Annotated in this window: 102 protein-coding genes (2 of these 102 cut by a window edge); 42 read left to right on the top strand and 60 right to left on the bottom strand. The window is 62.6% G+C overall.

Annotated elements, in window-relative coordinates; genetic code table 11:
• From NKH70_RS22020 to NKH70_RS22010, 3 genes are all read left to right on the top strand, one after another.
• Positions 1–89, top strand: the 3' portion of a protein-coding gene (locus NKH70_RS22020) for a cytosine deaminase (protein ID WP_352978428.1). Its footprint begins 1,210 nt before the window's first position; 89 of the gene's 1,299 nt are visible here — the last part of the coding sequence; its start codon lies off the left edge, out of view; the stop codon is at positions 87–89.
• A complete protein-coding gene (locus NKH70_RS22015) occupies positions 89–1,486 on the top strand; it encodes an FAD-binding oxidoreductase (RefSeq protein ID WP_353025992.1) in 1,398 nt (465 codons plus the stop codon). Before NKH70_RS22020 ends, NKH70_RS22015 begins: the two co-directional genes overlap by 1 nt.
• A gap of 207 nt (positions 1,487–1,693) precedes the next feature.
• Positions 1,694–2,275 (top strand): NAD(P)H-dependent oxidoreductase, encoded by a 582-nt coding sequence (locus NKH70_RS22010; RefSeq protein WP_353025987.1) that lies wholly within the window; start codon positions 1,694–1,696, stop codon positions 2,273–2,275.
• 6 nt (positions 2,276–2,281) lie between these two features.
• Here NKH70_RS22010 and NKH70_RS22005 read toward each other — a convergent pair whose 3' ends face one another.
• Genes NKH70_RS22005 through NKH70_RS21985 form a run of 5 tightly spaced genes read right to left on the bottom strand, consistent with a single transcriptional unit; the run spans position 2,282 to position 9,869 of the window.
• On the bottom strand, positions 2,282–4,741 hold the full coding sequence (locus tag NKH70_RS22005) for a GcvT family protein (protein WP_353025986.1): 2,460 nt from the start codon (positions 4,739–4,741) through the stop codon (positions 2,282–2,284).
• Positions 4,738–5,919, bottom strand: a complete 1,182-nt coding sequence (locus NKH70_RS22000) for a pyridoxal phosphate-dependent aminotransferase (RefSeq protein WP_353025985.1) — start codon at positions 5,917–5,919, stop codon at positions 4,738–4,740. Before NKH70_RS22000 ends, NKH70_RS22005 begins: the two co-directional genes overlap by 4 nt.
• Entirely contained in the window at positions 5,919–6,818 is a 900-nt protein-coding gene (locus tag NKH70_RS21995) for a homocysteine S-methyltransferase family protein (RefSeq protein WP_353025984.1), read from the bottom strand. Before NKH70_RS21995 ends, NKH70_RS22000 begins: the two co-directional genes overlap by 1 nt.
• On the bottom strand, positions 6,815–9,268 hold the full coding sequence (locus NKH70_RS21990) for a GcvT family protein (RefSeq protein ID WP_353025983.1): 2,454 nt from the start codon (positions 9,266–9,268) through the stop codon (positions 6,815–6,817). The genes NKH70_RS21995 and NKH70_RS21990 overlap by 4 nt, the downstream gene beginning before the upstream one ends.
• Before the next feature lie 13 nt (positions 9,269–9,281).
• A complete protein-coding gene (locus NKH70_RS21985) occupies positions 9,282–9,869 on the bottom strand; it encodes a helix-turn-helix domain-containing protein (protein ID WP_353025982.1) in 588 nt (195 codons plus the stop codon).
• Between the two features lie 308 nt (positions 9,870–10,177).
• On the opposite strand from NKH70_RS21985, the gene NKH70_RS21980 reads away from it, so the two are divergent.
• A complete protein-coding gene (locus tag NKH70_RS21980) occupies positions 10,178–10,876 on the top strand; it encodes a nitroreductase (protein ID WP_352978414.1) in 699 nt (232 codons plus the stop codon).
• 20 nt (positions 10,877–10,896) lie between these two features.
• On the opposite strand, the gene NKH70_RS21975 is transcribed toward NKH70_RS21980, so the two are convergent.
• The 4 genes from NKH70_RS21975 to NKH70_RS21960 form a co-directional block, all read right to left on the bottom strand.
• Positions 10,897–11,484, bottom strand: coding sequence for a sarcosine oxidase subunit gamma (locus NKH70_RS21975; protein ID WP_352913215.1), 588 nt, complete (start codon positions 11,482–11,484; stop codon positions 10,897–10,899).
• Positions 11,477–14,473, bottom strand: a complete 2,997-nt coding sequence (locus tag NKH70_RS21970; protein ID WP_352978413.1) for a sarcosine oxidase subunit alpha — start codon at positions 14,471–14,473, stop codon at positions 11,477–11,479. The genes NKH70_RS21975 and NKH70_RS21970 overlap by 8 nt, the downstream gene beginning before the upstream one ends.
• Positions 14,470–14,766, bottom strand: coding sequence for a sarcosine oxidase subunit delta (locus tag NKH70_RS21965; RefSeq protein ID WP_352978411.1), 297 nt, complete (start codon positions 14,764–14,766; stop codon positions 14,470–14,472). The genes NKH70_RS21970 and NKH70_RS21965 overlap by 4 nt, the downstream gene beginning before the upstream one ends.
• A gap of 71 nt (positions 14,767–14,837) precedes the next feature.
• Complete coding sequence (locus tag NKH70_RS21960; RefSeq protein WP_352978409.1) at positions 14,838–16,097, bottom strand: sarcosine oxidase subunit beta; 1,260 nt, start codon at positions 16,095–16,097, stop codon at positions 14,838–14,840.
• A gap of 223 nt (positions 16,098–16,320) precedes the next feature.
• On the opposite strand from NKH70_RS21960, the gene NKH70_RS21955 reads away from it, so the two are divergent.
• The 8 genes from NKH70_RS21955 (at position 16,321) to NKH70_RS21920 (ending at position 26,674) form a co-directional block, all read left to right on the top strand.
• Complete coding sequence (locus NKH70_RS21955) at positions 16,321–18,810, top strand: mechanosensitive ion channel family protein (RefSeq protein ID WP_353025980.1); 2,490 nt, start codon at positions 16,321–16,323, stop codon at positions 18,808–18,810.
• A gap of 156 nt (positions 18,811–18,966) precedes the next feature.
• Complete coding sequence (locus tag NKH70_RS21950) at positions 18,967–19,230, top strand: hypothetical protein (RefSeq protein ID WP_023676533.1); 264 nt, start codon at positions 18,967–18,969, stop codon at positions 19,228–19,230.
• A gap of 267 nt (positions 19,231–19,497) precedes the next feature.
• On the top strand, positions 19,498–22,059 hold the full coding sequence (locus NKH70_RS21945; protein WP_352978406.1) for a GcvT family protein: 2,562 nt from the start codon (positions 19,498–19,500) through the stop codon (positions 22,057–22,059).
• Positions 22,060–22,204: 145 nt separating this feature from the next.
• Positions 22,205–23,029: a site-2 protease family protein gene (locus NKH70_RS21940; protein ID WP_352719714.1), complete on the top strand. Its 825-nt coding sequence runs from the start codon at positions 22,205–22,207 to the stop codon at positions 23,027–23,029.
• 100 nt (positions 23,030–23,129) lie between these two features.
• Positions 23,130–23,978 (top strand): DUF1194 domain-containing protein, encoded by an 849-nt coding sequence (locus NKH70_RS21935; RefSeq protein WP_352719713.1) that lies wholly within the window; start codon positions 23,130–23,132, stop codon positions 23,976–23,978.
• A 115-nt stretch (positions 23,979–24,093) separates the two neighbouring features.
• Positions 24,094–25,044, top strand: a complete 951-nt coding sequence (locus NKH70_RS21930; protein WP_352719712.1) for an ABC transporter substrate-binding protein — start codon at positions 24,094–24,096, stop codon at positions 25,042–25,044.
• A 71-nt stretch (positions 25,045–25,115) separates the two neighbouring features.
• A complete protein-coding gene (locus NKH70_RS21925) occupies positions 25,116–25,892 on the top strand; it encodes an ABC transporter permease (RefSeq protein WP_292654712.1) in 777 nt (258 codons plus the stop codon).
• Entirely contained in the window at positions 25,889–26,674 is a 786-nt protein-coding gene (locus tag NKH70_RS21920) for an ABC transporter ATP-binding protein (RefSeq protein ID WP_352719710.1), read from the top strand. Before NKH70_RS21925 ends, NKH70_RS21920 begins: the two co-directional genes overlap by 4 nt.
• A gap of 31 nt (positions 26,675–26,705) precedes the next feature.
• Here NKH70_RS21920 and NKH70_RS21915 read toward each other — a convergent pair whose 3' ends face one another.
• The 3 genes from NKH70_RS21915 to NKH70_RS21905 form a co-directional block, all read right to left on the bottom strand.
• Entirely contained in the window at positions 26,706–27,644 is a 939-nt protein-coding gene (locus NKH70_RS21915) for a GlxA family transcriptional regulator (protein ID WP_302895626.1), read from the bottom strand.
• A 349-nt stretch (positions 27,645–27,993) separates the two neighbouring features.
• Positions 27,994–28,128, bottom strand: a complete 135-nt coding sequence (locus NKH70_RS21910; protein ID WP_013894968.1) for a hypothetical protein — start codon at positions 28,126–28,128, stop codon at positions 27,994–27,996.
• A gap of 335 nt (positions 28,129–28,463) precedes the next feature.
• Positions 28,464–28,649 carry a hypothetical protein gene (locus NKH70_RS21905; RefSeq protein ID WP_352452109.1) on the bottom strand — a complete coding sequence of 62 codons (186 nt, stop codon included), beginning with the start codon at positions 28,647–28,649 and terminating at the stop codon, positions 28,464–28,466.
• A 231-nt stretch (positions 28,650–28,880) separates the two neighbouring features.
• Between NKH70_RS21905 and NKH70_RS21900 the strand changes: the two genes are divergently transcribed.
• Positions 28,881–29,780, top strand: a complete 900-nt coding sequence (locus tag NKH70_RS21900) for a LysR substrate-binding domain-containing protein (protein WP_352913224.1) — start codon at positions 28,881–28,883, stop codon at positions 29,778–29,780.
• A 6-nt stretch (positions 29,781–29,786) separates the two neighbouring features.
• Here the strand turns inward: NKH70_RS21900 and NKH70_RS21895 are convergent, their stop codons facing one another.
• Positions 29,787–30,770, bottom strand: coding sequence for an alpha/beta hydrolase (locus tag NKH70_RS21895; protein ID WP_292654722.1), 984 nt, complete (start codon positions 30,768–30,770; stop codon positions 29,787–29,789).
• 268 nt (positions 30,771–31,038) lie between these two features.
• Positions 31,039–31,221, bottom strand: coding sequence for a hypothetical protein (locus NKH70_RS21890; protein ID WP_352467719.1), 183 nt, complete (start codon positions 31,219–31,221; stop codon positions 31,039–31,041).
• Between the two features lie 275 nt (positions 31,222–31,496).
• Here NKH70_RS21890 and NKH70_RS21885 point away from each other — a divergent pair, with 275 nt between their 5' ends.
• Positions 31,497–32,330 (top strand): class I SAM-dependent methyltransferase, encoded by an 834-nt coding sequence (locus NKH70_RS21885; RefSeq protein WP_352978402.1) that lies wholly within the window; start codon positions 31,497–31,499, stop codon positions 32,328–32,330.
• 28 nt (positions 32,331–32,358) lie between these two features.
• Here NKH70_RS21885 and NKH70_RS21880 read toward each other — a convergent pair whose 3' ends face one another.
• The 8 genes from NKH70_RS21880 to NKH70_RS21845 all read right to left on the bottom strand — a co-directional run bounded on the left by NKH70_RS21880 (position 32,359) and on the right by NKH70_RS21845 (position 40,231).
• Entirely contained in the window at positions 32,359–34,428 is a 2,070-nt protein-coding gene (locus NKH70_RS21880) for an ASKHA domain-containing protein (protein ID WP_352913228.1), read from the bottom strand.
• Between the two features lie 113 nt (positions 34,429–34,541).
• The gene (locus NKH70_RS21875; RefSeq protein WP_352467721.1) at positions 34,542–35,516 is read right to left on the bottom strand and encodes a methyltetrahydrofolate cobalamin methyltransferase; all 975 of its coding nucleotides are present in this window, start codon (positions 35,514–35,516) and stop codon (positions 34,542–34,544) included.
• Between the two features lie 80 nt (positions 35,517–35,596).
• On the bottom strand, positions 35,597–36,688 hold the full coding sequence (locus NKH70_RS21870; RefSeq protein WP_352913230.1) for a methylenetetrahydrofolate reductase: 1,092 nt from the start codon (positions 36,686–36,688) through the stop codon (positions 35,597–35,599).
• Positions 36,685–37,308 carry a methylenetetrahydrofolate reductase C-terminal domain-containing protein gene (locus NKH70_RS21865; RefSeq protein WP_352913232.1) on the bottom strand — a complete coding sequence of 208 codons (624 nt, stop codon included), beginning with the start codon at positions 37,306–37,308 and terminating at the stop codon, positions 36,685–36,687. Before NKH70_RS21865 ends, NKH70_RS21870 begins: the two co-directional genes overlap by 4 nt.
• A complete protein-coding gene (locus NKH70_RS21860; RefSeq protein WP_292654739.1) occupies positions 37,301–37,603 on the bottom strand; it encodes a virulence factor in 303 nt (100 codons plus the stop codon). The genes NKH70_RS21865 and NKH70_RS21860 overlap by 8 nt, the downstream gene beginning before the upstream one ends.
• 236 nt (positions 37,604–37,839) lie before the next feature.
• Entirely contained in the window at positions 37,840–38,751 is a 912-nt protein-coding gene (locus NKH70_RS21855) for a fatty acid desaturase (RefSeq protein ID WP_352913234.1), read from the bottom strand.
• Between the two features lie 43 nt (positions 38,752–38,794).
• Positions 38,795–39,577 carry a formyl transferase gene (locus tag NKH70_RS21850; RefSeq protein WP_353025975.1) on the bottom strand — a complete coding sequence of 261 codons (783 nt, stop codon included), beginning with the start codon at positions 39,575–39,577 and terminating at the stop codon, positions 38,795–38,797.
• Positions 39,578–39,655: 78 nt separating this feature from the next.
• Positions 39,656–40,231, bottom strand: a complete 576-nt coding sequence (locus NKH70_RS21845) for a DUF4893 domain-containing protein (protein WP_352913238.1) — start codon at positions 40,229–40,231, stop codon at positions 39,656–39,658.
• A 133-nt stretch (positions 40,232–40,364) separates the two neighbouring features.
• Between NKH70_RS21845 and NKH70_RS21840 the strand changes: the two genes are divergently transcribed.
• Both NKH70_RS21840 and NKH70_RS21835 read left to right on the top strand, forming a co-directional pair.
• The gene (locus tag NKH70_RS21840; RefSeq protein WP_352913239.1) at positions 40,365–41,276 is read left to right on the top strand and encodes an NAD-dependent epimerase/dehydratase family protein; all 912 of its coding nucleotides are present in this window, start codon (positions 40,365–40,367) and stop codon (positions 41,274–41,276) included.
• 44 nt (positions 41,277–41,320) lie between these two features.
• The gene (locus NKH70_RS21835) at positions 41,321–41,836 is read left to right on the top strand and encodes a hypothetical protein (protein WP_352913241.1); all 516 of its coding nucleotides are present in this window, start codon (positions 41,321–41,323) and stop codon (positions 41,834–41,836) included.
• Between the two features lie 59 nt (positions 41,837–41,895).
• On the opposite strand, the gene NKH70_RS21830 is transcribed toward NKH70_RS21835, so the two are convergent.
• Entirely contained in the window at positions 41,896–42,525 is a 630-nt protein-coding gene (locus tag NKH70_RS21830; protein ID WP_353025973.1) for a DUF1638 domain-containing protein, read from the bottom strand.
• A gap of 64 nt (positions 42,526–42,589) precedes the next feature.
• Here NKH70_RS21830 and NKH70_RS21825 point away from each other — a divergent pair, with 64 nt between their 5' ends.
• Positions 42,590–42,730, top strand: a complete 141-nt coding sequence (locus NKH70_RS21825) for an EncA/B family entericidin (RefSeq protein WP_292654758.1) — start codon at positions 42,590–42,592, stop codon at positions 42,728–42,730.
• 81 nt (positions 42,731–42,811) lie between these two features.
• Here the strand turns inward: NKH70_RS21825 and NKH70_RS21820 are convergent, their stop codons facing one another.
• The gene (locus tag NKH70_RS21820; protein WP_023676506.1) at positions 42,812–43,510 is read right to left on the bottom strand and encodes a cobalamin B12-binding domain-containing protein; all 699 of its coding nucleotides are present in this window, start codon (positions 43,508–43,510) and stop codon (positions 42,812–42,814) included.
• Between the two features lie 308 nt (positions 43,511–43,818).
• On the opposite strand from NKH70_RS21820, the gene NKH70_RS21815 reads away from it, so the two are divergent.
• The 5 genes from NKH70_RS21815 to NKH70_RS21795 all read left to right on the top strand — a co-directional run bounded on the left by NKH70_RS21815 (position 43,819) and on the right by NKH70_RS21795 (position 49,784).
• On the top strand, positions 43,819–45,393 hold the full coding sequence (locus tag NKH70_RS21815) for a trimethylamine methyltransferase family protein (protein WP_352500948.1): 1,575 nt from the start codon (positions 43,819–43,821) through the stop codon (positions 45,391–45,393).
• 107 nt (positions 45,394–45,500) lie between these two features.
• Positions 45,501–46,172 (top strand): hypothetical protein, encoded by a 672-nt coding sequence (locus NKH70_RS21810; protein WP_352719684.1) that lies wholly within the window; start codon positions 45,501–45,503, stop codon positions 46,170–46,172.
• Positions 46,173–46,276: 104 nt separating this feature from the next.
• Positions 46,277–47,032: a dienelactone hydrolase family protein gene (locus tag NKH70_RS21805; protein WP_353025971.1), complete on the top strand. Its 756-nt coding sequence runs from the start codon at positions 46,277–46,279 to the stop codon at positions 47,030–47,032.
• Positions 47,033–47,100: 68 nt separating this feature from the next.
• On the top strand, positions 47,101–47,661 hold the full coding sequence (locus NKH70_RS21800) for an RNA polymerase sigma factor (protein ID WP_352913245.1): 561 nt from the start codon (positions 47,101–47,103) through the stop codon (positions 47,659–47,661).
• A gap of 2 nt (positions 47,662–47,663) precedes the next feature.
• Positions 47,664–49,784 carry a vWA domain-containing protein gene (locus tag NKH70_RS21795; RefSeq protein ID WP_352913247.1) on the top strand — a complete coding sequence of 707 codons (2,121 nt, stop codon included), beginning with the start codon at positions 47,664–47,666 and terminating at the stop codon, positions 49,782–49,784.
• A gap of 148 nt (positions 49,785–49,932) precedes the next feature.
• Here the strand turns inward: NKH70_RS21795 and bmt are convergent, their stop codons facing one another.
• Both bmt and NKH70_RS21785 read right to left on the bottom strand, forming a co-directional pair.
• Complete coding sequence (gene bmt, locus NKH70_RS21790; protein WP_352913249.1) at positions 49,933–50,949, bottom strand: betaine--homocysteine S-methyltransferase; 1,017 nt, start codon at positions 50,947–50,949, stop codon at positions 49,933–49,935.
• 88 nt (positions 50,950–51,037) lie between these two features.
• Positions 51,038–51,880 carry a helix-turn-helix domain-containing protein gene (locus NKH70_RS21785; protein ID WP_352528189.1) on the bottom strand — a complete coding sequence of 281 codons (843 nt, stop codon included), beginning with the start codon at positions 51,878–51,880 and terminating at the stop codon, positions 51,038–51,040.
• A gap of 228 nt (positions 51,881–52,108) precedes the next feature.
• On the opposite strand from NKH70_RS21785, the gene NKH70_RS21780 reads away from it, so the two are divergent.
• Complete coding sequence (locus tag NKH70_RS21780) at positions 52,109–53,119, top strand: fatty acid desaturase (RefSeq protein ID WP_352913250.1); 1,011 nt, start codon at positions 52,109–52,111, stop codon at positions 53,117–53,119.
• An 83-nt stretch (positions 53,120–53,202) separates the two neighbouring features.
• Entirely contained in the window at positions 53,203–54,003 is an 801-nt protein-coding gene (locus NKH70_RS21775) for a phosphate/phosphite/phosphonate ABC transporter substrate-binding protein (RefSeq protein WP_352913252.1), read from the top strand.
• Positions 54,004–54,135: 132 nt separating this feature from the next.
• On the opposite strand, the gene NKH70_RS21770 is transcribed toward NKH70_RS21775, so the two are convergent.
• The 4 genes from NKH70_RS21770 to NKH70_RS21755 form a co-directional block, all read right to left on the bottom strand.
• Positions 54,136–55,449 (bottom strand): M24 family metallopeptidase, encoded by a 1,314-nt coding sequence (locus tag NKH70_RS21770; RefSeq protein WP_352913413.1) that lies wholly within the window; start codon positions 55,447–55,449, stop codon positions 54,136–54,138.
• 25 nt (positions 55,450–55,474) lie between these two features.
• Positions 55,475–57,046, bottom strand: coding sequence for an ArnT family glycosyltransferase (locus NKH70_RS21765; protein ID WP_352913253.1), 1,572 nt, complete (start codon positions 57,044–57,046; stop codon positions 55,475–55,477).
• A gap of 88 nt (positions 57,047–57,134) precedes the next feature.
• On the bottom strand, positions 57,135–59,720 hold the full coding sequence (locus tag NKH70_RS21760) for a GcvT family protein (RefSeq protein WP_353025969.1): 2,586 nt from the start codon (positions 59,718–59,720) through the stop codon (positions 57,135–57,137).
• 132 nt (positions 59,721–59,852) lie between these two features.
• Positions 59,853–61,430 (bottom strand): trimethylamine methyltransferase family protein, encoded by a 1,578-nt coding sequence (locus tag NKH70_RS21755; RefSeq protein ID WP_352719668.1) that lies wholly within the window; start codon positions 61,428–61,430, stop codon positions 59,853–59,855.
• A gap of 229 nt (positions 61,431–61,659) precedes the next feature.
• Between NKH70_RS21755 and NKH70_RS21750 the strand changes: the two genes are divergently transcribed.
• The gene (locus NKH70_RS21750) at positions 61,660–62,820 is read left to right on the top strand and encodes an MFS transporter (RefSeq protein WP_353025968.1); all 1,161 of its coding nucleotides are present in this window, start codon (positions 61,660–61,662) and stop codon (positions 62,818–62,820) included.
• Between the two features lie 24 nt (positions 62,821–62,844).
• On the opposite strand, the gene NKH70_RS21745 is transcribed toward NKH70_RS21750, so the two are convergent.
• Complete coding sequence (locus NKH70_RS21745; RefSeq protein WP_352913258.1) at positions 62,845–63,417, bottom strand: hypothetical protein; 573 nt, start codon at positions 63,415–63,417, stop codon at positions 62,845–62,847.
• Positions 63,418–63,515: 98 nt separating this feature from the next.
• On the opposite strand from NKH70_RS21745, the gene NKH70_RS21740 reads away from it, so the two are divergent.
• Together NKH70_RS21740 and NKH70_RS21735 are read left to right on the top strand one after the other, a co-directional pair.
• Complete coding sequence (locus tag NKH70_RS21740) at positions 63,516–65,591, top strand: prolyl oligopeptidase family serine peptidase (RefSeq protein ID WP_352913260.1); 2,076 nt, start codon at positions 63,516–63,518, stop codon at positions 65,589–65,591.
• Between the two features lie 240 nt (positions 65,592–65,831).
• A complete protein-coding gene (locus NKH70_RS21735; RefSeq protein WP_352913262.1) occupies positions 65,832–67,211 on the top strand; it encodes an aspartate aminotransferase family protein in 1,380 nt (459 codons plus the stop codon).
• Between the two features lie 112 nt (positions 67,212–67,323).
• Here the strand turns inward: NKH70_RS21735 and NKH70_RS21730 are convergent, their stop codons facing one another.
• Positions 67,324–67,737, bottom strand: a complete 414-nt coding sequence (locus NKH70_RS21730) for a VOC family protein (protein ID WP_156948098.1) — start codon at positions 67,735–67,737, stop codon at positions 67,324–67,326.
• 390 nt (positions 67,738–68,127) lie between these two features.
• On the opposite strand from NKH70_RS21730, the gene NKH70_RS21725 reads away from it, so the two are divergent.
• On the top strand, positions 68,128–68,952 hold the full coding sequence (locus tag NKH70_RS21725; RefSeq protein ID WP_352913264.1) for a methyltransferase domain-containing protein: 825 nt from the start codon (positions 68,128–68,130) through the stop codon (positions 68,950–68,952).
• Positions 68,953–69,316: 364 nt separating this feature from the next.
• Here the strand turns inward: NKH70_RS21725 and mmsB are convergent, their stop codons facing one another.
• Together mmsB and NKH70_RS21715 are read right to left on the bottom strand one after the other, a co-directional pair.
• The gene (mmsB, locus tag NKH70_RS21720) at positions 69,317–70,201 is read right to left on the bottom strand and encodes a 3-hydroxyisobutyrate dehydrogenase (protein ID WP_352913266.1); all 885 of its coding nucleotides are present in this window, start codon (positions 70,199–70,201) and stop codon (positions 69,317–69,319) included.
• A 184-nt stretch (positions 70,202–70,385) separates the two neighbouring features.
• Entirely contained in the window at positions 70,386–71,552 is a 1,167-nt protein-coding gene (locus NKH70_RS21715) for an isobutyryl-CoA dehydrogenase (RefSeq protein ID WP_352913268.1), read from the bottom strand.
• 137 nt (positions 71,553–71,689) lie between these two features.
• Between NKH70_RS21715 and NKH70_RS21710 the strand changes: the two genes are divergently transcribed.
• Positions 71,690–72,304 (top strand): dimethylsulfonioproprionate lyase family protein, encoded by a 615-nt coding sequence (locus NKH70_RS21710; protein WP_353025965.1) that lies wholly within the window; start codon positions 71,690–71,692, stop codon positions 72,302–72,304.
• A gap of 1 nt (position 72,305) precedes the next feature.
• On the top strand, positions 72,306–73,775 hold the full coding sequence (locus NKH70_RS21705) for a cobyric acid synthase (RefSeq protein ID WP_352913269.1): 1,470 nt from the start codon (positions 72,306–72,308) through the stop codon (positions 73,773–73,775).
• On the opposite strand, the gene NKH70_RS21700 is transcribed toward NKH70_RS21705, so the two are convergent.
• From NKH70_RS21700 to NKH70_RS21690, 3 genes are all read right to left on the bottom strand, one after another.
• Entirely contained in the window at positions 73,772–74,194 is a 423-nt protein-coding gene (locus NKH70_RS21700; protein ID WP_353025963.1) for a VOC family protein, read from the bottom strand. The genes NKH70_RS21705 and NKH70_RS21700 overlap by 4 nt on opposite strands.
• 72 nt (positions 74,195–74,266) lie before the next feature.
• A complete protein-coding gene (locus tag NKH70_RS21695; RefSeq protein ID WP_352913272.1) occupies positions 74,267–75,094 on the bottom strand; it encodes a helix-turn-helix domain-containing protein in 828 nt (275 codons plus the stop codon).
• Positions 75,095–75,204: 110 nt separating this feature from the next.
• Positions 75,205–75,375, bottom strand: a complete 171-nt coding sequence (locus NKH70_RS21690; protein ID WP_023676480.1) for a hypothetical protein — start codon at positions 75,373–75,375, stop codon at positions 75,205–75,207.
• A 201-nt stretch (positions 75,376–75,576) separates the two neighbouring features.
• Between NKH70_RS21690 and NKH70_RS21685 the strand changes: the two genes are divergently transcribed.
• Positions 75,577–76,002 carry a TerB family tellurite resistance protein gene (locus tag NKH70_RS21685; RefSeq protein WP_352719749.1) on the top strand — a complete coding sequence of 142 codons (426 nt, stop codon included), beginning with the start codon at positions 75,577–75,579 and terminating at the stop codon, positions 76,000–76,002.
• Between the two features lie 270 nt (positions 76,003–76,272).
• Here NKH70_RS21685 and NKH70_RS21680 read toward each other — a convergent pair whose 3' ends face one another.
• The 7 genes from NKH70_RS21680 to NKH70_RS21650 form a co-directional block, all read right to left on the bottom strand.
• A complete protein-coding gene (locus tag NKH70_RS21680; protein ID WP_352719647.1) occupies positions 76,273–76,578 on the bottom strand; it encodes a hypothetical protein in 306 nt (101 codons plus the stop codon).
• A 950-nt stretch (positions 76,579–77,528) separates the two neighbouring features.
• Entirely contained in the window at positions 77,529–78,104 is a 576-nt protein-coding gene (locus NKH70_RS21675) for a CPBP family intramembrane glutamic endopeptidase (RefSeq protein WP_352913276.1), read from the bottom strand.
• Between the two features lie 212 nt (positions 78,105–78,316).
• The gene (locus tag NKH70_RS21670; protein WP_352719641.1) at positions 78,317–79,939 is read right to left on the bottom strand and encodes an ABC transporter ATP-binding protein; all 1,623 of its coding nucleotides are present in this window, start codon (positions 79,937–79,939) and stop codon (positions 78,317–78,319) included.
• The gene (locus tag NKH70_RS21665) at positions 79,936–80,805 is read right to left on the bottom strand and encodes an ABC transporter permease (protein WP_352913280.1); all 870 of its coding nucleotides are present in this window, start codon (positions 80,803–80,805) and stop codon (positions 79,936–79,938) included. The genes NKH70_RS21670 and NKH70_RS21665 overlap by 4 nt, the downstream gene beginning before the upstream one ends.
• Positions 80,802–81,749, bottom strand: a complete 948-nt coding sequence (locus NKH70_RS21660) for an ABC transporter permease (RefSeq protein ID WP_352913281.1) — start codon at positions 81,747–81,749, stop codon at positions 80,802–80,804. The genes NKH70_RS21665 and NKH70_RS21660 overlap by 4 nt, the downstream gene beginning before the upstream one ends.
• 256 nt (positions 81,750–82,005) lie before the next feature.
• Positions 82,006–83,484, bottom strand: a complete 1,479-nt coding sequence (locus NKH70_RS21655) for an ABC transporter substrate-binding protein (RefSeq protein ID WP_352913283.1) — start codon at positions 83,482–83,484, stop codon at positions 82,006–82,008.
• Between the two features lie 130 nt (positions 83,485–83,614).
• Entirely contained in the window at positions 83,615–84,904 is a 1,290-nt protein-coding gene (locus tag NKH70_RS21650) for an acetylornithine deacetylase/succinyl-diaminopimelate desuccinylase family protein (RefSeq protein WP_352913285.1), read from the bottom strand.
• Positions 84,905–85,126: 222 nt separating this feature from the next.
• Here NKH70_RS21650 and NKH70_RS21645 point away from each other — a divergent pair, with 222 nt between their 5' ends.
• Complete coding sequence (locus NKH70_RS21645) at positions 85,127–85,555, top strand: L,D-transpeptidase (RefSeq protein ID WP_023676467.1); 429 nt, start codon at positions 85,127–85,129, stop codon at positions 85,553–85,555.
• Positions 85,556–85,695: 140 nt separating this feature from the next.
• On the opposite strand, the gene NKH70_RS21640 is transcribed toward NKH70_RS21645, so the two are convergent.
• From NKH70_RS21640 to NKH70_RS21610, 7 genes are all read right to left on the bottom strand, one after another.
• A complete protein-coding gene (locus NKH70_RS21640; RefSeq protein WP_353025961.1) occupies positions 85,696–86,688 on the bottom strand; it encodes a lipid A biosynthesis lauroyl acyltransferase in 993 nt (330 codons plus the stop codon).
• A gap of 1 nt (position 86,689) precedes the next feature.
• Positions 86,690–87,718: a zinc-binding dehydrogenase gene (locus NKH70_RS21635; protein ID WP_352913289.1), complete on the bottom strand. Its 1,029-nt coding sequence runs from the start codon at positions 87,716–87,718 to the stop codon at positions 86,690–86,692.
• A gap of 83 nt (positions 87,719–87,801) precedes the next feature.
• Complete coding sequence (locus NKH70_RS21630; RefSeq protein ID WP_352913290.1) at positions 87,802–89,073, bottom strand: beta-ketoacyl-ACP synthase; 1,272 nt, start codon at positions 89,071–89,073, stop codon at positions 87,802–87,804.
• Positions 89,074–89,148: 75 nt separating this feature from the next.
• Positions 89,149–90,336, bottom strand: coding sequence for a beta-ketoacyl-ACP synthase (locus tag NKH70_RS21625; protein WP_352913291.1), 1,188 nt, complete (start codon positions 90,334–90,336; stop codon positions 89,149–89,151).
• A 38-nt stretch (positions 90,337–90,374) separates the two neighbouring features.
• Positions 90,375–90,659, bottom strand: coding sequence for an acyl carrier protein (locus tag NKH70_RS21620; RefSeq protein WP_352913292.1), 285 nt, complete (start codon positions 90,657–90,659; stop codon positions 90,375–90,377).
• 211 nt (positions 90,660–90,870) lie between these two features.
• A complete protein-coding gene (locus NKH70_RS21615; protein ID WP_352913293.1) occupies positions 90,871–91,419 on the bottom strand; it encodes a histidine phosphatase family protein in 549 nt (182 codons plus the stop codon).
• Positions 91,420–91,525: 106 nt separating this feature from the next.
• Entirely contained in the window at positions 91,526–94,537 is a 3,012-nt protein-coding gene (locus NKH70_RS21610; RefSeq protein ID WP_353025959.1) for a caspase family protein, read from the bottom strand.
• Positions 94,538–94,687: 150 nt separating this feature from the next.
• Here NKH70_RS21610 and NKH70_RS21605 point away from each other — a divergent pair, with 150 nt between their 5' ends.
• The 3 genes from NKH70_RS21605 to NKH70_RS21595 all read left to right on the top strand — a co-directional run bounded on the left by NKH70_RS21605 (position 94,688) and on the right by NKH70_RS21595 (position 98,516).
• The gene (locus NKH70_RS21605; protein ID WP_352719623.1) at positions 94,688–95,638 is read left to right on the top strand and encodes an AEC family transporter; all 951 of its coding nucleotides are present in this window, start codon (positions 94,688–94,690) and stop codon (positions 95,636–95,638) included.
• A gap of 314 nt (positions 95,639–95,952) precedes the next feature.
• Entirely contained in the window at positions 95,953–97,410 is a 1,458-nt protein-coding gene (locus tag NKH70_RS21600; protein WP_352719621.1) for an NAD-dependent succinate-semialdehyde dehydrogenase, read from the top strand.
• 80 nt (positions 97,411–97,490) lie between these two features.
• Complete coding sequence (locus NKH70_RS21595; RefSeq protein ID WP_352719619.1) at positions 97,491–98,516, top strand: aldose epimerase family protein; 1,026 nt, start codon at positions 97,491–97,493, stop codon at positions 98,514–98,516.
• A 138-nt stretch (positions 98,517–98,654) separates the two neighbouring features.
• Here the strand turns inward: NKH70_RS21595 and NKH70_RS21590 are convergent, their stop codons facing one another.
• The 6 genes from NKH70_RS21590 to NKH70_RS21565 form a co-directional block, all read right to left on the bottom strand.
• A complete protein-coding gene (locus NKH70_RS21590; RefSeq protein ID WP_352913304.1) occupies positions 98,655–99,074 on the bottom strand; it encodes a hypothetical protein in 420 nt (139 codons plus the stop codon).
• Between the two features lie 459 nt (positions 99,075–99,533).
• On the bottom strand, positions 99,534–100,388 hold the full coding sequence (locus NKH70_RS21585; RefSeq protein ID WP_352719615.1) for a phosphorylase family protein: 855 nt from the start codon (positions 100,386–100,388) through the stop codon (positions 99,534–99,536).
• An 80-nt stretch (positions 100,389–100,468) separates the two neighbouring features.
• Positions 100,469–101,260 carry an ABC transporter permease gene (locus NKH70_RS21580; protein WP_352719613.1) on the bottom strand — a complete coding sequence of 264 codons (792 nt, stop codon included), beginning with the start codon at positions 101,258–101,260 and terminating at the stop codon, positions 100,469–100,471.
• Complete coding sequence (locus tag NKH70_RS21575) at positions 101,253–102,140, bottom strand: ABC transporter permease (protein ID WP_352719611.1); 888 nt, start codon at positions 102,138–102,140, stop codon at positions 101,253–101,255. The genes NKH70_RS21580 and NKH70_RS21575 overlap by 8 nt, the downstream gene beginning before the upstream one ends.
• On the bottom strand, positions 102,137–103,174 hold the full coding sequence (locus NKH70_RS21570) for an ABC transporter ATP-binding protein (protein ID WP_352719609.1): 1,038 nt from the start codon (positions 103,172–103,174) through the stop codon (positions 102,137–102,139). The genes NKH70_RS21575 and NKH70_RS21570 overlap by 4 nt, the downstream gene beginning before the upstream one ends.
• Positions 103,175–103,301: 127 nt before the next feature.
• Positions 103,302–104,342, bottom strand: coding sequence for an ABC transporter substrate-binding protein (locus tag NKH70_RS21565; RefSeq protein WP_352719608.1), 1,041 nt, complete (start codon positions 104,340–104,342; stop codon positions 103,302–103,304).
• A 197-nt stretch (positions 104,343–104,539) separates the two neighbouring features.
• Here NKH70_RS21565 and NKH70_RS21560 point away from each other — a divergent pair, with 197 nt between their 5' ends.
• Positions 104,540–105,538 carry a LacI family DNA-binding transcriptional regulator gene (locus NKH70_RS21560; RefSeq protein ID WP_353025956.1) on the top strand — a complete coding sequence of 333 codons (999 nt, stop codon included), beginning with the start codon at positions 104,540–104,542 and terminating at the stop codon, positions 105,536–105,538.
• Positions 105,539–105,550: 12 nt separating this feature from the next.
• Here the strand turns inward: NKH70_RS21560 and NKH70_RS21555 are convergent, their stop codons facing one another.
• Positions 105,551–106,135, bottom strand: a complete 585-nt coding sequence (locus NKH70_RS21555) for a TetR/AcrR family transcriptional regulator (protein WP_352913308.1) — start codon at positions 106,133–106,135, stop codon at positions 105,551–105,553.
• 102 nt (positions 106,136–106,237) lie between these two features.
• Here NKH70_RS21555 and NKH70_RS21550 point away from each other — a divergent pair, with 102 nt between their 5' ends.
• From NKH70_RS21550 to NKH70_RS21540, 3 genes are all read left to right on the top strand, one after another.
• The gene (locus NKH70_RS21550) at positions 106,238–107,053 is read left to right on the top strand and encodes an oxidoreductase (protein ID WP_352913310.1); all 816 of its coding nucleotides are present in this window, start codon (positions 106,238–106,240) and stop codon (positions 107,051–107,053) included.
• 86 nt (positions 107,054–107,139) lie between these two features.
• A complete protein-coding gene (locus tag NKH70_RS21545) occupies positions 107,140–108,087 on the top strand; it encodes an alpha/beta fold hydrolase (protein WP_352913312.1) in 948 nt (315 codons plus the stop codon).
• Positions 108,088–108,092: 5 nt separating this feature from the next.
• Entirely contained in the window at positions 108,093–109,094 is a 1,002-nt protein-coding gene (locus NKH70_RS21540; RefSeq protein WP_353015179.1) for an NADP-dependent oxidoreductase, read from the top strand.
• On the opposite strand, the gene NKH70_RS21535 is transcribed toward NKH70_RS21540, so the two are convergent.
• Entirely contained in the window at positions 109,087–110,016 is a 930-nt protein-coding gene (locus NKH70_RS21535) for a sugar kinase (RefSeq protein WP_353025954.1), read from the bottom strand. The two genes, NKH70_RS21540 and NKH70_RS21535, sit on opposite strands and share 8 nt — an antisense overlap.
• A 157-nt stretch (positions 110,017–110,173) precedes the next feature.
• Between NKH70_RS21535 and NKH70_RS21530 the strand changes: the two genes are divergently transcribed.
• Both NKH70_RS21530 and NKH70_RS21525 read left to right on the top strand, forming a co-directional pair.
• Complete coding sequence (locus NKH70_RS21530; RefSeq protein ID WP_353025953.1) at positions 110,174–110,620, top strand: FixH family protein; 447 nt, start codon at positions 110,174–110,176, stop codon at positions 110,618–110,620.
• 7 nt (positions 110,621–110,627) lie between these two features.
• Positions 110,628–111,827, top strand: a complete 1,200-nt coding sequence (locus NKH70_RS21525; RefSeq protein ID WP_352913316.1) for a cytochrome-c peroxidase — start codon at positions 110,628–110,630, stop codon at positions 111,825–111,827.
• Between the two features lie 27 nt (positions 111,828–111,854).
• Here NKH70_RS21525 and NKH70_RS21520 read toward each other — a convergent pair whose 3' ends face one another.
• On the bottom strand, positions 111,855–112,307 hold the full coding sequence (locus NKH70_RS21520) for an Lrp/AsnC family transcriptional regulator (RefSeq protein WP_352568904.1): 453 nt from the start codon (positions 112,305–112,307) through the stop codon (positions 111,855–111,857).
• Between the two features lie 153 nt (positions 112,308–112,460).
• Between NKH70_RS21520 and putA the strand changes: the two genes are divergently transcribed.
• Positions 112,461–115,343, top strand: partial view of a bifunctional proline dehydrogenase/L-glutamate gamma-semialdehyde dehydrogenase PutA gene (putA, locus tag NKH70_RS21515; protein WP_353025951.1) — the 5' portion only. Its footprint extends 729 nt past the window's final position; the window shows 2,883 of its 3,612 coding nt (coding positions 1–2,883); the start codon lies at positions 112,461–112,463; the stop codon falls past the right edge of the window.

Below are 115,343 nucleotides of genomic sequence, written 5' to 3'. Positions count from 1 at the left end.
AATCGGATCGCATCGTCGTGCGCGACGGGCATGCGATCGAGCGCCAGCTGCCCGATTATGCCGAACTCGATGATCTGATGGTGGAATGATGGATATTGCGGCGCTCAAGCGCGACCTGGACGGCCTCAAGGTCGACGACCATCCGGCGATCGTCCAGCAGAAGAGTCGCGACTTCTATTGGTACAGCCCGGTGCTGAAGCAGCAGCTCGAGCACGTCACCGGTGACCTGATCGTGACGCCGAAAACCGAAGACGAGGTCGTCCGCATTCTCGCCGCCTGCCATCGGCATGGCGTGCCGGTGACGCCGCGCGGCAGTGGCACCGGCAATTACGGGCAGGCGATGCCCCTATCCGGCGGCGTGGTGCTCAATCTCGCCGAGATGAACGCGGTCAAGATGATCGCGCCGGGCCGTGTCGTCACCGGCCCCGGCGCCGTGCTCGCCGACATCGACAGAGCGACGCGGGCGCATTCCGGCCAGGAACTCCGCATGTCGCCGTCGACCTACAACACCGCATCGATCGGCGGGTTCGTCGCCGGCGGCTCCGGCGGTATCGGCTCGATCCGCTGGGGCGGACTGCGCGACCTCGGCAACGTCATCCGGCTGAGGACAGTGACGATGGAGGCACAGCCACGTGTCATGGAGCTCACCGGCGAAGACGTGCTGAAGGTCATGCACGCCTACGGCACCAACGGCATCATCACCGAAGTCGAGATGCCGCTGACCGCCAGCTATGACTGGATCGACGTCATCGTCGGCTTCGACGATTTCATGGATGCGGCCGGCTTCGGCAACGACCTCGCCATCCAGGACGGCATACTGGCGAAGCTGATCACGCCGATCGCAGCACCCATCCCATACGATTACTTCAAGCGCCACCAGCGGTTTTTCCGGCGCGGCCAAAGCATCGTCGTCCTGATGATTGCGCCGCATGCGATGGATGCCTTCCTCGCCTTCACGACGCGCAGCAAGGGCGAGATCGTCTTCCGCTCCGACAAGGAGGCCGATCTCAAGGGGCTGCCGCCGGCCTATGAGCTGACCTGGAACCACACCACGTTGCGCGCCATCCGGGTCGATCCGACGATCACCTACCTGCAGACCCGCTATCCGTCGCCGGACCACCTCGGTCACGTCAAGGCGATGGTCGAACGCTTCGGCGACGAGGTGCCGGCGCATCTCGAATTCATCCGCTTCGACGGAGCCATCGGTATCGCCGGGTTGCCGCTGGTGCGCTTCACCACGGCCGAGCGGCTGGACGAGATCATCCGCATCCACGAAGACAATGGCTGCTGGATCTTCAACCCGCACCGCTACACGCTGGAAGAAGGCGGCATGAAGCGGACGGATGAGGTGCAACTGGCCTTCAAGCGCGAGACCGACCCGCAAGGGCTGCTCAATCCCGGCAAGATGATCGCCTGGGAAAACCCGGACTATGATTATCGCTCCGGCAAGTCGTTTCTGTTTAAGGGGCTGGAGAAGGCGGGTTGAGACGATGACGGGCGTGTGGTGCTGTACCCCCCTCTGGCCTGCCGGCCATCTCCCCCTCAAGGGGGGAGATTGGCAGTTTCTACGCTCCGATCACCTTGCCGCGTTGGGGGTTGGCAAAAGCGACGGTGACAGCCAATCTCCCCCCTTGAGGGGGAGATGCCCGGCAGGGCAGAGGGGGGTGCCTCGCGCCGACCTGCGAGGACTTGGTTGAACGTCCTCGTCCTCTACGCTCATCCGGTCGAGACCAGCTTCAATGCCGGCCTGCACCGGACCATCGTCGAGCGGTTGACGTTGGCCGGCCATGCGGTCGACGATTGCGATCTCTATGCCGAGGGTTTCGATCCCAGGCTGACGCGGGCCGAACGGCTCTCCTATCATGACCGGCGCGGCGCCGGCGATCCTACGGCGGCTTACATTGAGCGCTTGCTGCGGGCCGACGCTCTGGTGCTGTCGTTTCCGGTGTGGAACTTCGGCTATCCGGCCATTCTGAAAGGCTTTTTCGATCGCGCCTTCCTGCCCGGCGTGTCGTTCAAGCTGGTCGAAGGCAAGGTGCAGCCGTCACTACACAACATCCGCAAGGTGGTCGCGGTCACCACCTATGGCGGCAGCCGGTTCCGAGCCATGCTGATCGGTGACCCGCCGCGCAAGCTGGTCAAGCGGGTGCTGCGTGCGACCATCAAGCCCGGCGGGTCGGTTTCCTACCTCGCGCAATACTCGATGAACCTGTCGACCGACGAAAAGCGGACGAGGTTCGTGGCGAAGGTCGCGGCCAGGATGGACGCGTTCTGAGGTGCGCTACATCCGCACCCGTTCCGCCTTCGGATCGTACATCGGCTTAAGCGACGCTTCCGCCGCAAAGCGCTCGCCGGCGATCTCGATCTCGTAGGACGACGACAGCACATCCGCCTCGTTCTCGCCCTTGCAAGGCACGTAGCCAAGCCCGACAGCGCTGCCGAGATGATGGCCGTAATTGCCCGAGGTGATCGGGCCGACGATCTTGCCGTCGCGCAGGATCGCCTCGTTGTGGAACAGCAGCGGCTCCGGGTCGTTCAGGCGGAACTGCACCAGCCGGCGTGACAGGCCGGTTTCTTTCTTCTTCAGCACCGCATCGCGGCCGAGGAAGTCTCCCTTGGCCGTCTTCACGGCGAAGCCGAGGCCGGCCTCCAGCACATTGTCCTCGTCGGTGATGTCGTGGCCGAAATGCCTGAACGCCTTTTCGATGCGGCAGGAATCCAGCGTGTGCAGGCCGCATAGTTTTAGCCCGACATCGGTGCCTGCCTCCGCGATCGCCTCGAAGACATGGGCGGCCTGGTCGGTCGAGACATAAAGCTCCCAGCCGAGTTCGCCGACATAGGTGACGCGGTGGGCGCGGGCCAGGCCCATGCCGATCTCGATCTCCTGAAACGTTCCGAACGGGTTGTTGTCATTGGAGAAATCATTCGGGCTGACCTTTTGGATCAGCTTCCTCGAATCCGGGCCCATCAGGCAGAGCACCGCTTCGGCAGCGGTTACATCGGTAATGACGACGAACTCCTCGGCAAGATGTTTTCGCAGCCACGCCAGGTCGCGTTGCAGCGTCGCGCCGGGCACGACGAGGAAGAAGGCGGTTTCGGACAGCCGCGAGACGGTGAGATCGCTCTCGATGCCGCCGCGCTGGTTGAGCATCTGGGTGTAGACGATCTTGCCGGGCGCCACGTCCATGTCGTTGGCGCAGAGTCTTTGCAGGAAAGCGCAGGCGTCGCGACCCTCGACGCGGATCTTGCCGAACGAGGTCATGTCGAACAGGCCGACGCCGCTCCTGACCGCCAGATGCTCCTCGCGCTGGTTGTCGAACCAGTTCTGCCGTTTCCAGGAATAGCGGTATTCGCGCTCCTGGCCGGGCCTAGCGAACCAGTTGGCGCGCTCCCAGCCGGCGACCTCGCCAAAGACGGCGCCGCGCGCCTTCAGATGTTCGTGCAGCGGCGAGCGCCTCACGTTCCGCGAGGTTGCCATCTGCCGGTAGGGGAAATGATCGGCATAGAGCAGGCCAAGCGTTTCGGAGACGCGCTCCTTCAGATAGCGGCGGTTCTTCTGGAACGGCTGGGCGCGGCGGATGTCGACCTCCCAGAGGTCGAAAGGCGCTTCGCCGTCATTGATCCATTGCGCCAGCGCCATGCCGGCGCCGCCGGAGGAGACGATGCCGATCGAATTGTAGCCGGTAGCCATCCAGTAGCCGGAAAGCTCCGGCGCCTCGCCGAGATAATAGCGGTCGTCGGGGGTAAAACTCTCGGGGCCGTTGAAGAAGGTGTGAATGCCGGCGGTTGCCAGCATCGGCATGCGGTTGACGCCCATTTCCAGGATCGGCTCGAAATGGTCCATATCCTGCGGCAACTGGTCGAAGCAGAACTCCTCGCTTATGCCGTTCATGCCCCACGGCTTGGCCACCGGCTCGAAAGCGCCGAGCATCATCTTGCCGGCATCTTCCTTGTAGTAGGCGCACTCGTCTGGCACGCGCAGCACCGGCAGGCGGGAAAGCCCGGGGATCGGTTCCGTCACGAGATAAAAGTGCTCGCAGGCGTGCAGCGGAATGGTGACGCCGTTCTGGGCGCCAAGTTCGCGTGCCCACATGCCGGCGCAGTTGACGACGATATCGGTATCGATCAGGCCTTGCTCGTCGCCTTGCGCCCAGGAAACCCCGGTGACGCGCCCATTTTTGGTGTGGACCTTGGTGACCTTCACATTCTCGACGATCGTCGCACCGCGCTGGCGCGCGCCCTTGGCCAAGGCCATGGCGATGTTGGCCGGATCGCACTGGCCGTCGAGCGGCAGATGCACGGCGCCGACAACATCGGAAACATTAAGATGCTGGTACATCTCCTTGACTTCGTTTGGCGAAATCTCGCGCACGTCGACATCGAAGGCGCGGGCGAGAGACGCCTGCCGATAGATCTCGTGCTTGCGCTCCTCGGTCAGCGCCACGGTGATCGAGCCGACCTGGCGCATGCCGGTGCCGACATCGGTCTCGGCCTCCAGCTTGACGTAGAGGTCGGCCGAGTACTTCGCCAGCCGCGTCATGTTCTGCGAGCCGCGCAACTGGCCGATCAGGCCGGCGGCGTGCCATGTCGTGCCCGACGTCAGCTGCTTGCGCTCGAGCAGCACGATATCGGTCCAGCCGAGCTTGGCCAGATGATAGGCGACCGAGCAACCGGAGACGCCGCCACCGATGATGACCGCCCTTGCTTTGGTAGGGATGGCTTTCGGGGGCAGGGCGTTCATGCCGCCTCGCGGCGATAGAAGGAGGCGAAGCGGCGCAGGCGCGTGGCAGCTTCCATCAGTACGGCCTCAGGCTGGCAGAGGCTGACGCGGATATGGCCGGCAGCGGCCTCGCCAAAGCTCGAGCCGGGCATGACGCCGACCTTTTCCTGGTCGAGGAAAGCCCAGGCGAATTTCTCATCGTCCGGCTCGATGGCCGATATGTCGAGCATGACGTACATGCCGCCCTCGGAGCCGCGCACCGTGATGTTGTTCATGCCACGCATGGCATCGAGGACGACGGTGCGCCTCGCGGCGTAGCGCTCGGCGATCTCCTTAACGCCGTAGCCATTTTCGAGCGCCTCCGCGCAGGCGAGACTGATGAAGGCCGGCAGGCCGTAGGTCATTACCAGATTGAGGTCGGTCAACAGCAAGACCATCGGTTCCGGCCCGGTCAGCCAGCCCATGCGCCAGCCGGTCATGCCGTGGCTCTTCGACATCGAATTGATGACCAGCGTGCGTTCCGCCATGCCGGGCAGCGAGCGTGGTGAGACGTGCTCGCCGCCGCCCAGCGTCCAGTAGACCTCGTCCGACAGCAGCCAGAGGTCATGCTCGCGGCAGATCTGCGCCAGCTCTTCCAGGCGCTCGCGCGAATAGACGGCACCCGTGGGATTGTTCGGCGTGTTGATCAGGATGGCGCGAGTGTTCGGCCGAAGGGCGGCGCGAATGTCGGCGGCGCGCGGCTGAAAGCCATCCTCGGCGGGGGTCTCGACGACGCTGAACTCGGCGCCCGCCGCACTGAAGGTATTGGGATAGGTGGCGTAATAGGGCGCGACGACGATGGCATGGTCGCCCTGGTCGAGAACCGCTTGAATGGCCGCGTAGAGCGCTGCCTGCCCACCCGGCGTGGCGATGACCTGGTCGGGGCCGGTCGCAACGCCGGTGCACAGCGTCGAGGCCGCGGCCATCGCCTTGCGCAGGCGCGGAACGCCGGCAAGCGGCGTGTAGTGATGATTGCTGGCACGAACCGCCGTCACGCAGGCTTCGATCGTCTCGCTCGGCGTATCGAAATCGTGGTCGCCGACCGAGAGCATGATGATGTCCTCGCCGGCCTGCTTGCGCGCCCAGGCAGCGGAATGAACCTCCCAGCCATCCTTGCCGGAAGGCACGATGCCGGAAATGCGCGATGATGGTCTGGGCATTATGCTACTCCCGAAATTTCATAACCCACCTGTTCGAGCCGGTCGCGCAGGGCGGCAATGTGGGCGGGTCCGACTTCGCAGCAGCCGCCGACGATGCCGGCGCCGGCCTCGACCCAGCCGATCGCCTGGCCGGCGTAGGCGTCCGGATCGAGGTCGTGGCGGGCGTGCAGCACTTCCACGGTACCGCCATGCTTGAGCGCCTCAATCGAGGTGAAGCCATTGGCATAAGCGCCGACCGGACCGCCGAGAGCGATCAGTTCGGGCAGCGCTGCAGCGATCGCTTCGGGCCGGCAGCAATTGATCAGCCGGGCCGCGACGGGCAGGCCATCAAGAGCGCCCGACGCCGCCGCAATGGCTTCGCCGCTGCGCAGGCGCGGCGTGCCGTGGTCGGCAAGCGTCCACGACACCCATACGGGCTTGCCGCTTTCCGACGCCGCGGTGACCGCGGCGCGCGCCTCTTCGGCCGACGCCATGGTTTCGCACAGAAACAGATCGACGCCGTCCGCCTGCTCGGCAACGATACGGCGATAGATGTCGAGCGTATCCTGGAAGGATATCGTCAGTGCCGGCGCATAGCTGCCGAACAGCGGCGACAGGCAGCCGGCAATCGCCGCGTCGCCGGCCTGGTCGCGTGCTTGCCTTGCCAGTTCTATGCCACGCTTCTGCAGCGGCTTGAACAGCTCTTCCGCGCCCTCGCGCGCCAGCCGCTCGGGCGTGGCTGAATAGGTGTTGATGGTGATGACGCGGGCGCCGGCGCGGATGAATTCCGCATGCAGGTCGCGCACCAGATCCGGTTCGTCGATCAGCACCCTGGCTGACCACAGCGGCGTCGGCTCGGAACTGCTGCGGCGGACCAGCTCCTGGCCCATGCCGCCATCGGTGAGGATCACTTTCTTCATGCTCTGAGCCTCACGTTCTTTGAATCCCATAACGGCTCATCCTTCTGCACGACCGCCCGAAAACGTTCGCCGAAGATCTCGACCTCGACCGCGGTTCCCGGCTCGGTAAGGTCAGCGCGCAGCATGCCGAGCGCGATCGACTTGTCGATGCGATGACCCCAGCCGCCGGACGTTGTCTCGCCGACGATCCGGCCTTCATGCCACAGCGTCGACATATAGGGTGCGTCGCAGTCGCCGGGATTTTCGACGACCAGCGTGACGAAGCGTTTCTTTACGCCCTGCTGCTTTTCGTTCTGCAGCGCCGCCTTGCCGCGGAAGTCGGGCTTGTCCCATCTGACGAAGCGCTCCAGCCCGCCCTGCAGGATCGAATAGTCGGTCGACAGGTCGCCCTTCCAGGTGCGGTAACCTTTTTCGAGCCGGAGCGAATCCAGCGCGTACATGCCGAACGGTTTTAGGCCATGCCTCTGCCCGGCCGCCCAGACGGCGTCGAAGATGGCTGCGGTATCGTCGACCTTGCTGTGGATTTCCCAGCCGAGCTCGCCGGCGAAGGACACGCGCACCAGCTTTGCCCAACGTCCGGCGATACTGGTTTCCTGATGCGTCAGCCAGGGCAGGGTGAGGTCGGCCGCGCAGAGTTCGGCGAGGATGTTTCGCGAGTTGGGGCCGGCGAGGATCTGGGTGGAGTATTCCTCCGTCCTGTCGACCAGCTTGAATGTGGCGTCCTTCGGGATGCGCGACTTCAGCCATTCGAAATCATGCCACTGAGCCACAGCGGCGGTGATCAGCGTCATCAGGTTCTCGTCGTGGCGGACCACCGACATTTCGGTGACGATGCGGCCCTTGTCGTCGGCAAAATAGACGAGGCCGATGCGGCCGGGTTTCGGCACCAGGCCTGTCACCTGGAGGCTCAGCCATTCGGCGCCACCCGGACCGTCGAGATTGAAACGGGAAAACCCCGGCAGGTCCAAAATGCCGGCGGCATCGCGGACGGCGAGGCATTCCTCGCGCACGCGATGCTGCCACGGCCCGTCGCGGCGGAAGGTCAGCGTGGATTCTTCGGAGATGTCGTCGCCTGCCTTCGCATACCAGGTGGCGCGTTCCCAGCCATTATAAGCGTCGAACCGGGCGCCGAGTGCCTTGATGCGGTCGTGGAGCGGCGACAGCTTGCGGTCGCGCCCGGCCGGCCAGGCATGGCGCGGGAACTGGATGGCATATTCGTTGCCGTAGATCTCCATGCCCTTGGCGACGCAATAATCCGGGGCCGAGGCAAAGGCGGTGAAACGGCGTGGATCGCACGACCACATGTCCCATTCGGTCTGGCCTTGCGTCACCCATTCGGCCAGCACCTTGCCGGCGCCGCCGCCCTGGGCGATGCCGAAGGTAAAGACGCAGGCCTCGAAGGCGTTCGGCACGCCGGGCATCGGCCCGATCAGCGGGTTGCCGTCGGGCGCATAGGGGATCGGCCCGTTGATGACCTTGGACAGGCCGGCGGTGCCGAGGATCGGCACGCGGGCGACAGCATCGGCCAGGTAGTGTTCCAGCCGGTCGAGATCGTCGGGAAACAGCTGGAACGAAAAGTCGTCGGGCATCGGATCGTTGTGGCCGACCCAGTGGGCGCGGCAATTGCGCTCATAGGGGCCGAGGTTCATGCCATTCTTTTCCTGGCGCAGATAATAGGACGTATCGACGTCGCGCAGCAGCGGCAGCTTCTTGCCTTGTTCCTTCGACCACGCCGCCAGTTCGGGGATTTCCTCGAACAGGATATATTGATGGCTCATCACCATCATCGGCACCTCGCGGCCGAACATCCTGCCGACTTCGGCGGCGCGGTAGCCCGCGGCATTGACGACGATCTCGCAACGGATCTCGCCTTGCGCCGTCTCGACCACCCACTCGTCGTTCTCGCGGTGCACGCCGGTGACCGGGCAGAAGCGGATGATCTTCGCGCCCATGTCGCGGGCACCTTTAGCCAGCGCCTGGGTCAATTGCGCCGGGTCGATATCGCCGTCATTCGGATCGTAGAGCGCGCCTTTCAGCTCATGCGTCTCGATGAAGGGATAACGGCGTTTGATCTCGTCCGGGCCGACCACGTCGATGTCCATGCCCTGGTAGCGGCCCATGCCCTTGGCGCGCTGGAATTCCTGCATACGCTCGGTCGTATGGGCGAGCCTGAGCGAGCCGGTGACGTGGTAGTTCATGGGATAGCCGACCTCGTCGGCCAGCCGGCGATAGAGCTCGGTCGAATAGCGCTGCATGTTCATCAGCGACCATGACGAGGAGAAAGTCGGCACGTTGCCGGCGGCATGCCAGGTCGAGCCGGAAGTCAGCTCGTTCTTCTCCAGAAGCACGCAGTCGGTCCAGCCCGCTTTGGCGAGATGGTAGAGCGAGGAGGCGCCGACGGCACCGCCTCCGATGATCACCACGCGCGCCGTGGTCGGCAAACCGGCCATGTTCTTCTCCAGATCAATAGACGGGCGGCGAAACCACCCAGATCACCACAGCCGGTTCCGCTCCAGGATTGCGCCAGCGGAACGGCTTGCCGTCAAAGCGGAAGGAGTCGCCTTCTCCAAGCCGGTGCCAGACGCCGGCAATTTCGATGTCGAAGCTGCCGGACGCGACGTAACCGGCTTCCTCGGTCGGCCGGCGCGCCTCGCTCTTCAGCTCGGCACCGGGGGCGAAGACCGAACGCAGCATCTCGAAGCTACCGCCGAGATCGGGCGACAGAAGCTCCTCCACCAGGCCGGAATCGCTTGTGCCAAGCGTGCGCCGGTTGCCGGCGCGCACGACCACGCCGCGTTCGGTCTCGACAGGCACGTCATGGCTGAAGAACAGGCTGACCGGCACGCCGAACAATTCGGCGAAGGCCCTGAGATCGCCGAGCGACGGGATCGACAGGCTGCGCTCGACCTGGCTGACCCAGCCGACGGAACGGCCGAGCTTCAGCCCGATTTCGGCAAGCGTCAGGCCGCGCGCCTTGCGCAACGCGCGAATGTCGCTGGCCAGCAGTCGTTCGCCGTTATCTTGTTCCGGTCTTGCGGCGATCGAGGGCAAAGCCACTCCCTTTGATGAATCACTTGGTGAAAAATGAAGAATCTCGATGAAAAATTCTTGGCAAATTTCATGTGACCGCAGGTCTGTGAAAAAATCAAGATGATTTTCATGAACCCACAAGATTTACTTGCGCCATTTTGACGGTTCAGGCAAAGGCTCGGCGCACGAGCGGAGAGTGGGGCGTCCGGTCGAGGCGGATAGGGCGTCGAGCGTTCATAGAAACTCGCAAGGATGCTCCATCACTTCTAGTCGGCGCATGATCCTTTCCGGATAGCCGGGTTCCAGGATTATGCGCAAAGGGACAGCCCATGCTGGAAAACAACTCCCGGATTGCGGCGGCGATCGTCGATGACGCGATCACCTCGCGCCGGTCCGTACGCGCCTTCTTGCCCGACATGGTCGACGACGACACCATCCGCGGTATTCTCGCCGTTGCCGCGCGCGCGCCCTCAGGCACCAACATGCAGCCCTGGAAGGTCTATGTGACCAAAGGCGAGGTCAAGCAGCGCATCACCGACGCCATCCTCAGTTCGGGCATCCGCGCCGAAAAGGCCGAGTGGGACGAGTACCGCTACTATCCCGACCAGTTCTTCGAACCCTATCTGACGCGACGGCGGGCCAACGGCTTCGGCCTCTACGGCGTGCTCGGCATCGGCCGGCGCGAGGTCGACAGGATGCGTGCGCAGCATGACCGCAATTTCGTCTTCTTCGATGCGCCGGTCGGCATGATCTTCACCGTCGACCGGCGGCTGAACAAGGGGTCGTGGATCGACTACGGCATGTTCCTGCAAAACATCATGGTCGCGGCGCGGGGCAGGGGCCTGCACACCTGCCCGCAGGCCGCCTTCGCGCCCTATCACCGGCAGATCAGGCCGGTGCTCAACATCCCCGACGAGGAGATCGTCGTCTGCGGCATGGCGCTCGGCCATGAGGATACGTCCAAGCCCGAAAATGCCTTCCGCACCGACCGCGCGCCGCTGGAAGAGTGGGTGACGTTCGCCGAGTAAGGTGACGACGCGCCGTCTAGCTACTGCACTTCGTAGCCGACTTCCTCGCTGGCGTGGCAGAGCGCCTTCCAGAACGAGCGGGCAAACGAGCGGAACACATAGATGTCGAACTGATCGGCGCCGGTGCGCTGGATCTGCGCGAAGACGTCGTGATGCATGGTCGAGCGGCCGGCGCCGATCGGGAACGCCGGCAGCGCGAAGTCGATGGCGAAGAATTTTGCCAGCACCCACTCGGCCTTCGGCCCGGCGATACGGATCGCGGTGCGGCCGTGCGAAAGGTCGGTCACCGTACCGATGGCCGAAGTGACGACACTGGCAAAGGCCGACGCCAATCCCTCGGCTTCATCGACCACAGTGAACTTTCCCGGCGCAAAGCCAAACACCGACCTGACGCCGTCCGTGACACCGCCGCCGGCACCGTCGGGCAAAGCCAGGCCGGTGACCGCATGGATGCCGGCCATCAACTTCTTCTCCTCGCCGGGCCAGGCGGCGAGCTGCAGGATCGAACCCTGCCTGGTTTCGGAGAGGATGATTTCGACACCGTGCTCGAAATTGCCATGCGAGCCTGGATGCAGCACCGGCTCAAGCGGTGATTGGCGTTCAACCATGCATGCGGCTCCCGTCCGGATCGAAGAAATGGTTGGAGACGATCTCGACCGGCCCGAACCGGTTGCGCAACGGGTCGGAAACATAGGCACGCGAGCCGCGCCGCGCCTTGCCGCCCTTGACCAGGGCAAGCGCGATATATTTGCCGAGCGCCGGCGAATAGCAGCAGGCGGTGATGTGGCCGAGCGAGCCGTGCGGATTGGCTTCGTCAAGCTCCTCGACGATGTGTGCGCCGCCGTTGAGCGGCTGGTTGTCGAGCGAAACAATACCGACGAGTTCCAGGCGGTCGGGTGCGATCAGCCCCTCGCGGTCCATCATCGCCGAACCGATGAACGGCTTCTTCTTCGACAGCATCCAGTCGAGATGCAGGTCGCGTGCCGTAGTGCGGCCGTCGATCTCGGCGCCGGTGACGTGGCCTTTCTCGATGCGCATGGTGCCCAGCGCCTCCAGGCCGTAGGTCACCAGCCCGAACGGCCTGCCGGCTTCGATCAGCGCCTCCCAAACATGGGTGCCGTAACCGGCGCCGGAATAGACCTCGAAGGCCATTTCGCCGGAGAAGGACAGCCGGCAGATCATCACCGGCACGCCAGCGATTTCGCCGTGGACGATGCCCATGAAGGGCAGGGCGGCGTTGTCGACGGCGGTGCCGCTGACGCACGCGGCCAATATCTGCCTCGCTTTCGGCCCGCCGATGGCGGCACCGGCCCATTGGTCGGTCACCGAGGTGACGTGGACCTTGAGCTCCGGCCAGATCACGTCGAGGAAATACTCCAGATGCTGCATCACCTTGCCGGCATTGGCGGTGGTGGTGGTCATCAGGAAATCCTGCTCGCCGAGCCGCCACGTGGTGCCGTCGTCGAAGGCGAGACCGTCCTCGCGCAGCATCAGCCCGTAGCGCGCCTTGCCGACGGCCAGCGTCGAAAACATGTTTGTGTATACGCGGTCGAGGAATTCCGCCGCGTCCGGGCCTTGCACCGCGATCTTGCCAAGTGTCGAGACGTCGACGATGCCGGCGCTCTCGCGCGTGGCTCTCGCTTCGCGCACATAGGCCTGCTCGATCGTCTCGCCGGGATGGCCGTAGATCATCGGCCGGTACCAGAGGCCGGCCGAATACATGGTGGCGCCGTTGGCGACGTGCCAGTCATGCATCGGCGTTAGCCGCTCGGGCTTCAGATCGCCGAAGCGTTCGGCGGCAAGCGAGCCGATCGACACCGCCGAAAAGGGCGGGCGAAAGCGCGTCGTGCCGACCTGCGGGATCGGCTTGCCCAGCGCCTCGGCCATGATGGCGAGGCCGGGTATGTTGGAGTTCTTGCCCTGGTCCGTCGCCATGCCGAGCGTAGTGTAGCGCTTCAGATGCTCGACCGAGACGAAGCCTTCGCGATGCGCCAGCCGCACGTCATCCGCCGTCACGTCATGCTGGAAATCGACGAAGCTCTTTCCTTCGGCCTTGATCTCGAACACCGGCGCCGGATCGGGATCGCCAGGTCTTGCCTCGATGGCAGGCAAGGCCGCCGGCGTGGCGGTTGCGCCCGCAGCGGAAAGGCCGGCGGCGCGGCCTTCGGTGATCGCCTCGGCGGTGGAGAAACTGCCGGTGAAGGCGCCGGCGCCGATCCATTGCCGTGTTGCGGGCTTGGGCGGCAGGAAAGCTTGCAATGCTTCGTTCCATTCCGCTCTGGCGCCGGCCTGGCTGGCCAGATGGATGGTCGGCGACCAGCCGCCCGACATCAGCAGGCAGTCGGCGTGGATGCTGCGCGCATCGCCGGAAAGCGCGCCGTTGACCATGTCGAAGCGCTGCACCTTGAAGCCGGAAAGCGCCTTGCCGCCCTCGGTGGCGATCACCGCGTGGCCAGAAAGGATCTCGGCCTCCGCTTCGCCGGCCAGCTTGCGCATTTCGCTCGAAAGCTCAGGGCGCACGTCGACGATGGCGACGACCACGGCGCCGGCCTTCTTCAGCGCAAGGGCGGAGCGATAGGCGCTGTCATTGTTGGTGAACACCCCGATCCTGTCGCCGGGCAGCACGCCATATTCATTGGCATAACGCTCGGCAGCATGCGCCAGCATTACGCCTGGCCGATCGTTGCCCGGAAAGACCAGCGGACGCTCCAGGGAGCCGGTGGCCAGCACCACCGATTTGGCGCGGATCGTCCAGTAGCGATGGCGCGGCTCGCCTTTGCCGGGCTTTTCCTTGTGGTCGGTGACGCGTTCGATCGCGGCAAGTGTGTTGCCGTCATAATAGCCCCAGACGGTGGTGCGCGGCAGCAGGCGGACGTTGTCACGGCCTTCGAGCTGGCCGGCGGCGCGCGCTGCCCAGTCGGCGGCCGGCATGCCATCGATCGTCTCGCCCGACCAATTGGCCGAGCCGCCGAAATGCGGCTCGAGCTCGGCCAGGATGACGCGTGCACCCTGATCGGCGGCCGCCCTGGCGGCCATCAGTCCGGCCGGGCCGGAGCCGACCACCAGCACATCGCAAAACGCGTTCATGCGTTCGTAGCGCGCCGTATCGGGAGCCGTGCCTGCCTTGCCCAGGCCGGCGGCACGGCGGATGAAATGCTCACAGAACATCCAGAAGCGCGTGCCCTTCAGCGGACCTATCACCGGTCCCATGAAGGTCTTGTAGTAGAAGCCGGCCGACAAAAGCTTGCCGCCGAGCTGGTTCACGGCACTGACGTCCCAGGCAAGCGAGGGGAAGCGGTTCTGGCTGATTCCTGCCAGCCCGTCATAGATCTCGACCATGGTGGCGGGAATGTTCGGCTCGCGAACCTCGCCCCTCAACACCGTCACCAGCGCGTTTGGCTCCTCGACGCCGGCAGTCAGCACGCCGCGCGGGCGGTGATATTTGAACGAACGCCCAAACAGGGAGACGCCGTTGGCCAGCAGCGCCGAAGCCAGCGTGTCGCCAGCATGGCCGGTATAGGGGGCGCCGTCGAAGGTGAAACGGATGGTCCGCAGCCGGTCGATGAGGCCGCCGGCCTCGCTACGGCGCGGGCTCATGGCTTGTCCTCGGCCCGGTGCCGCGCAACCGAGTTGTGGTCGCCGCGCGCGAACGCGGTGCTGGAGATCTCGTGCGTCAGCGTGTTGCGTACGACCCTGAGATGGGCGCGGCAGCCGCCGGAATGCTGCCAGATCTCATTGTGGTCGCCGGCCGGGTTAAGCCGATCGTAGACATAGGCGTTCCAGGCGTCGAGGTTCTGCGAGGCGGGCTGTGGGCGCAGGCGGTTGCCGTCGCCCTGATAGGTGAACTCGATGACGTCGCGCGGACCGCAATAGGGGCAGGTAATGAGCATGGATTTCTTAAACTTTCTCGTTTGACCATGATCTTGTCCGAAAACCGGTTTCCACTTTTCGGGATCATGGCCTAATGCAGCCGGGGCGTGGCGCCCTGGCCCTTGTCGTCGATCACCAGGCCACGGTAAAAGCGGTCGAGCGTGAAGGCCGCATTGAGATCGTGCGGCTCGTCCTTGGCAATGGTCCAGGCAAAGCACCAGCCGGAAGCCGGCGTCGCCTTGAAGCCGCCATAGCACCAGCCGCAATTGAGATACATGCCCGGCAGCGGACCGGTGGTGATGATTGGCGAGCCGTCCATCGACATGTCGCAGACGCCGCCCCATGAGCGCAGCATGCGGACGCGGGCGAGCCCCGGGAATAGCGCCAGCATCTCGCTCATCACCTCATCGACGATCGGCAGGCTGCCGCGTTGGGCGTAGCTGTTGTAGCCGTCGAGATCGCCGCCATAGACAAGGCCGCCCTTGTCCGATTGCGACATATAAAAATGGCCCATGCCGAAGGTCAGGACCGTATCGATGAAGGGTTTTAGCGATTCCGTGACGAAGGCCTGCAGCACGTGGCTCTCGATCGGCATCGTCTCGATGCCGGCAAGCCGCATGACCCGCCCGGTGCTGCCGGCCACTGCGACGGCTACCTTTTTGGCGCGGATTTCGCCGCGCGTCGTCGTGACGCCGGTGATGCGGTCGCCGTCGCGCAGGAAGCCGGTGACCTCGCAGTTTTCGATGATGTCGACGCCGCGGCGATCTGCGCCGCGCGCATAGCCCCAGGCGACCGCGTCGTGGCGGGCGGTGCCGGCGCGCCGCTGCATCAGGCCACCGACGATCGGGAAACGCGCGGTGGCCGAGACGTCGAGCGCCGGCACCAGGCGCGCGATTTCGGCGGGGGTCATCAGTTCGGCGTCGACGCCGAGATGGCGCATGGCGTTGCCACGCCGGGCATAGTCGTCGAGCTGGGCAGGTGTGTGGGCGAGGTTCAGGCAGCCGCGCTGCGAGAACATGACGTTGTAGTTGAGGTCATGGGCCAGGTTCTCCCACAGCTTCATCGAATGCTCGTAAAAGCGCGTGTTGGCCGGCAGGAGATAGTTGGAACGGACCGCCGTGGTGTTGCGGCCGACATTGCCGGAGCCGAGCCAGCCCTTCTCCAGCACCGCGACATTGGTGATGCCGTGCTCCTTGGCTAGATAGTAAGCGGTCGACAGGCCATGGCCGCCGCCGCCGATGACGATCACGTCGTAGGACGCTTTCGGGTCGGGCTTGCGCCAGGCCGGCTTCCAGTCCTTGTTTCCGGTCAGCGCGTTTTTGAGAAGCGAAAAGGCCGAATATTCCGCCATTCTTATTGTCATCCATTTCAGGCTTTGCGGCAGACTATAGAGCAGGCCGCCAATGCAAAGCCAAGATTGCGCCATCGCTTTTCGACTCCCCGACTTCGATTGGCGACTTCGATTGGCCGACTTCGAAAGCGGGCCGTCAGGGACGGCTTGCCCCCAGATATGTCGGTCTTTATCAAGAGCGGGCCTTTAGAACGCCTTATCGCCCGTGAGTCGCCAGACAATCATGTTTTTCCGACTGATCCGTTTCGTTCTGGTCCTGGCGCTTGTCGCCACGGCGCCGCTTTCGTTGCGAGCGGTGGCGCAAGGGCTTGGCCAGGCGCCTGCGGGACTGGTCAGTGATCAGCAGAAGATCCTCCAAGATCTGACGACAAAGACCGACAACCTCGAAAAGAAGATCCAGCAGGACGGCGACGATGACGCCAGCCTTGTCGATATTCGGCTGCAGCTGGAAGAAATGTCGCGCGCTTCGCTGAACAGCGCGCTCGCTTTCCGGCCGCGGCTGAGCGAGATCAACAGTCGGCTCGAGCAGTTGGGTCCGCCACCGGCCGCGGGCCAGCCGGCCGAGCCCGATATCGTGACCGGCGAACGCCAGGCGCTGGCCTCCGAAAAAGCCGAAATCAATGCCGTCATCGCCACGGCGCAAACCCTGTCGATCCGCATCAGCGGGCTGATCGAGCAGATAGGCAACATGCGCAGCCAGCTGTTCCGCAATCAGCTCACCAAGCGCTACGTGCTGTCGGATGCATTGAGCCCCGAGGTCATTTCCGACGCCAACGACGAATTTACCAGTTTCTATAAGGCGGTGTCGTCCTGGCTGAGCTTCGCCTTCAAGTTCAAGTTCCAGGCCATTCTTGCCGCGGCCCTGATGGCGCTCGCGCTGGCTGCTGTGCTTTTCGTCGGCGGGCGGCGCCTGTTCGGCCGCGTCTTCGAAGCCGATCCTTCCGTCGAGGATCCCTCCTATCTCAGCCGCTTGTCGGTGGCGTTCTGGTCGACATTGCTGCCGACGCTGGCGGTTGGCGTCTTCCTTGTCTCGACCATTTTCTTCTTCAATTACTATAACGTGTTGCGCGGCGACATCGGCATCTTCCTGAATGCGCTGGTTGCCGTTATCGCGGTGGTGTTCTGCGTCAACCGGCTGACCAATTCGGCGCTGGAACCGCGGCTGCCGAACTGGCGTCTGATCCCTGTCGAAACCGGCCCGGCGCGCTGGCTGGTGCGGCTGACCACTGCCATGGCCGTCGCCATCGGCATCAATTATTTCCTGTCGGTCGTCAACGACAAGATGGGCTCGCCGCTGTCGCTGACCATCGCCAGAAGCTTTGTCGCCACCATCAGCGTCGGCGTCATCCTGATCCTGATGAGCCTGCTTAAGCCGTTCAAGGCTGCCGACGGGAGCTGGCGCCCGTGGCCGGCATGGCTGCGCTACACCGCCGTCGCGCTGGGGCTATTCACCATCGCGTCGGCGCTGCTCGGCTTTATCGGCCTTGCCATTTTCGTCTCGGTGCAGGTCGTGGTCACCGGCACGATCCTGGTCACCGCCTATATCGGCTTCCTGTCGGCGCGGGCGATCGGCGAGGAAGGCGGTTTCGCCAACACTTCGATCGGGCGCTGGCTATCGGCCAATTCAAGCTATGAAGAGACCGCGCTCGACCAGCTCGGGCTTGTCGTCAGCGCCGCCATCAACATTATGATCGTGCTGGTGTTCCTGCCGCTGATCCTGTTGATGTGGGGCTTCCAGCCCGGCGACATCCAGGCGTGGGCCTACAAGCTGGCGACCGGGCTCACCATCGGCTCGGTGACGATCTCGGTCACCGGCATCCTCACCGGCGTCGTCGTCTTCATCATCGGCTATTTCCTGACGCGCTGGTTCCAGGGCTGGCTCGACGGCTCGGTGATGGCGCGCGGCCGGGTCGACACCGGCGTGCGCAATTCGATCCGGCTGGCGGTCGGTTATGCCGGCGTCGCGGTCGCGGCACTGGTCGGCATCTCGGCGGCCGGTATCGACCTCTCCAATCTCGCGCTGGTCGCCGGCGCCCTGTCCCTCGGCATCGGTTTCGGCCTGCAGAATGTCGTCTCGAATTTCGTGTCGGGTCTGATCCTGTTGGCCGAGCGGCCGTTCAAGGTCGGCGACTGGATCGTCGCCGGCGACATCAGCGGCACGGTCAAGAAGATCAGCGTACGCGCCACCGAGATCGAGACGTTCCAGCGGCAATCGGTGATCCTGCCCAATTCAAACCTGATCAACAATGCGGTCGGCAACTGGACGCACCGCAACAAACTCGGCCGCGTCGACATCAAGGTCGGCGTCGCCTATGGCAGCGACGTCAAGCACGTGCATGGCGTCCTGTTGGAGATTGCGCGCAGTCATCCGTTGGTGCTGAAAAATCCGGAACCCTTCGTGCTGTTTTCCAATTTCGGCCCGGCCGCACTCGAATTCGAGATTCGCGTGTTCCTGGCAGACGTTCTTAGTGGCAATATCGTCCAGAACGACATCCGCTTTACTATCTTCGATGTGTTCGCCGACCAGCATATCGAAATTCCGTCGGCGCCGCGCGCCGTCGTCGAGACCAAAAAGCACGAGGCGTGGCCGATCGACGACGACAAGATCGAAGTCGAATTCGCCGAGCGAGAGCAAGCAAAAGTCCTCGCGGCGGCAGAGGCGAAACGTCTCGCCAAGTCGGGACGCAAGGTGCGGAAGCCCGATCCTGACTAGCTGTTTGGAGCTTGCCTTCAAGCCTTCGGAAACCAATTGCGGCATGAATGCGGCATTCAGTTGCCGTTCAGCTTGCATTGCATATAAGCTCACCTGCAAACGGCGAGAATGCCTTGCGAAATGCAACAGGGGCGGTGGCAACACCGATATTGCAAAATGTGGAAGTCTCTCGTCGCCGCCATCGCTTTTCTGGCCGTGGGCGGTTCGGCCCATGCCGCCAGCGCGGTCAACAAGGACGCCGAGACCCGCACGCTGATCGTGACGGAAGGCGGCGGCAAGACCGAGCTGGCGCTGGCCGCCGGCGAAACCGTGGAATTTTGCCCGAGCGGCTGTTTCGTTACCTTGCCGAATGGCGACCTCGAGGCACTGACCGGTTCGGAAACGATCGAGATCTCGGGTGGCGTCGCGCGCATCAAGTAACATCGACGCCATGATTTTTGAAGGCCGGGCAAACGCCCGGCCTTTTATTTGCTTCCGGTAATCGGCGATGAAGGTACGCACTTTTCTTCGAAGCTGCGCAGGACTGGCTCTAGCAGCGCCTTCGTACCGAGCAGGGCGAAGGCGTAGGTCTAACTGCATTCGACGAGCTGGTGGCGCGGGCTTTTTTGGCGATGTCGCAAACAGGCTGCAAGCGCGCCGCCGCGCCGCCCTATAGTCTGCCGCAATAGCATCTTGGAGTCGCGGGCAATGGCAGGATTTCCGGAAAAGGCGAAGGTCGTCATCGTCGGGCTGGGCGGAATCGTCGGCGCGTCGGTCGCCCATCACCTGATCGAGCGCGGATGGGACGATATTGTCGGCATCGACAAATCGGGCATCCCGACCGATATCGGCTCGACGGCGCACGCCTCCGACTTCTGCTACACGACCAGCCATGATTTCCTGTCGTGCTGGACGACGCTCTATTCCATCGATTTCTACGAAAAGATGGGTCATTACGCGCGCATCGGCGGCCTCGAGGTCGCCCGCGTCGGCGACGACGCCCGTATGGCGGAAATCAAGCGCAAGATCGCTTCGGCGAAGGCCTTCGGCACACGCGCGCGCCTGATCGATCCCGCCGAGATCAAGGAAAAATTCCCGCTGATCGAAGAACAGATGGTACAGGGCGGCCTGTGGGATCCCGACGCCGGCCTCGTCATCCCGCGCTCGCAGACCGTCGCCGGCAAGCTTGTCGACCAGGCGGAAGCCTCCGGCAAACTCAGGGCGTTTGCCAACACCTCGGCCAGGTCGCTCGTCATCGAGAACGGCCGCATCAAGGGCGTGGTGACCGACCGCGGCACCATCGAAGCCGACTATGTCGTGGTCTGCACCGGCATCTGGGGACGGCTGATTGCGGAAATGGCGGGCGAGGACCTGCCGGTCATGCCGATCGACCATCCGCTTACCTTCTTCGGGCCGTACACTGAGTTCGCCGGCACCGGCAAGGAGATCGGCTGGCCGCTGCTGCGCGACCAGGGCAACTCGGCTTACATGCGCGATACCGGCGACCCCAAGACCGCCGAAGGCGGGCAGATCGAATGGGGTTATTACGAAGAGACCAATCCGCGCCTTTGCCATCCGCGCGATATTCTCGAGAAAAACGAGGCGCGGCTTTCGCCGTCGCAACGCGATCTCGACATGGAGCAGATCCTGGCGCCGCTCGAGCGCGCCATGGAACTGACGCCGATCCTGGGCGAGCTGGGCTACAATGAGAGCCATTCCTTCAACGGCCTGCTGCAGGTGACGGCGGACGGCGGCCCATCGATGGGCGAAAGCCAGAAGGTGAGGGGCCTCTGGTATGCCGTTGCCATCTGGGTCAAGGACGGCCCCGGCATGGGCAAGCTCATCGCAGACTGGATGACGGACGGCCGCACGGCGATCGACCACCACGCCATCGACTATTCGCGTTTCTATCCGCACCAGACCAAAGAGCAGTTCATCTGGGACCGCTGCACCGAAACCGCGATGAAGGTCTACAACCCGGCGGTGCATCCGCGTGAGCCCTTCTCCAAGGCCCGCAATGTCCGCCGCTCGCCCTTCTGGGAGCGCGAGAAGGAACTCGGCGGCTATTTCATGGAGCTCGGCGGCTGGGAGCGCGCCCACGGCTACGCCGCCAACGAGCATTTGCTCGAGAAATACGGCAACCGGGTGCCGGTGCGCCAAAACGAATGGGACAACCGCCATTTCTGGCGCGTCTCGAATGCCGAGCATCTCGCCATGAGCGAGGATTGCGGCATCGTCAACCTCTCGCATTTCGCCATGTACGACGTGGAAGGTCCCGATCATGTCGCGCTGATGGAATGGCTGTGCGCGGCAAAGATCGGCGGCGACGGCAATATCGGCAAGGGCATCTATACGCATTTCCTCGACGAGGAAGGCATGGTCCGCGCCGACCTGACCGTCATCCGCATGGCCGACCGCTGCCGCGTCATCGACGGCGCTGATGCCGGGCCGCGCGACTTCCAGTACATGCGCCGGACGGCAGAGGACAAAGGCTTCGACGTTACCGTCACCGATGTGACCGAGAGATATGTGACCGTCGGCATCTGGGGTCCGAACGCGCGGGCAACATTGGGCAAGGTCGTGGAAAACCCCGACGGACTGACGCCTGAGAATTTTCCCTTTGCCGCGATCAAGCCCGTCAGGATCGCCGGCAAGGACGTGACCGCCTTCCGCATCTCCTATGTCGGCGAGCAAGGCTGGGAACTGCATATGCGCTACGAGGACGGCCTGGCCGTCTGGGACGCGCTGCGGTCGACCGGCGTGATGGCCTTTGGCGTCGAGACCTATGCCAACAGCCGCCGCATGGAGAAGAGCCTGCGCCTGCAGAACGCGGATCTGTTGACCGAATACAATCTGCTGGAAGCCGACCTTGCCCGCCCGAAGGTCAAGGAGGCCGATTTCTGCGGCAAGGCAAAGCATCTGGAATATCGCGCCCGGGCGCATCAGCCGGCCATGCTTTGCACGCTTATCATGACGGACAATACCGATTCCAACGGCGTTCCCCGCTATCCGGTCGGCATGATGCCGGTGATGGATCCGCAAACCGGTGAGACGCTGGTTGACGAGCTCGGCCGTCGGTCGTTCACGACCTCGGTGGTCTATGGTCCGACCCTCGGCAAGAACATCGCGCTCGCCTACCTGCCCTGGGCTTATTGCCAGGAGGGCCGCAAGCTGAGCGTCGAATATTTCGGCGAGAAATACCCGGTCGAAGTGGCCGCCGTCGGCTACAGGCCGCTCTACGACCCGGAGAACCTCAATCCGCGCAGCTGAACGTTGCTTGCTTGCCGATTCTCCACACAGGCAGCCCGAGTAGTGCCAGCAGGACCTGAATGCAGAAGCCCGATTCATCGTCGGGCTTTTCGCTTTGTGGAGCGATGATTCTCGCTTACCGTCGCGCTGCGATTGGGGGGTGCCTTTGCGGCGGATCGGCTGGGACAGAAAAAACGATGCGCTTGTGTTTCAGCTGAACCGGAATATCCCGGTTCGCGTCAGCTGGACCTTGGCAATTCCCATCGTGCTGCCCTTCCTGAACGAGTGGGCGAGCCGACCCAAGGATGCACTGATCCATACCTCTATCTTTGCAGCGCTTCTATTTGCGTCGATATTTTTGCACGAACTGGCACACGCCTGGATCGGACGCCGACAAGGCGTCGCCACCGACAGGATAGAATTATATCTCTTCGGCGGGCTCACGCGTTTCAAACGCGCCGCAGCGCCATCGCCTGCCTGGGCGCGGATTGCGATAGCGGGTCCCCTGGCGAACGTCGCGCTCGCCGCGTTTTTCGCTGCGGCCTATTATCTGGTTTTTGGAGAACTCATCCCAGTTGCGCCCGAAAGGCCATTCGGGTGGCTGCCGTCAAGGTCGGCCGGTCCTCTGGAATGGACGCTTTGGATTGGCGCATTGTTGAACGTGTCGCTTATCGTTCTCAACATCCTGCCCGCCTACGATCTGGATGGCGGCGTGATTGCAAGACATTTGTTCCTGAGACGCTTCGGCGTCCGCCGGGCCGCGCAGATCGTCGGCATCTGCGGCATCGTACTTTCAATTCTGCGTTTTGCGATCATCTTGCCTGCCGCGGGTGCAGGTATTCTGTTGTGGCTTCCGCCGTCATTCAAGCCGAACTGGAGGGCAGCGCGCGGGGTCGGTACTAGAAAACCGAAGCCGGACCCATTCCCTGAGACGGATGTCGAGAAGGCCGTGGAGTGGCGGGGACGGGGCGGGCACCGCATCCACAAATGAAATTCATTTTCCGGCGGTTCGCAAAAATGTGACCGGATGAGCCCGGCTCTCCACCGGGCTTTTCTCTTTGTCGATCGGCGATTTTCGCTTACCGTGCGGCATGTCTGCTTTTGCCCGTGCAAGACATCTCGTCTCGGGCGCCGCCGCGCTGGCGTCGGCGCTGTGGCTGACTGCAAACTCCCGCGCCGCCGAGCCGGTTGATGTCCAACTGGTGCTGGCAGTCGACGTATCCTTGTCCATGTCGCCCGACGAGCTCGAAATCCAGCGTCATGGCTATGCGGCGGCGCTGACGCACGACGATGTCCTGCAGGCAATCGGCGAAGGCGCTCATGGCAAGATTGCCGTCACCTACGTCGAATGGGCTGGCGCGACCTGGCAGCAGGTCGTGGTGCCATGGACGGTGATCGCCAATCGTGCCGACGCTGAGCGGCTGGCAGCGCAGCTTTCCGCTCATCCGCCGGCCAGTGCCAGGCGCACCTCGATCTCCGGCGCCTTAGAATTCGCCAGCGATCTCTTTGCCGAAAGCGGCTTCCAGGGCGTCAAGCGGGTGATCGACATTTCGGGTGACGGCCCCAACAACCAGGGCGCACCTGTCGATATCACCCGCGACGCCGTGATTAAGCAGGGCATCACCGTCAACGGCCTGCCGCTGATGACCAGGGGCGGGTTCAGCAGCGCTTATGATGTCAACAATCTCGACCGTTACTACAGCGACTGCGTCATCGGCGGGCCGGGCTCCTTCATGATCCCGGTCAATGACTGGACGCAGTTTCCGGAGGCAATCCGCCGCAAGCTGGTGCTGGAGCTTGCTGGTCCGGCCTCGCCGCAGCGAGCGGCCGAAGAGGCGGCGCATCCGCCATTGGTGCTGGCACAGGACATCCCCGACACCGACTGCCTGGTCGGCGAAAAAATGTGGCGCGATCGCAGCTGGATGTACAACACCCGCTAATGGCGAAGTTTACTGCCGGTAGTGAGATACCGCAGTGCAGCATCTGCTTCATTGACAAGCCTGTGGGCGTCTGTGACACAATTCCCCATCCGAACACATAAAAAGGGGAACCGAGATGAACAGGATCGGAATTCTTGCCGCAGGCTTGACGCTTGCCGTCGGATTGTCCGCGCCGGCGATGGCCGCCACATCGGTTAGCATCGGCATCAGTGGATGGACCGGCTTTGCGCCGCTGACCCTCGCCAAGCAGGCCGGCATCTTCGAAAAGCACGGCCTCGACGTCACCTTGAAGAAGGTGCCGCAAGCCAGCCGGCCGCTCGCCATCGCCAGCGGCGACCTGCAATGCGCCGCCACCACGGTCGAGACCTGGCTGGTCTGGAACGCCAATGGTGTGACGACCAAGCAGATATTCCAGCTCGACAAGTCCTACGGCGCCGACGGCATTGTCGCCCGCAACGACATCAAGACCGTCGCCGATCTCAAGGGTAAGTCGGTCGCGTCCTCGGCGCCGGGCACGTCGCCCTATTTCATGCTGGCCTGGGTGCTCAACAAGAACGGCATGTCGACCAAGGACGTGACGGTCGTCAACCTGGAGCCGGACGCGGCGGCGCAGGCGTTTCTCGCCGGACAGAACGATGCGGCGGTGACCTATGAGCCGTTCATCTCGGCGGTGCGCGACAAGTCCGACCAGGGCCATATCCTTGTGACCACTCTCGACTATCCGATGGTCCTCGATACAGTCGGCTGCACGCCGGAGTTCCTTAAGGCCAATCCGGATGCGGCCAAGGCGCTTGCCGACAGCTATTTCGAGGCACTCGACCTGATCAAGAGCGATCCCGCGAAATCCTATGAAACGATGGGCGCCGACGTGAAGCAGTCGGCCAAGGAGTTCGAAGAGTCGGCCAAATACCTGAAATGGGCCGACAAGGCCGAAAACAAGCAGTTCTTCACCAAGGAATTCCAGGACTTTTCCAAGACCGCCGGCGAGCTTCTGCTGCAGATGGGCTTGATCAAGGAAGCGCCCGACGTCTCGACATTGGCCGACACCAGCGCCGTCGCCGACTAACCGGCAGGATTGTCGCCCGGCGGCGGCGCGTGCGCCGCCGCTTTTTCATTCAGATCAGAGGACGGTCGAAGATGCCGCGCCCCTTGCATCCGGTCTCGCCGGGCACTCGAACCGTGCTCGGCATCTCGTTCTTCGTGCTGTTCGTGGCGTTCTGGGCGTGGATCACGCTTGGCGGCCACGTCAATCGCATTTTCCTTGCCGATCCGCTGTCGATGGTGCGAGACGGCTGGCGGCTGCTGGTCGAGGACCGCTTCTGGCTCGACATCCTCATCACCATCTGGCGCGTCTTCGGCGGGTTTCTGATGGCGGCCATCGTTGCCGTCCCGCTCGGCATCGTGATGGGCGCCTGGAAGCCGGTGGAGGCGTTCCTGGAGCCGTTCGTCTCCTTTGCCCGCTATCTGCCGGCATCGGCCTTCATCCCGCTGCTCATCCTGTGGGCGGGCGTCGGCGAGCTCGAAAAACTGCTGGTGATCTTCGTCGGCTCGGTGTTCCAGATCATCCTGATCATCGCGGTCAAGGTCGGCGGCACACGGCGCGACCTGGTCGAGGCCGCCTATACGCTTGGGTCGTCCGACAACGGCATCGTGCGGCGCGTGATCATGCCGGCCAATGCGCCCGAGATCGCCGAAACCCTGCGCCTGGTGCTCGGCTGGGCCTGGACCTATGTCATCGTCGCCGAGCTGATCGGCTCGTCGTCGGGCATCGGCTACATGATCATCAACAGCCAGTCGCGGTTGGCGACGGGGCAGATCATCTTCGGCATCATCGTCATCGGCCTGATCGGGCTGCTGTCTGATTTCGCCTTCAAGGCGCTCAACCGCTGGCTGTTTCCGTGGAGCCTGGCGTGAGCAAGCTGCTCATTGAAGGCGTCTCGCGCACCTTCGCCGGTGTCGGCGGCGGGCAGCCGGTCCAGGCACTGATGCCGGTCGATCTGGCGGTTGCTGCCAACGACTTCATCACCATCCTGGGGCCATCCGGCTGTGGAAAGTCGACGCTGCTCAGGATCGTCGCCGGCCTCGAAGCGCCGAGTGAGGGACGTGTTCTGCTCGACGGCAGGGTGGTGGACCGGCCGGGTCCAGACCGTGGCATGGTTTTCCAGTCCTATACGCTGTTCCCGTGGCTGACGGTCGCCGACAACATCGCCTTCGGCCTGCGCGAGCGCGGAATGGCCGAACGAGAGCGGCACGATATCGTCGCGTCCTATGTCGATCTCGTCGGGCTTAAAGGCTTCGAGAACCATTGGCCGAAGCAACTTTCAGGCGGCATGCAGCAGCGCACCGCGATCGCCAGGGCACTGGCCAACGATCCGGAGATCCTGCTGCTCGACGAGCCGTTCGGCGCACTCGACAACCAGACCCGCGGGCTGATGCAGGAACTGCTTCTCGGCATCTGGGAGCGCCGGCAAAAGACGGTGCTGTTCGTCACCCACGACATAGAGGAGGCGATCTTCATGGCATCGCGCGTCGTGGTGATGACGGCGCGGCCTGGCCGCATCAAGTCGGATGTCGCTGTCGACCTGCCGCATCCGCGCCACTATACGCTGAAGACCAGCCCGGAGTTTTCGGCACTGAAGGCGCGGCTGACGGAAGACATCCGCGTCGAGGCGATGCGCACGGCCGAAGTGCATTGACTAGGCAGGCTTCGTTCAGCCGATGGTCCGATCAAGCCGCCAGAAGCTGCTTGCGGTCGACTCGTTCTTGTTGCGGCGAGCGGGCGTACAACTCGCGATAACATTTGGAGAAATGCGAGGCGGAAACAAAGCCGCAGGCGACCGCCACTTCGACCACCGGCAACGACGACTGGATCAGCAGGTGCCGGGCGCGGTCGAGGCGGATCTCCAGATAGTAACGGGCAGGGGAGCGCCCCATCTCGGTGCGGAACAGGCGCTCGATCTGCCGGCGCGACAGGTCGACATGGTCAGCGATCTCGATCAGCGAGAGCGGCTCGGAGAGATTGGCCTCCATCAGCTCGATAATGGTCAGCACCTTGGAATTCTGCACGCCAAGGCGGGCGCGCAGCGGCAGGCGCTGGCGGTCGGTCGGGCTGCGCACGCGATCGGTCAGCACCTGCTCGCAGACGCGGTTAACGAGGCTCTCGTCGAAATCGTCGCCGATCAGCTTCAGCATCATGTCGAGCGCAGCGGTGCCGCCGGCGCAGGTGTAGATGTTCTGGTCGATCTCGAAGAGGTCGGCGAAGACATTGGCCTTGGGGAACGCCTCGGAAAAGCCCGGCAGGTTCTCCCAATGGATGGCGCAGCGCTTGTTGGACAGCAGGCCCGCGGCGGCCAGGATATGCGCGCCGGTGCACAGGCCGCCGACGGCAACGCCGCGATTGTACTCCTCGCGCAGCCAGGCAAAGGCCGATTTGTTCTGATAGCGCTCGACATTGATGCCGCTGCAAACGATGGCCATGTTCGGCCGGTCCGGTCCGGACATTTTCTTGCGCTCTTCCTCCAGCGAGGTGTTGACGGCGCATTCGACGCCGTTCGAGGCGCGCACCGGCTTGCCGTCGATGCTGGCGAGCCGCCAGCGATAGGCTTCATAGCCGAGCATGCGGTTGGCCGAACGCAACGGATCGAGCGCCGTCGCGAAGGCGATCATGGTGAAATCGGGGACCAGGAAGAATACAAACGATCGCCGGATCGGGTGCTTTACGACGTTCACGGGTAGATCCTCACGCTGCAATGGCGCGAACAGGATGTCGCGATCAGCATAGCGACATCAGGAAAAACGTTTCCTGTCAATTGGCTAGATGGCAACGGAAAGACTTTATTTGCGACATGGGTCGCAAATGGGCAATCGCTATGCGGCGAAGGGCACAATGTGCCGCCGGATCGACCAAACGAGCCGACGCAGTCTGCGCACACGAAAACGCCGCCTCGGCAAAGCCAAAGCGGCGCTGGATCGACGTCGACGCAGCGCTAGACTGCTTCCGCCAAGATTTGCTGTCTCAGGCGACAAAGCCGAGGCGCGCGGCAGCCATGGCGCCGGTCTGGCCAGGCATGGTGTTGGCCAGGCGCTGGCGCTCGAGCGCGGTCGTCAGGTTCATTTCGCGGCGGGCAAAGAGGCGGGCAAAAAGCTTCATGATCATCTCCATTCGGTTGCTCAGACGGGTCGCCTTCGCTTGATGGAGTGGGGCAGCTCGTTTGTTGATGATGATATAGGCTTACGTGAGGGGAAACTAAATCGCAAAAGCGAAGCACTTGATATGAAAAGCGACACGGAATGCGACAAATTTGGGCATTCTGCCCAGGATTTTCGATTATTTACAATGTGTTGATTGCCGGCACGGGCTGCTATGCGACTTGCTCATATGCGTCATGGGGCGGCGACATGGCTCGGGGAAATCATTTGAATACAAACAAAAAGGCCTGCCGGGCTGATCTGCGCGGCAGGCCTTCAGCTGTTGATACACACGGTTTACTTTGCTCCAGCCCAGGATCCTACGCCATGGCGAGTGCCGGCCTTGGCGTCGGCAGCTTCGGGCCAGCCGATATCCTTCTGCAGTTCAATCGGCAGTGCGCGGATGGCGCGTTCCGTCTGGTAGCGGGCGCGGGCCTCACTGAATTCGGTCGCGATCCGACCGATGGATGACAGGATAGACATCTCATTCTCCTTCGCGTTGGGCCGGGATTTTCCCGGCGCTTGCAGCGTCAGGCGGTACACCGGGTTTGTTTCAGCTTCATTTCGTGTCGATTGCAGGTCCGTGTCATGGTTGTTTCCCGGACCACTTCGATGCAGCCTGCCTTCGATGGAGTTGACTATCCTCCCAAACTGATGTTCAATCAAACGAAATGGAATGATGGTTTGCATCAGAAAAATTGAAGGTCGATTCCCATGAACGCCCCACTCAATCATCCGCTGCCGCTGCTCGATCTTGATGTTCTGCGCACTTTCGTCGCAATCGCCGAGACCGGCAGCTTCACCACTGCGGCCAATGCGGTCTTCCGCACGCCGTCGGCCGTCTCCATGCAGATCAAGAAGCTGGAGGACATACTCGGCCGCTCGGTGTTCGCGCGCGACGCCCGTTCGGTGACGCTGACCACCGATGGCGAGATGCTGCTCGGCTATGCGCGCCGCCTGCTGTCGATCAATCGCGAGGTGGTGTCGAAGTTCATCATTCCAGACATTGTCGGGGTGGTGCGGCTCGGCTCGCCGGACGATTACGGCGAACGTGTGCTGCCGCATGTGCTGAAGCGGTTCGCACAATCGCATCCATCAATCGCGGTCGACGTCACCATCGACCAGAGCGTCAATTTGCGCCGGCGCATGGACGACCGGGCGCTCGACATCACGCTGCTAACCAACTCCTACAAGACCAGCGCGATCGGCGCCGAAGTGCTGCTCACAGAGCCGATCGTCTGGGCCGGTGCCAAGGGCGGTTGCGCGCATCTGCGCGAGCCGCTGCCGGTCTCATTGTGGGAAGAGGGCTGTGCCTGGCGGGCAGGGGCATTGGAGGCGCTTGGCCGCGAGGGCCGCAACTACCGCATCGCCTATATGAGCGCACACACGGCCGGCCAGCGCGCCGCGATCATGGCGGATCTTGCAGTCGCGCCGCTGCCGAAATCGTTCCTCGGCAGTGACATGGTCGAGCTGTGCCCGAAGGACGGCATGCCTGACATCGGCACCTACAATCTCGCCATGGTGGTGACGCCAGACGCCAGCGCGCCGGTGAAGGCAGTCGCCGACCATATCCGCGCGACGTTTGAGGTGTTCAGGGAAACTGGGAAGTTCTGACCCAAACTACGACCTGAGCGGCGCAACCAGATCGCGAGGGGTTCCGTCGCGGTCTGTCCTTTGCAGCGACAACTCGCCTGCCGTGGCATGGTAACTGTCAGTTTCGTTGGTCAAGAAGGCCACTATACTGTCCCGCGCGCGTCGCGCCTCCGGCATGTCGATCAACGGCCAGACATGGAACATGCCTTGCTCGTGGACGACCTCAATTTCGACGCCGGCCGCGCGTGCCTTTTCCGCGAAGATCAGATTGTCGGGGGTGAGCAGATCGCGTGAACCGGTCAGCAGCAGCGTTTTGGGCAGCACCGACAGGTCGCCGTAAACCGGGCTGATGCGCCAGTCGGTGGGATCTATGCCGGCGCTGTAAAGCCGGATCGCCTCGCGGCCGCCAGCAATGCCTAGCCACGGATCGTTGCGTTCAGCCTCATACATTTCTGGGTTGGCGAGCGACACGTCGAGGCCGGGCGAAATCAGCACGTGGCGTGATGGCAAGGGCAGGCCGTCTTGCGCAGCCATCATGGTCAGCACGACGGCCATGTTTCCGCCGGCGGAATCGCCCATGAAGATGATGTCATTCGCCCTGGTTTCGCCGAACATCTGGCGGTAGACGGCGCCGACCATGCCGAACATGGCGTGGAAATCGTGTTCGGGAGCAATGGGATAGATCGGCACGGTGATGCCGAACCCGAGACGGTCGGCCATGTCGGCGATCAGCCGCCAATGATAGGGTGTGATTTCAAAGACGTAAGCGCCGCCGTGCAGGTAGAGAATCCGCCTCCGCTCGCCAGCCTGGGGAGCGATCTCGTAGACGGGGAAGCCGCTGATCGTGCGGGTTGTGATCTCCAGGCGCGACTGCAGCGACGCAGGCGGCTGATGGTTTTCAGTCTTGCGCGCATAGGCGATCCAGCGCTGCAGGTTCTCCGGGCTGGAAAACGCCTTCTTGCGACTGTACCTGAGGACGAACGACACGACGTGGCTTTTGAGGCTGGGCATGCAGATACACGGACTTCGGCTGAGCCGACTAAGAGAACCCCCGACTATTTCGAAGATTGTGTCGCCACCAAAAAAGTCAAGATTTATGCGATCTCAACACGGTGGTTTGATCCCGGCTGGCGACAAAGCGTCCGGCCATGAAGTCGCTGGCCCAGCGGCGCAGCTCAACGCCGGGGCAGTAATGCGGCGCGCAGCCAATTGCTGGGTGCAGCCGGAGCCGCATTGCGGCCCCGGCGAATACCGAGCAGCTTGCATTTGTCGATGAATTTCATCCGCGCTGCATGCCCCAGCCGACCGAAAGCTGCTTTTCGCTCGAACGCGGCGACACCGGCCAGCCAATGTCCTTTTGGATCTCAGGCGGCAAGCTGTTCAGGATGCGCAGCGACTTGCGCGCTTCGCGTGTTTTCTTGATGGCCGCACCATAGCGGCCGAGGCTTTCGAACATCGACATCGTGCTCTCCTTTGAGTGTTGCGGCGGGACAAGAGATGTTCTCTACCGGCCATCGATGCCGGTTAAATGCACCGCATATGTATCTGGCGGATTTCACGAAAACGGCAGTTTGTTTCAGGCTGGGCTGATCCGGAAACATTTGCATGCAAATGAAATTGGGGCGAAGTGCCGTTGTCGCCTTCTGGATAACCGTCTCGGTGGGCCGGAACTTGTGACCGCTGGTTCACAGCGCCCGGCGCTGTTAGTGTCTTCATGCCGACAGACGAGAGATTGTGATGGGCAGTGCCGACGCAATCAGCGAAATGCCATATGCGCTCGGCCATTCCGAGCTGGAGTTGCGGCGCCTCAGTACCCAAGCACGCCTGATCGACCCGATCACGCGACGTTTTTTCATGGAGGCTGGAATTGCTCCCGGAATGCGCGTGCTCGACGTCGGTTCGGGAGCTGGCGATGTCGCCATCCTGCTTGCCGATTTGGTCGGCCCGACGGGAAAGGTTGTCGGAATGGATACTTCCGCCACGGCGCTCGACATCGCCCGGCGTCGAGTTGCCGCGCTCGGATTGAACAATGTGACGTTCGATATGGGGGATCCCACGGAGATATGCCTGGCGCAGGCCGTCGACGCGATTGCTGGCCGCTACGTCCTGCAGTTTATGCCTGATCCTGCGGCCGCCCTGGCCAAACTGAAGACCCATTTGCTTCCTGGCGGCATCATCGTCTTCCACGAGTTGGATTGGGCTGGCGCGCGCTCGGTGCCGCCTGCGCCGCTCTACGACCGCTGCTGTGCGCTGTGCGCCGAAACCATTCGCCGTCTCGGCGCCGAAACCGGCATGGGTCCGAAATTGCATATCGCATTTGTGAACGCCGGCATTCGTCCGCCATCGATGCGGCTGGAATCCGTTGTCGGTTCGGGCCCGGCGGATGCCGACAAGCTCGATCTTGTCGCTGATCTTGTGCGGACGCTGCTACCAGACATGGAGCGTCTCGGAATCGTCGTCAAAGACGAGATCGATACCAAAACCCTGTCGCCAAGAATGCTCGACGAGGTCGTTTCGCTCGGAAGTGTGGTCATCGGGCGGGCGGAAATCGGTGCGTGGTCGCGCATCTGATTGGTCGTTCAAACCGTCCGACGTTTCTTCACTCCCGGCTACGCCGGGCCGCGTGGCCTTCGCGGGAGCGCCGGCGCGGGGCGGCGTCACCGGCGACACCGTCCTCGCTGACGGTCTTGCGGGGTGGCAGTTTCACCGCCGCCGACAATTTTGGGAACGGGTCGATCTTGTTCGGGAGCGCCATGGCATAAACGAAATGTTCCTGGAATTTCGGCTCCAGCGCCGTCTCGATCTTCTCGATCTTGCTAACGGTTTCCTCGATCTCGCGGCGATAGCCACGGTTCAACAGCGCCATGCGGGCGCCGGCGCCGGCCGCATTGCCAACGGCCGAGACCTTGTCGAGGTCGCAATCCGGGATCAGGCCCAGCACCATTGCGTATTTCGGGTCGATGAACGAGCCGAAGGCGCCGGCGAAGTGGATGCGGTCGACATGATCGGTGTGCTGCTTTTCCATCAAAAGCTTGGTGCCGGCATAAAGGGCGGCCTTGGCAAGCTGGATAGCGCGCACATCAGTCTGGGTGATGGTGATCTTGGGCTCGCCTTCCTTCAGCACATAGGAGAAGGTGCGGCCGTTGGCGACGACGCGAGACGAGTTGGCGCTCAGCGATCCATCGACGACGCCGTCCTCGGAGATGATGCCGGCGAGATACATCTCGGCGACCACCTCGATGATGCCAGAGCCGCAAATGCCGGTGACGCCAGTCGCCTGCACGCTGTCGAGGAAGCCCGGCTCGTCGGACCAGAGTTCCGAGCCGATGACGCGGTATTTAGGCTCCAGCGTTTCGGGATCGATACGGACGCGCTCGATGGCACCCGGTGCGGCACGCTGGCCACCGGAGATTTCCGCACCCTCGAAGGCTGGGCCGGTTGGCGAGGAGGCCGCCACGACCCGCTGGCGATTGCCGAGCACGATCTCGGCATTGGTGCCGACATCGACGATCAGCATCATCTCCTCCTGGCGGTGCGGGCCTTCCGACAGCGTCACCGCGGCCGCGTCGGCGCCGACATGGCCGGCAATGCAGGGCAGCATATAGAGGCGAGCGCCCTGATTGAGCTTCAGGCCGATGTCCGATGCCTTTATGTGCACGGCGCCCGAGACGGCAAGTGCGAAGGGTGCGCCGCCGAGTTCGGTGGGATCGATGCCGAGGAACAGGTGATGCATGATCGGATTGCCGACGAAGACGGAATCCAGGATGTCGTTGCGTTGGACGTTGCCCTCCGCGCAGACCTTGTCGACGAGGCCCGAAATGGCCTCGCGCACGGCGACCGTCATGCCTTCGCGGCCGTCCGGGTTCATCATCACGTAAGAGACGCGGCTCATCAGATCCTCGCCGAAGCGGATCTGCGGATTGGACGTACCCGACGAGGCGGCGACGCGGCCCGACAGCAACGACACCAGATGCATGGCGATCGTGGTCGAGCCGATATCGCAGGCAAGCCCGTACGCCTCGTTCTTGAGGCCGGGCCACAAAGCGATGACCCGCGCGGTCTCGCTGTCGGTGTCCTTGTGGATGGCGGCGGTCGCGGTCCAGTTGCCCTTGCGCAAAATGCCTTGCACCTGCGGCAACAGATGGAAATCGAAATCGAGGCTCTTGAGGCCCCAGTCCTTCATCAGCGCGATTTTCAGGCGGTCGAGGTCGCCGAGTGGCTTGTGCATGTCGGGTTCTTCGATCTCGACATAGCACATGCGGATTGATGCATCGCGGGCGATGACCCTGGTGTCGGCATCCTTGCGGATGGTTTGCGCGTTGATGACGGTGTCCTGCGGCACGTCGACGACGAGATCGCCGAGGATCTGCGCCGAGCAGGACAGGCGGCGGCGTTCGGGCAGCCCACGCACGCGCTCGTAGCGCTCTTCCTTCGCGCCCTTGGGCGAGATGTGGTCGTTGGAAGAGACAATCTTGTGCTTGGCGAAATTGCCTTCCTGCACCTCGATCTGGCAGCGCCCGCAAGTGGCACGCCCGCCGCACACGCTCTCGACATAGACACCGAGCTGGCGCGCGGCATCCAGCACCGGCGTGCCGACCGGAAACCGCCCGCGCTTGCCGGACGGCATGAACAGCACGAGCGGATCGGTGATGTTGACGGGAGAGTTCATACGTTCCAGACTTTACTTTCTACGCTGCTCGGGTCTTGGCCACGGCAGCGATGCCGCTGTGTTTCGGTTCCTCCCCAGTCCTAGGCCCCATATCGTGTCGGCCAAGCCATGGCTCAACCCCGGGCCATCCGCGCTTCGCGGCCGCCGCGCCTGCGTCCGCCATTGCCATTGCCATCGCCCGGCGCGTTGACCTGTGTCCGGGCGGCAACGGCCTGGCCGCCTTCAGCAGGCTTGTAGTCCTTGTAGGTCCTGATCCAGTTGGTGCAGTTCTCGTCGGTGCCGTTCAGCACGTTGGCGCCGCGCACCGCTTCCATTTCCTGCGGCCGCACCGGGTTCATGATCGCCGAGGTCATGCCGGCGCCGATCACCATCGGGATGAAGGCGGCGTTGATGCCATGACGGTGCGGCAGGCCGAACGAGATGTTGGAGAGGCCGCAGGTGGTGTTTACCTTGAGCTCCTCGCGCAGCCGGCGTAGCAGGGCAAATACCTGGCGGCCGGCATCGCCCAGCGCGCCGATCGGCATGACCAGCGGGTCGACGACCACATCATGCGCCGGAATCCCGAAGTCGGCGCAGCGCTGAACGATCTTCTTGGCGACGGCAAAGCGCACATCGGGGTCCATCGAAATACCGGTCTCGTCGTTGGAAATGGCGACGACCGGAACGTTGTATTTCTTAATCAGCGGCAGGATGGCTTCGAGCTTTTCCTCCTCGCCGGTGACGGAATTGACCAGAGGCCGGCCCTTGGCGACCTTCAGCGCCGCTTCGATTGCCGCAGTCACGGAGGAGTCGATTGACAACGGCAGGTCGACCAGGCCTTGCACGATCTCCAGCGTCTGCACCAGCAGGCCGGGTTCGGTCTCGTTCGGATTGACAGAGGTGACGCCGGCATTGACGTCGAGCATCGTTGCGCCGCAGGCGGCCTGCTCCAGCGCATCCCTGATGACAGTCTCAAAATTGCCCGCGATCATTTCGGCGGCCAGCTTTTTGCGGCCGGTCGGGTTGATGCGCTCGCCGATCACGCAGAAGGGCTGATCGAAGCCGATGATGATTTCTCGTGTCGCCGAGGCGACGATGGTCCGGGTCATGAAATCTCTCCATCGTGATATAAAGAGTTCTTTATATCGTTATCTGTTTCTGATCAAGCGAATGCTGACGATTCGCGCCGTCAATGCGCGGTCTTGACCATGTCGACCTGGGTTTCGGTGATGTCGTCATGCAGTATGTGGTCAAGCCGATCGGCAACGAGCTGGTCGTCGCGGCGGATTTCGCGCTTCCACGGCCGGCGACCCTTCAGCACGCCGGATTCGTCGACGATCTCGGCGACATATTCTTCCTGGCGGTAGGCCATCACATGGACGCCGGACACACCAGGAATTTCCTTCACCTCATTGATGATGTCGATGCAGAGCTGCTTGCCTTCCTTCTTCTGATCCTGGGCGCCTTCCAGGCGCTTGACGATCTGATCGGGAATGTGAATTCCCGGCACATTGGAGCGGATCCATTTGGCCGTCTTGGCCGAGGCGAGCGGCCCGACGCCGCACAGGATGAAGCATTTCTCGGTATAGCCGAGATCGCGGACCTTCTGCATGTAGGCGCGGAACATCGGTACGTCGAAGCAGTACTGGCTCTGCACGAACTGCGCGCCGGCGGCGATCTTCTTGCCCAGCCGATAGGGACGGAAATCGATCGGCGGCGCGAACGGGTTGATGGCCGCGCCAAGGAAAAGCTGCGGCGGCGTCGTGAGTTTGCGGCCGGACAGGAATTTGCCGTTATCGCGCATGATGCGGCAGGTTTCGAGCAGCGACATGCAGTCGAGATCGAACACCGGCTTGGCGCCGGGCTGGTCGCCGGCCTGCACGCCGTCGCCGGTCAGGCAGAGCATGTTGGCAACACCCATCGCAGCACCCCCAAGCACGTCGCCCTGGATGGCGATGCGGTTCCGGTCGCGGCAGGCGATTTGCATGATCGGGGCATAGCCCATGCGGGTCAGCAGCGCGCAAATACCGACCGACGACATGTGGCAGTTGGCCCCGGAAGCGTCGACGGCATTGATCGCGTCGACCCAGCCGTCGAAAATCCTGGCGCGGTTGTAGACGTCTTCCGGATCGGCGCTGTCGGGCGGATTGAGCTCGGTCGTCACTGCGAACTCGCCGCGTCGCAGGACCCGCTCAAGCCGGCCGCGCGAGGTGTGACCGGGCAGGGGATCGAGCGGCAAATGGATGCCGGCGGGATTCTCGTCTGGCTGGCGGCCGATCATGCCGACGCCCCGGTGTTCGTAGTATTCTGGGCCGCATTGCGGGCGGCCGCGGCCTGCGCGGTCACCCGCAGCCAGGCGGAGGTTTCGCGCAAGGACTGATCCACCGGCTTCTGCACTTCCAAAATCTTGTCGCGATGCACCATGTTCTGCGAGCCTTCCCATGCCTTGACCCAGACGCAAGGCATATCAGGCTCGACCTCGCAATTGCCGTTGGCGCGCACACCGCCGCAAGGGCCGTTGCGCAATTGCTTAGGGCAGTTCATCGGGCACGACATGCCGGTCGAGGAAAGAATGCACTGACCGCACATGCGGCAGTCGAACATGAAGCCCTTGACGCGCTTCTCGACGAATTTCACCGGCCCTTCGACACGGCTGTAGCCGATGCCCTTCCATAGCGGGTGGAGAGTCAGGAACATGTCGGCGAACCTGGCGTAGAACCATTCGAGCAGCCGCGAATGCCGCACCGACCAAAGCCGCACCGCAAACGAGCGCTGCACGCGCCGCTGCGGCGATACGTCGGCCGGCTTGTAGTCGGATTTCGTCGCCGCCTTCTTGACGATGGTCGCCTGGGTCACGCCGGCTTGAGCCGTTGTCGCCGGCATTGATTGGGGATCAGACATTTTCTTTGCCGCCCGCCTTGACCAGAGCGACCAACCGCTCACGGTCGTATTTCGCATCGAGCTCCCGAAGAGCCTTCTCGGCCTCGGCTTCAAGATCGTCACTGACTGGGACGGGCTCTGCCTTGCGCCATTCGGCAAGATAGTCGTCGGTGCCGCCGGCGCCAGTGCGCATGGCGCACATGTCGATCGCCTCGGTGAAGCGCAACGGCAGTTCGCGCTTGGCGTTCTGCCGGCCCTTCTTGACGATGACCTGGGCGGGGATGTCGCGCCAGAAGACGACGATCAGATCGGCCATGAATTCCTGCTCCTGTAGGGCGCCGCGCGTCCAATCGAACGCACAAACGATGCTCTACCACCTAACTCCGCTGCATCGTGCCCTGCGAAGATCGATTCCGATCTTTTGGGCCGATGCAGTGGTTTCGAGCATTGCCGGAAGCGCTGTTGGGCTGCTTGTTATGGGACGACGCGGGGGCCTTCAAAAGCGACGCAATCGACGGCCGCGGTTGAAAGCGGAGTTTCTTCCAGCACTGGTCAGCCGGCGCGGCCATCGAAGCTGCCGACCAGCTTCCTGTGGAAGCGCACGTAACCTCGTTCGGTCGTGCGTAGATGCTCCGCGACGATCTCATGGAAGCGCGGCAGGCTGTGGAAGGGAACGGCCGGATAGGAATGGTGCTCCGAATGGTATGGCATGTTCCAAGCCACCAAGCGCACCAGCCTTGTGGTGAAGGTGGTGCGGGTGTTCTCGAGCATGTTGGCGACATGCGGGCACAACGCGTGCTCGGCCAGCAGGTAGGCCCGCAAAAACGGCTGTCCTACCAGCACCGGCACGATCCAGACCCACAACAGCAGCGCCGACTGCATGGCGAGAGATGCGGCCAGCAACGCCGCATAGCCGATCAGGAACAGCCGTGCTTCGGCAACCACCTTGCCGCGACCCTTTTCCGGTACGAAGCCGTCGCGGTTGCGACCAGCCGCATTGGTTGCGATCACACGAGCCATAGCTATCCAATAGGGGCCGCCGGACAGATAGCGCAGATATTGGCCGATGGTCTCCGGCTTCGGGGCCATCAGTTCGGGGTCGTTGTCCGGGTCGTGGGTGTGGCGGTGATGGGCGAAATGGAAATAGCGGAACCATGCGGGTGGCAGCAGGATCAGGAAGCCGGCCACGGCGGCAACAGCGCGATTGAGCCACGCCGTTCTGAACGCCGTTTCATGGATGGTCTCGTGCAACGGCGTGAAGAAGAAGACGATCAGGATTCCCTGCGGCAAGACGAGAAGCGGCCAGAACGGGATGCCGGCAGCGATCAGCGCGCCCAGCAGGATAACCAGCCCGCCATGGCCGGCCAGCCGGACAATGCCTGGCCGGTCAAGCTTGGCGGTGAGGTCGCGACGGTCCTCGACCGAAAGGCCGGCAATGATGGTGCGGTGGTCGATGTCGCTCATGATGCAATGTTAGTGGTGGGTGGCTGTCCGGTAAATCGGCGCGTCACCAGACGCCGTTCCTTATCCCGGTCCAGAGATAAAACCAGACCGTCGGATGATACCATTGTTTCGAAGGCAGGCCGGGATCCACCGTGCCGAGCTTGCCGGCCAGCGCATCCCTGACCGCTTCGACGCAGATGTCGCGCGAGAATGCCGCCTGCCGCAACGCGTAGCTTGAAATAGTGTCGCCAGGTTGGGGTTTGCCGCGTGCCTGCCGCAACACCCCGCCAGTGTCGACGCCGGCGTCGACCAGATGCACGGTGGTGCCGAAGTTTTCCGCATCGCCTGAAGCCAGCGCCCAATAGCCGCCGTTCATGCCACGATATTTCGGGGCGATGCCGGCATGGTAGTTGAGGACCGGGCAAGGGATTTTCGCCAGCGTCTGCCGCGACAGCAAGCGGCAGCCGGCGAGCAGCACGACACCCGGCTGGATTTCCTCGATCGCCTGCAGGCACTCCGGCGCGTTGGCCGACGAGACTTGGATGATCTTTTGCCCAGGCTTCGGTTCGGTTTGCAGCTTCTGCTCGGCGGCGAGCCGTGCTGCGTGGCCGGCGAAGAAGTGCTTGCCGAGCCGGGTCAGCATCATCGTGCCGAGTTGACCGACGGCCGAGGTCCAGCCTTGCCGCCGCGCCCGCCCGAGAAGCAATTGCTTTTTGAATTCAGGGGTTTCGAGGATGACGCTGACAGGCGCGAGGTGGTCGGCGATGGCGTTGACGATCGCCCAGATATGCGGGCCGCCTTCGGTGACGACGACGATCGGCCGTTGGTTTGTTTTCGACCGTGCCATGCTTCGCGACCCCCGCAAAGAGCTGTTCTTTGTGCGCGAATGCTAGGTTGACCGGGTTAACCCTTGGTGATCGGGGGCTCAGCGCTTGAATTCGAGGATATCGAGCTTCGATTCGTAGTGGGGCGCCGGGAACTCGATGCGCCATTCGCTGGCGCTGTTGCGGAAGGCATAGCCGACCTGATCGCTTTCCGGGCCGCTGCCGTAGGGCTTTGCCGGATCGTCGTTGACGTAGAAGGAACCGAGATAGATCGCGCGTTTCTCGGCATCGTCGAAGAAGCGGCCCTTGGTGCGCTGCGAGCCGGTGATCTTTTCCAGTCTCCAGCCGGAACCGTCGTCGCTCACCTTGCATTTGAACCAGCCATAGATGACGAGCGGGCTCAATCCGCCGGCCTTGATGGTGCGGCATTGCCAATTGCCGGTCAGGTCCTTGTCGGAGAAGGAAACCAGCGGCTTTGCCAGCAAGGCGTCGAGCTGCTTGACCTCGGCGGGATCGCCGGCCTTCGCCTCGTTAAGCGCTGCCTTGCGCGTCTCGCCATATTTGTCGAGGCGCGCCTTGTCGGCAGCCGTGATCAGTTTCTGCACCTCGCCGTCGGCGAACGCGGGCAACGTCAAGCAGAGGACAGCTGCCGCGGCAAACATGAGGCGAGCGATCATTGGTGGCGTTTCCCTGTGATGGCTGGAGCAGCCTGTTTTCTTGTCTGGCGCATACCTTAATGTTTCGCAGCAATGTTTCGCAGCGCTCTGTCATCCGTGCTTGAGCATCGACAGCAGAAACGAGGTGGAAAGAATGCGGATCTTGCTGACGGGATCGTCGGGTTGGCTGGGCAGCGCCTTGGCGCCGCGCCTGCGGGCTCTTGGTCATGACGTCACCGGCCTCGATCCCGTCCCATCCTCGGATACGCCAGTCGTCGGCTCAGTCGCCGATCGCGACCTGGTCATGAGGGCGGTCGAGGAGAACCGCATTGAGGCCATCATCCATAGCGGCGCGCTGCACAAGCCTGACATCGAACATCATCGCAACGAGGATTTCGTCGAGACGAATATGCGTGGCACGCTCAACCTGCTCGATGCGGCAGCAGCATTCGCGGTTCAGCGTTTCATCTTCACGTCGACGACATCGCTGATGATTACCCAGGCCATCCGCACCGGCTTCACCGGCGGGGCGCGCAAGGCGGCATGGCTGACGGAAGACATGTCGCCCGAACCGCGCAACATCTACGGCGTCACCAAGCTTTCAGCCGAACACCTCTGTCGGCTCTATCATTTGCAGTTCGGCCTTCCGGTGATCGTACTGCGCACCGCCCGCTTCTTTCCCGAAGTAGACGATATGGCGCATGTGATCGAACAGTCGGACGCCAACACCAAGGCCAATGAGCTGTTGTTTCGCCGGCTGACGGTGGAGGATGCTGCCGACGCCCACATCGCTGCCCTGGAGAGAGCGCCGCAATTGGGCTTCGACATCTTTATCATTTCGGCGCCAACACCGTTCCAGCCCGACGATTGCGCGGCATTGATCGCCGACGCACCGTCGGTCGTCGCGCGCTATTTTCCGGATTATCCGGCACTCTACTTGAAGAAGGGCTGGACGATGTTTTCGTCGATCGATCGGGTCTACGATGCCTCGCGGGCGAGGGACCGGCTGGATTTCGTCTGCAAGACGAGCTTTGCCGATGTGCTCGCCGGGCTTGTGGCGGAATAAGAGCGCAGGTATTCGTCAGGACTGCGCGTCACTGGGAGAGGTAGTTGGGAGTAACAATCCACTTTGAAGGACAGTTACGGGGTCACGAGCAATATGCTGCTTTGCTGCACGAAGCCAAGGCGTTCGCCACTGCGCGAGACTGGCCGGTGCGCGAGATCGATGAGCGCGAGAAGACGCTCAATCGAGTCATTGATGAACGAAACGTGGACTATATTGGCCCTGTGTTTGGAATAGAGCTTCAACCGCATCCCAATTCGGAGCCGCTGCGGCTTGAGTTCGACAAGCACCTCTTCGTTCAACAATATTGTAAAACTCAGTTTGCAGGTTCAGGCGCTCATATCGAGATCATCAGGTTTCTTCGCGAAATTACTCGCTTGTTCTCCAGTCTCTATGTCGTCGATGAAGGGGAGTATTGGGAGCGAAGTGATCCGTCAATTCTGCAAGGTAATTTCGACAACGTCGATGCAATGCTTGCCGAAATATTGCTTAAAGATCCAACCGCGCGGGGGCCGATCCGCCTGGAAACCGGGCGCATTATCGATGTCACATCGGATCGGTGAGGCGGTGGGCGAAAATGACCGGCAGCCTCCGGCAAACGCTTAGAGGACGCTATTTCTTTTTACGAATGTGCTGAGGCGCTGGCCAGTTCCTTCGTCAGGTCACCATAGCCGGTCGAGCGCCGCTCATAGGCGAGGCCGAGCATTTTCGCCGCCTTTTCGGCGACCTTGTCGAGTTCCGGGTCGTTGGTCTGAGCGATATAGATCAGCTTCTCGTAGTTGCCGAAATAGTCCTTGATCAGCTCCGGGTGCTTGTCCAGGCCGAGCGGCTTCATGAAGAAGGCATCGAATTGCCGGCAGAGGAAATCGGTCATGTAGAACGACATCATGTCATCATCGGCGACCTTCGCATAGGCATCCATGCCCTGGTAGAAGGCAAAGCAATGCGGCCCGGCCATGCGCTCGACACCGTGCTTCTCGCAGATCCGATCGAGCAGGCCACCCGTGCCGCAATCGGCATAGCCGACGAAGATGTGTTTGTAGCCGTCGGCCCTGGCCTTGGCGATTGCCTTGTCCATGGCCGGCGCAATGCGGTCCGGATAGAAATGGAACTCCGCCGGCAGGCAGGTCAGGTCGAGATGGTCGAGCCCGAGCTGCTCCTTGACCGCCAAAACTTCGCGCGCAATCATCCCGCAGGCGATGACGAGCAGCCTGTCGCCTTGATCGGATTGTTGTTTTCGCGCGGTAGTCATGGAACCAGTCTAATCCATCTTCGTTGCTGTCCAGCGAATTTATATTCTGAGGGAGACACCAATCATGAAATTGTTCCGCGTTGCGCCAATCGCTATTCTCGCCTGCGCCTTGGCTGTTTCGGCCTGCGCCAACACGGTGCGCGGCGTCGGTAAGGATCTCAAATCCACTGCGAAGGCAGTTGACGATACCGTCAAGAAACCCTGATCTGCACGGCTCTAAACATTTGGGAATAAAAAAGCCGCACTGCAAGGCGCGGCTTTTCTCGTCGGTGCCGGACTTATTGGCTCAGGCCGAAGCGCGGACGTTGTGCTTGCGCTTCATGAAGTCCTTGGCGGTCTCGACTGCCACCGCGGCGTCGCGGCAATAGGCGTCGGCGCCGACGGCTTTGCCGAATTCCTCGTTGAGCGGCGCGCCCCCGACCAGCACGACATAGTCGTCGCGAATGCCCTTTTCCTTCATCGTATCGATGACGACCTTCATGTAAGGCATCGTCGTCGTCAGCAGCGCCGACATGCCGATGATGTCGGGCTGGTGCTTTTCGATGGCATCGAGATATTTTTCGACCGCATTGTTGATGCCGAGGTCGATGACATCGAAGCCGGCGCCTTCCATCATCATGCCGACCAGGTTCTTGCCGATGTCGTGGATGTCGCCCTTGACGGTGCCGATCACCATCTTGCCCTGCTTCGGCGCGCCGGTGGCGACAAGCAGCGGACGCAGGATGAACATGCCGGCCTTCATCGCGTTGGCCGATAGCAGCACTTCGGGAACGAACAGGATGCCGTCGCGGAAATCCTCGCCGACGATGCGCATGCCTTCGACCAGAGCCTCGGTTAGCACCTTGTAAGGCGCCCAGCCGCGCTCGAGAAGGATATTGGTGCCTTCCTCGATTTCTTCCTTCAACCCGTCATAAAGATCGTCGTGCATCTGCTGCACCAACTCGTCGTCGGAGAGTTCCGAAAGGATGATCTCGTCGTCGGCCATTTTTTCTCAGGCTCCTTGCCGGCTACAACTATCGCGGCAGCTTAAAAATATCGCGTCAATACCTAACCTGCGCGGGCCGGTTGTCCATAGCTGATTTGCGACTTCCCGCAAAACGAAAGCGACCGTAAATCTCTTGGAATTCTTGTCGATTTTGCGACAGGCGTTGGCGCTGGCGGGCCGTTTCGAATAGGGTGCATGGCTACGATCCGGCCAGAGACCGCAATATGCGGCCGCAAACGGATTTCAGGCCGGAACAAGAGCCCGGCCAAAGCAAATCAGGCCAGAACGAAAGCCAGGGAAGAACGATTATGAGTGAGAACGCGCCGGTCGATCAGGAAGCGTCAAACGCACGGCGCGGGCGCGCTGCCAGCGGTGGCGCCGCAGCGCGCCGGGCTGCACGTTCGGGCGGCGGCCCCGGCACACAGCTCACCTATATCAAGCGCAAGATCAACGTCTATGAAGTGCTGGACGAGGAAGGCCTGGCGCTGATCGAAAAGAACACCGACACGGTGCTGGAAGAGATCGGCATCATCTTCCGCGACGACGCCGAGGCACTGCAGCTTTGGAAAGAGGCGGGCGCCGACGTCAAGGGCGAGCGGGTGCATTTCCCCAAGGGCCTCTGCCGCTCGCTGTTGAAGACCGCTCCGTCCGTCTATACCCAGCACGCCCGCAACGGCGAGCGCTCGGTGCAGATCGGCGGCAATGCGACAGTGTTCGCGCCGGTCTATGGACCGCCCTTCGTGCGCGATCTCGACGGCGTCAGGCGCTATGCCACGATCGAGGATTTCCGGAATTTCGTGAAACTCGCCTATATGGCGCCGTCGATCCACCATTCGGGCGGCACGGTTTGCGAGCCGGTCGACGTGCCGGTCAACAAGCGCCATCTCGACATGGTCTACAGCCATATCAAATATTCGGACAAGCCGTTCATGGGCTCGGTGACCGCGCCCGAGCGCGCTGAAGATACGGTGGCGATGGCCAAGATCGTTTTCGGTGACGATTTTGTCGAGAACAACACGGTGCTGACCAGCCTGATCAATGCCAACTCGCCGATGGTCTTCGACGAGACCATGCTGGGGGCGCTGAAAGTCTATTCGCGCCATAACCAGGCCTGCATCGTCACGCCCTTCATCCTTGCCGGTGCGATGAGCCCGGTGACGGTCGCCGGTACGCTGACCCAGGTTCTCGCCGAAGTGCTGGCCGGCGCGTCGTTCACACAGCTGATCCGGCCCGGTGCGCCGGTGCTGTTCGGCACCTTCGCCTCGTCGATCTCTATGCAGTCGGGCGCACCGACTTTCGGCACGCCGGAGCCGTCGCTGGTTTCCTATGGCGCGGCGCAGCTTGCCCGCAGGCTCGGCCTGCCGTTCCGCACCGGCGGCTCGCTTTGTGCTTCGAAAATCCCCGATGCGCAGGCCGCCTATGAGAGCGCCAACACGCTGAACTCGACGATCCTCGCCGGCACCAACTTCGTGCTGCATTCGGCCGGCTGGCTCGAGGGCGGTCTCGCCTCCTGCTACGAAAAGTTCATGATGGATATCGACCAGCTCGGCATGACGCAGAAGTTCTCCGAGGGTGTCGACCTGTCGGAAAACGGTCAGGCGATGGATGCCATCCGCCAGGTCGGCCCAGGCAGCCATTACCTCGGCTGCGATCACACCCAGGCGAATTTCCAGACCGCGTTCTACCGCTCCAACATCGCCGATAACAATTCCTACGAGCAGTGGCTGGCCGAAGGCGAAAAAACCGCGCCGCAGCGCGCCAACGAGCTCGCCCGCCGCTGGCTGGAGAGCTACGAGGCGCCTTATCTCGACCCGGGCATCGACGACGGGCTGAAGGACTTCATCGGCAGGAAGAAGGCGTCGATGGCCGACGCCTTCACCTGAAAGGAGCCCGAATCAGGCGGGGCTAAAGTCGCCAACATCATTCACAAGGAAGTCTGGCGGAGTGCCTTCTCCGACCCGGACAAGAAGGGATGATCCCCGAGCGCGGCATGACTGAAACAGTCGCGGTTGCGCTTTCCGCCCACGGCCTCATCCTGCGCGGCGATTTCAATTTTGCGAGCGGTGAGGAAACACCTAGCGGTCTCTCCGGCGCTGCCGCCAGATCCGCCCTGTTGGTCGGCCAGGCAGGTGCCGCACCCTGGCCGCACTTCCTGCGCTGGCTGGAGAGACAGTCACAGCCGATCGACGATCCGCTCGACGCTTGGTCTCGCGAAGTGATCGGCGCCGTGGCCGAAAGATTCGGGGCACGCGCGGTGTCGCCGTCCGACAGGCCTTATCTGCCGTTCCAGCAATGGGCGATGCGTGCGGAGGGGCTGAAGCCGTCGCCGCTCGGCATTCTCATGCATCCGCAATACGGGCTCTGGCATGCCTATCGCGGCGCGCTGCTGTTCGAAGATAGGATTGCACTTTCAGAGCCTCACGAGGCGATCCACCTTTGCGACACATGTGTCGCAAAACCTTGCCTGAGATCCTGTCCGGTCGAGGCTTATTCTGCGGATGGGTTTGCACATGAAACCTGTCTTGCCCATGTGCGCGGGCAAAACGGCGCGCCTTGCCGGACCGGCGGCTGCCTCGATCGCAACGCCTGTCCTTACGGTGCCGATTATCGCTATCCGGCCGAGGTTCAGGCCTTTCACATGGCAGCATTCGCGCGTCTGTAGCGTCGCCGAATGCCGCACGAAATCTTGAAGCAGATCGCCTCATTACAGCTTGCCGCAACGGTCGCAGCGGGTATCTATCGCACGTCAGATCAACGGAGCGGATGATGGCCACGCAAGCGATGCAGATCAAGACAAGCGACGGCATTGCCAAGGCCCGGCTGTTCCGTTCGGCGGCCCCAGCCAAGGCAGCGATCATCCTCTACATGGACGTTTTCGGTCCGCGACCGGCGCTCGATCAGATGGCGGAGCGGCTTACGGGCGAGGGCTATGCGGTGCTTGTGCCGGACCTCTTTTACCGCAATGCGCCCTACGGTCCGTTCGATCCCAAGACTGCGTTCGGCGACGAGAGGTGCAAGGCCGCCATCACAGGTCTCCTCGGCGGCACGACCCAGGAGATGACGATCCGCGACAGTGGCGCTTTCCTCGATGTGCTCGCTGCCCAGGGCCTAACCGGGCCGGTCGGCATTGTCGGCTACTGCATGGGCGGAGCGCGGGCGCTGAACGCCGCGGCCAGCTATCCCGATCGCATCGTTGCCGCAGCAAGTTTCCATGGCGGTAATCTGGCTGGTGACGCCGCCGACAGTCCGCACCGGAAGGCCGCCTCGGTCAAGGCAAGGGTCTATATCGGCACTGCCGGTGTGGACCGCAGCTTTCCGCCTGAGCAATCGGCGCGGCTGGCCGAAGCACTGCGCGCCGCCGAAGTCGACCATGTCATAGAGAACTATGCCGGTACGGCGCATGGCTGGTGCATGCCGGACCATAGTGCCTTCGATGCAGCCGGCGCCGAACGCCACTGGAAGCGGCTGACGACGCTGTTTGCGGAGACGCTCGGCCAAGGCACGCCAACCATTACGACGTGACAGCCCGCCAAAAAATTCTTTCCATCGCCCCAAGGAACCGCCATTAGCCTTCGTCCAACAGGCAAATGATGGCGATGATGCTGGACGAAAGCGAAGCCTCCGACGCCGAACTGATCGGGCGGGCGAAGGGCGGAGACCGGGGTGCTTTCGGCAAGTTGCTCGAAAGGCACTACGGTTTCGTCTATCGCGCCGCCTATCGCTGGTGCGGGAAAAAGGCCGACGCCGAGGATATCGCCCAGGAAGTGTGCGTTCGGCTCGGCCGGGCGATCCGCGACTATCACGGCAGCGGCGCCTTCACGACATGGCTCTACACCATGACGTTGAATGCCGCGCGCGACATGATGCGCAAGACCGCCCGCGAGACTGTCAAGACCGATGCCTATGGCGCTTATGCACTGATTTCAGGAGAGGCGTCGTCCGAGGCGGAAGACCCGGCCGAGGCGCTCTGGGCAGCGGTGCGCAAGCTGCCGGACAAGCAGCGCGACGCGGTGCTGCTGGTCTATGGCGAAGGGCTCAGCCACGCAGCCGCCGCCGAGGCGATGGCGATCTCGGAGACGACGGTTTCCTGGCACATCCATGAGGCGAAGAAACGGTTGAAGACGCTGATGCGTTCAGCCGGGGAAGTGTGACCATGGTCGACGACAATCAACTGAACAGGCTGCGCGATATCGCAGCACCGGCGCCCGACGCGGATGCAAAGGCGCGTGCCCTCCAGGCCGCGCTGCGCGCCTATGACATGGAAGAAAAAACTTTACCGGCCGCCCAAGGATCGGCAGGCGGGCTTCGTCTCACAGAGCGAGCACAAAGGCTCTGGAGCGAAATCATGCAAAAGAAACTCTTCGCCACGCCGGCCATTGCCGGGCTCGTTGCCCTGCCGATCGCCGGATACGCTACCATCTATATGCTGGGAGAATCCAAATTCGGCGGCCCCGAATTCGGCGGGGACGATAAGATCACCGAAACGCTGGCTGACAAGCCGGCGACCGTCAAACCGCCGGTCGTTGCCGAAGCAGATAAGCAGAAGAAGGTGGACGCCGACAGCGAAAGCCGCGACGCCGGCGAGGCGCTTGTGGTGCCGACATCGCCGCCGAAAGCGGAGTCGACCGCAGTCGGCGTGTTGACACAGCAGGACGTGCTCACCCGCAATGCTCCCGAACCGGCGCAGAGTGGCGAATTTGTGCTGAATGGCGGTGCAAGCTCCGGGGCTCCGGCCGTCGATGGCGGTGCGCGGGTCGGACGCATGCCTGGCACGGTTGCCGAGTCCAAGCTGATGGCACAGCAGCCCGCCGCTGCGCCGGCCGACCAGATGCTGCCGCAAGAGGAAAACCGCGACCGGGTCGAGGATTTCAAGACCAATCCGGTGCATGCTGCACTCGAAGACCCGGTCTCGACCTTCTCGATCGATGTCGACACCGCTTCCTATTCCTTCGTCCGGCGCTCGCTGAAGGAAGGTTTTATCCCGCAGGCCGATACGGTGCGCGTCGAGGAGATGGTCAACTACTTCCCCTATGACTGGAAAGGCCCGGACTCCGCCTCGACGCCGTTCAATTCGACCGTCAGCGTCATGCCGACGCCGTGGAACGAGCACACCAGGCTGATGCATGTCGCCATCAAGGGTTTCGACGTGAAGCCGGCCGAGCAGCCCAGGGCCAATCTGGTCTTCCTGATCGATGTGTCGGGCTCGATGAACGAGCAGGACAAGCTGCCGCTCCTGCAATCGGCCTTCCGGCTGCTGGTCAACAAGCTGAGACCCGACGACACCGTCTCGATCGTCACTTATGCTGGCGATGCCGGTACCGTGCTGGAGCCAACCAAGGCTTCGGAAAAGGACAAGATCCTCGCTGCCATCGACAATCTGACATCCGGCGGCTCGACAGCAGGCGAGGCCGGCATCAAGGAAGCCTACAGGCTGGCGCAGAAATCCTTCGTCAAGGACGGCATCAACCGGGTGATGCTCGCCACCGATGGCGACTTCAATGTCGGCCAGACCGACGACGACGATCTGAAGCGGCTGATCGAAAAGGAGCGCAAGACAGGCGTGTTCCTGTCGGTGTTCGGCTTCGGCCGCGGCAATCTGGACGACCAGATGATGCAGACCATCGCCCAGAACGGCAATGGCACCGCTGCCTATATTGATACGTTGGCGGAGGCCGAGAAGGTGCTGGTCGAGGATGCCTCCTCGACACTGTTCACCATCGCCAAGGACGTGAAGATCCAGGTCGAGTTCAACCCGAACAAGGTCTCGGAGTACCGGCTGATCGGCTACGAGACCCGTGCGTTGAACCGCGAGGATTTCAACAACGACCGCGTCGACGCCGGCGAGATCGGCTCAGGCCATTCGGTCACTGCGATCTACGAGATCACGCCTAAGGGCAGCGGCGGCGAACAGATTGATCAGCTTCGCTATGGCCAGGCCTCGGTGAACAATGGCGGTGTCGCCAATGCCGACGAATATGCCTTCGTCAAGATCCGCTACAAGCTGCCGAATGAGGACACTTCGAAGCTGATCACCACGCCGGTGACGTCAGCCAACGAAGTGGCGTCGTTCGACCAGGCCAGTACCGACCAGCGTTTCTCCGTGGCCGTCGCTGCCTTCGGCCAGAAGCTGCGCGACGAGGATGCGACCGCGAAGTTCGGCTACGACAAGATCATGGAGATTGCCACCGCCGCCAGAGGAGCCGACCCGTTTGGGTACCGGTCCGAGTTCCTCTCGCTTGTGCGCCTTGCCTCGGCACTCGGCGGTAACCGGTAGTGGCAATGACGGCCGGTTTCTTTCAGATGGGATCGTTCTGATAGGGGAGCCGGCCTACGGGCGGGTGAGGCAGGCCGGCGAGGGAAACCTTGCCGGCCTTTTTTCGTGGCTGCACCGCCTCGCGCGGACCGCGTCGCAGCCGAAAGCGTCAGGCGCGTCCGCGGCGCCGCTCGCGGCGGGCTTCGCTGGTCTCGGCGACGTTGACCGTCGCCTGCTTGTTGCGCATCGGGCCGATGCGTTCGACGATCTGCTCGACGGTCGGGCGATCCGACTTGGTGTGCGCATCGAGCGCCTTACGCATGGCGGCAAGGTGCTGGAACGAGGTGCCGCAGCAGCCGCCGACGATTTTGGCGCCGGCATCGACGGCGAGGCGCACATAGTCGGCCATCAGCTCGGGTGTGCCGGAATAGTAGATCTCGGCACCGCGAAATTCGGGAATGCCGCAATTGCCCTTGACGATCACCGTTGCTTCCGGCTTCGCCTCGGTCATGTCGAGCAGCGAGGCGAGAATGTCGGAGGCGCCGACACCGCAATTGGCGCCGACACCGAGCGGTGTCTGCGACAGGCCATCGACGACGCCGTGGATGTCCTTCGGCAGCAGCCCCATCATGGTGCGGCCGGCGGTGTCGAAGGAGCCGGTATAGGTATAGGGCATGCCGACGCGGATGGCGGCTTCGGCGGCGGCGCGGATTTCGTCAGGCGCCGACATGGTTTCGATCCAGGCGACTTCGGCGCCGCCGGCCTTCAGGCCCTCGATCTGCTCGGCAAAGGCCTCGACCGCCTCGTCATAGGTCATGGCGCCGAGCGGCACCAGCAGCTCGCCGGTCGGGCCGACGGAGCCGGCCACGATCACCTTGCGGCCAGCCTTTTTTGCAACGGCGCTTGCGATCTCTGCGGCGCGCTTGTTCAGCGCATAGACCCGGTCCTGCGCATGGTGCAGCTTGAGCCGATGGCGGGTGCCGCCAAAAGAGTTGGTCAGGATAATGTCGGCGCCGGCATCGACAAAGTTCTGGTGCAGGCTGGTGATTGTGTCGGGCGCGGTCTCGTTCAAGAGCTCGGGTGCCTCGCCGGCCTCAAGACCCATGGCGAACAGATTGGTGCCGGTGGCGCCATCGGCGAGCAGGACGCCCTTTTCGGCAAGCAGAGCGTCGATCGGATTGGTCATGTGAAATACGCCTTCCCGGAAGAATAACTGAGATAAGGATATAAAGAATTCTTTATGTGCCGTCAATGTCGGCGCGGAGAGCAACCGGTCAAAATCGCATCTCCGCCAGCTTTCGTGTGAAGCTGGCCGCTTCATGCGCGTTGACGTCCGCGGCGCGTATCAAATTGTCGAAATGGCTGGTCAGGGTGCGGATCGGCTGCGTGGCGTTCAGCACCAGATACATGTCGCCGACGTAAATGGCGGCGCGATAAGGCCCAAAGATGGTGTAGGGGATCGAATAGCGCATCCGCCCGTCATAGAGAAACAGGCGGAAGGTGGGATAGAGGTCGTCGAGCAGTGTCGCCATGTGCAGGAGTTGCTGGTGGCGGTCGGCCTCCGGAAAGCGGTCCCACACGCCCAGCCCGCGCGCGAAGATCTCCAGCGTGTGGCGCGGCATACAGACTTCCATGTCGGTTTCGGGCCGTCGGTTGTAGTCGATGCGGTACTGCGTTTCGCCGGCCTGTGCTTCGCGGCTCTTGTTGGCGATGACGGCTTCGTAGTCGACAAGCGCCTCGGTGCGCAGAAGATCGGGAATGCCGGCCGGCACGTAGCGGATTTTCGTTCCCGCCGCCTCGGCATGCCAGCGAGCCAGCAGCGTGCGGTCGAAGCCGTCCGGCGCCTCCTCGATCTCAAGGCTCTCGCGGATTTCACCGGTGACGCCCTCGTCCTGGCTGAGGCCGAGCAGCCAGTCGAGCGAGACTTTGAATTCGGCGGCGATGTTGAGCAGCGTCTCGGCGCGGGGAAGGCGGGTCGAGGCGCCGGAGAGCAGCTGCGACAGCGCCGAACGGTCGATGCCAACGGCGGCGGCGAAGGCCGACTGGTTCAAATCGGACCTTGTCAAGAGCATTTTCAGGCGCTCGCGAAAGATCGTCGACAGGTCGCGCTTGTCCAAATCTCTACTCTCCCTGACGTGAGCAAAATTTTGCGCCGAAGCGGTCTACATGGCGTTTCGAGCGCAAATGAATCTACGAGCTTGTTTACAATAGATAACATCTGCAGCTGAAAATGCGCAATCGCAACAGTTTGTGCGCTTTATCGCGTTGCAGCGATGCAACGCTCCTGACACAATGCTGTCAGGAATCAAACGGGTTCCGGCGACTGGGAGGCAGTGGTCGATAGCATGACGAGCATGGGCAACAGGCGACACGGCGCAGCGGCCATCGAATGGCCGACAGTATTTCTCGCACTTATCTGCTACGGCGGCTGGCTCGCTACCGGCTTTCTGCTCTGGCCATCCTACCCGCTGCTGGCACTCGCCTTTCTGACCCTGATTGCGGCGCTGCAATCCTCGCTGATGCACGAGGTCCTGCACGGCCACCCAACCCGGAACGCGCGGCTCAATGAAGCCCTTGTTTTCCTGCCGATTGGCCTTGTCTGGCCGTTTCGCCGGTTCAAGACCATTCACCTGCGCCACCATGCAGACGAGCGCCTGACCGATCCGCTCGACGATCCCGAAAGCTATTACAAGGCGCTCTGGCAGCACGAGGAGCTGCCGTCGGCGATGAAATTCTTGCTCAAGGTCAACAACACGATGCTCGGCCGTTTGGTGCTCGGTCCTTGGCTTTCCTGCATAGGGTTCTTCATCGACGACGCCAGGCAGGTTGCCGCGGGCGACAATTCCATCCGCAAGGCATGGCTGCTGCACGCGATCGGCCTCGCCGTGGTGTTGCCTGTCGTGCAGTTCGGCTTCGGCATGCCGTTATGGCTCTACATACTGGTGCCGGTGTGGCTTGGGCAGTCGCTGATTTCGATCCGCACCTACGCCGAGCACCAATGGTCGGAACATCCGGAAGGCCGCACGATCATCGTCGAGCGCTCGCCGCTGTCCTTCCTGTTCCTCAACAACAATCTGCATTTCGTCCATCACAAGAGCCCGACGGTGGCCTGGTACAGGCTGCCGAAGCTGTTTCGCGACCGCCGCGACGAGTGGCTGCGGATGAACAATGGCTACGCCTATCCGAACTATTTCGCGCTGCTCAAGGCCTATGCCTTCAAGGCGAAGGAGCCGATCGTCCATCCCGTGCTGCGGCGCATGCCGGAACCAGGACGCGCATTCAAGCCGCGCGTCAGGGCACGCAGCCTCAATGGGCTTGGCAGCGCGCCGGTACCCGCCGAGCCGCCGAAGGAATGATTCTTGCGTTGTTGCAGGCGGTGCCGCGCGGACGACGCTTTCCTGACCTTGTCAATTTCCCCGCATAACGGTCAAATCCCGGCATGAGCGAATTCATTGCGGCTTTGCCGATGTACGACTGGCCGGAAGCGCGGGACGATGTCGACGCGCAATGGGCGCGGCTGCGCGATGCTTTCAGACAAAAAGGCATCGATGCGCCGGAGACGATCATCCGCCGCACCGGCGATTTGCCCCCCGTGCCTGGCGGTATTCGCGATGATCAGGGAAAACCCATCGCGCCCGATCCGGCGACATTGCCGCCGGACGAGCTGGATTTTCACCAGCTCTGGCTGCATCCGGCGCTGCTCTTGGCGCAAACCTGTTGGGGACCGATGGAACTCGGCCTGTCGCAGCGTGTCCAGCTCGTCGGCCAGCCGCGTTACGACGCCTTCGAGGGTGGACAGGGCGAACTCTATTCGAGCGCCATCGTCATGAGGGCGGGCGAGGCACCGCCGGCAAGGTCGCCGGCCGACGGCGGCGCCGTCATTCCGCTCGATCTGCTGCGCAGCAAGCGTTTCACCTTCAACAGCCTCGATTCCATGTCGGGCATCATCGCGCCAGCCCGCGACCTGCAAGCATTGGGCGAGAGTTTGGATATCTTTTCCGGGCTGAGCGAGAGCTGCGGGCACCGCGCTTCGGTCGTTGCCGTTGCCGAGGGCAGGGCAGATGTGGCGGCGATCGACTGCGAGAGCTGGGCGCTGGCGCAGCGTTTCGAGCCTGCGGCGCAGAAGGTGACGGTCGTCGGCTGGACAAGGCGGCGCAAAGGCTTGCCGTTCATCACCGCCAGGACGATGCCGGAAACGATCGTCGCCGCGATGCGCGAAGCGATCGCCGCGTTCACGTAAAGCGCGTCGCGTTCGGTCGGCCTCATGCGACGCACTTAGATTCCTGTTTATGCATGTCGTTATCGCAAAACCGCTGCACACCGTCGGGTCAAGCCCGAGGGCATGCTTTTGCGCGACATGCATTAGCTTCGCTCAGCCGCCAAGCAGCCGATTGTCGAGCGGGTAGGTCGAAAGCTTCTCGCTGCCGGTCTCGGTGATCAGGATCTGTTCTTCGATCTTGACGCCTTCGTAGCCGCCAAGCCGGCCGATATAGCTCTCGACGCACAGCACCATGCCAGGTTCGAGCATTCCGTCGGGCGTGTCGTCGGTCCAGTCGCTAGCATGCGGCAAAGTCGGGTATTCGTCGGCAAGGCCGACGCCGTGATAGAGCACCCCGTAACGGGCCGGGAAGCAGTCTCCCGGCGGCACTGACGAGCGCTCGACGAGGCCGCGAAACGATACGCCCGGCCGCATCAGCTCCGTGTTGTAGGCGATCTGGTCGGCGGCGATGCGGAACAGGTCGCGCTGCTCCTGCGACGGCGGCGCGTCACCGCAAAGCCAGGTGCGCGAAAGGTCGGCGCAGAAGCCGTAAGGACCGATCAGGTCGGTGTCGAAAGCGACGAGCTCGCCGGCCTCGATCATCCGCGACGAGCACTCCTGGAACCATGGATTGGTGCGCGGACCTGACGACAGGAGCCGGGTTTCGATCCATTCGCCGCCGCGCGCGATGTTGCCGCGATGGAGTTCGGCCCATAATTCGTTCTCGGAGATGCCAGGCCTCAGCGCCTGCTCCATCTCGCCCATCGCCGCCTCGCAAGCGACGATCGCCCGGCGCATGGCAAGGATCTCGTCGGGTGATTTTATCAGCCGCGCATTTTCCATCACCGCCTCGCCATTGCCGGTCGAGATGCCGAGACGGGCGAGCTCTTCGATGCCCTCGGGATTGATGTGGTCGACTGCGATGCGGCGATTGCCGCCACCATGTTCCAATACCAACTCGGCGATGCCGGCTGCCCAGCGGCGGACTTTTTGACCGGTCAGCTCGCCGCTGTAGAGGTAAGCCCACGACACCGCCGGCCGCACCTCGTCGACGACGCCGGAATGGTCGGAAAGGTGCTCGCAGGAGAAATAGTCGAACAGCACCACCGGGCCATCGGTGGCGACGAAACAATGCCTGGTCGGATTGTGCGCGACCCAGAGCTGCATGTTGGTCGCATCAGTCGCGTAGCGCATGTTGACCGGATCGTAGAGCAGGGCTCCCGCATAGTCGCGGCGCTTCAGCTCGGCGCGGATGCGCTCGAGCCGGTATCGGCGCATGGCGGGCAGCTCAGGAGCAGCAATGCCCGCCGCCTGCCACTCGGCTTCCGCAAGCGCCCCATAGCCCAGCAGATGCTGGTTGAGTTCAGCGGCCTTCAGGCGCGATTTTTTGCGCAGCGCATCGATCGAGCTGTCCGGCTCGAACGGCATGATCTTGCGATGATGACGGGGCCGGTCACTCGGGTTCCTGTCCACCCTCGACTCCTTCGCCAGCGCCTTTCTTGGGCGCCATGGCTCCTTCCATTCTCTTCAGTCGGACGAATGCGCCGGGCCGGGCGGACTTGTCGGTGCCACGCAACAGCGGAACCATCATTTGCCGTGGCTGGCCGTCCGGCTCATAGCCGGCCGCTTTGAGCTGCTCCAAAATGACCGGCCGCGGATCGTCGCGGTCAAGCCAGACGAGTACGGCCGGCTCCTGCATCAGCGTTTCGAAATTAGGCACTTCCTGGTTAAGTGCGACCAGTTTTTGGTCGACCAACCGCAGATTTCCGACCCATGCACCATCAGATATTGCGGTTTTGACCGGTCCGTCCGCAGTCAATTGGCGATAGAGGGCGGGGTAATCCACGCGGATCATGCGCGACAGTCCACTGGTCCCGTTTATCTGGACGTACCAGGTGGCGGGGGCGAGCAGCACGGCGATGATCGCTCCAGCCGAGATCACCAGGAGCTGCGCATTCCTGCCGCGCGGCGCCAGCCGTTCCATAGTGGCGACGATGGCCAGCGGCAAGATGAACAGGACCGGCAGCAGCCAGCGGTCCTTGACCACCGTCACGCCGGTGGCCAGCACAAGTATCGCCAGCATGGCCAAGCCGAGCGCCAAGCTACGCCACAACAGAATTTCCCTGGCCGGACGTTTCGGGTGCCGCTCGGAGAAACGGAACTTCGCCAGCCAGAAAGCCAGGGCGGAGACGAGCACCGGCAAGACCGCGAAATTGAAGGTCCCCATGACAAACTTGCCGGCGCCGATAAAGGCCGCCGCCATGCGCTCTTGTTGCGAGTCTATTCCGAACTTCTCGCCTCTCGACAATAAATCGGCGGGATGCATGAGGCTCCAATAGGTGGTTGGCGCCAGCACTAATATCGCGACCGCTATGCTGATGGCGAACTTCGGATCAAGGATTGCGCTGCGCCATTCGCGCAGCGACAGCACGGCCGCAACAAGGGCAACCACGAGGAAGACATCATTATACTTGGCAAGAATTGCCGCCGCGGTGGCCAGGCCAAACGCCGCATAGGCGATCATGCTTCGCCGCTCGAGAAGATAGGCCATGGCGAGCAGGAGCAGCGAGCAGAAGCCGACGACGGCGACGGAATGCGACAAGGCGCGCTGCGATTCCCAGACGATCTGCGGGATCGTAAACAGGCCGAACATGGCCGCCGCCGCTGTCGCTTTGGTGTAGCCGAACCGCCGCATGGCGGCGAACACGCTGCAGGCGGCAAGGAACAGCACGGAGTATTTGACGAGCTTCAGCGTGAAGATACTGGTGCCGAAAACATGCGCGGCCAGCCAGTTGATCCAGGTGTACAGGGGTGGTTGTGAGCCGCCATATCCGGCCCAGAGATATGGAACATAGATCAGTTGCTCCGCATCATCGATGCCGACGCCGGTTCCCGCCCAAGAGCTCAACAGGGATAGTATGACGGTCTGTAAGGCAAAGTAAGCCGTGACCATGACGATCGCCGCCGGGAACGGGCCGATCCGTCCCTCGGCCAGCCACTCGGCCCATCTCAGATTGTACTTCAATGAAATCTCATCGCCCTTGCCAGCAGAGTGTTGCCGGCTGCGCTAGCATGAAGAGTATGCTCCGCACAATGCGACCGGCTGGCTGCGCCTACGTCCTCATCTTTTCGCCGCTCGGGTCGAAGGGCGGCTCGACATTGATGCGTGCCGGCCGCCGGTGTCCAAGAATTTCGACTTCGAACAGCCCGGCGCTCTCGTTCTCGGCAAGCGCTGCCGGTACATAGCCTTGCGCCATCGACTTCTCGACATAATGCGCATAGCCGCCGGAGGTGACCCAGCCGACCACGCGCCAGTCGCCGTCGACAATGCCGCGCACGGCAGACGCGCCTTCGGCGGCATTCGAGCCGCGCACTTCGTTACCACCCGCATCGAAGCGCGGCGCGCCATAGCCATGCGGCTTTTCCACGGTGCCGTAATCCTTGCCGCCGACCTTGGCCCAGATCGGCTCATCGCCCATGACGTCGGCATCCGCGGCATCGACGATGAAGGAGACACGGCGCAGTTTCGGCCCTTCTGCCTGTTCCTTGGCCGCTGCTTCCCGGCCGATGAAGTCGTTCTTCTCGAGCTTGATGAAGCGGTCCATCGAGCCTTCGAACGGTCCGTAGATCGGACGTAACTCGCGGAACCAGGTCGGGAAGTTCTTCTCAAGGCGCATCGAGAGCAAAGCCCGCATGCCGAAATCGACAAGGCCAAACTCTTCGCCAGCCTCCTTGATCGCATTGTAAACCAGGCGCTGGTAGGCAGGCGCCATCCAGATCTCATAGCCGAGGTCGCCGGTGTAGGTGATGCGGTTGACCATGCAGGGCGCGCCGCCGACCGCCATCTCGCGGAAATCCATGAAGCGGAAGGCCTTGGTCGAGATGTCGACATCGACCAGTTTCTGCAGCAGGTCGCGCGATTTCGGCCCGGCGATGGAGAGGCCGACCAGCGTCTGGTCGAAGCGGTGGATGCGCACGCTCCCGTCCTTCGGCAGATGCTTCTCGAACCAGCGCATGTGGTATTTTTGCGCTGCCGAAGAACCCCAGATCATGAAGCGATCTTCCCCACCGCTTGGGCCCGCCTTGGCGATGGTGAAGTCCCCGATCAGCCTGCCGAACTCGTTCAGCATCGGCGTCAGCACGATGCGGCCGGATTTCGGCATGCGATTGGTCATCAGCCGGTTGAGGAAGTCTTCGGCCCCTGGTCCGGAGACTTCGTATTTGGCGAAGTTGGCGATCTCGGTGACGCCTACCCTCTCGCGGGTGGCGCGCACCTCCTCGCCGATCGGGCCGAAATCATTGGAGCGGTGGAAGGACACGATGTCCTTCGGCTCCGAGCCTTTCGGCGCGAACCAGAGGGGGGTTTCGAGACCCCAGCTGTCGCCCATGACGGCGTTGTTGGCGAGCATGGTGTCGTAAAGCGGGGTCGTCTGCGCTGGTCTTGCCGCCGGTAATTCCTCATTGGGAAAGCGGATGGAGAAACGGCGCGAATAATTTTCACGCACCTTTGCGTTGGTATAGCGCAGCGTTGCCCATTCGCCGAAGCGTGCAACGTCCATGCCCCAGACATCGAAGCCGGGGTCGCCATGGACCATCCAGTTCGACAGCGCCAGGCCGACGCCGCCGCCTTGGCTGAAGCCGGCCATGACGGCGCAGGCGCACCAGAAATTGGTCAGGCCCTGCACCGGGCCGACCAGCGGGTTGCCGTCCAGCGCGAAGGTGAAGGGGCCGTTGATGATCTGCTTGATGCCGGCCTTCTCGATGCCGGGAAAATGCTTGAAGCCGATCTCCAGCGACGGCGCGATGCGGTCGATGTCTGGCTGCAGCAGTTCGTGGCCGAAATCCCACGGCGTGTTGACCGGCGACCACGGCTTGCAGGCCTTTTCATAGGTGCCGAGCAGGATGCCGTTGCGCTCCTGGCGGGTATAGATCTCGCCCTTGAAATCGAGCACGCCGATCATCTCGCGGCCGGTCGACTTGTTGAATTCCTCGACCTCCGGCATCGGCTCGGTCAGGAGATACATGTGCTCCATGGCCAGCACCGGCAGTTCGACCCCGACCATGCGGCCGATCTCGCGCGCCCACAGGCCGCCGCAGTTGACCACATGCTCGGCTTTGACTGTGCCTTGCTCAGTGACGACGTTCCACGTGCCGTCGACCTCCTGCGTCAGTTCCACGACGCGGTTGCGCAGTACGATCTCGGCGCCCAGCTTCCTGGCGGCCTTGGCATAGGCATGGGTGGTGCCGGAAGGGTCGAGATGGCCCTCGACTGGATCCCACATGGCGCCGACGAAATTCGTCTCGTCCATCAGCGGGAACATTGCCTTGGCTTCGGACGGCGTGATCAGTTCGGTGTCCATGCCGAGATAGCGGCCCTTGGCGTGGGCGAGCCGCAAGAAGTCCATGCGCTCGGGTGTGTCGGCCATCATCACGCCGCCGGTCAGGTGCAGCGAGCAGGATTGGCCGGAAATCTCCTCGATCTCCTTGTAAAGCTGCACCGTATAGGCCTGCAGCTTGGCGACGTTGGGATCGCCGTTCAGCGTATGGAAGCCGCCCGCCGCATGCCAGGACGAGCCGGAAGTGAGCTCCGAACGCTCGATCAGCATGATGTCGGTCCAGCCAGCCTTGGCCAGATGATAGAGCACCGAGCAGCCAACGACCCCGCCGCCGATAACAACCGCTTTTGCGTGAGATTTCATGAAGATAGTTCCGTTTTTGAAGAGATTGAATCGAGTGAGCGGGGCGCGAAAACAAAGCGGAGATCGGAAACGGCGATGTTTTCGGCCAGCCTGCCATCAAGACGGAGTGGGGGTCGACTACTCATCAGATGATCAAAAATCGGTCGGCGCGCCGCCTTCGGCCCGGCGCTTGTCGACGAAAGCGTTGAGCTCCTCGCGGATCGCCGGATCCATGTAAGGCTCTTCATAGGACGCCAGCCGTTCCTTCCAGACGCGATTGGCCTTTTCGAGTGCCGTCGGCGACCCGGCCTCCGCCCAACTCTCGAAATTGCGCCAGTCGGAAATGATTGGCGCGTAAAAGGCGGTCTTGTAGCGGTCCTGCGTGTGCTGGGTGCCGAAGAAATGGCCGCCGGGGCCGACCGACTGGATGGCGTCGAAACCGAGCGCTTCGTCGGAAAGATCGAGCGGCGTCAGGAACTCGGCGACCATCTGCAACAGGTCTATATCGAGGATGGTCTTTTCATAGGAGCAGCGCAGGCCGCCTTCGAGCCAGCCGGCGGCATGCATCATCAGATTGCCGCCGCCCTGGATGGCGCCCCACAGCGAGAACACGCTTTCATAGGCGGCCTGCGCGTCGACCGTGTTGGCGGCGCAGGTGTTGGAGGTGCGGTAGGGGATGTTGTAGCGGCGGGCGAGCTGTCCGCCGACCAGCTGCGCCTTCATATATTCCGGCGTGCCGAAGGCCGGCGCGCCGGACTTCATGTCGACATTCGAGGTGAAGCCGCCGTAGCCGACAGGCGCGCCCTTGCGCACCATCTGCGCGAAGGCGATGCCGGACAGCGCCTCGGCATTCTGTTGCACCAGCGCGCCGGCAATCGTCACCGGCGCCATGGCGCCGGACAGGGTGAACGGCGTCACGATGACCACCTGGCCCTTGCTCGACATCTGGATAATGCCTTCCATCATCGGCACGTCGAGCTTGAGAGGCGAATTGGTGTTGATGATGGTGAACACCGACGGCTCTGCGAGCAGCTGCTCATGACTGATGCCGCGTGCGATCCTGGTGATCTCTATGCCGTCGACATTGCGTTCCTTGCCGAGCGAATAGATGTGGAACATCTTGTCGGTCAGCGTGGCGAGGTCACGGATGCATTCGAGGTGGCGGACGGACGGATGGATGTCGATCGGCTCGACCGGATAACCGCCCGTGCAGTTCAATATGTTGTGCATCTGCGCAAGCTTGAGGAAGTTGCGGTAGTCCTGCTGGTTGCCCGGCCGGCGGCCGCGGTCGACGTCGGAGCAATTGGGCGCCGACGCCATCATCGAGATGATCAGATTATCGCCGCCGAAGCGCACGTTGTGCGCCGGGTTGCGGGCGTGGATGGTGAATTCCGGCGGGCAGTGCGCAACCAGTTCCAGGATCATGTCACTGTCGAAGCGCACCCGCTCGCTGCCTTCGCGGACATCGGCGCCATGCGCCTTCATGATGCGCCGGGCTTCGTCATGCAGCACGTCGACGCCGATTTCCCTGAGCACGCGCAGAGAGGCGAGGTGGATGGATTCCAGCTCGTCGTCGGAAACCAGCCGGGTCGGCGCCAGCGGGTTCTTCAACTGCCGAAACGGCGGCTGCTCGAACGCCGCCGATCCGCCGGCACGCTTCCCCGCGCGGCCGCCGCGACGGGCGCGATCGTTTGCCAATGCCGGTTCGGCGGGCTGAAGGGCGGCGGTCATGATAGTCCTCGTACGCTGCGGCAATGCGGCGGCATAATGGACTGCCGGCTGGCCGGCCATTGCGGAGGCGGCGACCACTAGGACGAGGGAAGCGACATGCCCTGGGGGCAGCCGGCGGGATCGTCAGCCTCTTGATCGCGTTCCGGCTGGCGCAAGCGGTTTTCGTTGCCGGTGCTTACTGTGACGGAACCGAAACGCTAATGCTGCAGCCCGATATTTGGTGTGGATCATGGCGCGGGCGGAACAAAGCAGCGGCGAGACAGTGCAATGGGCGGCGATCACCGGCGTGATCGCCACCGTCTCAGTGTTCGCCATCGCGCAAGGGCTGAGCTATCCGCTGTTGAGCTTCATCCTGCAGCGCCAGGGCGTCTCGCCGGCCATGATCGGACTGTCGGCGGCAATGACGCCGATCGGCTTCATCGTCTCTTCGCCGCTCGTTCCGGCGTTGGCGCGCCGTTTCGGGGCAGGGCGCACCGCGCTTATTTGCGCGGCACTTTCCGCGCTGGTGCTGGCGCTGATCGGCTGGACGCAAAATGTCTATCTGTGGTTTCCGCTGCGCTTTTTGATCGGCGCCGTCACCAACCCGCTCTACGTGCTGAGCGAAGTCTGGGTGATCGCACTGGCGCCGCCGGAACGCCGCGGCCGCGTCCTGGGCATCTATTCGACGATCATTTCGGCGGGCTTTGCGGCGGGGCCGCTTTGCCTGCTTGCGGTCGGCACCGTGGGATGGCCGCCGTTTCTGGTCGGCATCGGCGCTTTCCTGTTTTGCGGCGCCTGCCTAGCCTCTGTGCTGGCACGGCTGCCGAAGGTCGACGAGAGCGGGCACCGGGTTTCGGTCCTGGGATTCGTGCCGCAGGCTTGGCTGTTGTTATCGGCGGTCGTCGTGGCCGCCGGTTTTGAACAGGCGGTGCTCGCCTTACTGCCGGTCTATGGAACACATTACGGCATCGCCGAAGCGCGCATGTCGGCGCTGCTGTCAGTGATGATCGCCGGCAATATCGCTATGCAGGTGCCGCTCGGCTTGTTGGCGGAACGGCTGACGGCGCGGCTGGTGCGGTTCATCTGTGTTTCGGTGACGGTGCTCGGATGCGTGCTGTTGCCGGTTCTCATCGAGACGCCGCTGATCTGGCCATGCGTCTTCATCTGGGGCGCGGTTTCCTACGGGATTTACACAATGTCGATCATCGAGCTCGGCGAGCGGTTCACCGGCTCGGCACTGGTCGCCGGCAACGCCGCCTTCTCGCTGATGTGGGGCGTCGGCGGGATCGCCGTGCCGCCGCTGGCGGGCAGCGCCATGGATGTCCTTGGGGCAGGCGGTCTGCCGATGACGCTCGGTGCCATTTGCCTGGCGCTGGCGGTTGTAACCGTTATTCGAAGGCGGATGGTGTGAGATTCCGACCGGATGCTGAGATCCTCAATTGTCTTGCCGCCTGAAGACCGCCCAGAGGTCACAGTCGGCGTGGCGTTCTTCGGGATGCGTCTTGTGCAGCAATTCCTGAATCTCAACGGCGCGATCAAAGTCGTCTATCAGCCCAACGCAGGATAGCTCTTCGTTGGCGAAGACGTCGGGGAAACCACCGCAATTGGTCAATGCGCTGATGTCGACGTTCTTGTCGAGCAGATCATAGCCCATGAAGGTGAACTCGTCCCAACCGAATGAGCGCAGATCCGCCGAAGGACTTCGGATTACGCCAAGGATGTTAAGGTTGCTCGTATCGGTCAATTGCGAACGCAAAAACCCCAGATCCACGAAGAAATCCAGCATGAAATCTTCGTTCACGATGTAGGGCCAGTAGCTATCCTTTATCTCCCCAAGTGCGGTCGGGCACAGCATGCCGTCGAGAGAGACGACCTCTGTCAATTGGGTGAGGCCCGACCACTCCATGTACTTGTCCCATCCCGTGCCGTGGGATGGATCAAACTTCTCAGTCGCAATGTACAGACGTTGCATGAGGTTCCTCGCAGTCCATGCAGAGAGCGTTGTCATGGCAATCTCCGACCATTCGTATTTACGTGTTCCGGTTGAATGTCGGTAGCGCCATGCCGATGTTTGTGGCACCGAGCCTGACGAATTTTGGAGACCACATGACCGAGCCGATCACTCAAAAGCAGCCAGGTTCAGCCGGCGAGACAAAAGACCCCTTCCTCTGGCTGGAGGACAGGACCAGCAAGCAAGCGCTCGACTGGGTGCATCGCCAGAACGAGATCACGGTCGCCGAATTGCAGGGTGATCCATCCTATCAGGCAACGTTCCAGACCGCGCTCGACCTGATGACGGCCGAGGACAATATTGCTGTCGGGGCTGCGATCAACGGCCATGTCTATAATTTCTGGCAGGACCGGACCAATATACTCGGCCTCTGGCGGCGCACCACGGTCGCATCCTACAAGACCGACGAGCCGGAATGGCAGACGATCATCGACTTCGACAGTCTGGCGGCGGAAGAGGGAGTGAAATGGGTGTTCAGCGGCGCCAGCCGGCTCTACCCCGACTTCAGCCGCTGCCTGCTCAGCCTGTCGCCGGATGGCGGCGATGCCAGCGAGATGCGCGAATTCGATATCGAAAGCAGGTCCTTCGTCGATGGCGGTTTTCGGGCTCCTGCCTCGAAATCGAGCTTTAGCTGGCTGGACGAGGACGCAGTTATCGTTTCCGCCGCCTTCGAGGAGAACGACAAGACCCAGTCCGGTTATCCGCGCGTGGTCAAGCTTTGGCGGCGCGGCACGCCACTGGACGAGGCGATGCCGATCTTCGAGGCGCTGAAGCAGGATCTCGCAGCCGGCGGGTCCGTCGAATTCGACGGCGACAAACGCCATGTCTTCCTCGCCCGGACCCTCGACTTCTTCGCCTCGCACAGTTTCCTGCGGCTGCCATCGGGCGAAAACAGGCGCATCCCGCTGCCGGACGACGTCACCGATACAGCGCTGTTCAAGGGCCAGCTCGTCTTCGGCGTGCGTACCCCGTGGACGGCGCCGGACGGCACGCTGTGCAAGCCCGACGGGCTCTATTCACTCGATTTCGAGCGCTGGATCGAAACCGGGCTATTCGGATCCATCGATACCGTGCTCGAGCCGGCGCACCGCGTCTCGATTGCCGGCATTGCCCGGACGCAGGACCGGCTGTTCATCAATTTGATGGACAATGTGCGCGGCAAGGTCATCGCCGGCGAGCGCAGCGGCGGCGGCTGGGAGTTCAAGCCCGTTGCATTGCCCGAAAACGGCAATGTCGGCATCAGCCATGCCGAGCATTTCGGCTCCAGCGTCTCCTTTTCCTTCACCGATTTCCTGACGCCGAGCTCGATCATCTGGTCGGACGACAATGCCGCGACGCTGGCACCGGTGAAATCGCAGCCGGCGCGCTTCGACGCGTCGTCCCTGGTCTCCGAACAGTTCGAGGCACGCTCGAAGGATGGCACGATGATCCCGTACTTCGTGGTCAGGCGGCGCGACTTGGATGGACCCGTGCCGACATTGCTTTACGGCTATGGTGGCTTTGAAGTGCCGCTGTTGCCCGGCTATGCCGGCGTGCGCGGCAGGCTGTGGCTGGAGAAGGGCAATGCCTATGTGCAGGCCAACATCCGCGGCGGTGGCGAGTTCGGCCCGAACTGGCATCAGGCCGCGCTCAAGGCCAATCGCCAGAATGCCTTCGACGATTTCGCTGCGGTCGCGCAAGATCTGGTCAAACGCGGCATCGCTACGCCCGCCACGCTGGGCATCCAGGGCGGATCGAATGGTGGCTTGCTGACCGGCGTCTCGCTGACGCAGCGCCCGGAATTATTCGGCGCGGTGATCATCGACGTGCCGCTGCTCGATATGCTGCGTTACACCGAGCTGCCGCCCGGCGCGTCGTGGATGGCCGAGTATGGCGATCCGGCGAAACCGGAAGAGGCAGCCTGGCTCGCCGCCTATTCGCCCTACCAGCATGTAGACACGGATGCAGCCTATCCGCCAGTGTTGCTGACGACCTCGACCGCCGACGATCGCGTCCATCCCGGGCATGCCCGCAAGATGGCGGCACGGCTGCAGGCGGCCGGCCACGGCAAGACGCTGTTCTTCGAGGAGACCGAGGGCGGCCATGGTGGACGCGGCGATCGGCGGCCGCAGGCCGCACAGGCGGCGATGAAGTACGTCTTCCTGCAGCGGGCCCTGACTGGCACCAATTGACCGGCGTCGCTTGACCGGCACGGCTTGAACTGAGGGCTCGAGGCAGCCTAAGGTACATGCATGGCTCGGCTGGCGAAATCGGGTTGCGCATTTGGGGTGGCGGTGACGCCGTCGTCGCGCACGCTTCGCGCCGAGCTGTTGCGGCTCTGCGCCCGCATCGGCTATTCGCCGCCCGCTGTCCTCTGACGAATCCGCCCCGGCGCGAAAGCTGCCGGATTGGTTCAAGAGGAAAGACCAGACATGACCTACCAGAATTATTCGCTGAAGCAGCTTCAGCAGATTGATGCCGCGCATCACCTTCATCCGTTCACCGACCACAAGGAGATGCGCGAGACCGGCTCGCGCATCATCACCCACGCCAACGGGCCGTTCATCTACGATTCCGAAGGGACGGAAATCCTCGACGGCATGGCCGGGCTGTGGTGCGTCAATGTCGGCTATGGCCGCGACGAGTTGGCCGACGCCGCCTACGCCCAGATGAAGGAATTGCCCTACTACAACTCCTTCTTCAAATGCTCGACGCCGACGCCGGTTCTGCTTGCCAAGAAACTGGCGGAGATCGCGCCGAAGCATATCAACCAGGTGTTCTACGGCTCGTCCGGTTCGGAGGCCAACGACACGGCGCTGCGTCTTGTTCGCCACTATTGGGTGCTTGAAGGCCGACCCGAGAAGAACCGCATCATCTCGCGCAAGATGGGCTACCACGGCTCGACCATCGCCGGCGCCTCGCTCGGCGGCATGGATCTCATGCACAAGCAGCTCGGCGGCGCCGTGCCCAACATCGTCCACGTGATGATGCCCTACGCCTATGAACTGGCACTGCCCGGCGAAAGCGACCATGATTTCGGCCTGCGCGCGGCGAAAGCGGTCGAGGAGGCGATCCTCGAAGCCGGCGCCGATAAGGTGGCCGCCTTCATCGGCGAGCCGGTGATGGGGGCAGGCGGGGTGAAGATCCCGCCGATGGGCTATTGGCCGGAAGTGCAGCGCATTTGCCGCAAATACGATGTCCTGCTGATGCTGGACGAGGTCATTACCGGCTATGGCCGCACCGGCGAGTGGTTCGCCGCACAAGCCTTCGATGTCGAGCCCGACATCATCACCACGGCCAAGGCGCTGACCTCTGGCTATCAGCCGCTGTCGGCGCTGCTGGTCGGCGACCGCATCGCGGCGACGCTGGTCGAAAAGGGCGGCGAATTCTATCACGGCTACACCTATGCCGGGCATCCGGTGGCCTGCGCGGTGGCGCTGAAGAACCTCGAGATCATCGAGCGCGAAGGCTTGGTCGAGCGCGTCAGGAACGATACCGGGCCTTACTTCGCCAGGGCGCTGCAGGAACGTCTCGGTGGGCACGATCTGGTCGGCGAGGTGCGCTCGTTCGGGCTGATGGGAGCGATCGAGATCGTCAAGGACAAGGCAACCAAGGAGCGCTTCCTGCCGGCCGGCAGCGCGGCGGTGATGGTTCGCGACTACGCGATTGCCCGGGGCATGATGCTGCGCGCCACCGGCGACACGATGATCCTGTCGCCGCCGCTGATCTGGACGCGCGAGACGATCGACATGGCCTGCGACCGCATCGGCAGGGCGCTCGACCTGGCCGAGGCAGATTTGCGCAAGCGGTAAGATGGAACGATCGCCGGGCGCCCGGGTAATCGGGCGCCCGGAGATTGAATGCCGCTTTATGGCGAAGCGTTCGCCAGGCGAGGCTGTTGGCGGTATAGACGACCACGCGTGATCACTGGCCCGCCTTGACACCGATGACGTGCCCCTTAGCGTCAGTGACCAACATCCCTTTCGATTGGTCCAAGATCACAACTATGTTGCCGAAAGGATCGCGGACACGGGCGCACCGTCCGACCGCGATCTCGAATGGCGGTTGCACAGCCTCACCGCCGGCGGCCAAGAATTCCTCAAACGCGTCGTCCACGTTATCGACCAGGATATCGGTCTCGGGACCGATATGAAGATGGACAACCAGTTCCGCATCGGTTTCCGGCAGCGCAAAGCCAGCGGCTTCATCGTCCCGCCAAACGAGGGCATGACCGAGCCGATCCCCATAGAACGATACGGCTGCATCGAGATCGCTCACGCGTAATAGATGATTATCGAGCTTGCGGAATAATGGTCTTTTTCGAGGCTCGTGCGCCATTGCGGGACCTCAATATGTGAAGAGATTCGTGCGGCCATATAGCCTTTAACGAAATAGTCTTCGAGACTATGTCTGCAACCGAGTTGCCTTCAAGCTTCGAGCCCGCCCGGTGGAAATGGCGGGGCGTGTCCTGTCGACTTCAACAAGTGATCCGAAAGGCGATGGTGCCTCGGTTTGGATTCGGCTGTGGGTGGAATGTTGCCATTCGTCTCGTCGATGGAAACGAGCAGCAGTAAAGGTGTCATTAGGGTGGCGGGCGGATCGTCCTAGCGATCTGCACTGTATCCATGTTTCCCGGTCCGGTTGCTAGTTGATAGACACGTGCTTTAAGATGGCTGCTTGAAGCGCCGATCGGCCCGTTGCCCGAACGGCTGGTCCGGGAGGGACGCTATGGCCCAGCAAGAGCAGTGGCAGCTGGAAGGCAGCGCTGCGGAACTCTACGAGCGCTACCTGGTTCCGGCAATCACAGCCCAGTGGGCTGCCGACCTTTTGGATCGTGCTGCACCTCAATCTGGTGAGCGGATTCTGGACGTAGCTTGCGGCACCGGCGTGGTGGCACGCTCGGCGGCCGAGCGTATGGGAAATGGGCAGGTCGTCGGCCTCGACATCAACACGGGCATGCTTGCCGTTGCTCGCTCGCTCCCGAGAGGTGCTGGACCGCATATCGACTGGCACGAGGGAAGCGCGCTCGAAATGCCGTTCCCTGACTCCACCTTTGATTTGGTTCTTTGCCAGCTCGGACTGCAGTTTTTTCCGGACCGATCGAGTGCGCTACGTGAGATGTTCCGGGTTCTGGTGCCTGACGGCCGACTGGTCTTAAACGTTTTCAGCGCCATCGAGCACACTCCCGCGGCCAAGGCGTTGGCGGATGCCTTGGATCGACACCTCGGTCCCGGCGCTTCGGCAACGAAACGGTCCGAGCATTCACTCGCCGATGCGGACGAGCTTTACCGATTGGTGGCCGGGGCGGGATTTCGTCAGGTGACCATCCACACGACGACACAGAACATCCGGTTCCCCTCGTCAAAGCAATATGTGCGATTACAGTTGGCAGCGACTCCGCAGGCTGGGCTGGTCAGCGGAATGGAGGCCGGACATCGGGACGCAGTCATCGCAGCGATCACGGCTGATCTAAGTTCTTCGCTGGCAATCTATTCAACTGGAGGGGAGCTGATATTCCCCCAAGAGGCTCACGTCTTGCTCGCACGCAAGTAGCGCAGCTGACGCGCCGGTCGTCAACGTAGGTCAGGACCGCCGCCACGAGGCTGACGATCATCTGGAGTCGCGCCAGGGCGATCGTCTCACTGTCCTTGAAGAGTCCGAAACGCAAAAACCGCGCTCCATCGGAGCGCGGCTTTGCCAGATACGCATGGCGCTTCGCCAACAAAACACTTGCGAAACTTACGGCGAAACTTGCGGGCTCCGGTACGCGAGACCTGATCCGGAGCGCCGGGCGGATGTCCGCCTCGCAATCCGTTTTAAACGCACATCGTTACTGCAAGGTTAGCAAGAGCTTAAGCAAACCTAAACTTGCCAGCTTTCCGCATCAGGATATCGAAAAAACGATGAAATTCGGAGTTTACCCCGTGGCACCGCGCAGGAAATTTATGATGCCGGAAAAATCCGCGCCGGCGTTGCCTTGTGCATTGAACAGCGCATAGAGCTGGGCTGCCTCGGCGGCGAGCGGCGTTACCGCACCGGCGCTCTGCGCGGCCTCCTGCGACAGTTTCAGGTCCTTCAGCATCAGTGCCGCTGCGAAGCCAGGCTTATAGCCATTGTTGGCGGGCGATGTCGGCACCGGGCCGGGCACCGGGCAGTAAGTGGTCAGCGACCAGCACTGGCCGGACGAGGTCGAGGCGACATCGAACAGCGCCTGGTGCGACAGGCCGAGCTTTTCCGCCAGCACGAAGGCCTCGGCAACGCCGATCATCGAAATGCCCAAAATCATGTTGTTGCAGATCTTCGCCGCCTGTCCGGCGCCATCGTCGCCGCAATGAACGATGCGGCCGGCCATCGGCTTGAGGATTGGTTCGGCCTTGGCGAAGGCGTCCTTCGAACCGCCGGCCATGAAGGTCAGCGTGCCGGCCGCCGCACCGCCCGTGCCGCCGGAGACCGGCGCGTCGATCGTCAGCAACCCGTGCTTGGTGGCGATGGCATGGGCCTTTCGGGCCGACTCGACGTCGATGGTCGAGGAATCGATGAACAGCGCGCCTTTTTTCGCCTTGGCCGCGATGTCCGCGTAAACCGACAGCACATGCTTGCCGGCCGGCAGCATGGTAATGACCGCATCGGCATCCTTCACCGCTGCAACGGCATTGGCCATGATGACGACGCCGTGCTCCCTGGCGATGACGAGGTTCTCCGGCACCAGGTCGAAGCCGTGCACGGCATACCCGGCCTTGACCAGGTTGGCGGCCATCGGATTGCCCATATTGCCGAGGCCGATGAAGGCGATGGTGGTCATAATGGCACTCCGTGGTTTGGGTAGGCAGTAGGCAGTAGGCAGTAGGCAGTAGGCAGTAGGCAGTAGGCAGTAGGCAGTAGGCAGTAGGCAGTAGGCGACCTATTCGGGCGCAAGTTTGCTAATAAGTTGGCGAAGCATTTTTCTGATGCCCTTGATCTTGGCGGTCATCTTTCTGCCTACTGCCTTACCGTCCGATCAGGGCGCGAGCGATGATGACGCGCATGATCTCGTTGGTGCCTTCGAGGATTTGGTGGACGCGCAGGTCGCGCACTAGCTTCTCGATGCCGTAATCGTGCAGATAGCCGTAGCCGCCATGCAGTTGCAGCGCGTCGTTGGCAACGTTGAAGCCGGTGTCGGTGACGAAGCGCTTGGCCATAGCCGACCATTTCGAGGCATCCGGTGCCTTGCGGTCGAGCTTCGAAGCGGCGGTGTAGAGAAAGATGCGCGCTGCCTGCAGTTCGGTCTCCATGTCGGCGAGCTTGAACTGCAGCGCCTGGAACTGGTTGATCTTCGAGCCGAAAGCCTTGCGCTCGGCGGTGTAGGCGAGCGCCCTGTCGAGTGCCGATTGCGCGCCGCCGAGCGAGCAGGCGGCGATGTTCAACCGGCCGCCGTCAAGCCCGGCCATGGCGATGCCGAAGCCGGCGCCTTCGACTGAGAGCAGGTTTTCCGCCGGCACCTTGCAATCCTCGAAAACGACCTGGCGGGTCGACTGCATGTGCCAGCCCATCTTGTGCTCGTTGGCGCCGAAGGAAAGGCCCGGCGCATCGTTCGGCACGACGAAGGTGGAAATGCCTTTTGGCCCGTCGGCCCCGGTGCGCGCCATAACGACATAGAGGTCGCTGTCGCCGGCGCCGGAGATGAACTGCTTGGCGCCGTTCAGCACATAGTCGCCCCCGCTCTTTGTCGCGCGCGTCTTCAGCGCCGCCGCATCCGAGCCCGAACCCGGCTCGGTCAGGCAATAGCTGGCCAGCCATTCCATCGAGGTCAGTTTGGGCAGGAAGCGCCGGCGCTGTTCGTCGCTGCCGAAGCGGTCGATCATCGATGCCACCATGTTGTGGATCGAGATGAAGGCGGAAAACGCCGGATCGGCGCGCGAAAGCGCCTCGAAGATCAGCACGGCGTCGAGCCGGCCGAGTCCCGAGCCGCCGACATCGTCGCGGACATAGATGCCGCCAAGGCCGAGAGGGCCTGTCTCGCGGATCACATCGGCGGGGAAATATTTGTTGCGATCCCAGTCGAGTGCGTTCGGCGCCACACGGTCGGCGGCGAAGGCCTCGGCCATCTCCTGGATGGCGCGCTGGTCCTCGTTGAGTTCGAACTGGCTGGTGCCCGCATCGACAGCGGCGTCCATGGCGTGCTCCCTGATGTTTCCGGCCTTCTGGCCTGTCGTTTTTGGCTTTGCGCTCAGTCCAATCTAGACCAATGATGCCGCCGCGCAACCCGACCGTCTGCTCAGCCGCTGTGCGCGGATGCGCTTTGGAGCAAAGTGTGACGACAAATTTCGACGAACTGCTTGGACGCTTCCATGCCTATCTCCAGACGTTCGACGATGCGCTGGTGCGCGACGCCGTGGCCCGGATCGGCTGGGACATGCCGGCCCGGCCGCTCGAGCCGCATGCACTGCCTTGTCTCGTCCAGCTCGACCGGATCGTCGAACTCGCTCCCGCTGCGGCCAAGCCGCTGGCGCGGCTGGTTGCGGGGCGTCGCGGCGATCTGCGCTGGGGCCAGACCTATGGTGAAGCGGATTTCGGCAGGATTTTCATGGAGAATTACGGCTGGCTGGAGGTGTTCGGCACACGCGGCCATCTCGTCAATGAAGAGGTCGCCGGCGGTCTGCTGATCCTTGGACCCGACATCGTCTACCCCGATCACCACCACGTCGCGGAGGAGATCTACATCCCGCTGACCGGCGGCGCCGAATGGCGCATGGGCGATGGCGGTTTTCACCTTCGATCGGCGGGCGAGGTGATCCACCATGCCTCTGACGTCAGCCACGCCATGCGCACCTGCAGGGAGCCGCTGTTGGCGCTCTATCTCTGGCGCGGTGGGCCACTGGCGGCCAAGTCGACGATCACCGGAACCGTTGCGCAGGGCAGGGGCTGATATGGCCAAGGCGATCATGCTGCAGGGCACGGGTTCGGATGTCGGCAAGACGGTGCTCGTCGCCGGCCTCTGCCGCGCGGCGAAGAAGCGTGGCTTGAAAGTGCGGCCGTTCAAGCCGCAGAACATGTCGAACAACGCGGCCGTCGCCGATATTCCCGGCGTTTCAGGCGGCGGTGAGATCGGCCGCGCCCAATGGCTGCAGGCGATCGCCTGCGGCGTGCCGCCCACCATCCACATGAACCCGGTGCTGCTCAAGCCGCAGACCGATGTCGGCGCTCAAGTCGTCGTGCAGGGCAAGGTGTTCGGCGAGGCGCGGGCGCGCGACTACCAGGCGCTGAAGGGCCGGCTTATGGATGCGGTGCTGGACTCCTGGGCAAAGGTTGGCGAGGGCGCCGATCTGGTCATTGTCGAGGGCGCGGGATCGCCGGCCGAAATCAATCTCAGGAGCCGCGACATTGCCAATATGGGCTTTGCGACGCGCGCCGGCGTGCCGGTGATCCTGGTCGGCGATATCGATCGCGGCGGCGTCATCGCCTCGGTCGCGGGCACCCACCTGATCCTGCCGGACGAGGACCGCCGCATGATCGTCGGCTATCTCATCAACAAGTTCCGCGGCGATATCTCGCTGTTCGACGATGGCATCGAGGCGATCGAAAAATTCACCGGCTGGCGCTGTTTTGGCGTCGTGCCGTGGCTGAAGGCGGCGGCGCGGCTGCCGTCGGAAGACTCCGTCGTGCTCGAACGGCTGTCGTCCGGCGAGAAGCGCGCGCTGAAGATCGCCGTGCCGGTGCTCTCGCGCATCGCCAATTTCGACGACCTCGACCCGCTCAAGGCCGAACCGCAGGTCGAGGTGGTGTTCGTGCCGCCTGGCCAGCGCCTGCCGCAGGATGCAGGTCTGGTGGTCATTCCCGGCTCGAAGTCGACGATCGGCGATCTCCTGAAATTCCGCGAGAACGGCTGGGACCGCGACCTTGCCGCGCACAGGAAACGCGGTGGCCATATCGTCGGCATTTGCGGCGGCTTCCAGATGCTCGGTCATATCGTGCGCGATCCCGACGGCGTCGAGGGCAGCGCTACCGAGACGCAAGGCCTCGGGCTGCTCGACGTCGAAACGGTGATGGAGCCGGAAAAGACGGTGCGCAACGTCAGCGCGCGCTCGGTGCAATTCGATCTGCCGCTCGAGGGCTACGAGATCCATCTCGGCCGCACCACCGGTCCGGATATGCTGCGGCCGTCCGCCGTTATCAACGGCATCGATGACGGCGCTATCTCGGTCGACGGCAAGGTATTAGGCACCTATATGCACGGGCTGTTTTCCGCCGATGCCTTCCGGGCGAAATTCCTCGAAAGCCTCGGCGTCAAGGGCGGCGGCATCGACTACCGCGCCGAGGTCGAACGGGCACTGGACGAGATCGCAGCCGAGCTGGAAACCCACCTCGACTGCGACGCCATCTTTGGGCTGGCGCGTTAGCTGGCAGCTTCGTCAGCCTTCGGCCAGTAGGTGCCGAACGACCAGACATTGCCTTCCGGATCGCGGCAGATGAATTCGCGGCTGCCATAATCGCGGTCGGTGAGTTCTTCCAGAATCTCGGCGCCGGCCGTTTTTGCCCGAGCGTATGCGGCGTCTGCGTCCTCGACGGCAACATAGATCGATGTACCGCCGCCAGAGCCGGGCGCACCGACCATCTTGCCGTAGGCGTCATCGCGCGCCGTGCCGAGCATGATGATCGAGGAGCCGAATGCGAGTTCGGCGTGGTGCACCACGTCGCCTTCGCCATAGCGGGCGCGGACGCTGAAGCCGAAGGCCTCGCCCAGCCAGTCGATCATCTTGCCGGCATTCCTGCAGCGCAGCGCCGGATAAAGCCGCGGTGGTTCGGTGGTGTTCGGCATGGCTGATCTCCTTCAGCGGGTTGGTCGATAACCCAGTCTGGGCGAAGGCCGGTCGTGCGTCTTGAAGAAATGTTACCTCGCGCCAAGCGCCGTCGGCGTTATGCCTGCGAGGTCGCGGAACTCGCGCACCAGATGCGCCTGATCGGCATAGCCGCAGTCGGCGGCGATGTCGGCCCAATCGCTGTTGACCTGTCTCGACAGGCCGAGCGCATGGTTGAAGCGGACAATGCGCGACAGCGTTTTTGGGCCGGTTCCGATCGCGTCCGAAAATTTTCCGGCAAGATGCTTGCGGCTCCAACCCAGCTTGTTGGCAAGCAATGAGACGCGAATCCGGCCACCTGTCGTGACGATCGTCTGGTAGGCCCAGGCTATTTCGGCTTGAGTGCGGTCCGCCGTTGCCAACCGGTCCGCGACGAAGGCCTCGGAGATGGCAAAGCGTGTGCTCCAATCCGGTGCATTGCCAAGCCTTTCGCGAAGCGCGATGCCTTCAACGCCAAGCACGTCATCGAGCCCGACCATGCGGTCGGTCAGCTCGCTCATCGGCCGGCCGAAGAAGCGACGGGCGCCGAGCGGCGTGAAATTGATCTGCACACAACAGGCGCCGCCGAAGGATTCGATCACCACCGGCCCGGCGTAGAGGCCGGCGGCAAAACTGCCGAAGCGGTCATTGTCGCTTGGGTCCTTGCCGAGCCCGATGGCAAAGGGTTCGGCAAAGCTGATGACCAGCGGCACGGTCAGCGAGGCATATTCGACGACACGGAAATGGCCTGGCATGGTTTCGCGAAAGCCGCATATGTCGGTGACGGCGCCCTGAAGCCGATGACTGGGCGCGCGCCGCACCATCTCGAACCGATCGAGCCCTGTTCTGTCGTGGGGGCTGCCGTCTTCGCTGGCGGGCATGTGCTTTCCCTCGTCCAGGAATTCTAACAGACCATCCTGCAGAATCAAAAGCGCCCCGGGGTTGGCCGGGCGCTCCGAGTTGCCTGAGATTCTGAATTGTCTGGACGTGTTTAAGCGCCGCGCATCAGGCAGCCGGCGGCCAGCACAATGTAGGCGATGACGACAATCCACGCGGCATTCAAAGGGATAAACGCCAGAACGCCAAGCGCGGCGAGAACGCCGATGATGGCGATGACAAGGGATATGATGAAAATAAGCTGGGTAGGCGCACTAAGATTCATGTTCGGTCCCTCCTCAACATGATTCGTACAGCGGCATAGTATCAGTCGCGCGGTCACACACCAATGAGCCCACGCAGCCGGCTTGCCGGATTGGCCGGCAGTTTCCGGCGACAGAATATGGCGGGTTCCACCATGCGCACCCCGTTTGCGCCAAGCCGATTCCGCGCTACCTTCCCGACGAATCGGAAGGGGCTGACGGCGATGGGATTGCTGGACCAGATACGCTCGATCTTCGACGGCGATCCCGGCGTGCGCAAAGTCGCGGACGATCCGGTGCTGTCGGCAGAGCTGCTGATGCTGTTCCGCATGATCCTGGCCGATGGGTCGGTCAGCGAAAGCGAAATGACCGCCTTCAGGCGTATCTGCCGGGACGCCTTCGGCATTCCCGAAACCAGCATCGACAGCGTTATCGAATATCTCAACGAGTTCGGCTACGAGACCAACGGCTCGCAGGCCGTCGCCCAGTTTCGCGACCTCGACGTCGAGCGGCGCAAGCTGCTTGCCCGCCACATGGCCGAGATCGCCAAGGCCGATTCGCAACTTGCCGGGAGCGAGATGCAGCTGTTGCGCCGCACGCTCGACCTGCTCGACATCAGTCCGGTCGATGTGGTGAAGCCGCAAGACTGAGGCATCAGCTGGGCGAACGCGATAAAAGTGCACTGTCACCGTAATTCACGGAAGTTCACTCAGGGCAGCAAAACAGCGACACAAAAAAGCAGCGGAGAAAGAGCAAAATCCACTGTCCGCGAGAGCCCAAATTTCGTGCGCGCAAACCGGATTCGATGACAAAATTTGCAGGCCGCGAACGCAAAATTCTACCCGCGCGAAGCACTATCAGAGGCAAAAATCAGCATGCAGAACAGCCAAAAATCGCTGCGCGGGCCCCAGGTGTCCTCTCTATTTGATCGTCAATCGACCGGTTAAATGCAACAATAGAAACAGCGCAAAGGACACAGTAACGGCAGCGAGAACTGCGATGCACGCCTTTCTTTCGGTCGGCTTGGCGTATCGCATCAGTATCAAGAGACCAAAAATGGAAGCCAGCGGAATCAGGTATTGCCTGACTAATTCGGGCTCCCCAATCCAAGCTCCGGGTACATCGTAGCGGAACATGTGCCAGATCAGTGAAGCAGTCAGTGCCGCATGCATCAATGCCAGCAGCCCAAGTACAGCGATGGCAATCCACTTCAGTATCGTCACCATCTTTCGCCCCCACAGGATCGGGCGACAGGTCAACACGCCCACCAAAATCAAAGCCTCTCCACACACCCGCCAACGTCGCCGTCGTCCCCGTAGTGACAGGACCATCCGGCCCCAGACTCACATAAGAATTACGGTGACAGTGCACTTTTCCTTTCCCGGCAGCCGTGTCTTTCCTGTTTCACAGCTTATCCGGTTTGCTCGGCAATCCGGTCTAAAAATGCGTCGCTGCCGACCGGCCAACCGATACTATCGGCCTTTCAGGCAAATCGAACAGTCCCGCCTACGATGACAGCCGGTTCTCCTTTGACATTCGTAACGCTATCGGGTGTCGGACGTACGGTGCATTTTGGCAAGCGCGCCTCAGGCTTTGGCCCGGCCGACATCAGGATCAGCCGCACACGGTTCTGCATCGGGCACTACGCCCAGATGCCGATTTCGGCGACGCAGCAATGCAACTCGAGCCATACGGTCAGTCTACACGGCGATAGCGACCACAGCAAAAAAGTGCATTGTCACCGTAATTCAGACAACGTTTTATCTGCAGCCTTCGACTGCACGCCAACACAGATTGTGTTGGAAAACTTTTCTGCTGAAATATTCGCAACGTCTATCAGGCTGTTTACATTGGAGACTTTCTTTCCAAATACGACATTGTCTCAATCAGTCGCTTTCTAACAAACTCGACGTCAAAAAGAAATTCTCCACCACCAGGCCTATATCTAGCAAGAATCTCTATTGTTTCTTGTATAAAACCGTCGTCACCAAAATTGTCCCCTAAGTTAGACTCAATTTTATTGACCAAACTTATACTTGTATCCTCCGTTGACGTGAACTTAACAACCATATTTTTTAATGACATTGTTTTACTCACCATCCAAAGAAGTCGCCAATAGTTCTAACACCTTGCCGTCTGCAGCCGTTTCGCGATCGCCCGGTGCAGGTCGGGGGCGCTAAGCAAGCCCGAATGCCAGGACCAGGAAGCCCATCGCTCCGAACCCGGCGTGGATAACGATCCCGGCCCATGTGCTGCGCCGCCGCTGGACGACATAGGGCAGCAGCAACGTGATCGGCACAAGGGTCAACAGGACTTGCCAGGGGAAGGCAGCGTGGAACAGCAACCACAGGATCCCATTGACCAGCCAGGCTCGCCTGCCGAAAGCAATCTCTTGCCGCGGCAGCGCGAACCCCCGCCAGACAAACTCTTCCCCAACGATGTTCAGCACAAAAAACGGAAGCCACGCGCCGAGGATCCAGTAGCGGCCGGGACCGAGCGGCTCGAAAGCCATGAACGAGGGATTGAAATTCGCCCCGTCTTGCAGCATCCGGAGCGCGCCGCCGATGCCGCCGGTCAGCACGCCGACGGCCGCCAGCCCTCCAACAGCCCAGAGCCAGTCGCCGCCATTCATCGGGCGAAGCCATAGCCGCGCGGCCAACGACCCCGGCAGACGCCGTTCCCGATACAACAGCAGGGCAGCTGCGAGAAGCAGAGGGCCAAAAAGGACGATGCTTGCGGCCAGGAACCACATCGCCACAGGCTCTGCCCCCGTGGCGGAGACGAACGCCGGGACGGCTACCCGCGTTGTCAGGAACAGCAGCAGGGCACCCGCGCCGAACAGAGCAGCGGAGCCGCCCAGGGCCAGCGGAGGAACCCGATCAGGCTCCGGCCCGTCGCGCCTTTCATAACCGTTTGCTGTCAATGACCATTCTCCCGCCCGTGCGCCGAGCGAATAAAGTCTGCTCACCCCTGTTCCTGCAGTCTTTTCGCAATTGCCCGATGCAAATCGGGAGCGGCGGCGACCAGCGCCTTGGCCGCTTCGGATTGCGGGTGGTCGAGCACTTCGCTCGTCCTGCCGCGCTCGACGATCTTGCCGTCATGCATGACCATCACTTCGTCGGTGATGGCGCGGGCGACGGTCAGATCATGGGTGATGAACAGATAGGCGATGCCGAGTTTCTGGTTGAGCTCGGCGAACAGGTCGAGAATCTGGGCGCGGATCGAGACGTCGAGCGCCGAGACCGGCTCGTCGGCGACGACCAGCTTCGGCCGGGTGATGATGGCGCGGGCGATCGACAGGCGCTGGCGCTGGCCGCCCGAAAACTCGTGCGGGTATTTGTCCATGTCGCCTGGTGAGAGGCCGACCTCGTGCAGCGCACGCGCCACCATCTCGCGCCGCGCGGCGGGCGCCGGCGTCTTCTCCAGCACATACAGCGGCTCTGCCACCAATCTTTCGACCTTCTGGCGTGGGTCGAAGGAGCCATACGGGTCCTGGAACACGACCTGCATGTCGCGCCGTGCCGGCTTCAGCTCCGCTTCGCTCTTGCCGGTGAGGGTGTCGCCACGGAAGCGGATCGTCCCGGCGGTCGGCCTATCCAGCGCCAGGACCATGCGGGCAAGCGTCGACTTGCCACAGCCGGAACGGCCGACCAGCGCCACCGACTGGCCGGGCGCAATCGAGAACGAGACATCGTCGACGGCGCGGATCGGAGCTGCGCGTTTCAACAGCGCTATGCGCCGTCCCGGATAATCGCGCGTCACGCTGTCTACCTGAAGAAGAGGTTTACCTTGCCCGACCTCATGTGTCTTGGCCCGCGCGGGCACATGCATCGAGGCCTGCGCCAGCTGTCGCGTGTAGGGATGAAGCTGTTCGGACAGCGTGCACGCGGTATCGCCGGCCTCCATCACCTCGCCATGGCGCAGGATGGTGATGCGGTCCGCCATCTCGGTCACCACTGCGAGGTCGTGCGAGATGAGCAGAAGGCCCATGCGGTTTTCCGCTACGAGGTCGCGCAGCAGGTCGAGGATCTGCGCCTGCAGCACCACGTCGAGCGCCGTCGTCGGCTCGTCGGCGATCAGCAGCTTGGGTTTCAGTGCACAGGCAATGGCAATGACAACGCGTTGGCGCTGGCCGCCGGAGAGTTCGTGCGGATAACGCGACAGCGGGAATTGTGCTGCCGGCAGGCCGACCCGGTCGAGCATTTTTCGCGCTCGTTCCTCGGCGTCGGCGCGGCTCGCCCTGGTGTGCCAGCGAATACCCTCGGCGACCTGCTCGCCGATGGTCTTGACCGGGTTGAGCGCCGTCATCGGCTCCTGGAACACCATGCCGATGTCGTCGCCGCGCAGTGCGCACATCTGGTCCTCGCTGGCGGCAAGGATGTCGATGCCGTCGAAGGTGATGCGGCCGCTGGCGTGTGCCGCCCAGGGCAGAAGCTGCATCACCGTAAGCGCCGTCATCGATTTGCCGGAGCCGGATTCGCCAACCAGCCCCATCACTTCGCCGGCCGCGACGGAAAAATCGACGTCTCTGAGGATAGCGGTGTCGCCGATGGTCAGCGACAGCTTGTCGATTTCGAGCAGGCTCATCGCTGCCGCCGCGATTTCGGATCGAGGATGTCGGCGATGCCGTCGCCAAGCAGGTTCAGGCCAAGCACGGTGACGACAATCGCCATGCCAGGAAAGATCGCCATCCACGGCGCCACCACCATGCGGGTCTGGGCGTCGAACAGCATGCGGCCCCAGCTCGGCATCGGCGGCTGGGTGCCCAGCCCGACATAGGAAAGCCCGGCTTCGGCCAGTATGCCCAGCGCGAACTGGATGGTGCCTTGCACCAGCAGCAAGGTGGCGATGTTGGGCAGCACATGTTCGATGCTGATCAGCGTCCTGCTCTTGCCGGCGGCGCGGGCGGCGAGGATGAATTCGCGCGGCCAGATCGCCAAGGCGCCGGCCCGGGCCACGCGCGCGAACACCGGGATGTTGAAGATGCCGATGGCAATGATGGCGTTGAACGCGCCCGGCCCGAAGATGGCGGTGATCATGATTGCCGAAAGCAGCGCCGGAAAGGCAAAGACCAGGTCGTTCAGCCGCATCAGCACGTCGTCGGCGAAGCCGCCGCGCGCCGCGGCAAAGGCGCCGAGCGGCACACCGATGCCCATGCCGATGCCGACCGCCACCAGAGCCACTGCAATCGAATTGCGGGCGCCGACCATGATCATCGACAGGATGTCGCGACCGAAATGGTCCGTGCCGAACCAGTGCGCCAACGATGGCGCCTGGGTCTTGTCGGAAATGACCAGCCTGGTGACGTCGTAAGGCGTCCACAAGAAGGAGAGGATCGCGACCGCAGCCACCAGTGCGGTGACGACGAAGCCGGCGAGGAACGAACGGTTTCGAAACGCCTTGGCCAGGATGCTGGCAAGGTTCTCGTCGGGGATGTCTATGTGCAGCGTCATTGCCTGCCTCTCAGGCGCGGATCGACCACCGCATAGGAGAGATCGACAACGAAATTGACGACGATGACGGCGGCAACCAGCAGCATGACGACGCTCTCGACCACGATCAGGTCACGCTGGTTGATCGCCTGGAACACCAGCCGGCCGAGGCCAGGCAAATAGAAGACGTTCTCGATGATGATGGTGCCGGCAAGCAGGAAAGCGAATTGCAGGCCTAGAATGGTGACCACCGGGATCATGGCGTTGCGCAGCGCATGCCGCCACAAGACAAGGCGGTAGGGCAGGCCCTTGGCGCGGGCGGTTCGGATGTAGTCCTCGTTCAGCACTTCGATCAGCGCCGAGCGAGTGACCCGGGCGAGGATTGCCGCCTGCGGCAGAGCGAGAGCGACCGCCGGCAGAAGCAGCGATTTCAGCGCCGGCCAGACGCCGGCGCCCCAGCCGGGAAAGCCGCCGCCAGGCACCAGCCGCAGCCAGACGGCGAAAAGATAGATCAGCATCAGCGCAAACCAGAAATTTGGCACGGCGACGCCAAGCTGGGCGGCACCCATCGCGATCGTGTCGCCGGTGCGGCCGCGCCGGCTGGCGGAAAACAGTCCGACCGGAATGGCAATGACGGTGGACAGCGCCAGCGCCATCAGTGCCAGCGGCAGAGAGACGACGAGGCGCTCACGGACCAGATCGATGACCGGCACCGAATAGGTGTAGGAACGGCCGAAATCGAGGCTCAGCAAGCCGCCGGCCCAATGCAGATAGCGCAGCACGACGGGAGCGTTGAGACCCATCTGGTTGCGCAGCAATTCGATCTGGTCGGCGCTGGCGTTCAGGCCAAGCATCAGCCGCGCCGGGTCGCCGGGAATGATCTCCAGCACGGCAAAGACCACCATGGAGGCCAGAACCAGCGTGACGACGGCGATGGTGAGGCGCTTGAGGAGATAGGCGGTCATGGACGTTGAGGAACCGCTGTGTTGCCGGACAAAACCGGGCGAAGCTTGCGTTCCCGCCCACCCCCCTCTGTCCTGCCGGACATCTCCCCCTCAAGGGGGGAGATTGAGCCCTCATCGCCGCTTTCGCTAACCACTAGCGTTGCAAGGACAGTGCCAGCGTGGAAACTGCCAATCTCCCCCCTTGAGGGGGAGATGCCCGGCAGGGCAGAGGGGGGTGGGCGGGAACGCAAGCTTCGCCTCTTTGCCCAGCGACCCCTCAATCCGTCCACTTCACGTTGGTCAGGTCGTTGGCCTGGATCGGGGCGTTTTCCCACAGGCCCTGCAGTTTGGCGTCCCAGACGCCGACCTTCGGCAGCTCGTAGAGGAAGCCGACCACGGCGTCATCGGCCAGGACCTTCTGCGCCTCGCCGAGCAGCGTAATGCGCTTGGCCTCGTCGGAGGTAAGGTTCAGCTCGTCGATGATCTTGTCGAAGGCCGGATTGTCGTAGTTGAAGTAATAGTCCTTGCGCGAATAGATATCGATGTCATTGGGCTCTGTATGGGAAACGATGGTGAGGTCGTAATCCTTCTTGGTGAAGACCTGGTCCAGCCACTGCGCCCATTCGACCGGGATGATCTCGAGATCGATGCCGATTTCGCGAAGCTCGGAGGCGATGATCTCGCCACCAAGCCGCGCATAGGAGGGCGGCGGCAGCTTGAGCGTCGCCTTGAAGCCATTCTCCAGGCCGGCTTCCTTTAGCAACTCCTTGGCCTTCTCCACATTGTGCGGATAGAGGCCGGTGAGGTCGACATAGGCCTTGCTGGCGGGCGACATGTGCGAGCCGATCGGCACGCCGAGGCCGGCCGAGGCGCCGTCGATGATCGCCTTGCGATCGAGCGCAAAAGAAATCGCCTGCCTGACCTGCAGCTTGTCGAAGGGCGGCTTCTTGTTGTTGATCGACAGGATGGTTTCACCCTCGGTCGAGCCGATCACCACCTTGAAGCGTGGGTCGTCCTTGATCTGGGCGAAGCTGTCGGGGTCGAAGAACGGAAAGGCCTGGACGTCGCCGGAAAGCAGCGCCGGAACGGCTGCGGCAGCATCTGGAATGATGCGGAACTCGGCCTTGTCGAGAAACACCGGGGCGCCCCAGTAATTGTCCGATTTGACCAGCGTGATCGATGAGCCCTTGGCCCAGTTCTGGAATTTGAACGGGCCGGTGCCAACAGGCTTTTCCTTGTTGGTGTCGGCTGTCTCAGGCGCCACGATAACCGCGTCGCCCCAGCCCATATTGTAGAGGAAGGAGCCCTGCGGGTTCTTCAGCGTGACCGTCACCGTCGTGGGATCGACGACCTCGACCTTGTCGATGGCGGCAAACAGGCCCTTTTGCGCGTTGACGGAATTGTCGGCGCGGGCGCGGTCGAGCGAGAATTTCACGTCGTCGGCGTTGAAGTCGGTGCCGTCATGGAATTTCACGCCGGTATGCAGCTTGAAAGTGTAGACCTTGCCGTCGTCGGAAATGCTCCAGCTTTCGGCGAGATCGGGCAGCACTTCGCCGTTCGGGCCGATGCGGGTCAGGCCCTCGAAGACATTGGCATAGAGCACCTCGTCGATCGCCGCGGCGGCGCCTGCGGTCGGGTCGAGATGCGGGGGCTCGAGCGTAATGCCGATGACCAGGTCGGTGCGCGCGGCCATCGCCGAGGTTCCGGCCGCCAACGCCAGCGCCGCAGCGGCCAGAATGGTTTTCCACAATTTCATCGTGCAACTCCCCATATGCTAAAACACGTGCTCAAACCCGGCGGATAGAAGCGTGAATTCGCCGCCGAGTAAATTGCGTTTCGTACCGTCCGCCGACGCCGGGAGGAATGTTTTTCCGCCCATCGCCGGATCATCGCGGGCCGGCGCCCCTCAGCAGCACGTCGAGGCCGATGGCCATCACCTTTGCCGAGTCCAGCATGTCGGCAATGCCGACCCATTCGTCGGGCCGGTGGGCGAGGTCGAGAATGCCCGGGCCATAGGCGATGCAGTCATAGATGTGGCCGATGCGGGCGATGTGCTTCTGGTCGTAGGTGCCGGGCGAAATCACATAATCCGGCTCGCGGTCGAATATCTCCATGATGCCTTGCGCGACCGCCTTAACCACCGGCGCATCGCGCTCGGTCATCAGCGGCAGCACCTCCATCAGATCGCGGATTTCGTAGTCGAACTTTTTGCGCTCGCGCTTCAGCCGTTCGAGGATATCGGTCACCTCTGTCTTGACCGTAGCGAGATCCTCTTCGAGCAGGAAGCGGCGGTCGATAGTCAGCCGGCAGGAATCGGGCACGTTGGGCGAGGGCAGCCCGGGCCGGAAATCCTCCGTCTGGCCGCCATGGATCGAGTTGATGTTCATGGTCGAGCGTTTTGCGCCTTCGGGCACGACCGGCATGCGCGTCATCTTGCGGTCGAGCGCCGGAAACAGCTCATCCTCGAAGGCCCGCAGCACGGCGCCCATATGGCGCACCGCATTGTCGCCGAGGAACGGCATCGAGCCGTGCGCGATCTCGCCCTTGGTCTCGATCTCCGCCCACCAGACGCCGCGATGGCCGAGGCAGATGCGGTCCTTGTTGAGCGGCTCGGGAATGATGACGTGGTCGACCTTCGGCCTGGAGAAATAGCCGAGCTTGGCCAGATGGGCGACGCCGCCAAAGCCGCCGGACTCCTCGTCGACCGTCCCCGAAATCTCGATGGCGCCGGGAAAATCGGGAAAGACCTCCATGAAGGCTTCAGCGGCGATGATCGAGGCGGCAAGCCCGCCTTTCATGTCGCAAGCACCGCGGCCATAGACCTTGCCATCCCTGACGATGCCGGCGAACGGATCGAGGCTCCAGCCGTCGCCGGGCTCGACCACGTCGATATGCGAATTGAAGTGCACGCAAGCACCCGGCGCCCGGCCATCGAAACGGGCGACGACGTTGACGCGCGGGTAACGGTCAGTGTCGCCGGGCGTCCCTTCCGCACGGATGAATTCGATCTCAAAACCACGCTTCTTCAACCGCGCGCCGATATATTCGGCACATGGCCGATAGGCTTCGCCGGGCGGATTGATGGTCGGAAAGCGGATCAGATCCGCGGTCAGTGCAACCAGATCATCGGCTCGGTCATCGATTGCCTTGAGGAGCCGTTCGTTCGGTTCGTTCATTCGGTGAATTGAGCAGCGGATGAGGCGGTTTTGCAAGCCCGATGGCGAATTGCCAGGCGATTGCGTGTCGTTACGGCAACTATTGCGGGAAATCGTTCAAATTCGCTGCTTTGGATTGGTGAAATCGTCAGGGAGTGGGTGTTAGCTCGCTGGCTTGCCATCAAAACGCTGGAGAACAGCGTGACGGCAGGCAGGCAAGGGGCATCAAAGGGGTTTGATTGCATGAAAAACACTGTTCTCATGGCAGCGGCATTGATGGCGATGCTCTTCGGTTCGTCGTTCGAGAGCCGGGCGGCCAGCCTGGTCGCGAACATCGATATTTCCTCACAGACGATGACGGTAAGATACGGGCTTTCGTATTACCGGTGGAGCGTTTCCACCGCCCGCAAAGGCTACATCACGCCGCGCGGCAGCTATCGTCCACAGCGGACGGCCCGGATGTGGTATTCGCGCAAATACGACATGTCGCCGATGCCCTATTCGGTGTTCTTCCGCGGCGGCTATGCTATCCACGGCACCGGCGCGATCCGGCAATTGGGGCGCCCGGCATCGCATGGCTGTGTGCGCCTCCACCCCAGCAACGCCGCCGCGTTCTATTCGATGGTGCGCAAAGCCGGCTTCGGCAATACGCGGATCCTCGTGACGAATTAGGGCCTGTCCTGGGCCCGAAATAAAAACCCGCCGGAACGGCGGGTTCGTCGGGGCCAAATGGCACCATAGCGAGATTAGTAGCATAGCTGCCGGCACAAAGCAAGAACAAAATAGCGTTTGTGCCCAAATGATGGTTCCGCTCAGGCGGCTTTGTCGCGCACTGTCGGCGGCCGACGCTTTTTGCGGCCGCTGATCTCCCAGCGCTTGTGGAACCACATCCACTGGCCGGGGTCTTCTCGCACCCAGCGCTCGACCACGTCGTTGAGAAGCTGGGTGGTGGCGCGGACGTCGACACTGCCGCCGACGGTGCGCGGCAAGGTGAGCTTGTCCTCGATCTCGAGCCGGAAACGGTTGTTCGGCAGGCGCACGCAGCGCGCCGGGTAGACATCGCAATCGTAGTGCCGCGCCAAGGTGCCGAGAACCCGGTTGCTCTCGCACGGGCGGCCGAAGAATGTCGTCTCGAGCCCGCCCGTGAATTTCTGGTCGACCAGCACGCCGATATTGCCGCCTTTCTCGAGGATGGCCGCAAGCGCGAACGAGGCGCCGGTCGAAGACGGCAGCAGCGATCCCATGCTCGAGCGGCGGGTCGAGAGGATGTAGTCGGCGAGGTAAGGGTTGTTGGGCGGGCGAAAGAGCGCCGTGATGTTCATGCCGAAGGTCGCCGCCGCCACTGGCAGCAGCTCGAAATTGCCGAGATGCCCGGTGAAGACGATGTGCGGCTTGTCCTCGCCGGCAATGCGCACGAAATGCTCCACGCCCTTGACCTCGACGCGGCCCGGCTTCGTCGCAGCCGGATCATAATCGAACAGAGCATCGAGGAAGATATATTCGGCGGCGAGGCGAGCCATGTTGCCCCACATGTCGGAAGCGATCGCCTCGATCTCGGCGTCGCTCGTTTCGGGATAGGCCTTGCGCAGATTGTCGACAGCAACCTTGTGACGCTGCACCCAAGGGCCGATGCGGCGGGCGGCGCTGTCGGCGAAATTGAGCGCCCTGTCGGGCGGCAGCAGGCGCAACGCGGAGATGATGATCATCGCGACGCGCGCGACCAGCCAGTAGTTGAACTGGCGAAGCCGCCTGCCATAGCGGAATCCCACGTCCCTGCGGATCTTCCTGAAGGCGTTGCCGATCATTTCAGCCGACGCGCAGGATGATCTTGCCGAAGACGTCGCGGCCTTCCATGCGCTTCAGCGCCGCATCGATGCCGTCGAAGCCGACCTCGGTGTCGATCACCGGCGCGACCAGGCCCGACGCCATTTTCTGCATGGCGTCGGCCATGTTTTCCATGCGGCAGCCAAACGAGCCGAGCAGGTTCAGTTGCTGCTGGAACAACTGCATCAAATTGATCTGCGTCGACACGCCCGAGGTCGAGCCGCAGGTGACCAGCCGGCCGCCGCGTTTAAGGCACAGCATCGAGGCGGCAAAGGTGTCGGCACCGACATGCTCGAACACCACGTCGACGCCCTTCTTCTTCGTCAGCTTGCGCACGACGCCTTCGAAGCGGTCGTCGCGGTAATTGATGACGTGGTCGGCGCCGAGCGCCTTTGCCTTGTCGATCTTGTCGTTCGAGCCGACGGTGGTGATGACCGTGCAGCCCATCTTCTTGGCCAGCTGAATCGCGGCGGAGCCGATGCCGGAGCCGCCGGCATGGACCAGTATCGTCTCGCCGGGCTGCAGCCGGGCATTGTCGAACAGCATGTGCTCGACCGTGCCGAAGGTGACAGGCGCCACCGCCGCGCCGATCTCGCTCACGCCGGGCGGGGCAGCGACGAGCAGGCGCGCCGGCAGGTTGATCTTTTCCTGCGCAAAGCCGTCGAGATGGAAGCCGTGAACGCCCGAAACATGCTCGCAGAGATTGTCACGGCCTTCGCGGCAGGCGCGGCAAAGACCGCAGGTGCGGGCGCCATAGATCGACACCAATTGCCCGGGCACAAGGCTGGAAACGCCGGGGCCGACCGCCTCGACCTCGCCGGAGGCCTCGGCGCCGACGACCAGCGGCAGCTTGCGCTTGGCAAAGGCCATGCCGCGCCAGCCCCAGACGTCGATATGGTTCAGCGCCACGGCCTTGATGCGCAGCGTCACCTCGCCGAGCGAAGGCGGCGGCGGTGGCGGCAGGTCCACCGTCTCAAGACGGCGATCCTCGATAAGTTGCAATGCGCGCATGCCAGATCCCAGGTTGCGCAGGACCGAGAACCGTTTCGGAAAGGACCATGCGCACGACAACAGTGCTAGAGCGGAACGGTCGCTTAGACCGGTTCCCGCGCCATGACAAGGCAGGTGTTCTGGCCGCCGAAGCCGAAGGAGTTCGACAGGACGGTGCCGACCTCGGCGTTGCGCTTGGTGTTCGGCACCACGTCGAGCACGATCGCCGGGTCGGGATTGTCGTAGTTGATGGTCGGCGGAATGACGCTTTCGCGCATCGTCATCAGCGAAAATGCAGCCTCGACGGCACCGGCAGCCGATAGGGTGTGGCCGATCATCGACTTGTTCGACGAGACCGGCATCGACGAGATCCGCTCGCCGAACACCGTCGACAGCGACAAATGCTCCATCTTGTCGTTTTCGGGCGTCGAGGTGCCATGGGCGTTGACATAATCGATCCCGTCTTCGCTCAAGCCGGCATCGGCAAGAGCGGCGCGCACCGCCGCGATCGCCGGCGAACCGTCCGGCTTGGAGCGGGTGCGATGGAAGTCGTCGGCCTTTTCGCCGCAGCCGCGCAATATGCCGAGAATGGTGGCGCCGCGGGCAATTGCTGCCTGCAGCGATTCCAGCACAAGGGCGCCCGAGCCTTCGGCGAGCACGAAGCCGTCGCGATCCTTGGAGAACGGCTTGGAGGCCTTTTCGGGGATGTCGTTATGGGTGGAGAGCGCGGACAGAAGCGAGAAGCGGATCAGCGCTTCGGCGGTCGCCGAGCCGTCGGCGCCGATCGACAGCGCCCTGTCGCATTCGCCGCGGCGGATCGCCTCGACGCCGAGCTGGATCGCCGTGGCGCCCGAAGCGCAAGCGGTCGACAGCGTGATCGGCAGGCCGCGCGTTCCGAAACGGTCGGCAAGCCGGTCGGCGATCGAGCCGAACTGGGTGGTCTCGAAGATGTCGAGTTCCCTGAGGCCGCGCGCCACCCGTAGCAGCCTCTCGGCGCCGGTGTCGTGCGTGTCGGAATTGTAGAGCGAAAAGCGCTCGCTCCAGTCGAGCTCGACCGGCGGCGAAGCGAGGAAAAGCGGTCCGCCGAAATCGCCGGCATCGAGGCCCGCCTCCGACATCGCTTCCTGGGCGGCGGTTTCGGCAAGCTCATAGGTGAGGAGACTGGCGCCCTTGGAACTCGACGGCAGGAAATCGACCATGCCGGAGATGCGGGTGTTGAGATGATCGACCGGGAAGCGGGTGATCGGATGGATGCCGGATTTGCCTGATGTCAGTGCAGCCCAATTGTCGGCCTTGCCGACACCGAGCGACGTCACCACGCCGATGCCGGTGACGGCGACGATCGGCCTGCCCATGTGGTCGTTCAGATTGGCCATTTGTTGTCCAAAAACCTGTTTCTCTTGGAGCGTCGGATCGCCCGAAAAGCGCGTCACACTTTTCGGTCCGATGCTCTAGGCGGCTTTGATCAGCGCCATGCCCTCGAATTGGTGATAGCCGATCGCCGTTGCAAGGACGGTCTTCGGGACGCCGGAAAACGGTTTTTCGACTGTGGCGTCGAAGACAGGGTAGGCGGCCTTGCGGTCGACAGCCAGGGCCGCCAGCGCAACAGCAAAGGGGAACTGCGCTTCCTTCATGTGGCCGGTCAGCGTCGAAAAGCCGCGTGCGGCGATCGCCGGATTGGCCTCGAGTGCCGATTTCTCGGCGGCGGTCGCGACATGGGCGCCCGAAGCGCCAGAGATCGCCAGCAGTTCGCCGTCCGGCAATGCGGCTTGCTTCAGCAGCGCTGCGATCTCACCGTCGAGTTCGCCCCGCCGGCGCCTAGCACGGCCGGACAAGACCGGACCGAGTTCCGCATAGATCTTCCGGCCACGGCTTTCCGCGTGCTCGCGTTGCTCCAGGACGAGAAACGCGCCGCCGGATCCGGTCACCACACCGCCGCCTTCGGCACCTTGCCTTTGCCAGACCGGCCGCCACGGACCGCGATGCAGGTAGCCGGCCAGTTCATAGCCGAGCAGCATGTCGGAATGTTCGGTCTGGAAAGCGCCGCCGACCAGTATATGCGTCGACTGGCCGGAGCGGATGCGCGCGGCTGCCGTCTCGACTGCGGCAACACCCGCACCTTCCTCGCCCATGAAGGTGCGAGAGGAGCCGGTCACCTTGTGGACGATCGAGATGTTGCCGGCGAGCAGGTTGGAAAGCTGTGCCAGAAACAGCGTCGGGCGCAATTCGGTGGTCAGCTTCTCGTTGAGCAGCACGTCGCGGTCATTGCGGCTTTCCGATGCCGCGAGAATGGCCGCGTCGACCGCCTCGTCGCGCTCGCCGCCGCCGGCGGCCACCACCATGTCCATGGTCGCGCAGAGTTCGTCATTGCCCTTGATGCCGGCATCGTCGAGCGCAAGGCCGGCCGCATAGGTGCCGAGCCTCTGCCAGGTCTCCATCTGCCGCTGGTCGCCACGCTTGGCGATCTGCAGGTTCCAGTCGATCTCCGGCAGCGGATGGACTGTATAGGGCGAGAAGCGCGAGGCCTCCAGAACCGGCTCAAGGCGCGGCTGGACAAGCTTTTGCCAATGCGCATCCGGACCCTCGCCCAGCGACGAGACAAGGCCGATGCCTGATATGACGACGTCGTGGGGGTTCATGGGGGGCTGTTGTGGGTCGGGCGCGTCAAGCGCTGTGCTCAGGTAGCGTTCTTGGCGGCGACGAGCGCGTCGATCTTGGCGCACAGGTTCTGCATGACGAAATAGTCGTCGGTCGAAGCCTTGCCGTCGTTGACCTCTTGCGTCCACTTTTCCAACGGCACCTTGATGCCGAATTCCTTGTCGATGGCAAAGACGATGTCGAGGAAGTCGAGGCTGTCGATGCCGAGATCGTCGATGGTGTGGCTTTCGGGCGTGATCGTCTCGATGTCGATCTCGCTGGTGTCGGCGATGATCTTGGCGACTTTGTCGAACGTGGTGGACAAGGGCTTTTCCTTCGATTGCGGGCGGAATCTGTCCGCATGTGTTTGGCGCTGTCTAATCGGTTTTTCCGGGCAGGAAAAGGCCTGATACGCCCCGCGCAGATGGGCTGGCTGCCCAGCCAGAGCAAGATCAGATCGGAATCCAACCACGACTTCTCGTGGCAGTGGCATTTCGGCAACAGCTATCTCGCTCGACGTGAGGAGCGACGACCCCTCAGAACGTAACGCGGCCGAGTACCCGCAGGCCGTCGCCCTGCGGCTCGACGATCACGGCTTCGCCTTCACGCGGCGAGATGCCGGTCAATTCCTTGATGTTTTCGAGATGTGTGACCATGACCAGATTGTCGGATCCGGAATAGCCGCGGATTTCGGCTACGATCGCGGCGATCTGGGCGGCCTTCTCCTTTTCGTCGGTCTTCAGCAGGTCAAGCGGTGCGAACGGCTCCGGCTCGCTTTCGAAAGCGATGCGGGCGGTCTCGAGGCAGCGGCAATAGCGGCTGGACAGCACGCGCTCGACCGGTGCCGCGCGGGCGCCAAACAGCGCGCCGATCTTGCGCGCCTGTTGCTTGCCGCGCTCCGAGAGATTGACCTGGGTCGCGCATTTGCCGAGGTCGAAATTGGCTGCATCGGTGGTGCCTGTGACCATGGCATGGCGCAGCAGGACCACATGCCCGCCGTCGCGCAGCAGCGCCCAGCCGGCTTCCGTCGCATGGGCTGTGGCGGAAACGGCAAGCAACAGCAGCGCCAGCACAAATCGAAGCATCAGACATCCTTTTCGGGTGACCGGCAGGCAGGTCCCCGGTGACCGGCATATAGGGACGGCAAAGCCGGCTGAAAGACAAGCCGAGTGCAACCTGCGGCCGAAACGCCTATTTCTTCGCTATCTGCTTCTTCACCAGATCGATCTTGCGGTCGGTCAGCGGGATGGGGATTGTGTAGCCGGCTTCGGTAAAGCCCTGCTTGGCGTTCTCGAAGAATTCGATCGCCTTGTGGTATTCGGCATTGCCGCCGCCATAGCTGCCGCGGTTCCAGTGGACGTCGCCGAGATTGTTCTGCTCGAAGGCCCATTGCATCGGCTGGCCTTCGCGGGTGAAGACCTTGAGTGTCGCCTCGAAGGCGGCTTCGGCCTCATCCAGATATTTGCCGGTGCGTTCGAGATTGCCGAGATTGATCAGGCTCATGCCGATGCCGTTCTGCGCGTTCGCCCAGTCGACGGGCGAGGTCTCGAAGGTCAGTACCTCCAGCGCTGCCCGGCGCGCGGCGATCGAAGTGGCCAGTTTGCCGGGATCGGCCTCGCTCATGCTCAGCCATTGCAGCGCCGAGCCGAGGCCGGCCTGCGCCAGCGCCCATTGCCGCGGCGTCGTCTCGCGCTTGTATTCGCGCAGTGCATCGCGATAGGCCTCGATCGCCTCCTCATAGTGCACCGGCTTGTCGGTCACGCCGCCGAGCAGTTGCAGCGTGTTGCCGAGATTGTAGTGGGTCATCGCCCAGTCGAGCGGAAATTGCTTTTTGGTATAGACGCGCCGTGCCGCCCGATATGCGGCGGCCGATTGCTCAAGTTTGGCAGCGTCGCGCGTGCGCTGGCCGAGCGTTTGGTAGATCGAGCCGAGATTGTTCTCCGCTGAAGCCCAATCCGTCGGAAAACGCTGGCGTGTGAATATGGTCAGCGCGTCGCCATAGGCGGCAGCCGCCTCTTCGAGCAGGCCGGTGCCGAGGTCGAAACGGGCAGCACTGCTCAGCGCGTTACCGAGATTGAGACGGCTGCTTGCCCAGGAGAGCGGGAAGGTGTCGCGGGTGCGGATTTCGAGCGCGGCGCGGAAGGCGTCGGCTGCCTCGTCGATTTTCGCCTTGTCGTTGCGTTGCGTGCCGAGCGACACCAGTGTGTTGCCGAGATTGTTCTGGACCATCGCCCACTGAACGGGGGCCTTCTCGCGCGTGTATTCCTCAAGCGCCAGCCGGTAGGCGGCCTCGGCCTCGGTCAGGCGCTCGCCGCCCGGTTCGCGCTCCGAAAGCGCGTAAAGCGCAAGGCCAAGGTTGCTTTGCGAGGCGGCCCAGTCCAGCGGGACTTTGTCGCGCGGCCGCTTCTCCAGCGTGGCGCGCATCGCCACCACCGCCTCGTTCAGGCGTTTCGGGTCGCTCTCGCGTTCGCCGATCTTCAGCAGCACATTGGCCAGATTGTTCTGAGCCGCCGCCCAGTTGATGTCGTCCTTTTCGCGCTCGAACACGGCAAGCGAATCGCGAAAGATTTTCGCGGCCTCCTCGAGCCGGTCGGTTTCGCGCTCGCGCTCGCCGATCGTCTGCAGCACCACCGCCATGTTGTTGCGGGTGATCGCCCAATCGCGGTTCTGCTCGCCATTAGGGATGAAGTTCAGGATGACACGGTAGGCGTCGATGGCGCGCTGCAGCGCTTGCCTGTCGCCGGTGGCGTTGCCATGCGCGTTCAGCGCTTCCGCCTCCTGGTTCTTGTAGTTCCAGCGCAGCCTGTCGTCCCATTTCTCGACCAGCGAGAAGGCCTTGCCGTAATCGTTGGCGGCCGACAGATAGTCGAAGACCAGCGCCGAAGCGTCGGCGCGCCTGGCATAGATCGCCGCGTCGGCAAGACGCTTCTGCCTGACCAGATCCTCTGCCTGGTCGACCACGCCGCTGGCCTGCTCGACCCGGCCCACTGCCTGGTCGAGGAAGTTGCGCGCAGTGACGATAGCGCCCTGGCCGATCGCCTTGTCGGCCGAGGCGACAAGGCGGCTGATCTCGGGGTCGTCGGTGCGCATCGCGTTGCGCTCGGAGATCATCTTCTTCAGGCGCTCGGCCTGAGCATCGAGCAGCTTTTGCAGGTCGGTGGGGTCCTCCGGCATCTTTTCGGTGCCGAGCGCCTTCAACACGCCATAAAGCGCGTCGAGCGGCACGCCGTCCTGCAGCGAGGCCAGTTCGACCTGTGCCCGCTTGGGGTTCGGCAACTCGGCGATCGTCAGCAGCAATTGCCGCCGCTCGCCGGTGATCAGCCCGTCGTCGCCGGTCGGTTCCTGCGGTGCTACGCCGAAATAGAGCAGCCGGCGCAGGCTTTCATTGACCCATGGCCGCTGCTTTGCCTTGGTGTCGAGATAGACCTCCTCGGTCACCATGCGCATGACCGAGCCGAACTCTGTGCCCTTCATTGCCGCGAGGTGGCGCAGAAGTGCCGCTGCGTAGGGGCTGTTTTCGCCGACGATGCCGTCGAGTGCCGGCCGCCCTGGCTCGGCGGCAAAGCCGATCACCGTTCCCAGATTTTCCGTCGCGGTCGCGTCCGCCAGTGCCCTGGCGCCGCGCACCGGCTCCAGCCCGCCGGCGCCGATCGGCGAGGCCGAGGCCGTGGGCGCCCGGCGCAGCACCGCATCCGCGGGAAACGGGTTAGTGCGGCAGGCATCGAGCAGCATGATCGTTACCGGCACGGTCGTCTTCAGTTCGTCCATGACGGCGGAAATCGGCACCAGGGCCTGATCGGCGTCCTTCAATGAAGAAACGTCGGCGTCGACCGGCACCAGATAGTTTTCGCCGCCGGCCTCGATGCCGTGGCCGGAATAGTAGATCAAGGCGACGTCGGCGTCCTCGGCATCCTCGGCGAAACGTTCGAGGTCGCGCTTCAGTTTTGCCGCATCGCGGTCGGTGACGCTGCGCGCGTCGAAGCCGAGATCGGTCAGCATCTTGGCGATGTCGCGGGCGTCGTTGGCGGGGTTGGGAAGAGCCGCTATGTGCTGGTATCTCGACTGGCCGACGATCAGCGCCGCGCCCTTGAGGCTCGCCGGCTCCGAAGCATGAGCCGAGGCCACCACGAGGCAAAGCAGGGCGCCGACGAAGGCCGTCAGCCATCCCTGCTTGAAGAAATGCCGATTTCCGACAGCGCCCATTCGCCGCGTGTTCCCCCTACAGCCCTGTATAGCGCTGGCATCCAACCATGAGCAAATTCGGGCAAGATCCGAGCGGCCGGATTGTTGGCCGGTACATTCGTCAGGGAAGGGCGATTGCGCCGCGATCAGGGCTCGCCTATCACGGGAAAAATGTCTCCGCTTACCGAAACCGTCCTTTTCGTCTTCAGTCTCGTCGGGCTCGGCTATCTTGCCGGGTTCACCGGCTATCTGAAGCCGGCGAGCGGCGAGGGCGTATCCGAATTCGCCATCAACGTGGCAATGCCGCTGTTGCTGTTCCAGACCATGATAAAGGCTGATTTCCACGGCGTGGCGCCGTGGTCGCTATGGGGCGCCTATTTCGCGGCGGTCGCGCTCACCTGGGCCGCCGGCCATCTGGTCATTACGCGCGTCTTCGGGCGAGACGCCCGCGCCGGCGTCGTCGGCGGCGTGTCGTCGTCCTACTCCAACGTTGTCCTGCTCGGCGCGCCCTTCATCATCGGCGTGTTCGGGCCGGCCGGGTTCGAAGTGCTGTCACTGCTCGTTTCCATTCACCTGCCGGTGATGATGATGGCCTCGATCATCCTGTTCGAGATGTTCGGCCGCGGCGGCAGCGAGCCTGTGCATCCGCTCCGCGTCGTCAGGAGCTTTCTCAGGAGGGTATTCATCAACCCGCTGATCATCGGCATACTGGCCGGGCTGGCGTGGCGCTTCACCGGTGCGCCGCTGCCGGCGCTTGCGACGCGGCTGAGCGACGCGCTGGCCGGCACGGCCGCCCCGGTGGCGCTGTTCGCCATGGGGCTCAGCCTGCGCCGTTTCGGCATTTCCGGCAATGTAAAGCCGGCGCTGGCGCTGTCGGCGCTGAAACTGTTCCTGATGCCGGCGCTGGTTCTCGGCCTGGTCTGGCTGATCGGCCTGCCGCCATTGACGGCCAAGGTAGCGGTCATGGTTGCAGCGTTGCCGTCCGGCATCAATTCCTATCTCATCGCGGTGCAGTTCAACACCGGCCAGGCGCTGGCATCGAACCAGATGACCATCGCCACCGCCTGTGCGGTCGTGACCACTGCGTTTTGGCTGACCGTGGTCGTCCATGTTTTTGGGTAGGGCATGTTGATATTCAGGTGATGCCGGCCTGCGAACGGCGGTTTCCTGCGCTTCCGGTACTCACGGACCCAATGTCCGCTCCGTTCCGGTTCTCGGAACCCACCATTCTCGACTCGGCCTGACCTGAATCTCAACATACCCTGGAGCCTTGGCTGCATCGCTCTCGCTTTGGCTGGCCCAAACCCTATATGCCATCTTGTGATTGCTTGCGGGGCTTGCCCTGGGCTAAGAGCAGTGGCTCTAGCGATGCTATCGCGCACGTCCATTCACGAAATCAGCGACCGGCCCGCCAGGTGCCGAACGGAGGCGAGATCATGCTTCAGAAAACCAGCCATTTCATGCGGCAGGCCAATCTCATCAATGGCCAATGGGTGCAGGCCGATTCAGGCCAGACGGTCGACGTCAACAATCCTGCCACCGGCCTCAAGATCGGAACCGTGCCGAAATCGGGCAAGGCCGAGACCCGCCGCGCCATCGAAGCCGCCGACGCTGCCTTCAAGACATGGCGCAAGACCACCGCGCTCGAACGCTCGAAGCTGTTGCGCAAGCTGCACGACGCGATGATGGACAATCAGGACGTGCTGGCCGAACTGCTGACCATCGAGCAGGGCAAGTCGCTGTTCGAATCGAAGGGCGAGATCGGCTCGGCCGCGTCCTACATATTGTGGTTCGCCGAAGAGGGCCGCCGCACCTATGGCGACGTCGTCCCGTCACCCTGGGCGGACCGCCGCATCCTGGTGACCAAGGAGCCGGTCGGCGTCATCGCCGCCATCACGCCGTGGAATTTCCCATCCTCGATGCTGGCCCGCAAGCTCGGTCCGGCGCTTGCCGCCGGCTGTACCGCCGTGGTCAAGCCGGCGTCGCAGACACCTTATTCCGGCCTTGCCTGGGGCGCGCTTGCCGAGGAAGTCGGCTTCCCCAATGGCGTGATCAATATCCTGACCGGCGCCGCCGGTGAGATCGGCGACGAGATCTGTGCCAACCCGCTGGTCAAGAAGATCACCTTCACCGGCTCGACCGAGGTCGGCAAGATCCTGATCCAGAAGTCGTCGGTGACCGTCAAGAAAGTGTCGATGGAGCTCGGCGGCAATGCGCCGTTCATCGTCTTCGACGATGCCGACCTCGAGCGGGCTGTCGCTGGCGCCATCACCGCCAAGTACCGCAATTCCGGCCAGACCTGCGTCTGCACCAACCGCTTCCTGGTGCAGGCCGGCATCTATGACCAGTTCGTCGAAAAGCTGGCTGCTGCCAGCAACGGGCTGAAGGTCGGTTCCGGCCTCGAAGACGGCGTCCAGCAGGGACCGCTGATCGACGAGAAGGCGGTGGAGAAGGTCGAGGAGCTGATTGCCGACGCTACCGCCAAGGGCGGCAAGGTCGTCGCCGGCGGCAAGCGCCACGCGCTCGGCGGCTCGTTCTTCCAGCCGACGGTGATCGCCAATGCGACGCCGAAGATGCGCTTCATGAAGGAAGAAATCTTCGGCCCGGTGGCGCCGGTGTTCAAGTTCGAGACCGAGGAAGAGGCCGTGGCACTCGCCAACGATACCGAGTTCGGCCTGGCCTGCTATTTCTACACCGGCGATCTCGGCCGCGCCTTCCGGGTCATGGAAGGGTTGAAGTACGGAATGGTCGGCGTCAATGAAGGGCTCATCACCACGCCTGAGGCACCGTTCGGCGGCGTCAAGGAATCGGGCCTCGGCAAGGAAGGCGGACATCAGGGCATCGAGGATTATCTCGACACCAAATATGTCTGTATCGGCGGACTTGGTCTCTAGAAGCCTCATGCGGTAATGCCGAAAACGATCCTGGGCCGCTTCGGAAGGCCAGGCTGGCATCGAGCAACGAACTTGCGAGCATGGCAATGAAGGACGGCGAGGTTTTCGGCACGACGCAGGCGGGCGAGGAAGTCCGCCGCTTCACCATCCGTGGCGGCGGCCTCACCGCCAACATTATCGGCCTGGGCGCGATCATCCAGGATCTGCACCTGGCCGGGCACGAGGCGCCATTGGTGCTCGGCTATGACCGTTTCGAGCACTATGAGACGGATACCGCCTTCTTCGGCACTGTCGTCGGGCGCTATGCCAACCGTATCCGCGACGGTCGCTTCACGCTTGCCGGCAAACGCTACCAGACCGAGCGAAATTTCCTCGAAAAGCACACGCTGCATGGCGGTTCGCAAGGTTTTTCGCGCCGCGCCTGGGCGGTTTCGCTGCATGGCAGGGATTTTGTCACGCTGACCCTGCATGACCCGGACGGCACGATGGGCTTTCCCGGCGCGCTCGACGTGACCTGCACCTACCGGCTGAAGATCCCCGGCACGCTCAGCGTCGAACTGACCGCCACCTGCGAGGAGCCGACGCTCTGCAACCTCACCCAGCATTCCTATTTCAACCTGGATGACGGCGGCACCGGCGACATTCTCGACCACCGGCTGATGCTGAATGCCGGCGCCTATCTGCCGGTCGACGCGGATCTGATCCCGACAGGCACGGTCAAACCGGTCGACGGCACCCCCTTCGATTTTCGCCAGGCACGGCCGCTGCGCATGGAGACCGAAGGCGAGCAGCTCCCCTACGACCAGAACTTCTGCCTCGCCTCGACGCGCGGTCCGCTGAAGCAGGCGTCGTGGGCGCAAGGGGCGAATTCCGGCGTCGAGATGGAACTCTGGACCACCGAGCCGGGCGTCCAGCTCTATACCGGCCAGTATCTGGCGCCGTCCTCGCCTGGATTGGGCGGACGCCAGTACAAGGCGTTTTCAGGCTTCTGCCTGGAGCCGCAAATCTGGCCGGATGCGCCGAACCGGCCGTATTTCCCGCAAGCCACGCTATGGCCGGGCCAGATCTACCATCATGTGACGGAATACCGGTTCAGGCTGCCTTAGCGAACGACCGAATTCGAACTCTTGTCGGACCTTTTGATCTGGCGACGCAAGTTGACCCAGTGCGGACATTCACGAACCTGCACTCGACGGCTCAAGTGGGTCAAAAAGCGGTTTGAGAGGATTGCAACGCTGGGCGGCTCACACAAACACGATGGGGTTTTGTTCAAGCCGTGCCATGCTGATCAACGCCAGTAATTCATCGGCGAATTCCCTGACAACTGCTTCGGGGCTGGATTCGATAAGTCTCAGTTCTCCTTCAAGGTCGTCGAAGCTTGCACCCTTGATCACGTCCCCGGCATGGCTGCCGGAATAGAGAACAAGCCGCTCCAAAGCCGATCCCTTGCCGAGATATCCAAATATCGTCTCCCTTAGTACTCCAATATGAGAGATGTTCCCAAACCTTCGCTCGCAGGCAGTTACGGTATCCTGAGGAATTCGTGCACCGTCAGGATAAATAACCTCGCATTCTCCCGACGTCGGTTCACACCGAAAGTGATATCCGGGGAACTCTTTTTCCAAAGCCGAGGCGCTCTTGTAGACCACTGCTGAGAGACCCATCTCGATCCTCCGGGAAACCAGAAACCATCAAGGAGGAGGCAAGTCAATGTACGCCAAAGGGCCGGAAGCCGATGGCAACGGCGTGTCCGCTCCTGGTGCTCTGAATGGTTTCTGACGACAATTCAAACGACAGGTTTCGGCCATTTCGGCCATTGGCGGCAGGTGGCTAATTGAGTTTTGCCGTTAGGCGGCGGCGAGCGCCTCGAGCATGGCGGCCTGCGCTTCGGTTGCGCGGGCCTTGGCCACGGCTCTCGGGACGCCACTTCGTCATGAACCCGCCCGCATCAGCGCCTTTGCGGCATCTGCTCCCGCTGTAAGGACACGATCCGACAATTCCGTCCCTTCTAGGCGCGGGCCAGTTGAAGCGCGCCGATGAGCGTCGCGAACATGCCCAGCGCAGCGCCCTCGGGGTCCGTGGTCGGCGGCAGAGCTTCAGCTATCCGGCGCACCAGGGTTATCTCAGAACCGGCTGGAGCGTTCTTGCGGCTGAGGCGACTTCAAGCCGTGACAGGAGCATTCCGGGTCAGCGGGAAGTCGCGCGGCGGTCTCCAGGGCGACCCGCGAGGCTGTCATGGAGAGATTGGGCAGCACGTCCTCCTGCAGCAATTTCTGGCGATTGCGATCCATATAGTCGTTGAAGCCCGCCGTCACGAATGCGCAAGGCACGAAACACGCGCCGATCTCGCGCGACAGGGTCGCCTCAGGGGCGATGGAATGGTTGAGTACATCCGCCCCCATGCCCCGATACGCCAAGGCTTCGGCTGGCGTTGTCAGTCGGGGTCCATAACAATGGGCAGCCACCAACTGCTGTTCGATGCCATAAACGCGGCATTCGGCTGGCCAATGACGGCGGGCCGTTTCAACCAGAACCGCCGCACATCTTGGACACACGATTTGCTTGCCCGAACAGTCGAAGCTCTGGCGGTCTGGAAGCAGTGAAAACGGGGTCTGCGTCAGTTCGATGATGTCGGCGGCCACCACCATGTCGCCCGGCTGGATCGCCTTGTTGACGGCGCCTACAGTCGAGCAGGCGAGAACTTGCCGTACACCCGCCCGCATCAATACCCAGAACGCGCGGCGATGGCAGGAATGGTCGATACGGTCGCGGGGATTGCCGTGCGAATACATGCACAGCGCGCGCTTCGCTCTCCCTTCGGCGGTGATCGACGCATCGAACTCGAGCAGCTTCCAGTTGTCGGTGCGACCGAAAGGCGTTTCAAAACTCATGTCGCGCCGCAAGGTGCGCACACCATCGAATTCGACATCTTCCGGGAAGGCAAGCCCCCAGTTTGCCGACCCGGTGATGATGGCCAACCCTACCTGAGGGATGTCGGTCGAATGATCCGTCAGATCGTCGGCTGCGTGGTGATTGGTGGGCATGTTTCCAGTCTCGGTCAGGACTTTTGGCGAAGGGTCACAATCAGGACGACGGCCACGACGATGACGGTCCACAATGTCGATATCGCCGCAATGGTCGGATCGATCTGATCGCGCAGCGACAGGAACATAAGCTTCGGCATCGTGCTGTTGCGACCACTTGCGACGAAGATCGAAATCACAGACTCATCAAGCGAAGTCAGGAACGCCATCAATGTCGCCGACAGCAAGCTGATCCGAAGTTGCGGAACGATTATTCCGCCAATGGCTCTGGCCCAGTTTGCACCGAGGCTGCGCGCCGCCTGAACCTGGTTCCAGTCAAAGCGGGCGAGCGCGGGTAGCAACACAATGCAGGCGACCGGAACGGCCAGCACCACATGTCCGACCAGCACACCGAATAGCGTTCCGATCAGATGTTGTGCAGCCAACACAAAGAAGAGGCCGATCGCAAGCAGGATTCCTGGAGTGATCGAGGGGGTTAGCAGGACGCTCTGGATCGTCGCAGCGGTCTTTCCGCCCAGCCGATTCATCGAAATGCAGGCGAGCAGCGCAAATGGCACCGTGATCAACGCCGTCAACGTCCCAAGGATCAAACTCGTTCTGAGCGCAGCCATCCACGTTGCCGAGCCGAAGAAGTTCTCATACCAGCGCAACGAGTAGGCGTGCGGCGGAAACTCGAGGAGATTCGACGCCGAAAACGAAAGCGGCACCACCACGAGCGTCGGCAGCATCAGAAATGCCATGACAAGAGCGGCAAAGCTCCAGAGCAAAATGCGGGCGAGCCTGTTTTGCGGATAGGCTTCAAGCATGGGAGGCTTCCACCGTGTTCTGGGCCATCAGGCGGCGTGCCGCCAGCAACATCACACCGATCAGCGCCATAAGAACGAGGAGCAGAATGCCCAGGACGCTCGCCGACCCCCAGTCCTGAAAGGTCGATAGTGTACGCTCGATCCGGGTAGAGAGCGGATTTACCTTGCCGCCGCCAAGCACCGCCGGCGTGATGAAAAAACCTATGGCGTAGATGAGGACGATGATCGAACCCGAGAAGATGCCGCCCGCCGAAAGCGGCATAATGACTGTGCGGACGACCTGCCTGAGAGTGGCTCCCATGCTCGCTGCCGCGCGAATGAGATTTGGGTCGATATCGCGCATCGCAGCATAAACAGGCAGCAGAAAGAGCGGCAGCATGTAGTGAACCATGCCGATGAGCGTTCCCGTGAAGTTGTAGACCAGCGGCAATGGCTCCGCCGTCAGGCCTGAACCGGTCAAAGCCGCGTTGATCAGGCCATCGCGCCGCAAGAGCACCAGCCAACCATAGGTACGCACCAGAATGGAGGTCCACAGCGGCAGCATGACGAACGCCATGAGCACGTTGGCCAGCCTTGGTCTGACGCTGGCCAGAGCCAGCGCCAGAGGGGTGCCGAGAACAATGCAGGCCGCCAGCGTACCCAAGGACAGTTCGAGGGTCGTGACGAGCGCCGACCATGTCAGTCCGCTCGAAAGGACCTTCTGGTAATTGCCGACGGTGTACTCACCCCCGGTGGTCAGGAAGGATTGCCGGATGATCCAAAGGATGGGCAGTATCGCCGCCAGTCCAACGATGAACAGCGCCGGGAGCGAAAGTGAAAGAAAAAACCGCCGCTCGCGCCGCGCATCCGCCGCGAGCGCCGGATCCCGGACGACGGTCACGCCATCGCTCCCGGTATCGCGTGTACCTTCGCTGCTGGTGCATATGCAATCATCCGCTGACCGGCGGCAAGCTCGGCGCAGCCGCCGGCCAGCGCTGCCGGAATGCAGACAAGAACCTCTTGCCCGCCGTCAAGCGCCAGCGTCAAAAGCCAGTTCTCGCCGCGGAACGCTTTGGCGCGCAGTATTCCTTCGAGAGCCACTCCGTCTCCCCCGACGAGCTTCGCATCAAGATGGAAGCTTTCGGCGCGGATCATCAGAGTTTCGCGTGATGCTTCGGCGCCATCGATTCTGCGCGCTGAGCCCGGGGCCACAATGTTAGCCTCGCCCATGAACTCCGCGACGAAGCGGGTCGATGGACGATCATAAATCCGCTGCGGCGTATCTATCTGCTGGATGCGGCCAGAATTCATCACCGCAATCCGGTCAGACATAATCAGCGCTTCGCGCTGGTCGTGGGTCACATAGATTGTGGTGATCTTTAGATGATCATGCAGACGCCGGATCTCATACTGCATGGTCTCGCGCAGATTCTTGTCGAGCGCCGACAGCGGCTCGTCCATCAACATCACGCGCGGTTCGAAGACGATAGCCCGCGCCAATGCCACCCGTTGACGTTGGCCGCCGGATAGTGCGGCAACATTGCGCTCCGCCAGACCATCCAGCTTCACGCGGGCCAAGGTATCGAGCGCCCGCTGACGCGCCTCCGCTCTCGGTATCTTGCGCAGCACCAGCGGATACGCGACGTTCGCCAGGACGTTCATGTGCGGAAACAAGGCGTAATTCTGGAATACTATGCCGATGTCTCGTTTGTTGGGCGGCAGGCGGGTGATGTCTCGGTCGCCCAAGAAAAGTTTACCGGAATCCGGCCGGACAAAACCGGCCAGAGCCATGAGCAACGTGGTTTTGCCCGATCCCGATGGCCCTAGTAGCGTGAGGAATTCGCCAGCCTGAATGTCGAGCGAAACATCATCCAGTGCGACGTAGGACCCATAAGCCTTGTGCACGCTTTCGATGGTGATCGCGAGCGACTTCATCATATGCTCCAGCCTTGAAGCGCGTCGCGTTCGACCGGCCTCGCGCGATACGCTTTAGGTTCTTGTTTTCATGCATGTCGTTGTCGCGCGCTGCACATTTTTGCGCGACATGCATTAGAGCTGAGAGTCAGCGGGCCATCATTTCATCGAAGGCTCTTTGGGCAGCCTCGCCATTCTTGACCCACCATTCTGAATTGGAAAACACCGAAGTGCCAGCATTTTCAGGCGCGGTCGCAAGGGTCTTCAGACGGTCCTCGGGAATAAGGCCACCCTCATATGCCGCAGGATTGACTGGGCCGTAGGCAATGAAATCGGTCAGCTTGGCAACGCGCGCGGGCTGCGTCATCGCTGCGATGAGCTTCATCGCGGCTTCCTTGTTCGGCGCTCCCTTCGGCACCCCAAGACAGTCCGTGCCGATGACCGAACCCTTGAACGTGTAGTCAGCCGCGCCGCCATCTGCTTTCACGGTTTGGGCCCGTCCGTTCCAGGTAATGACCAAATCCGCCTCACCGTCTTTCAGCAACTGCGCGGATTGAGCTCCCGAGGTCCACCACACGGCGACATCTGGTTTGATCGCTTCAAGCCGCTTGATGGCGCGTTCTAGCCCTTCCGGCGTGCTGAGCACGGAATAGACGTCCGCCGGTGCCACGCCGTCGGAGAGAAGCGCGATCTCGATCGAGTCTTGCGCATTGGCGCGCAACGCGCGACGGCCAGAAAATTTGGCAACATCCCAGAATTCCGCCCACGTCTTCGGCGGGTTCTGGCCATAGGTCTTGGTGTTCCACGACATGACGGTGCCATAGGAGTCGAACGGATAGCAGTAGTCGGACTTTGCACCCTCCGGCACGGATTTCGGATCGATGATCTTGTAGTCGAGTGGCTCAAGCAGCGACTGTGCGGCAGCCTGCGCGCCTTCCGGCGAACCCAGGTGGACGATATCGGTCGTGACTGCACCCGAGGTAACCTGCATCTTCAGGGCGGCCAGGCCGTCGCTCTGCGTCTCCTCGCGGACATCATAGCCAAGCTCTTTTGCAGCGGGGCCCCACATGGCCTCCTTGATGGCGTTGCCATAGTCGCCGCCTGCGGTCGTGATGGTGACCGTTTGCGCATGTACGGGCAGGGCAGCCGAGATTGCGAATGCTGTTAAGGAAATGCGTAGCCAGGACATAGGTTCTCCTCCCCAACTTTTATGGAATATCGCTTGAAAGAGCCATTATTTTGTAATCGTAACGTTACGATTGCACCTGAATACGCTGGAGTCAAGCTGCTTCCTACGGGAGTTTGGATTGACCGGGATGTCGAATCCGGTAACGTTGGCGGTCAGCAAAATCAGCCGGCGCTTTCGCAAATGAAGTCGGGCGAACAATGGCCAATCTAAAGCAGATCGCCGCGGAACTTTCCCTCTCGGTGACCACGGTGTCCCGCGCTCTGAAGGATGGGCCGGAAGTGCAGCCCTCGACCATAGCCCGCGTCAAGGAGGCGGCTAAGCGGGTCGGCTATTTGCCAAATCATCATGGTCGCGCGCTCAAAACCGGTCGAACGCAGACGCTGACTGCCGTACTCCCGATGGAAACACGAGACCATCTGTCCGATCTGTTGAAGCTTCCTTTAATCGAAGGCATGACGCTGGCGGCGCGGCAAGCCGGTTATAGTCTGTCCATCTATTCCACCACTCCCGACGACGATCCCGTTGAGAGTGTGCAGCGGCAGCTTCAGGCGCGCAGCGCAGACGGCCTGATCATCACACGCCTGGTGTCGGCTGATCCGCGCGTCAAGCTGCTGCTGGATAAACGCATGCCATTCGTCGCGTTTGGAAGAACCGACCTGGATATCGCGTATCCCTATGTCGATGTCGACAATGAACAGATTGCCTACGAGGCGACCCGGCGGCTCATGAATAAGGGCTGTCGACGCATTGCGCTGCAACTTCTCGTTCCGGAGGACCAGGCGAGCGCCATGCGTCTTTCCGGTTATGGAAGGGCAATGGCCGAGGCCGGTATTCCGATCGACCCATCGCTGATCGGTCATGGCATGTTCACCATGGAATCGAGCGCAGGCTGGTTCGATCGCTTGCTGGCGTCGTCGGATCCGCCAACGGGCCTGGCGTGCGCCAACGAACTGGGCCTTCTGGGAGCGTTGCACGCTCTCGGCAAGCGGGGTCTTACACCAGGCCGCGACGTCCACATCGTCACCCGTGACAGCACGCGGCTGGCACGCTTCCTGCCGGCAAAGATCGGAGTTCATTCCGTGGATATGGCTGGTGTTGGACGCAAACTTATCGAAGTCCTGGAGAGCCGGATCATCAATCCGCTTGGGCCGGTGGAGACAGTCTTGGTGCAAGGCAGATTCGAGCCGGCCGAATAGTCCGGGCTGCCCTCAGGAGGCCACCTTGTCTTGAACCGGCCGGATCAGCGCTTTCGCGGCATCTGCTCCCGCCGCTAGGATGCGATCCGACAATTCCGTCCCTTCCACGGCGCGCGCGAGTTGAAGAGCGCCGATGAGCGTTGCAAACATGCCCAACGCAGCGCCCTCTGGATCATTGGTCCGCGGCAGAGCTTCGGCTATCTGGCGCACCAGGGATTGAATGCGCTCGGCGTAGAGGGCCCGCGTTTCAGGCGGCTGCCGCGCGATTTCCGGCAACAACGCGGCCGAAGCGCAGCCCTTTCCAGGATTGTCCCGGTGCTCGGCCGATAGATACGTCTCTATGGCCATTTCCGGGCCGCCGGCGGCCAATGCTTCCTGCACTTGATGCGACTGAGCGTCCAAGGCCGCCGCCACACTTTCACGGACGAGCTCCGCCTTGGACTGGAAGTGCGGATAGAAGGCGCCGTTCGTCAGCCCGGCGTCGCTCATGATGGTTGCCAGCCCGGACGCCGCGATGCCGTCAGATCGAAAACGTTCGGCGGCGACCTCCATGATCCGGCTGCGTGACGCGTCTTTTCGGCCCTTTTCGTAGCGCATGCTGCTATTCCTCTTTGCTATTGCATTATTAGCGTAATGTGATATTATGATCATAATTCAATTGATGGAAAAAATCTAGCCCTCATGATTTTGGAGCACGAAATGAAGATGAATTCGGGAAAGACCGCGCTCGTGACTGGAGCCTCCTCGGGCATTGGCCGAGCCAGCGCCGAGGCACTGGCGCGGGCAGGGTTTACGGTCTTCGGGACAAGCCGCAGGGCGACAAGCAACGGACCGACACAGGTATCCATGCTGACGTGCGACGTCACCAACGGGGACTCGGTCGGCGCCCTCGTCTCAACTGTGCTCGCGCAGACCGGCCGGATCGACCTCCTGGTCAACAATGCCGGTGTCGGCCTGCTAGGCGGCGCCGAGGAATCCTCGGTCGCACAGGTACAAGCCCTGTTCGACGTCAATCTGTTCGGCGTCATGCGGATGACCAATGCGGTGTTGCCGTCGATGCGGCGGCGCGGCGAAGGGCGCATCATCAATATCGGCTCCATTCTGGGACTGGTACCCGCGCCATACTCAGCTCATTACTCGGCGGTCAAGCACGCGCTCGAAGGCTATTCGGAATCGCTCGACCACGAGGTGCGCGCCTTCAACGTCCGCGTTTCCGTCATCGAGCCGGCATTCGTCCGCACCGTCTTCGACCAGAACGGCATCGAGCCGGATTCGCTGTTGAAGGAATACGATCGGGCTCGAGCCGGGCTCAAGGCGCTGCTGGGCGATGTGATGCCCAAAGCCGATCGGCCGGAAGTGGTGGCGGATGTGGTTGTCAAGGCAGCGACCGATGCCCGTCCGCGACGGCGCTATACCGCTGGCAAGGCAGCGCGCCAGGTCAGCCTGCTGCGCCGCTTTGCCCCCGCGGGGATTTTCGACAAGAGCCTGCGCAAGCAGTTCCGACTGCCGGTCTGAACAACAGCGAGCCAGAGGATTTCACGCACATGCGACTAGCAACCACAACACATTTGGTCAGGCCCTACGAGACGGAGGCGCCAAGCATGACACATACATCCAATCGGTCGCCGCGTTCACCGGCATTGTTCCAGGACGCGCCAACGCTCTCGATCGATGTCGGCGGCACAGCATTTGCTTACAGGGAACTCGGGCCCAGGGCGGGCGTGCCGGTGATCCTGCTCAACCATCTGGCTGCTCAGCTGGATAATTTTGATCCGCGCATCGTCGACGGCCTCGCTGCGACCCGGCGGGTGATTGCCTTCGACAATCGCGGCATCGGTGCTTCGGGGGGCAAGACTCCGTCGACCATTTCCGGCATGGCGCGGGATGCAATCGCCTTTATCCGGGCGCTGGGGTTCGAAGAAGTCGATCTCTTCGGCTTTTCGCTCGGCGGCTTCGTGGCGCAGGAAATAGTGCTGACGGAGCCTAAGCTCGTGCGCAAACTCATCCTGGCTGGAACGGGGCCGGCCGGTGGGCAAGGCATCGACAAGGTGACGCCGCTGACGATCGTGGACATGATCAAGGGCGCGCTGACTTTGCGGGATCCGAAATACTATCTCTTCTTCACAAGGACGCCGAATGGGCGCCGCGCCGCAAACGCGTTTCTGGGACGGCTGAAGGAGCGCCGGAATAACCGGGACAAGGCGGTATCGCTGAGCGCCTTCGGCGCGCAACTCAAGGCGATCAAGGCCTACGGACTGCTGGCGCCGCAAGACCTGAGCGCCATCCGCATTCCCACTTTGGTTGCGAATGGCGACCAGGACAGGATGGTGCCGAGCAGCAATACCTACGATCTCGCTAGGCGTATCCCGGGGGCGCATCTGGTTATCTATCCGGATGCCGGGCATGGCGGGGTATTTCAGAACTACGCCGATTTTGTCCCGAAAGCCCTGTCCTTCCTCGAGGCTGAGGCCTTGCCGCAGGGCGGCTATGCAGCTGAAAACGTTCGGCTTGTTTCGTCCGGAACAGCAACAGACATTCTTAGAAAGTAACTGCCATGAAGGCATTCGTTGTCGATAAGTATAATAAAAAGGGCACCCTGCGGCTGGCCGAAATGCCGGAGCCGGAGCTCCAGGACAGCGATGTTCTGGTCGAGGTCCATGCCGCAGGGGTGAACCTGCTCGATTCCAAGGTCAGAACCGGAGAATTTAAACTCATCCTGCCCTATCACCGGCCCTTCACCCTGGGCCACGACGTGGCCGGGAAGGTTGTTCGCGTGGGATCCAAGGTCGGCAAGTTCAAAGCCGGCGACGAGGTCTATGCGCGGCCGCGCGATGGCCGGATTGGGACATTCGCCGAATTCATTGCCGTCAATGAAGCCGACGTGGCGCTCAAGCCTGAGAATCTCAGCATGGAAGAGGCGGCCTCGATTCCCCTGGTCGGTCTCACCGCCTGGCAGACGCTTATCGACAGGGCAAACCTGAAGAAGGGACAGAAGGTGTTCATTCAGGCTGGTTCCGGCGGCGTCGGGATATTTGCTATTCAGTTGGCCAAGCACCTCGGCGCGACCGTTGCGACAACCGCCAGCGCGGCGAGTGCCGATCTGGTGAAAAGTCTCGGCGCCGATGTCGTCGTCGACTACAGGAAAGACGACTTCGAGAAAGTTCTGTCGGGCTACGATGTCGTCTTGAACAGCCAGGACGCCAAAACACTGGAAAAATCTCTGAGCGTGCTGAAACCGGGTGGGAAGCTCATCTCCATCTCGGGTCCGCCGGATCCCGAATTTGGCAGGGAAAAGGGACTGAATTTGATGCTGAGGCTGGTGCTGCGCCTACTCAGCCGCGGAATTCGGGCCAAAGCCAAGCGCCGTGGTGTGCAGTTTTCGTTCCTTTTCATGTGGGCGCAGGGCGATCAGCTGAGCAAAATCACCGCCCTCATCGAAGCCGGCGCGATCCGCCCGGTTTTGGATCGGGTCTTTCCATTCGAAGCGACCAATGACGCCCTGGCCTATGTCGAAACAGGACGCGCCAAGGGCAAGGTCGTCATCAAGGTCAGATAGCAGGCGCCTCGAACGCTGCCCTCAGCGTCTCGAACGGTGCCAGCGCGCCGCGCACCTGCACGACGGCGGCGGCGACGCGATGGGCGCGCAGCACGGCTTCTGCCGGGGCATGGCCGGCAAGGCGAGCGGCGAGATAGGCGCCGTTGAAGGAGTCGCCGGCGCCGGTGGTGTCGACCGGGTTGGCCACGTGTACCGCCGGCACCGATTGCAAGGTTCCGTTTTGCGCGATCAGCGCCGGTTCCTCGCCGTTCTTGACGACGACTTCGCCAACCAGTTTTCGCAGCCGTTCAGCTGTTTCCTGCGATGTCGTATCACCAAACAGCATCTGCTCATCGGGAAAGGTGGGTAGTGCGATGTCGGCGACGGCGAGCGCCTCGAGGATCGCGGCCTGCGCTTCCTCGCGCCGGCGCCACAGCCGCAGCCGGTAGTTGGGATCGAAGGCGATCAGCGAGCCGGCCGCGCGCGCCTTGGCCACGGCCGTCAGCAGCACCTCGCGTGCGTCGTCGTCGAGGATTGCCAAAGTGATTCCGGAAAAATAGACAAGCGCCTGGTTTTCAAGGCTTTTCTGCAAAGCGGCTGGGTCCGAAGCCAACTGCCTTGCGGCCGCATCGGCCCGCCAATAGGTGAAAGAACGTTCAGGGCCGGTCAGCGTGATCGCATAGAGGCCGGGGCGGGCGCCCGCTATCACCGGGCTGGCGCCGATGCCGATGCCGTTCTCGGCCAGGAACTTGATCTGGTCGCGTGAGAACGGGTCGTCGCCGAAGGCCGACACATAGGTCGCCGGCCGCTCGCCGCTCAAGGCATGCAGCGCCCACAAAGTGTTGAACGTGTCGCCGGCAAAGCCCATGCGCCAGTTCGGCCCGACCTGCCCCGAAAGCTCGAGCATGCACTCGCCGATCGAGGCGATGCCGTTTCCTGCCATGAAGTACTCCTCCATCCTGCAATTGCGGTGCTGTAGCTTTTTGCTGCCGGCAGCGCCATGCTTGGCGACGGCGGATTCTTGCACTGGGGGCAATTTCCCACAGGGGCGTGGGACGCGATCTGCCCAGCGAAACGTTATCCGCAGAACAGGAATAGGTTTGGCATCGTTATGGCGTTATCTTCTTGGAGGCCTCGGCTTGGCTACCTTGCTCGCCGGCGTGCTGGTCGTCGTCTATCTGACGGCGCCGCATGCGCCGCAACCAAGCTCGGACGTAGGCCGTTCCAAGACGGCAGCGAACAAGCTGTTCGTGGCGACTTTCGAGCCCGAGAAGGGCGTCATCCGGCAGGGCGAACTGGAATCCTGGCTGCTGACGCTGAGAACCGTCGAGGGTGCGCCGGTGGAAGGTGCTGCGATAACGATTTCCGGCGGCATGCCGCAGCACAAGCACGGTCTGCCGACCAGCCCGCAGGCGACCGATTACCTCGGCGAGGGGCGCTATCGCATCGACGGCGTGAAATTCACGATGAGCGGGTGGTGGCAATTGCATTTTGCCATTTCCGCTGCGGCCGGTTCGGACACTGTCGTCTTCAACGTGGTGCTGTGAGCCACTGATGGCCCGGTTTTCCAGTCTTCTCGCGTTGGTGGTGGTGGCCGTGCTTGCCGGCTGCGGCAGACCGGAGTTTTCCGATGCCGAAAAGCAGACCATCGCCTCGCTGGCCCTGTCCAAGCTGCCGCCGCTGAAGCCCGACACCACCAATCGCTTCGCCGATGTGCCGGCCGCAGCGGCACTGGGCTCGACGCTGTTCTTCGACACCGGGATGAGCGGCGACGACACGGTATCGTGCTCGACCTGCCACAAGATCGACCGCCAATTCCAGGACGACCTGCCGCAAGCTGTCGGCGTCGGCCGCACCAACCGTCGTACCATGCCGTTGGCCGGCGTCGCGCATGATCCCTGGTTCTTCTGGGACGGGCGGCGCGACAGCCTGTGGGCGCAAGCGCTGACACCGCTCGAAAATCCGCTGGAGCAGGCCGGCAACCGCGCCGCCTTCGCGCATTACATCAAGGCCCGCTTCGGCGAGCGCTACGAGCGCATCTTCGGGCCGCTGCCTGACCTTTCGAGCGTGCCGGCCAATGCCAGCCCGCTCGGCACCGATGCCGAGAAGGCGGCCTGGAACGCCATGCCCGCCAGCCAAGCCGAGGACGTCAACCGCGTCTTTGCCAATATCGGCAAGGCGATCGCCGCCTTCGAGCGCTCGATCGCGCCGCCGCAGACACGCTTCGACCGCTTTGCCATCGACCTGGCTGCGGGCGCCGAGCCGAAAGGCGACGCCGCCTTTTCGCCGGAGGAAATCCTCGGCCTGAAGCTGTTCATCGGCAAGGCCAATTGCGTGACCTGCCACAATGGCCCGCGTCTTACCGACGGCAGCTTCCACAACACCGGCGTGCCGCCGGTCGCGGGCCTGCCGCCGGATCGCGGCCGTGTCGACGCGGTGGCGCAGGTCGAGGCCGATCCGTTCAACTGCTTCGGTGCCTTTCGCGACGGCGATGCCAGCGCCTGCCGCGAACTGCGCTTCATGGTCAAGGCCGGGCCGGAACTCGTCCGTGCCTACAAGACCCCGTCGCTGCGCGGCGCGGCCACCCGTCCGCCCTACATGCATGCCGGGCAGTTTTCCTCGCTCGACGAAGTGGTGGCGCATTATTCCAAGGCGCCGGCAAGTGTCGAAGGCACATCCGAGATCCATCCGCTGCAGCTTTCGGATCGCGAACGCGCGGCGCTGGTGGCGTTTCTGAAGACGCTGGCGGAGTGAGGTTGGCGGGACAACAGCAGCGCTCTCCTACCGATCCTTCACCGTCTCCATCGCCACGAAGGTCGAGGTCTGGGCGACGTGCGGCAGGGCCGAGATGCGCTCGCCGAGCACGCGGCGGTAGGCGGCGATGTCGGTGGTGCGGACCTTCAGCAGATAGTCGAAGCTCGACGCCATCATGTGGCACTGCTCGATCTCCGGCACCGCCTGCACGGCGCGGTTGAAGGCGTCGAGCGCGGCCGAGCGGGTGTCGGACAGTTTCACCTGGACGAAGGCGACATGGCCTTCGCCCATGCGCTCACGGTCGATGATCGCCTGGTAGCCCCTGATGAAGCCGTCCTTCTCCAGCCGCTTGACTCGAGCCTGCACCGGCGTCTTCGACAGGCCGACTTTCGCCGCCAGATCCGACATGGAAAGCCGGCCATTGCTACCCAACGCCGACAGGATGTTCCTGTCGATCCGGTCCAATTGGTCTTCTGTCATTGGATTCCTGGTCGAATTGGAGGTGATCAGTCCTAATGATAGATCGATCGACCTGTGCTGTCGATTTCTTTGGACCGACTGGAATCCCTACTTATGTTAGCTTGCGCCATTCGGTCCGGTGACCGCCGGCCCGCTCCCTTATACAGGACCGCCATGCCAGCGCTCGACACCATCCGCCAGCAGATCCGTGCCAATTATTTGCCCGACGAAGACCAGGCGGTGAAGCGGCTGGCCGAGGCGGCCGGGCTGTCCGCGCAAGACCGCAAGGCGATTTCGGCCCGTGCCGCCGATCTGGTGCGCGCGGTGCGCGGCTCGTCCGATCCGCGGCTGATGGAGGTCTTCCTGTCAGCCTATGGTCTCTCGACCAAGGAGGGCGTGGCGCTGATGTGCCTGGCCGAGGCGCTGCTGCGCGTGCCCGACACCGAGACGATGGACGACCTCATCGCCGACAAGATTGCGCCGCACGACTGGTCGGCGCATTCGGGCGGCTCGAGCTCGATCTTCATCAATGCGTCGACCTGGGCGCTGATGCTGACCGGCCGCGTGCTCGACGAAGGCGAGGGCGGCATCGAAGGCACGCTGCGCGCCATGGTGCGCCGGCTGGGCGAGCCGGTCATCCGCAAGGCGGTGGCGGCGGCGATGCGCGAGATGGGCGAGCAATTCGTGCTCGGCCGCACCATTGCCGAAGCCGTCAGGCGCGGCCGGCCGATGACGCAGAAAGGCTATCTCTATTCCTTCGACATGCTGGGCGAGGCGGCCCGCACCGAGGCCGACGCGCTGCGCTACCTCAAGGCATATGCCGACGCCATCTCCTCGCTCGATGCCGGCGCCAACGGCCCCGACATCCGCCAGAATCACGGCATCTCGGTAAAACTGTCGGCGCTGCATCCGCGCTATGAAGTGACGCAGAAGGAAAAGATGCTGCCCGTCATGGCCGAGCGGCTATTGTCGCTGGCGCTGGCGGCGCGCCATTCGCGCATGGGCCTCAACATCGACGCCGAGGAAGCCGACCGCCTCGATTTGTCGCTCGACGTCATCGAGCGGGTGCTGGCCGAGCCGGAGCTTGCCGGCTGGAACGGTTTTGGCGTCGTCGTGCAGGCCTATGGCCCGCGCGCCGCCTTCGTTATCGACTGGCTCTACGAACTGGCGAGGAAATACGACCGCAGCATCATGGTGCGGCTGGTCAAGGGCGCCTATTGGGACACCGAAATCAAGCGGGCGCAGACGCTCGGGCTCGACGGCTATCCGGTCTTTACCCGCAAGGCCAACACCGACGTGTCCTACCTGGCCTGCGCGAAGAAGCTGTTGGCGATGACCGATCGCATCTATCCGCAATTCGCCACCCACAACGCCCACACCGTCGCCGCCATCCTGTCGATGACGACGGACCGCGATACATTCGAGTTCCAGCGGCTGCACGGCATGGGCGAAGCACTGCACGAGACGGTGCGCAAGGCCGAAGGCACGCGCTGCCGCATCTATGCGCCGGTCGGCGCGCATTCCGACCTGCTCGCCTATCTGGTCCGCCGGCTGCTGGAGAACGGCGCCAACTCCTCGTTTGTCCACCAGCTCACCGACGAGGAGGTCGAGCCCGAGGACATCGCCCGCGACCCGCTCGAAACGGTGGAGAAACAAGGCCCCGCCGCCAATCCGGCGATCGTGCCGCCGTCGGCGATCTTTGGCCCCGGCCGGCGCAATTCCAGGGGTTTCGACATCACCGACACGCTGACGCTGGCGGCGATCGACAAGGCCAGGGCCGAGTTCGCCGGGCCGGAGCGCTGGCACGCCAAGCCGGTCAGCCGCGCTGCCGGCTATGGCAAGCAGCGTCCGGTCGTCAATCCGGCAAAACCTTCGGAAGTGGTCGGCACGGTCAGCGAGGCCGGCGCCAAGCAGGTCGAGACCGCCGTGCGCATCGCCGTCGAGGCACAACCGGCATGGGCAAGACGCCCGGTCGCCGAGCGCGCCGCCATCCTCAACCGGGCGGCCGACCTCTATGAGGCGAACGCCGTCGAGTTCTTCGCGCTGGCCTCACGCGAGGCCGGTAAGTCATTGGCCGACGGCGTCGCCGAGGTGCGCGAGGCGGTCGATTTCCTGCGCTACTATGCGGCTGAGGCCGCCAATGCCGAGGCGGGCACCGAGGCGCGCGGCGCCATCGCCTGCATCTCGCCGTGGAATTTCCCGCTGGCCATCTTCACCGGGCAGATTGCGGCAGCACTCGTCACCGGCAATTCGGTGATCGCCAAACCGGCCGAGCAGACGCCGCTGATCGCCTTCCGCGCCGTCCAGCTGCTGCGCGAGGCCGGCGTGCCGGAAGACGTCATCCAGCTTCTGCCCGGCGACGGTCCCTCGGTCGGCGGCCCGCTGACCGCCGATCCGCGCATTGCCGGGGTCTGCTTCACCGGCTCGACCGAGGTCGCCAAGCTGATCGAAAAGCAGCTCGCCGACACCGCCGCGCCCGACGCCATGCTGATCGCCGAGACCGGCGGCCTGAACGCCATGATCGTCGATTCCACTGCGCTGCCGGAACAGGCGGTGCGCGACATCCTCGCCTCCGCCTTCCAGAGTGCCGGCCAGCGCTGCTCGGCATTGCGCATGCTCTACGTGCAGAAGGACGTCGAGAAGAAGATGCTTGAGATGCTGAAAGGCGCGATGGAAGCGCTCAGCCTCGGCGACCCGTGGCGGATCTCGACCGATGTCGGCCCGGTCATCGACGACGAGGCGCAAGCGTCGATCCGCGACTATTGCACCAAAATGGGCCTGCAGGGCCGGCTGATTGCCAAGCTCGAAGCACCGAAGGACGGCCGCTTCGTTGCGCCGCACGTCTTTCGAGTCAAGGGCATCGAGGAGTTGGAGCGCGAGGTGTTCGGCCCGGTGCTGCACGTCGCCACCTTCGATGCCGACGAGATCGATGCGGTGATCGCCGCGATCAACCGCAAAGGCTATGGCCTGACCTTCGGCCTGCACACCCGCATCGAAGGCCGCGCCCAGCATTTCGTCGATGGCATCCATGCCGGCAACATCTATGTCAACCGCAAC

Origin of the sequence: Mesorhizobium sp. M0991 (genome assembly GCF_040318915.1) — a bacterium.
GTDB lineage: Bacteria > Pseudomonadota > Alphaproteobacteria > Rhizobiales > Rhizobiaceae > Mesorhizobium.
This window is presented reverse-complemented; position numbering and strand designations above follow the sequence as displayed.

Bases quoted from the DNA above. Each gene is read 5' to 3' on its own strand.
- NKH70_RS22015 (WP_353025992.1), top strand. From the start codon at position 89: ATGGATATTGCGGCGCTCAAGCGCGACCTGGACGGCCTCAAGGTCGAC.
- NKH70_RS22005 (WP_353025986.1), bottom strand. From the start codon at position 4,741: ATGAACGCCCTGCCCCCGAAAGCCATCCCTACCAAAGCAAGGGCGGTC.
- NKH70_RS22000 (WP_353025985.1), bottom strand. From the start codon at position 5,919: ATGCCCAGACCATCATCGCGCATTTCCGGCATCGTGCCTTCCGGCAAG.
- NKH70_RS21995 (WP_353025984.1), bottom strand. From the start codon at position 6,818: ATGAAGAAAGTGATCCTCACCGATGGCGGCATGGGCCAGGAGCTGGTC.
- NKH70_RS21990 (WP_353025983.1), bottom strand. From the start codon at position 9,268: ATGGCCGGTTTGCCGACCACGGCGCGCGTGGTGATCATCGGAGGCGGT.
- NKH70_RS21980 (WP_352978414.1), top strand. From the start codon at position 10,178: ATGCTGGAAAACAACTCCCGGATTGCGGCGGCGATCGTCGATGACGCG.
- NKH70_RS21975 (WP_352913215.1), bottom strand. From the start codon at position 11,484: ATGGTTGAACGCCAATCACCGCTTGAGCCGGTGCTGCATCCAGGCTCG.
- NKH70_RS21970 (WP_352978413.1), bottom strand. From the start codon at position 14,473: ATGAGCCCGCGCCGTAGCGAGGCCGGCGGCCTCATCGACCGGCTGCGG.
- NKH70_RS21965 (WP_352978411.1), bottom strand. From the start codon at position 14,766: ATGCTCATTACCTGCCCCTATTGCGGTCCGCGCGACGTCATCGAGTTC.
- NKH70_RS21960 (WP_352978409.1), bottom strand. From the start codon at position 16,097: ATGGCGGAATATTCGGCCTTTTCGCTTCTCAAAAACGCGCTGACCGGA.
- NKH70_RS21955 (WP_353025980.1), top strand. From the start codon at position 16,321: ATGTTTTTCCGACTGATCCGTTTCGTTCTGGTCCTGGCGCTTGTCGCC.
- NKH70_RS21950 (WP_023676533.1), top strand. From the start codon at position 18,967: ATGTGGAAGTCTCTCGTCGCCGCCATCGCTTTTCTGGCCGTGGGCGGT.
- NKH70_RS21945 (WP_352978406.1), top strand. From the start codon at position 19,498: ATGGCAGGATTTCCGGAAAAGGCGAAGGTCGTCATCGTCGGGCTGGGC.
- NKH70_RS21935 (WP_352719713.1), top strand. From the start codon at position 23,130: ATGTCTGCTTTTGCCCGTGCAAGACATCTCGTCTCGGGCGCCGCCGCG.
- NKH70_RS21930 (WP_352719712.1), top strand. From the start codon at position 24,094: ATGAACAGGATCGGAATTCTTGCCGCAGGCTTGACGCTTGCCGTCGGA.
- NKH70_RS21925 (WP_292654712.1), top strand. From the start codon at position 25,116: ATGCCGCGCCCCTTGCATCCGGTCTCGCCGGGCACTCGAACCGTGCTC.
- NKH70_RS21915 (WP_302895626.1), bottom strand. From the start codon at position 27,644: ATGATCGCCTTCGCGACGGCGCTCGATCCGTTGCGTTCGGCCAACCGC.
- NKH70_RS21910 (WP_013894968.1), bottom strand. From the start codon at position 28,128: ATGAAGCTTTTTGCCCGCCTCTTTGCCCGCCGCGAAATGAACCTGACG.
- NKH70_RS21905 (WP_352452109.1), bottom strand. From the start codon at position 28,649: ATGTCTATCCTGTCATCCATCGGTCGGATCGCGACCGAATTCAGTGAG.
- NKH70_RS21900 (WP_352913224.1), top strand. From the start codon at position 28,881: ATGAACGCCCCACTCAATCATCCGCTGCCGCTGCTCGATCTTGATGTT.
- NKH70_RS21895 (WP_292654722.1), bottom strand. From the start codon at position 30,770: ATGCCCAGCCTCAAAAGCCACGTCGTGTCGTTCGTCCTCAGGTACAGT.
- NKH70_RS21890 (WP_352467719.1), bottom strand. From the start codon at position 31,221: ATGTCGATGTTCGAAAGCCTCGGCCGCTATGGTGCGGCCATCAAGAAA.
- NKH70_RS21885 (WP_352978402.1), top strand. From the start codon at position 31,497: ATGGGCAGTGCCGACGCAATCAGCGAAATGCCATATGCGCTCGGCCAT.
- NKH70_RS21880 (WP_352913228.1), bottom strand. From the start codon at position 34,428: ATGAACTCTCCCGTCAACATCACCGATCCGCTCGTGCTGTTCATGCCG.
- NKH70_RS21875 (WP_352467721.1), bottom strand. From the start codon at position 35,516: ATGACCCGGACCATCGTCGCCTCGGCGACACGAGAAATCATCATCGGC.
- NKH70_RS21870 (WP_352913230.1), bottom strand. From the start codon at position 36,688: ATGATCGGCCGCCAGCCAGACGAGAATCCCGCCGGCATCCATTTGCCG.
- NKH70_RS21865 (WP_352913232.1), bottom strand. From the start codon at position 37,308: ATGTCTGATCCCCAATCAATGCCGGCGACAACGGCTCAAGCCGGCGTG.
- NKH70_RS21860 (WP_292654739.1), bottom strand. From the start codon at position 37,603: ATGGCCGATCTGATCGTCGTCTTCTGGCGCGACATCCCCGCCCAGGTC.
- NKH70_RS21855 (WP_352913234.1), bottom strand. From the start codon at position 38,751: ATGAGCGACATCGACCACCGCACCATCATTGCCGGCCTTTCGGTCGAG.
- NKH70_RS21850 (WP_353025975.1), bottom strand. From the start codon at position 39,577: ATGGCACGGTCGAAAACAAACCAACGGCCGATCGTCGTCGTCACCGAA.
- NKH70_RS21845 (WP_352913238.1), bottom strand. From the start codon at position 40,231: ATGATCGCTCGCCTCATGTTTGCCGCGGCAGCTGTCCTCTGCTTGACG.
- NKH70_RS21840 (WP_352913239.1), top strand. From the start codon at position 40,365: ATGCGGATCTTGCTGACGGGATCGTCGGGTTGGCTGGGCAGCGCCTTG.
- NKH70_RS21830 (WP_353025973.1), bottom strand. From the start codon at position 42,525: ATGACTACCGCGCGAAAACAACAATCCGATCAAGGCGACAGGCTGCTC.
- NKH70_RS21825 (WP_292654758.1), top strand. From the start codon at position 42,590: ATGAAATTGTTCCGCGTTGCGCCAATCGCTATTCTCGCCTGCGCCTTG.
- NKH70_RS21820 (WP_023676506.1), bottom strand. From the start codon at position 43,510: ATGGCCGACGACGAGATCATCCTTTCGGAACTCTCCGACGACGAGTTG.
- NKH70_RS21815 (WP_352500948.1), top strand. From the start codon at position 43,819: ATGAGTGAGAACGCGCCGGTCGATCAGGAAGCGTCAAACGCACGGCGC.
- NKH70_RS21810 (WP_352719684.1), top strand. From the start codon at position 45,501: ATGACTGAAACAGTCGCGGTTGCGCTTTCCGCCCACGGCCTCATCCTG.
- NKH70_RS21805 (WP_353025971.1), top strand. From the start codon at position 46,277: ATGGCCACGCAAGCGATGCAGATCAAGACAAGCGACGGCATTGCCAAG.
- NKH70_RS21800 (WP_352913245.1), top strand. From the start codon at position 47,101: ATGGCGATGATGCTGGACGAAAGCGAAGCCTCCGACGCCGAACTGATC.
- NKH70_RS21795 (WP_352913247.1), top strand. From the start codon at position 47,664: ATGGTCGACGACAATCAACTGAACAGGCTGCGCGATATCGCAGCACCG.
- bmt (WP_352913249.1), bottom strand. From the start codon at position 50,949: ATGACCAATCCGATCGACGCTCTGCTTGCCGAAAAGGGCGTCCTGCTC.
- NKH70_RS21780 (WP_352913250.1), top strand. From the start codon at position 52,109: ATGACGAGCATGGGCAACAGGCGACACGGCGCAGCGGCCATCGAATGG.
- NKH70_RS21775 (WP_352913252.1), top strand. From the start codon at position 53,203: ATGAGCGAATTCATTGCGGCTTTGCCGATGTACGACTGGCCGGAAGCG.
- NKH70_RS21770 (WP_352913413.1), bottom strand. From the start codon at position 55,449: ATGCCGTTCGAGCCGGACAGCTCGATCGATGCGCTGCGCAAAAAATCG.
- NKH70_RS21760 (WP_353025969.1), bottom strand. From the start codon at position 59,720: ATGAAATCTCACGCAAAAGCGGTTGTTATCGGCGGCGGGGTCGTTGGC.
- NKH70_RS21755 (WP_352719668.1), bottom strand. From the start codon at position 61,430: ATGACCGCCGCCCTTCAGCCCGCCGAACCGGCATTGGCAAACGATCGC.
- NKH70_RS21750 (WP_353025968.1), top strand. From the start codon at position 61,660: ATGGCGCGGGCGGAACAAAGCAGCGGCGAGACAGTGCAATGGGCGGCG.
- NKH70_RS21745 (WP_352913258.1), bottom strand. From the start codon at position 63,417: ATGACAACGCTCTCTGCATGGACTGCGAGGAACCTCATGCAACGTCTG.
- NKH70_RS21740 (WP_352913260.1), top strand. From the start codon at position 63,516: ATGACCGAGCCGATCACTCAAAAGCAGCCAGGTTCAGCCGGCGAGACA.
- NKH70_RS21735 (WP_352913262.1), top strand. From the start codon at position 65,832: ATGACCTACCAGAATTATTCGCTGAAGCAGCTTCAGCAGATTGATGCC.
- NKH70_RS21730 (WP_156948098.1), bottom strand. From the start codon at position 67,737: ATGGCGCACGAGCCTCGAAAAAGACCATTATTCCGCAAGCTCGATAAT.
- NKH70_RS21725 (WP_352913264.1), top strand. From the start codon at position 68,128: ATGGCCCAGCAAGAGCAGTGGCAGCTGGAAGGCAGCGCTGCGGAACTC.
- mmsB (WP_352913266.1), bottom strand. From the start codon at position 70,201: ATGACCACCATCGCCTTCATCGGCCTCGGCAATATGGGCAATCCGATG.
- NKH70_RS21715 (WP_352913268.1), bottom strand. From the start codon at position 71,552: ATGGACGCCGCTGTCGATGCGGGCACCAGCCAGTTCGAACTCAACGAG.
- NKH70_RS21705 (WP_352913269.1), top strand. From the start codon at position 72,306: ATGGCCAAGGCGATCATGCTGCAGGGCACGGGTTCGGATGTCGGCAAG.
- NKH70_RS21700 (WP_353025963.1), bottom strand. From the start codon at position 74,194: ATGCCGAACACCACCGAACCACCGCGGCTTTATCCGGCGCTGCGCTGC.
- NKH70_RS21695 (WP_352913272.1), bottom strand. From the start codon at position 75,094: ATGCCCGCCAGCGAAGACGGCAGCCCCCACGACAGAACAGGGCTCGAT.
- NKH70_RS21690 (WP_023676480.1), bottom strand. From the start codon at position 75,375: ATGAATCTTAGTGCGCCTACCCAGCTTATTTTCATCATATCCCTTGTC.
- NKH70_RS21685 (WP_352719749.1), top strand. From the start codon at position 75,577: ATGGGATTGCTGGACCAGATACGCTCGATCTTCGACGGCGATCCCGGC.
- NKH70_RS21680 (WP_352719647.1), bottom strand. From the start codon at position 76,578: ATGGTGACGATACTGAAGTGGATTGCCATCGCTGTACTTGGGCTGCTG.
- NKH70_RS21675 (WP_352913276.1), bottom strand. From the start codon at position 78,104: ATGTGGTTCCTGGCCGCAAGCATCGTCCTTTTTGGCCCTCTGCTTCTC.
- NKH70_RS21670 (WP_352719641.1), bottom strand. From the start codon at position 79,939: ATGAGCCTGCTCGAAATCGACAAGCTGTCGCTGACCATCGGCGACACC.
- NKH70_RS21665 (WP_352913280.1), bottom strand. From the start codon at position 80,805: ATGACGCTGCACATAGACATCCCCGACGAGAACCTTGCCAGCATCCTG.
- NKH70_RS21660 (WP_352913281.1), bottom strand. From the start codon at position 81,749: ATGACCGCCTATCTCCTCAAGCGCCTCACCATCGCCGTCGTCACGCTG.
- NKH70_RS21655 (WP_352913283.1), bottom strand. From the start codon at position 83,484: ATGAAATTGTGGAAAACCATTCTGGCCGCTGCGGCGCTGGCGTTGGCG.
- NKH70_RS21650 (WP_352913285.1), bottom strand. From the start codon at position 84,904: ATGAACGAACCGAACGAACGGCTCCTCAAGGCAATCGATGACCGAGCC.
- NKH70_RS21645 (WP_023676467.1), top strand. From the start codon at position 85,127: ATGAAAAACACTGTTCTCATGGCAGCGGCATTGATGGCGATGCTCTTC.
- NKH70_RS21640 (WP_353025961.1), bottom strand. From the start codon at position 86,688: ATGATCGGCAACGCCTTCAGGAAGATCCGCAGGGACGTGGGATTCCGC.
- NKH70_RS21635 (WP_352913289.1), bottom strand. From the start codon at position 87,718: ATGCGCGCATTGCAACTTATCGAGGATCGCCGTCTTGAGACGGTGGAC.
- NKH70_RS21630 (WP_352913290.1), bottom strand. From the start codon at position 89,073: ATGGCCAATCTGAACGACCACATGGGCAGGCCGATCGTCGCCGTCACC.
- NKH70_RS21625 (WP_352913291.1), bottom strand. From the start codon at position 90,336: ATGAACCCCCACGACGTCGTCATATCAGGCATCGGCCTTGTCTCGTCG.
- NKH70_RS21615 (WP_352913293.1), bottom strand. From the start codon at position 91,419: ATGCTTCGATTTGTGCTGGCGCTGCTGTTGCTTGCCGTTTCCGCCACA.
- NKH70_RS21610 (WP_353025959.1), bottom strand. From the start codon at position 94,537: ATGGGCGCTGTCGGAAATCGGCATTTCTTCAAGCAGGGATGGCTGACG.
- NKH70_RS21605 (WP_352719623.1), top strand. From the start codon at position 94,688: ATGTCTCCGCTTACCGAAACCGTCCTTTTCGTCTTCAGTCTCGTCGGG.
- NKH70_RS21600 (WP_352719621.1), top strand. From the start codon at position 95,953: ATGCTTCAGAAAACCAGCCATTTCATGCGGCAGGCCAATCTCATCAAT.
- NKH70_RS21595 (WP_352719619.1), top strand. From the start codon at position 97,491: ATGGCAATGAAGGACGGCGAGGTTTTCGGCACGACGCAGGCGGGCGAG.
- NKH70_RS21590 (WP_352913304.1), bottom strand. From the start codon at position 99,074: ATGGGTCTCTCAGCAGTGGTCTACAAGAGCGCCTCGGCTTTGGAAAAA.
- NKH70_RS21580 (WP_352719613.1), bottom strand. From the start codon at position 101,260: ATGCTTGAAGCCTATCCGCAAAACAGGCTCGCCCGCATTTTGCTCTGG.
- NKH70_RS21570 (WP_352719609.1), bottom strand. From the start codon at position 103,174: ATGAAGTCGCTCGCGATCACCATCGAAAGCGTGCACAAGGCTTATGGG.
- NKH70_RS21565 (WP_352719608.1), bottom strand. From the start codon at position 104,342: ATGTCCTGGCTACGCATTTCCTTAACAGCATTCGCAATCTCGGCTGCC.
- NKH70_RS21560 (WP_353025956.1), top strand. From the start codon at position 104,540: ATGGCCAATCTAAAGCAGATCGCCGCGGAACTTTCCCTCTCGGTGACC.
- NKH70_RS21555 (WP_352913308.1), bottom strand. From the start codon at position 106,135: ATGCGCTACGAAAAGGGCCGAAAAGACGCGTCACGCAGCCGGATCATG.
- NKH70_RS21550 (WP_352913310.1), top strand. From the start codon at position 106,238: ATGAAGATGAATTCGGGAAAGACCGCGCTCGTGACTGGAGCCTCCTCG.
- NKH70_RS21545 (WP_352913312.1), top strand. From the start codon at position 107,140: ATGACACATACATCCAATCGGTCGCCGCGTTCACCGGCATTGTTCCAG.
- NKH70_RS21540 (WP_353015179.1), top strand. From the start codon at position 108,093: ATGAAGGCATTCGTTGTCGATAAGTATAATAAAAAGGGCACCCTGCGG.
- NKH70_RS21535 (WP_353025954.1), bottom strand. From the start codon at position 110,016: ATGGCAGGAAACGGCATCGCCTCGATCGGCGAGTGCATGCTCGAGCTT.
- NKH70_RS21525 (WP_352913316.1), top strand. From the start codon at position 110,628: ATGGCCCGGTTTTCCAGTCTTCTCGCGTTGGTGGTGGTGGCCGTGCTT.
- NKH70_RS21520 (WP_352568904.1), bottom strand. From the start codon at position 112,307: ATGACAGAAGACCAATTGGACCGGATCGACAGGAACATCCTGTCGGCG.